We start from the raw sequence: 109737 nt of genomic DNA on the forward strand, positions 1-109737 counted from the left end.
CTCGAGCTGACGGTTGTACGCCTCCAGACCCTCGATCTCCCGCAATACCGTCCGGTATTCCTCCGCCAGGCCCCGCCGCTCCTCCCCCAGATCGTCCACGCGCCGCTGACTCTGCGCCTGCGCAACCCGCCATCGATCAGCAGCCTCCACGACCTCCGGCACGGTGGCGGCCAGCACAGGCCCCGTCACCAGGCAGAGCGCCAACGGCGCACTGGACAGCACAATCGCGCTCGTGAGCGAGCGCGCCCGTCGGCCTTTCATCGAGTGACTCTCCTCCGCCCGATTGGGCGCATGATCTTGTTGCCGCCTGCGCGTCTTCGGCGCTCGAAGACGCGGTTACAGTGAACACTGTGCCGGACAAGGCGCGGCGACCCCCGCGCCATTTAACGCTCAGCCCGCCCGAGTAGACAAGCGGTACGGCGATTGATCGAACGAGACCCCCCATGCACATGATGCGCGCCATCGAGATCACACAGCCTGGGCCGGCCGATGTCCTCGCGGTCTGCACACGCCCACAGCCGCAGCCACGCCCCGGCGAGGTCCTGATTCGCGTCGCTGCGGCGGGCGTCAATCGTCCGGACGTGCTGCAGCGGCTCGGCCTGTACCGAGCGCCCGCCGAGGCCTCCGACCTGCCGGGACTGGAAGTCGCCGGCACCATCGTCGCCGGCGACGCGCAGGCCGGCGGGTTCTCCATCGGGGATCGCGTGTGCGCGCTCACCGCTGGCGGCGGCTACGCCGAGTATGTCTGTGCGCCCGCGACGCACTGCCTGCCGGTGCCGCAGAACTGGAGCGACGTCCAAGCGGCTTCGCTGCCTGAGGCCTGCTTCACCGTCTGGAGCAATGTATTCGAGCGTGGCCGCTTGCGCCCGGGTGAAACCTTGCTGGTACAGGGCGGCAGCAGCGGCATCGGCGTCACCGCGATCCAGATCGCGCGCGCACTCGGCCGTCGCGTGTTCGCCACCGCCGGCAGCGACGAGAAGTGCCGTGCCTGCGAGCAGCTCGGCGCCGAGCGCGCGATCAACTATCGCACCGCCGACTTCGCGGCGGAGGTGCGCAGGCTCACCGGCGGGCGCGGCGTAGACGTGATTCTCGACATGGTCGGCGGCGACTACGTGCCGCGCGAGATCACCTGTCTGGCGGACGACGGCCGGCTGGTGTTCATCGGCCTGCTCGGCGGCGCGCAGGCGCAGGTGCCGCTCGCCCAGCTCCTGCTGCGGCGGCTCACGCTGACCGGCTCGACGCTGCGCCCGCGATCGGTGTCGTACAAAACGGAGTTGGCCCGCGCGCTGCGCCAGCACGTCTGGCCGCTGATCGAGGCCGGCCGCATCCGTCCGGTGATCCACGCCACCTTTGCGCTCGAGCGGGCGGCCGACGCGCACCGACTGATGGAGAGCAGCGCGCACATCGGCAAGATCGTGCTGACCGTATGAGACAGTTGCCGGATAATCCGCGCCAGCCCAATCGCTGGCCGTTGAACCGATGAGCGCCGTCTCCGCATTGATGCACGCGATCCACAATCGCGATCTCGCCGCTGCCAAGGCCGCGCTCGAGCGCGACGCCAGTCAGGCCACCGCAGCATTGCCCGGCGGCCTTTCGCCACTGATGTTCGCGCTCTACAACGGCGCCGCTGACATCGCGGCGCTGCTCAAGCCCTTGCGCGCGCTCGACCTGTTCGAGGCCGCGGCCGCCAACGAGCCACGTCGCGTCGCCGAACTGGTGTCCGCCAATGCGCAGCAACTGGATGCGTACAGCGTAGACGGCTGGACGCCGCTACACCTGGCGAGCTTCATGGGGGCGCGCGACGCTGCGCTGGTTTTGATCGGCCTGGGCGCACCGCTTGATGCGGTATCGCAAAATCCGATGGAGAACACGCCTCTGCATGCCTGCATCGCCGGTGCCGCCGGCGAGAGCTTGGCGCCGCTACTGATCGCGCTCGGCGCCGACGTGCATCACGTGGGCGGCAGCGGCGTCAATGCGCTGCATCTTGCCGCATCACGCGGCTTCGAACCCTTGAGTCGCCTATTGCTCGCGCGCGGGATCGATCGCACGGCACGCACCGAGGACGGCAAGACCGCGGCGGACATCGCGCGCGAGCGCGGTCACCTCGGTGTCGCCGCAATGCTCGAACTCGCCGACTGATTCAGCCGCGCCGGGCGCGGAAGAAGGCGCGCAGCCGCTCGCCGCATTCCGTGCCGAGCACGCCACCCTGCCACCGGACCCGGTGATTGAGCCGCGGGGCGGCGATGACGTCGTAGACCGAATGCACGGCCCCGGCTTTCGGATCGTCCGCCCCATAGACGAGCCGCGCGATCCGGGCATGCACGATCGCGCCGGCACACATCACGCACGGCTCCAGGGTCACGTACAAGGTCGCGCCCGTCAGCCGGTAGTTGCCGACGCGCTCACCCGCGGCGCGCAGCGCGACGATCTCGGCATGGGCGCTCGGATCATGCGTACCGATCGGCCGGTTCCAGCCCTCGCCAAGCACCCGTTCGTCACGCACCAGCACTGCGCCGACCGGTACCTCGCCGGCGGCCTGCGCGCGATGCGCGAGCAACAGCGCATGCCGCATCCAGACCTCGTCGCGGGCGCGCTCGTCGCGCGCGTCCGGCAGGCCGGCTGCCATCGGCATCAGGTGGTGAAGGCCGAGCGCAGCGTCCAAGCCCCGATCAGCACGAAGCCGGCGCCGGCGAGCAGCTTGAGGGAACGCGGACTCACGTGCTGCGCGAGCCAGCCACCCGCGACCACACCGATCGCGGCGGCGAGCACCAGCGCCGACGCCGCGCCGGCGAACACCGTCCACTTCGATGCCGGCTTGTCCGCCGAGAACAGCAAGGTGGCGAGCTGGGTCTTGTCGCCGAGCTCGGCGACGAACACGGTGAAAAAAACGGTGGCAAAGATCTTGGCATCCATGAGGCCCATGCGTCCGTGGCTATTCCCATTCGATCGTGGCCGGCGGCTTGCCGGAGATGTCGTAGACCACGCGCGACACCCCGGGCACCTCGTTGACGATGCGCCGCGAACAGACATCGAGCAGCTCGAAGGGGAGCTGCGCCCACTGTGCAGTCATGAAGTCGACGGTCTGCACCGCGCGTAGCGCGATCACCGGCTCGAAGCGGCGGCCGTCGCCGGTCACGCCGACCGAGCGCACCGGCAGGAACACCGCGAAGGCCTGCGAGGTCCGCTCGTACCAGCCGGCGCGACGCAACTCCTCGATGAAGATGTGATCGGCGAGGCGCAGCGTCTCGGCCGCCTGCGGGCTGACCTCGCCGAGGATGCGCACGCCCAGACCCGGCCCCGGGAACGGGTGACGGTAGACCATCTCGCGCGGCAGGCCGAGCTCGAGGCCGATCTTGCGCACCTCGTCCTTGAACAGCTCGCGTAGCGGCTCGACGAGCTTGAGCTTCATGCGCTCGGGCAGTCCGCCGACGTTGTGATGGCTCTTGATGACCTGCGCCTTCTGGGTCTTGCTGCCGGCGGACTCGATCACGTCGGGGTAGATCGTGCCCTGGGCGAGGAACTCGATACCGTCGAGCTTGGCCGCTTCTTCGTCGAAGACTTCGACGAACAGCCGGCCGATGATCTTGCGCTTGGCTTCGGGATCGGACACGCCCTTGAGCGCATCGAAGAAGCGGGCCTGGGCATCGACGCGGATGACCTTCACGCCCAGGTGCTCGGCGAAGATCTTCATCACCTGGTCGCCTTCGCGATGACGCAGCAGACCGTGATCGACGAATACGCAGATGAGCCGGTCGCCGATCGCCTTGTGCAGCAGCGCGGCGACCACCGAGGAATCGACGCCGCCAGAAAGTCCGAGCAGGACCTTGGCACTGCCGACCCGCTCACGCACCGTCTCGATCGCGTCGCTGATGATGTTGCCCGGCGTCCATGCGCTGCCGCAACCGCAGATCTCGTGCACGAAGCGCGCATAGATGCGCGCGCCCTGCGTCGTGTGCGTGACCTCGGGGTGGAACTGCAAGGCGTAATAGCCGCGCGTTTCGTCGGCCATGCCGGCGATCGGCACGTCCTTGGTCGAGGCGATCGGTTTGAAGCCGGGCGGCAGCGCCGTGACCTGGTCGCCGTGCGACATCCACACGTCGAGCAGCCCATGCCCCTCGTCGTTGACGCGATCCTCGATGTCGCGCAACAGCCGCGAGTGTCCGCGCGCACGCACTTCGGCATAGCCGAACTCCTTGACTGCACCGGGCGCGACCGCACCGCCGAGCTGCACCGCCATGGTCTGCATCCCGTAGCAGATGCCCAGCACCGGCACGCCCAGCGCCCATACCGCTTGCGGCGCACGCGGCGAGCCGGCGTCGAGCACCGAAGCCGGGCCACCGGACAGGATCACGCCCCTGGGCGCGAATGCGCGGATCGCGTCCTCGCCTAGGTCCCATGGGTGCAGCTCGCAGTAGACGCCGAGCTCGCGCACGCGGCGTGCGATCAGCTGCGTGTACTGGCTGCCGAAGTCGAGGATCAGGATCTTGTCGGAGTGGATGTTCAACGGGGTGCTCTCAACGAAAATGCCCCGGCGAACCGGGACATGCGCGGTGGATCACTCCACGCGGTAGTTGGGCGCTTCCTTGGTGATGGTGACATCGTGGACGTGCGATTCCTTGATGCCCGCCGAGGTGATCTTGACGAAGCGGGTCTTGGTGCGCAGCTCCTCGATGGAGCTACAGCCGGTATAGCCCATGCAGGCACGCAGACCGCCGACCATCTGGTGCACGATGGCCGCCATCGGCCCCTTGTAGGGCACGCGGCCCTCGATGCCCTCCGGCACCAGCTTTTCGACCTCCGAGGTCGTGTCCTGGAAGTACCGGTCTTTGGAGCCCTGCGTCATCGCGCCGAGTGAACCCATGCCGCGATAAGACTTGTACGAGCGGCCTTGATACAGCTCCACCTCGCCCGGCGCCTCCTCGGTACCGGCGAGCATCGAGCCCACCATCACCGCATAGGCGCCGGCCGCCAGCGCCTTGGCCAGATCGCCGGAGTAACGCACGCCGCCGTCGGCGATCAGCGGCACGTCCTTGCTCCTGAGCGCTTCGGCCACCTGCATCACCGCGCTGATCTGCGGCACGCCGACACCGGCGACGACGCGCGTCGTACAGATCGAGCCCGGTCCGATACCGACCTTGACCGCATCCGCACCGGCGTCCACCAGGGCCAGCGCCGCATCGCCAGTGGCGATGTTGCCACCGATGACTTGCACGCGATCGCCATAGGTCTTTTTGATGCGGGAGACACGGTCGAGCACGCCCTTGGAATGCCCGTGTGCGGTATCGACGACGATGACGTCGACGCCGGCCTCGACCAGGCGCGCGACGCGCTCGTCGGTGTCGCCACCGGTACCGACCGCGGCGCCGACGCGCAGACGGCCGTGCTCGTCCTTCGAGGCCATCGGGTAATCGGTCGACTTCTGGATGTCCTTGACCGTGATCATGCCGCGCAGCTGGAAGGCGTCGTTGACCACCAGCACTTTCTCGATGCGGTGCTCGTGCAGCTTGGCGATGACTTCCTCTTTGGAGGCGCCTTCCCGCACCGTGACGAGCCGCTCTCTGGGAGTCATCACCTTGGACACCGGCTCGCCGTAGCGCGTCTCGAAGCGCAAGTCGCGGCTGGTGACGATGCCGACGAGATTTCTGCCGTCGACGACCGGCACACCGGAGATGCGGTTGGCACGCGTGAGCTTGAGTACCTCGCCGATGGTCATCGTCGGCGGCACGACGATCGGGTCGGTGATGACGCCGGACTCGTACTTCTTGACCGCGCGCACCTCGGCAGCCTGGCGTTCGACGTCCATGTTCTTGTGGATGATGCCGATGCCGCCTTCCTGCGCCAGCGCGATCGCGAGCCGCGATTCGGTCACGGTGTCCATCGCCGCGGACAGCAGGGGGATGTTGAGCACGATGCGCCGCGTAAGCGGCGTGCGCAGATCGACCTGTCGCGGCAACACCTCCGAGTACGCGGGCAACAGCAGCACGTCGTCGAAAGTGAGTGCTTCGGTCAGGATGCGCATGGCAGGTGCGAGCCTTGGATGAAGCGCGTCATTATAGCCGACGACCGCTCCCGAAGCGGCCAACTGCTAAAGTCATCCACATGAGCGCCGCCTCTCCCACCCGCCCCGCCAGCCGCACCGTTTACGAGGTGGGCGAGCTGATCGACCTCTTGCGCGCGCTGATCGGGGATGCGCTACCGCGCGTCTGGGTCCAGGGCGAGATCTCCAACTTCTCGCGGCCGGCCTCGGGCCACTGGTATTTCACCCTCAAGGATGCGCGCGGGCAGTTGCGCTGCGCGATGTTCCGCAACGCCAATCTCCACGTTCGCCCGCCGCCAAAGGACGGCGACCTGGTGCTCGTGCGCGCGCAGCCGGGCATCTACGTCGCGCGCGGCGAGCTACAACTGGTGTGCGAACACCTGGAGCCGGCCGGCGAAGGCGCGCTGCTGCGCGCCTTCGAGGCATTGAAAAAGCGCCTCGCCGCCGAAGGCCTGTTCGACGAGGCCAACAAGCGGCCGCTGCCACGCCTGCCGCGCGCGATCGGACTGGTCACCTCGGCGACCGGCGCGGCCGTACAGGACGTGCTGAGCACGCTCGCCCGGCGTTATCCGCTGGCGCCGGTCTGGCTATACCCGGTGCCGGTGCAAGGCAGCGAGGCGCCGGCGGCCATCGTGCGCGCGCTCACCGAGCTGCCCGAGCGTGCGCCCATCGACGTGCTGCTGCTGGTGCGCGGCGGCGGCTCGCTCGAAGACCTGTGGGCGTTCAACGACGAAGCCGTCGCCCGCGCGATCCGCGCCTGCGCCGTACCGGTGATCTGCGGCGTCGGCCATGAGGTGGACGTCACCATCGCCGACTTTGCCGCCGACCTGCGCGCACCGACGCCCACGGCCGCGGCCGAACGCGCGGCGCCGGACCTCGGCGACTGGCGCGACGACCTCGACGGCCTACAGCGGCGTGCGCGCCACGCGATCGAACGACATCTGCGCACGGCCGGCGATCGGCTGCGCGGCGTCGATGCGCGCCTGCACGTCCAGCATCCGCAGCGGCGTCTGCACGATGCCGCGCAACGACTCGACGAGCTGGCGCTGCGCCTGGGCCAGGCGTCCGCGGCGCGCATCGGCGATCGTCGAGCGCGTGTCCAGCAACTGCGCACGCGCCTCGCCCTGCATGCGCCAGCGCAGCGCGTACTCCTTCACCAACGCCGGCTCGATGAACTGCGCACACGCCTGACCGGCGCGCAGCAGCGCCTGCACACGCAGCTCGATGCACGCTGGCAGCGCAGCCACGCGCGGCTCGAAGGCCTGGATCCGCGTGCGGTGCTGCGGCGCGGCTATGCGATCGCTCTCGACGCCGAAGGCCGCGCGCTCACCGATGCCGCGCAGACCGCCGCTGGCGCGGCGCTGCGCATCGTCCTGGCGCGCGGCGAGCTCGACACCCGCGTCGAACGCCTGCACGGCGACGACTGACCCGTCTCACGTCTCACGTCTCACGAAAATCATGGCCTGGCTCCAAATTCGCGTCCGCTCGCGGCATCCCGAGTTCGCCGAGGAGGTGCTGCTGGCCCACGGCGCCGGCGCCGTCAGCTTCGTCGATGCCGTCGACGACCCGGTGCTCGAACCGGCGCCCGGCGAAACGCCGCTCTGGGCGAACACGGTCACGCTCGGCCTGTTCGCCGAACATGCCGATCCCGCAGCGATCGGCGCCAGCCTGCGCGAACTGCTGCCGGACGGCGCCGAGATCCTCGTCGATCATGAACTGGTCGAAGATCGCGACTGGGTGCGCGTCTGGCTCAAGGACTGTCCGCCGCTGCGCTTCGGCGAGCGCCTGTGGGTGGTGCCGCAGGAGAAGCTGCACGAGGTCACGCAGGCCGATGCGGTGGTGCTCAAGCTCGATCCGGGCCTAGCCTTCGGTACCGGCACTCACCCGACGACCGCGCTGTGTCTCGAATGGCTGGCTGCGCAAGATCTGCGCGGCAAGACCGTGCTCGACTATGGCTGTGGTTCCGGCGTACTGGCGATCGCCTCGCTCTTGCTCGGCGCACGGCGCGCGATCGGCGTCGACATCGACCCGCAGGCGATCCGGGCCACGCGCGACAACGCCGCCGTCAACGGCGTCGATGCGCGCATCGAGGCCGTGTCGCCGGATGACTTCGCGCCAGCGGCCTGCGACATCGTCGTCGCCAACATCCTCGCCAATCCGCTGGTCGAGCTCGCGCCGCTGCTCGCGCGCTGCACGCGCCATCATGGGCGCATCGCGCTCGCCGGTCTGCTCGACCGCCAGGCCGACGAGGTCCGCGCCGCTTACGCGCCCTGGTTTTGCTTCGACGCCGACGTCTCACGCGAGGGCTGGACGCGCATCACCGGATGTCGCAACGAGGCGCCCCGTCAGTAAGCCATGCTCGACGCGCGCCTTGGCCAGCGTGCGAGGGGCCGGCGCGACGGAGAAGACCGATTCACGCAGCTTCGGCCAACAGCGACGGCGTACCGACCGCGCATTGGCCGCGACGACAATCGACGCTCAGGCATCCGGTGCTTTTTTCGGACCAAGCGCAGGAGTATGATTGCCGACCCTCGACCGGTGCCCCAAAACCGGGCTGACGATCACACGGCGGCGAACGTGTGACGGCACGGAACGTCAGGAAACATGTCCATGGCTCCCTTGCGCTCTTCCGACATCAAACCACTCGGGCATTCGGTACAGGAATCGCTGGACGATTTCTTTCGCACGCTCAACGGCCACGCACCGCGAAATCTCTATGACCTGTTTCTCGATCAGGTCGAGCCGCCGCTGCTGCGTGCGACGCTGCGCTACTGCCACGGCAATCAGTCGCGCGCTGCCGAGATGCTCGGCCTGAACCGCGCGACACTGCGCAAGAAGCTCAAACAGCACAAGATCAGCGCCGACTCGCTCAAGCCGTGAGCACCACGGCGCGCGCGACCGACCTCGATCCGCCGCACCGCAAAACTCCACTGAAATGAAGACGCCCGTCGCCCGCGCCCTGTTGTCCGTCTCCGACAAGACCGGCATCGTCGACTTGGCCCGTGCGCTGACTGCGCGCAATATCGAGCTCTTGTCCACCGGCGGGACCTACAAAATGCTGCGCGCATCCGGCCTCGACGCGATCGAGGTATCGGCGCACACCGGCTTTCCCGAGATCATGGACGGCCGCGTCAAGACCCTGCATCCGAAGATCCACGGTGGCTTGCTCGCGCGCCGTGACGTCGACGCCGCGGTGATGATCGAGCACGGCATCGTCGGTATCGACTTGTTGGTGGTCAACCTGTACCCCTTCGAGGCCACCGTCGCCAAAGCGGATTGCACACGCGCCGAGGCGATCGAGAACATCGACATCGGCGGCCCGGCGATGCTGCGCGCGGCGGCGAAGAACCACGCCTGGGTCACGGTGCTCACCGATCCCGCCGACTACGCCGGCGTGATCGATGAGATCGATCGCGGCGGCGTCGCCCAGGCGACGCGAGAGCGGCTCGCGCTCAAGGCCTTTGCACTGACGTCGCGCTACGACGCCGCCGTCAGCGCCTACCTGTCCAGCCTCGGCGACGACGCTGACCGCACCCGCTTTCCGGGCGTGCTGGGCCTGCAGTTCGAGAAGAAGCAAGACCTGCGTTACGGCGAGAATCCGCATCAGCGGGCGGCGTTCTATATCGAGCGAGGCGCGCAGGCTGGCACCATCGCCGCGGCGCGGCAGTTGCAGGGCAAAGATCTGTCGTACAACAACATCGCCGACGCCGATGCCGCACTCGAATGCGTGCGCAGCTTTGACGAGCCGGCCTGCGTCATCGTCAAGCACGCCAATCCGTGTGGCGTGGCCGTGCGCGCGACGATCGGCGAGGCCTACGAGGACGCCTTTCGTACCGACCCGACCTCGGCCTTCGGCGGCATCATTGCCTTCAACCGGGAGCTCGACGGCGACACCGCGCGGCGCATCATCGAGCGCCAGTTCGTCGAGGTGATCATCGCCCCGGTGATCAGCCCCGCGGCGCGCGAGGCGGCAGCGAGCAAGCAGAACGTGCGCCTGCTCGAATGCGGTGCCTTTGCGGCACCACGCGTCGCGAGCTGGGACTTCAAGCGCGTCGCCGGCGGCCTCTTGGTGCAGGACGTGGATGCCCTGATCACGCGGCGCGCAGACCTCAAGATCGTGAGCAAGCGCGCGCCCAGCGAGGCGGAGATCGACGACCTGCTGTTCGCCTGGCAGGTCGCGCAGTTCGTCAAATCCAACGCCATCGTCTACGCCAAGGACCGCATGACCATCGGCATCGGCGCCGGCCAGATGAGCCGCGTCTATTCGGCGAAGATCGCCGGCATCAAGGCCGCCGACGAGCGACTCGAAGTGCGTGGCTCGGTCATGGCCTCCGATGCGTTCTTCCCGTTTCGCGACGGCATCGACGCCGCCGCCGCCGCCGGCATCACCGCCGTGATCCAGCCGGGCGGCTCGATGCGCGATAAGGAGGTGATCGCCGCCGCCGACGAGGCCGGCATGGCGATGGTGTTCACCGGCGTGCGCCACTTCCGCCACTAAAGCGTCCGCCGTCGTCCGGCTACAGGCCGACGACGGCGATGCGCTCGCACACCGACAGCCGTCGCTCGACGACATCCGCAAGACCGCGTAGCAAGCCGATCACGGCGTCGCTTTGCAGCCGCAACTCGCCGTCGAGCAGGGGCACATGCCCAAGGCCGAGCAGACGCATCGCACGCAGCGCCTGCCCGGCCTCGATCTGCCGCGCGGCCTCGCGCCAGACCAATATGCACTCGGCGCCGTGCTCACGATCCAGGTCGACCGTCGAGTACACATCGACGTAGCCGCAACGACCGCGCAGCGGTCCGTCGATCAGCGCGAAGACATCGGCGCGCACATAGACCGAACCCTCGCACCAATAGCGCTCGGCGAACGGTCCGGTCTGGATCTCGACGTACTCGCCGCCTTCGAGCGCGCTGCGATCCGTGTGCAGGCGAAAGTCGTAGCCGATCATGCGCCGCGCACGATAGCGGTCTGCCGCCTCCTGCGCCAGCGCAAAGCCGGGCGCATCGTCATAACGCTTCGTTCTGAGGTTATGGCAGCAATCGTCTGGGGCGCTCGTTCGCGTGCTGCTACGCTGCGCGCCCCTATCCCGAACCCGCCGCATGTACCGATACGACCGATACGACCAGGAGCTCGTCGACCAGCGCGTCGCCCAGTTCCGTGACCAGACGCAGCGCTTTCTCGCCGGCGAGATCCCGGAGGATGAGTTCCGCGCGCTGCGCCTGCGCAACGGTCTGTACATCCAGCGCTTTGCGCCGATGTTGCGCGTCTCGATTCCCTATGGCTTGCTGTCGGCGCGCCAGGTGCGCATGCTCGCGCACATCGCGCGCACCTACGACAAGGGCTACGGGCACTTCACCACGCGCCAGAACATCCAGTTCAACTGGCCCAGGCTCGAACAGGTGCCGGACATCCTCGCCGATCTCGCCAGCGTCGAGATGCACGCGATCCAGACCTCCGGCAACTGCATCCGTAACATCACCACCGATCATCTCGCCGGCGTCGCCAGGGACGAACTGGTCGACCCGCGCCCCTACTGCGAGATCACGCGACAGTGGGCGACCTTCCATCCCGAGTTCAACTGGCTGCCGCGCAAGTTCAAGATCGCGTTCTCGTCGTCGACCACGGACCGCGCCGCGACCCAGGTGCACGACATCGGCGTGCACATCGTACGCAATGCAGCGGGCGAACTCGGCTACAGCATCTACGTCGGCGGCGGTCTCGGCCGCATGCCGATGATCGGCCAGAAGATCCGCGAGTTCCTGCCCCAAGCCGAGCTACTCTCGTACCTCGAAGCGATCCTGCGCGTGTACAACCGCCTCGGCCGGCGCGACAACATCCACCGCGCGCGCATCAAGGTGCTGGTCAAGGAACTGACGCCCGCGAAGTTCGCGCAGCTCGTCGAAGCCGAATGGGCGCAGATCGACCGGGCCGCGTTGCGGCTCACCGACGAGGACATCGCGCGCATGCGCGCCCATTTCACCGAGCACCCTTACGAGGCCAATGCAGCCGCCGACGCCGGTTTCGACAAGGCCGTCGCCAACGACAGCGCCTTCGCCTCGTTCGTGAAGCGCAACGTGCGCGACCACCGTGTGCCGGGCTACAAGATCGTGTTCGTCTCGCTCAAGGCGCCGGGCGTGGCGCCGGGCGACATCACGGCGGCACAGCTGGACCTGATCGGCGATCTGGCCGAGCGCTACAGCTTCGGCGAGGTGCGTGCGACGCACGACCAGAACCTGGTACTCGCCGATGTGCGCCAGCAGGACGTCCATGCAGTATGGGAAGCGCTACGCGGCGCCGGTCTGGCGACGCCGAACATCGGCCTTTTGACCGACATGATCTGCTGCCCCGGGCTGGACTTCTGCTCGCTGGCGAACGCCGGCTCGATCGGTGTCGCCGCCGAGATCAACGACCGTTTCGACTCGCTCGATCACCTGTACGACATCGGCGAGATCAAGCTGAAGATGTCCGGCTGCATGAACGGCTGTGGCCATCACACCGTCGGCCACATCGGCATCCTCGGCGTCGACAAGAAGGGCGAGGAGTGGTACCAGGTCACGCTCGGCGGCAGCGCCGAGAACGACGCCAGCCTCGGCGAGCGTACCGGCCCCTCGTTCGGCCGCGACGAGATCGCCGATGCGGTGCAGACCATCATCGAGGTGTATCTCGAACAGCGCCGCGACGAGGAAGAAACCTTTTTGCAGTGCTACCGCCGCGTCGGCATGGCGCCGTTCAAAGCGAGGCTGTATGCCGCGGAGCAAACGGCATGACGACACATTCGCTCGAACCGAATCCAAACGGCCGACCGGCCGGCGCCGAGGCGGCGATCGCCAAAGACGGCGCCCAGACTCTGATCCGCAACGGCCGTGTCGAAACCGATGACAGTGTGATGCTCGGCGACGACGAGGCCCTGCCCGCCAGCGGCCGCGCCATCGTCAGCCTCGCGCGCTGGCAGGCCGAGCGCGACACGCTGGCCGCCGCCGCGCCCAAGGTCGGCGTGCTGTTGCCCAACACTGCCGATCTCGCCGAAGTCTGGCCGTCGATCGCCGACCGCGATCTGCTATGCCTGAGCTTTCCCGCCTTCGGCGATGGCCGCGCCTACAGCCAGGCGCGCTCGCTGCGCGAGCGCTACGGCTATGCCGGCGAGCTTCGCGCCACCGGTGCGGCCGTCGTGGTCGACCAGGCGGCGGAGCTGCTGCGCTGCGGCTTCGATGCCTTTGCGCTGCGCGCCGACCAGAACGCGGAGCGCTTCATCGAGCGCCTGCACACCACCAAGACGCGCCACTGGTACCAACTGCCGGCCATTGCGAACCCGGTGTTCGCGCTGCGCCGACGCGGCTGAGCGGCTGCAGCGGCCGGCACCGCGAACGGGCCGTCGAGCGGCGCCGGCGTCCTCACGCTCAAGGCAGGTCGTCCACCTCGGTCTCGGCCGGCGGCAGCAGATCCTCGCGGGTGACGCCCAGCCACAGCACCATGGCGCTGCCGACGAAGATCGAGGAGTAGGTCCCCACCAGCACGCCAACGATTAGCGCGATGGCAAAGTTGTGGACGGCGCTGCCCGCCAGGAAGAACAGCGCGATCAGCACGAACAGCGTCGTGCCGCCGGTGACGATGGTGCGCGCCAGCGTCTGGTTGACGGAGACGTTGATCACCTCGACCGGGCTGGCCTTGCGCAGATCAAGGAAGTTCTCGCGGATACGGTCGTAGATCACGATCGTGTCGTTGAGCGAATAGCCGATCACCGCCAGCACCGCGGCCAGCGTCGGTAGATCGAACTCGATGCCGAACAGCGCAAACCAGCCGAGCACGAACAATGCATCGTGCACCGTGGCGACGATCGCCCCCACCGCGAACTTCCATTCGAAGCGCAGCGCCACGTAGATCAGGATCAGGATGATCGCGAAGATCGCGGCCAGACCCCCGTCCACGGCCAGCTCCTCGCCGACCGCGGAGCCGACGAACTCGACACGTCGCAGCTCCGGCGCCGGCTCCATGGTGCCGAGTGCGTCGAGCACCGCGGTACTGATCGCAGCGGAGTCGTTCTCCTGCGTCGGCGGCAGGCGGATCAGCACATCCCGGGACGTGCCGAAGTACTGCACCGACGCGCCCGTAAAGTCGGCGCGCGCCAGGGCCGCGCGCACCTCGTCGAGCGGCGCCGACTCGGGGTAGCTGACCTCGACCAAGACGCCGCCGGTGAAGTCAATGCCCATGTTCAGACCGCGCAAGGCGATCAGCAATATGGCGAGCACGCTGAGCAGCGCCGACAGGCCGACTGCCGGCGCGCGCATGCGCATGAAATCGATGTTCGGGACCTTCGACAAAACCCGCATGGCTTGCCTCTTCAGACCGGCAGATCGCGCAGGCGCGTCTTGCCGCGGTAGATCAGATGGATGATCGCGCGTGTGCCAATGATCGCGGTGAACATCGACGTGGCGATGCCGAGGGTCAGGGTGACGGCGAAACCCTTGACCGGCCCCGAGCCGATGGCGAACAACACCACGGCAGCGATCAGCGTCGTGATCTGCGAATCGGCGATGGTCAGGAACGCGCGGTCATAACCGGCGTCGATGGCCGCGAGTGGCGCGCTGCCGCGCGCAAGCTCCTCGCGGATGCGCTCGTAGATCAGCACGTTGGCGTCCACCGCCATGCCCAGCGTGAGCACGATGCCGGCGATGCCCGGCATGGTCAGCGTGGCCTGGATCAGCGACATCGCGGCGACCAGCAGCACCAGATTCAGAAACAGCGCAAGGTCGGCGATCAGGCCGAACAGGCGGTAGTAGACCGCCATGAACACGACCACCGCGAGAAAGCCGATCAGCGCGGCGAGCTGGCCGCGCTCGATGTTGTCGGCACCCATGCTCGGGCCGATGGTACGCTCCTCGACGATGACCACGGGCGCGGCAAGCGCGCCGGCCTTGAGCAGCAGCGCGAGATCGTGCGCCTCCTTGCTGCTGAGCCCGGTGGTCTGGAAGCGCTTGCCGAAAACGCCACGGATCGAGGCGATCGAGATCACTTCCTTGATCTCGCGTTGCTCGCGTATCGGCTCGCCCTTGGCGTTGTAGTTGGTGACGACCTCGCGCTCTTTGTACAGCACCGCCATGGGCTTGCCGACGTTCTTCTCGGTGAACGCGAACATGCGCTTGGCCCCGGGCCCGTCCAGCGTCACGCTGACCGCCGGGCCGCCGTTCTCGTCGACGGTGGCCGCCGCATCGACGAGGTTGTCACCGCCGGCGATGACCTCGCGCTTGAGCAGCACCGGCCGTTTACCGTCACGGGTGTAGAACAGCTCGGTTCCGACCGGCACGATGCCGGTGCTCGCCGCGGTGTACGGGTCTTCCTCGGCGACCGCGCGATATTCCAGCGTCGCCGTCGCACCGAGCAGCTCCTTGACCCGCGTCGTGTCCTGCACGCCCGGCAGCTGGACGACGATACGGTCGGCCCCTTGGCGCTGCACCAGCGGCTCGGCGACGCCGAGCTGGTTCACGCGGTTGCGCAGCGTCGTCAGGTTCTGCTGCACGGCGAAGTCGACGATGCGCTTGGTTTCCGCCTCCGACAGCCTCACCTGCAGCGACAGCGGCGCATCGGGCGGTACGCTCAGATCGTATTCCGGGAAGTCTTTGGCGATCGCGCGCCGCGCCGCTTCGAGCCGCTCGGCGTTGGCGAACTCGAGCACGCCGGCGTCACCGACCTGTCGGCGCGCGCTGTAGCGGATGTTCTGCTTGCGCAGCAGCGCCGGTACGTCTTCGACGATGCGCTCGACCGCGCGCTTGCGCACGTCCTCGACGTCGACCTCGAGCAGGAAGTGCACGCCGCCGCGCAGATCCAGGCCGAGGTTCATCGGCTTGGCGCCGAGGTCGCGCAGCCACTGCGGCGTCTTGGGCAACAGGTTCAACGCGACCACGAAGCCGCGACCGAGCTCCCGGCGCAGCGCGTCTGCCGCGGCGAGCTGTACCGACTCGTCTTCGAGTCGCACGATCCAGCGCCCTTCCTCGGCACCGTTGCTGAGCGCGCGGATTCCAGCCTCGCCGAGGACGCGCTCGATCTGCTCGCCCAGCGTCGGCGGTGGCACGTCGCCGTTGGCCATCGAGATCTGCACCGCCGGATCGTCACCGTACAGATTGGGCGCGGCGAACAGTACGCCGAAGATCGCCGAGGCGATCAGGACCAGATATTTCCAGAGCGGGAACGGTTTCATAGTCGGCATCGCGGTCCGCGGCGGACCAGGCCTGCGTGGCAGTGGGTCCACCCGGGGCGGACCTCTGCGGGAAATGCGTCAAAGCGTCTTGAGCGTGCCCTTGGGCAGGACCGTCGCCACCGAAGCTTTCTGGATCTTGATGTGGACGTTGTCGGCGACCTCGACCGACAGATATGCCTCGCCGATGTCGACGATCTTGCCGGCGATGCCGCCGCTGGTGACGACTTCGTCACCCTTGACCAGCTTGCTCAGCATGTCGCGATGCTCGCGGTTACGCTTCATCTGCGGGCGGATCAGCATGAAATAGAACAGCACCACCAGCAGGATCAGTGGCAGGAACTGCATCAGGACACTGGGCTGCTGCTGTGCCGCCGCCTGCGCATGGGCGGGGCTGATAAACAAATCCAGCACGGGAAAGGCTCCGGAAACGGGCTTGGGTGGAACGAGGGGGCGGATTATGCCACGGGGCGCAGTCGCCCCCGGCCTACGCCGGCCGGCGCCCGCTCGCCCGACCGATGCCCTGGTAGTCGAAGCCGAGTTCGGCCAGTGCCGCCGGATCGTACAGATTGCGCCCGTCGAAGATCGCCGGCCGCCGCATCCGCGCCTTGATCAGCGCGAAGTCCGGACTGCGGAACTGGCGCCATTCGGTGACCAAGGCCAGGGCGTCGGCCCCCTCGCAAGCGGCCTCGGCGCTGTCCGCCAGCACCAGATCGGCGCGCTCGCCGTAGATGCGGCGGGTGGCATCCATCGCGACCGGATCGTACGCGCGCACCACGCCACCGGCGGCCCAGATCGACTCCATCAGCACCCGGCTCGGCGCCGCGCGCATGTCGTCGGTATTCGGCTTGAACGCCAGCCCCCAGAGCGCGATGGTCTTGCCGGCAACACCGCCCAGATAGGCGTCGATGCGCTCGAACAGCAGGTGCTTCTGGCGTTCGTTGGCGGCCTCGACCGCCGCCAGCACGCCAAGGTGCTGGCCGACCTCCTCGCCGCTGCGCTGCAGCGCCCGAACGTCCTTGGGAAAGCACGACCCGCCATAGCCGCAGCCGGCGTACAGGAAGTGAAAGCCGATACGCGGGTCCGAGCCGATGCCGCGGCGCACCGACTCGATGTCGGCGCCGACCTTCTCGGCGAGCAGCGCCAGCTCGTTCATGAAGCTGATGCGCGTCGCCAGCATCGCGTTGGCGGCGTACTTGGTCAGCTCGGCTGACTCGATGTCCATCGCCATCAGCCGGTCGTGATTGCGATTGAACGGCGCGTACAGCGTGCGCATCAGATCCAGCGCGCGCGCGCTGTCGGTGCCGACGATGATGCGGTCGGGCCGCGTGAAGTCCTCGACCGCAGCGCCTTCTTTGAGGAACTCCGGATTGGCGACGACGTCGAACTCGATCGTCGCGCCGCGCGCCTGCAGCGCCCGTGCCACCGCTGCGCGCACCTTGCGCGCGGTGCCGACCGGTACCGTCGATTTGGTGCAGATCGCGCGATAGCCGTTCATGTGCTCACCGATGGTGCGCGCGACCTCAAGCACGTGCTGCAGGTCGGCCGAGCCATCTTCCTGCGGCGGCGTGCCGACCGCGATGAAGATCAGCTCGCCGTGCGCGACGCCGTCGGCGGCATCGGTGGTAAAGCGCAGACGACCGGCGCGCGCGTTTCGCGTCAGCAGCGCATCGACGCCCGGCTCGTAGAACGGGCAATGGCCGGACTGCAGCATCGCCACCCGCTCGGGGTCGACATCGATGCAGACCACGCGGTTGCCCGCATCCGCCAGACAGGCGGCGGTGACCAGACCCACATAGCCCGACCCGAAAACCGTCACATTCATGTGTTGATGACCTCGATGCTGTGCAGGACAGTCATGCCCCGCGGTGATGTACCCCGGTCAAGAGCGGTGATAGCCGCGATACTAGTCGACGAAGCGCGCCAGGCCGGTCTCGATCGGCGTCGACGGTGCGAAGCCGGTATCGCGCATCAGCGCGTCGACATCGGCGTAGGTGCGATGCACGGCGCCCGGCAACATTGGGCGCAGGACCTCGCGCGCCGTGCGGCCGGTGAGCCGATCCAGAATCGCGATGAAGTCGAGCAGCTCAACTGGCTGATGGTTGCCGATGTTGTACAGCCGGTGCGGCGCGCGGCTGCGTCCGAGCACTGGCGGATCGCCGGTCCACAACGGATCGCGCGCCGGTGGACGGTCGAGCGTGCGCAACACGCCGTCGATGATGTCCTCGACATCGGTGAAGTCTCGCGCCATCTCGCCGTTGTTGAAGACCTCGATCTTCCGGTCCTCGGACAAGGTCATGGTTAAGCTGCAGTAGGTCATGTCCTGCCGCCCCCAGGGGCCGTATACGCTGAAGAAGCGGCCCGGTCGCCGCGATCGCACAAAGGTCCGCGTCGGCATGCGCCATCGCCTCGTTGGCCCTCTTGGTCGGGCGTACAGGCTCACCGGATGGTCGGCCGGATCGGTCACCCAGAGGTGCACGCGGGTGTTGGCGCCATACACCGAACTCGACGAGGCGCAGACCAGGTGCTGCGGCGGCTGCTGGCGGCAGCCTTCGAGCAGATTGGTAAAGCCGAGCAATTTGCGGTCGATGCAGGCTCGCGGATGGGTCAGCGAATCGCGCACGCGGCCTGCGCCGCCAGATGCACCACGGCGTCGGGCCGGCTCCGTACGAATAGCGCGAGCAGCGCGTGCGCATCGGCCATATCGAGCTGCTCGAAGGCGCAGCGCTCGGGCGGTGTGGAGCCCCACGAATCCGGCGACGACAGTCAGCACAATGTTCATGGCGGGCGATTGTACGAAGCATCGGCTGTCATTGGCCTGTCACGCGCCGTCGTTACCCTTCACGGCCCTCGAAAGCCGCTCATGCATCCGGTTGAGGGCCGCGGGCGGTCTCGGTGCGATCGTAGCGGCCTGCATCCGCCAGCCAACCGCACCGCCATGTCGCCCATCCAGCACACCCTGCCCCTGTCCGCCGCGCTGCTGCTCGCCGCCTGCAGCGACAGCGCGCCGCTCAACGTCGACGCCGGCCCGGCGCCGGCGCCTTCGAGCGCCAAGGTCCGCTTCATCGCGATCGGCGACCCAGGCACTGGCAGCGCCAACCAGTTTGCCGTCGGGGCGGCGATGGCGCAGGTCTGCGAGACCCGCGGTTGCGACTTCGTCGTTGAGCTCGGCGACAACATCTATGTCTCGGGTGTCAGCGGCATCTACGACGAGCAGTTCGAGACCAAGTTCGAGCAGCCGTACGCCGCGCTCGACGTGCCGTTCTTCCTGGTACTCGGCAATCACGACAACAGCCGCGGCCCCGGCGAGGGCTCGGACAATCGTCGCGGCGACTTCCAGGTCGACTACCACTACCGCAGCGACCGCACGTCGGATAAGTGGAACATGCCGGCGCGTTACTACACCTTCACCGCGCCACTGGGCAGCGAAGCGCCGCTGGTCGAGTTCTGGGGCCTGGACTCTAATCCGCTCGCAGCGATCGTCCCCGACCCCGACCCGGCCTGGTTCTGGCCGACCTACGGCGCGGCGCAACTGCAGTGGCTGCAGGAGACCTCGCGGGCCAGCCGCGCGCGCTGGAAGATCGCGATGAGCCACCACCCGTATCTGTCGAACGGCCTACACGGCAACGCCGGCAGCGCCGACGGCACCAATCCGCTGGTCCCGGGGACGATCAGCGCACAGCCGTGGAAGGAGTTCGTCGAGGCCGGCATCTGCGCCGAAGGCTTCGACCTGCACCTGCAGGGTCACGACCACGACCTGGAATGGATCAAGCCGCAGCCGCAGTGCGGCGACACGCATTTCATCGTGTCCGGTGCCGCCGACTCGCCGCGCGGATTCGGTGACGCCGAGCGCAACGAGGTCTTCTACCAGCAGGACCAGGTGCTCGGCTTCTTCTGGTTCGAGATCGGCCACGATGCGCTGCTCGGCGCGGTCTACCAGCTCGACGATAACGGACAGCCACAGGTCGCCTTCGAGAAGACGCTGGTCAAGTGAGAGCCGCGGCTCTGACGCTGGCGCTGCTGCTCGTCGCCTGCGGCGGTGAGCGCGTCAGCGACCCGCAGACCGGCATCTCGCTGCGCGTGCCGGACGGCTGGCAGGTGCAGACCGGCATTCTCGGCATGGCGCTGTGGGCGCGTCCGCGCTTGGGTTCGTGCCCCGGCACCCAAGTCAGCGTCACGCGCCTGCCGCCGGCGCCGGCCGCGATCGACGACGCCGCGCTGCTCGATGACCGCATCCGCCGCTTCGGCTACAACAGCCACGGATTCGAACTGATCGAACGCGATGGCTTGCGCGCCGAGCTGCGCCACCGCCAGGGCAGCGTCGCGCAACAGGTGCTGCTGCAGGTGCACCGGCACGACGACGCGCTGGATCTGGTCGTCGCCGCCGCCGACCCGGGCTGCTTCGAGACAATGCGCCACAGCCTTCGGCGCATCGCCGACTCGTACCGCGCCTCGTCGTGACCCCGGCTACAGCGGCGCCAGCCATGGCGAGCCGTCATCGTAGACGCGGTTTTGCGCGGCGAGGCCGGTGTCCACATCTTCGATGCGCTTGAGCACGCGCCGCGGCGGTGCGATCGGCGCTTCGCGGCCGCGGGCGAAATCCTGGGCCAGAACCTTGACGCGATAGGCGCGATTGAGCGCGTCGGCGCGCTCGGCGCTGGGTAGCAACAGCCAAGCCAGATCGCGATCGCCACCGATCGCGGCGCGGCGCACTTCGGCCTCGTCGAGCGTACCGTCGGCGTGCCAGAAGCGGCGCAGCAGCTCGTCGTTGGCCAGGAACTCGTCGCCGCCGCGTGCGCGCCGGAAGTAGGTCAGTACCTCCGGATCGGCATGGCCGAGCTGCGCAGTGTCGAGCTGTCCGCGCAGATCCTGCGGCGCCCAGCCGGCGCTACCGGGCAGTTTGCGCGCGAAGCTGAAGCTACCATCGACGGTCACGCCAAGGTTACTGTGGCAGCCCATGCAGAACTGCTGCTCGGCGTGGGTCTGCACGCGCAGGCGCCCGTCGGCGTCCTCGATGAAACCCTGATAGCGCCAGCCGAAGTCGTTGGTCAGCCCCGCTAGCGGCGTACCGGCGAAGCGCGGCAGCAGGCCGGCGGCCTTCTCGCGCGCCTCCTCGGCGTAGGCGGCGGCGACTTCCTCGTCGGTCAGCATCCGCCACTTGCGCGCGTAGCGCAGCTCGCGCACGCGTCGGCTGCGCGCACCGGGCTGGTCGAGGTCCAGATAGCGCAGGCTGTGCAGGAACTCCGTGCCCTGCGGATATAGACCCACGACCAGCGCGATGTCGGAAGCGGCACCGGCGTAGCGCGCGGGCAGGCGGACGATGCGCCGGGCGATACCGAGTTCGCCGTCGGCGTCGAGATCGACGCCGATCAGGCGCTCGTCCACCGCCTCGACTTCGCGCTCGACGCCTTGCGGCGAGGCGATCGCGGCTTCGAGCAAGGCCAGGTTGAGCCGGTACACGGCGCGGCTATCGCGCCCTTCGCGGTCGCGCCGGAACGCCGGAGGCAGCCGTATCCAGACATCGTTGGCCGTGCCATTGGTCGGCCAGAACGTGCCCGGGGAGGGCTTGAAGCGCAGCGCGCGCCAGCCGCTGCCATCAAGAGCGAAGCCCTGATCGTCGACGCCGCGGTGCAGATCGAGGTCGGGCACAAAGCCGGGATACTCCAATCTTGCCGCCAGCGCTGTGCGCAGGGGCGTGTAGTTGTCGGCCGCGATCCACGCATCCATGTCTTCGGTTGAGAATGCCGCGGCCTGCTCGCGCCGGTCGATGAACAGTGCGGTCCAGCCGTTGTCCATCGCCGCATCGCTGAAGGCGTATTCGCGCTGCAGGTCGACGGTGTCGGCGCGATTGCGACCCTGTCCGGCGGTGTGGCAGGTCCAGCACGGATTGGCGCCGTCGGCGGTGTCGGTGTAGCAGGCGGCCGGAATCACCGCTTCGAGATTGTCGATGCGCCCGGTGCTGACCCAGGCCGCGGCCAGCGGATCGTATTCGGGCATCGGCGCCGACGCGCGCTCGCAGGCGCCAAGGGCTAGCGGCAGAAGCAGCAGAATCGTCGGCGGATGGCGCATGAGCTACGCATTGTAGGCCGGATCGGCTGGGCGGTTTCGCGCGCAAACCGTGTGCTAGCCTTACGCCCCCGTTTTCGTCCCGCTTCATCAGGATCCCTCGATGGCCAGTTACCAAGCGCCACTGCGCGAGATCGACTTCGTCCTCAACGACGTGCTCAAGGTCGGCCGGCTGGCCGAGCTCGCCGAGTTCAGCGACGCCACGCCAGATACGCTGTCGGGACTGATCGCGGAGGCGGCGAAGCTGATCGAGGAAAAGCTCGCGCCGCTCAACGCCGTGTCCGACGCTAAGGGCTGCAAGCTCGAAAACGGCGAGGTCACCGTACCGGACGGCTTCACCGAGTTCTGGGCGATGTATCGCGACGCCGGCTGGATCGGCATCTCGCAGAAAAAGGAATACGGCGGCGCCAACCTGCCCTACACCCTGGCCAAGGTGCTCGAAGAGCTGCTGTGCTCGGCCAACGTCGCCTTCGCGCTCTACCCCGGCCTGACCCAGGGCTGCTTCGAAGCACTCGAGGCCTCGGCCTCGGACGAGATCAAGCGAATCTATCTGCCGCGACTCGCGACCGGCGAGTGGTCGGGCACGATGTGCATCACCGAGCCACAGGCCGGCTCCGACGTCGGCGCCGCCAAGACCAGGGCCACGCCCAACGGCGACGGCAGCTACCGCATCGACGGCGGCAAGATCTTCATCACCTCCGGCGAGCACCGCATGGCCGACAACATCGTCCACTTCGTGCTCGCGCGCCTGCCGGATTCGCCGCCGGGGGTCAAGGGTCTGTCGACCTTCGTCGTGCCCAAGTATCTGGTCAACCCCGACGGCTCGCTGGGCGCGCGCAACGGCGTGCGCGTGCAGTCGATCGAGCACAAGATGGGCATCAACGGCTCGGTCACCTGCGTGCTGAACTTCGACAACGCCCAGGGCTGGATCGTCGGCGCCCCCAACCAGGGCATCCAGAACATGTTCGTGATGATGAACCTGGCGCGCATCATGGTCGGCTTCCAGGGCCTGGGCCAGTGCGAGCTGGCGACGCAGAACGCGATCCGCTACGCGCGCGAGCGCAAGCAGGGCAAGGCCTTCAACGGCAAGTCCGAGATCATCGAGCACCCCGACGTGCGCCGCATGCTGCTGCAGATGAAGGCGACCACCGAAGGTGCGCGCGTGCTCGCCTACGAAACCGCGATGTACGTCGATCTGGCCCGCCATCACCCGGATGCGAGCGTGCGTGAAGCCGCGCAGGACTGGGTCGATCTGAACACGCCACTGGTCAAGGCGTTTTGCACCGATGCCGCGGTCGAGCTCGGTTCGCTCGTGATCCAGGTCTACGGCGGTCACGGCTACATCAAGGAACACGGCGTCGAACAGATCCTGCGCGACGCCAAGATCCTGTGCCTGTACGAGGGCACCAACGGCATCCAGGCCATGGACTTGGTGCGGCGCAAGCTGATGCTGCACAACGGCCGCCTGCCCGGGCGCTTCTTCGCCGCGGTCAAGGCCGACCTCGATGGCGCTCCGGATGCGCTTGGCGCACCGCTTTCGGCCGCGCTCGATGCGCTGGAGCGCACGACGCGCTGGGTGCAGGAAACCTATAAGTCCAATCCCGAGGACGCCGCCTTCGGCTGCTGCGACTACCAGCGTGCCTTCGCCCTCACCTACCTCGGCTGGAACTGGCTGCGCATGGCGCGCGCGGCAGAGAAGACCGGCGACGCCGCCTTCGCCAAGACCAAGCGCGTCACCGCCGAATACTTCGCCACGCGCCTGCTTTCGCAGGTGCCGGCGCTGCTCGGCAATGTGCGCGAGAGCGCAGCGTCGATCATGGCGCTCGACGCATCGAGTCTTTGAATCGTCCTTGCACGCCGGAGTGCGCTCATGAGCACGGTTTTCGATTTCCAGGCCAAGACCATCGACGGCCGAATGCAGAAGCTCGACGCCTATGCGGGCAAGGTCCTGCTGATCGTCAACGTCGCCAGCAAATGCGGTTTCACCCCGCAGTACAAGGGTCTGGAAGCCCTGTGGCGCAAGTACAAGGATCGGGGCCTGGTGGTGCTCGGCTTTCCCTGCGACCAGTTCGGTCATCAGGAACCGGGTGACGAGAACGAGATCAAGAACTTCTGCTCGCTGAACTACGACGTCAGCTTTCCGATGTTCGCGAAGATCGAGGTCAACGGCGCGAACGCGCACCCTCTGTACCGTCACCTCAAGGGCGAGGCGCCGGGCATCCTCGGCAGCGAAGCCATCAAGTGGAACTTCACCAAGTTTCTCGTCGGCAAGGACGGCAAGGTGGTCAAGCGCTACGGCTCGATGGACACCCCCGAGAAGATCGAGGCGGACATCGCCCGGCTACTGTAAGGGGCGCACGACGGCGTAAAGCAAAAGGCCGCATCGCTGCGGCCTTTTTGCTGCCTTGCCGAAGCGGAGTCAGATCCGCCCTTTTTGCTTGAGGAAAGCGAGCAGCTGCTCGACCGACTGCTCGACCGACAGTGCGCCGGTGTCCAGCACCAGGTCGGGCTTCTCCGGCGCCTCGTAGGGCGAGTCGATGCCGGTGAAGTTCTTGATCTGGCCGGCGCGCGCCTTCTTGTATAAGCCCTTGGGATCGCGGCGCTCGCACACGTCCAGCGAAGCGTGCACATAAACCTCGAAGAACTCGCCGGGCGGCATGATGCGGCGCACCAGCTCGCGGTCGGCGCGAAACGGTGAAATGAACGCCGTCAGCACGATCAGACCCGCGTCGGCGAACAGCTTGGCGACCTCGCCGATACGGCGGATGTTCTCGACGCGCTCGGCGTCGGAGAAACCCAGATCCTTGTTCAGGCCGTGGCGGATGTTGTCGCCGTCGAGCAGGTAGCTGTGATAGCCGCGTCGGTAGAGCTCGCCCTCCAGCGCATTGGCGACGGTGGACTTGCCGGCACCGGATAGGCCGGTGAACCAGATCACGCAGGGCTGCTGCTTCTTTTGCTGCGCACGCTCGGCGCGGGTGACGTTGTGGGGATGCCAGACGACGTTGGTGGCTTTGACGGTCGGTTCCAAGGTTCGTGCTTCCTGATGGCGTGGACGGGCGGCACGCAAGGTTACGGATGCGCGGCGCCTTTCGCCACTCGCGCCGCGACGGCGGAAGGGGAACCAGTGCGCGCCACAAGTGATTCTTCTCATATTGGGGATATGACCGAAACTGTCACGAAAAATGGCTCAATGCGCACGTCTTAACGCCAATAACGCTGCATTTTCGGCCTTCATCACTTGATCTTCATCGTCATTCAACCAATTCACTATCAAATACTTATCGTATATTTGATATACTCCGTTGGTTCCCGCCGTCGGCTTATGTCGGCGCGCTCCATATTTCGCACCACGGAGATCGCGCATGCTGCTTGCCACCGATCTGGACGGCACGTTCCTCGCCGGGTCCGCCGAGGACCGGCTTCGCCTGTATCAGTTGATCAACTCCCACCCGGACATCCGACTGGCCTACGTCACCGGCCGCGGACGCGAATCGGTCCTGCCGCTGCTTTCGGACCCGACCCTGCCGATGCCGGACTACGTCATCTGCGACGTCGGCGCCACCGTCGTCGACGGCCCGACGCAGCAGCCGATCCAGCCGATACAGTCGCAGATCGACGCGATCTGGCCCGGCGATCAAGTCGTGCTCGAAGCGCTATCAGGCTTCGCCGGCATCGAGCGTCAGGATGTCCCGCAGGAGCGGCGCTGCTCGTTCTACTGCACCGCGGACGCGATCAGCGATGACTTCCGCAAGGCCGTCGAGGCGCTCGGCTGCGATCTGCTGTACTCGGCCAGCCGCTATCTCGACGTTTTGCCGCGTGGCGTCAACAAGGGCTCGATGCTCAAGCGCCTGGTCGAGCAGATCGGCATCGATGCGCAGGACGTGCTCGTCGCCGGCGACACGCTCAACGATCTGGCGATGTTCCAGCACGGCTTCAAAGGCGTCTGCGTCGGTCACTCGGAGCCCGCGCTGCTCGAGGCCACGGCCGGCAACACGCGCGTTTTGCACGCGGCACGACCGGGCTGTGGCGGCATCCTGGACGCGATCGAGCACTTCGGATTTCTCGGCGCGCGCAGCATGCAGCAGCACCTGCCGCCGTCCCGGGAACCCGGTCGCTCCGATCTGCTGATCGTCTATCACCGTCTGCCCTACGAGGAGGTCGTCGAGAACGGCGAGATCAAACGGCGTCGGCCGCTGTCGCCCAACGGCATCATCCCGACGCTGATGAGCTTCTTCGGCGAGGGCCGCAACGGCTCCTGGGTCGCCTGGTCGGTTCGCGATCCCAAGCGCGGACCGTTCGAGGACTACACCCAGGTCGACGGCGAACGCTACCCGAACCTGACCGTCTCGCGCGTGCCGCTGAGCAAGCAGGACGTCGACGTCTTCTACCGACAGTTTTCGAAGGAAGCGTTCTGGCCGCTGCTGCACACCTTCTGGGAGCGCGCGCGCTTTCGCGACGATCACTGGCAGGTGTTCCTGCGCGTGAACCGCGCCTTCGCCGAGCGCGTCGCGCGCGACGCCGCGCACGGCGCCACCGTGTGGCTGCACGACTACAACCTGTGGATGACGCCGGCGGTGCTGCGCGAACTGCGTCCAGACCTGAAGATCGCCTTTTTCCACCACACCTACTTCCCGTCCGCCGACGTCTTCAACGTGGTGCCGTGGCGGCGGCAGATCATCGCCAGCCTGCTGCAGTGTGACTACATCGGCTTTCACATCCCGCGCCAAGTCGAGAACTTCGTCGACGTGGTGCGCGGCACGATGCCGATGCGCGTACTCGAAGAGACCTCGGCGGCGCCGCGCTTCCTCACCTACGGCTGCGCGGTGGGCCTCGACCGCTATGCCACCTGCATCGAGGCCGGCCACCGCGTCGTGCGCCTCGGCGCGCATCCGGTCGGGCTCGACGTCAAGCGCATCGACGAAACGCTGCAGCGCGACGACATCCGCCAGCGCATGGAACTGCTGCGCGCAGAGCTCGAAGGCACGCGCGTGCTGCTCTCGGTCGAGCGCCTCGACTTCACCAAGGGTACGCTCGAAAAGTTGCTGGCCTTCGAGAAGCTGCTCGACGCCCATCCAGAGCTGCAGGGCAAGATCACCTTGATCTCGATCTGCGTGCCGGCGGCGCGCGAGATGACGATCTACCGCACGCTGCAGACGCAGATCGAGCAGGTCGTCGGTCGCATCAACGGCCGTTTCTCACGCGTGGGCTGGACACCGGTGCAGTTCTTCTTCCGCGCGGTGCCGTTCGAGGAGCTGCTCGCCTACTACGCGATGACCGACGTGATGTGGATCACACCGCTGCGTGATGGGCTCAATCTGGTCGCCAAGGAGTTCGTCGCCGTGCAGGGCCTCACCGGCGGCCGCGGCGTGCTGGTGCTGTCCGAGTTCGCCGGCGCCGCGGCCGAATTAAAGGGCGCGATCCTGACCAATCCGCACGACCCCGAGGATCTGGTGCAAGCCTGCTATCTGGGCCTGAACATGGGGCGCGCCGAGGCGCGTGCGCGGCTGCGGCAGTTGTTCGACATCGTGCAGCACTACGACAACCGTCGCTGGGCCGACGAGTTCCTCGCCGCGGTCGACACGCCGCTGCCGAACCCGGACGCCGACGCGGCGCGTCAGGCGTCGTGACGAAACTTCCCTAGCGGAACACCCAGACCATCAGCGCGGTGACGGCGACCAGCACGCTGGCGCCCAGACGCACATCCAGCGTCGCGACGACGCCGGCGGCGCGCACCGTCGCCGCCATCTGCGCCGCGCCGGCGCGATCGCGCGCGCCGAGCAGCCACTGCCAGCAGCCGCAGGCGATGACGGTGGCGGCGAACAGCAGGCCGGCGACGATGGTGAAGTGCACCTCGTGCCAGCCGGCGAGCGCGCCGACAAAGCCGGCGAGACTGAGCGCATGCCCGGTGAGCGTGCCGTACAGCGCCGCGCGCGCGCCCATGTGCGTGTACAGGCCGAGCAGGAACACCGCGACCAGTGGCGGCACCACGTAGGAGAAGGTCTGCTGCAGGTAGGCGAACAGCCCCGGAAAATGATCGATCATCGGCGCCCAGATCGCCGCCAGCGCCACCAGCACGAAGACGCAGACGCGACCGAACCGGGCGAGCTGCACCGTGCTGATGCCGGGCCTCCTCGGTTGCACGAAATCGACCATGATCAGCGTCGACGCCGAGTTCAGCGTCGAGTCCACGCTCGACATGATCGCGGCGAGCAGGCCGGCGAGGATCAGGCCGGACAGGCCGATCGGCGCAAAGTCCGCGACCAGGCGCGGGTATACCGTGTCGGCGCGTTCGAGGTCGGTATACAGCGCGCTCGCCATCACCCCCGGCAGCACCATCAAAAACAGCGGCAGCTGCTTGAGCCAGGCGGCGAGCAACGCGCCGCGTCCGGCGGTGCGCGCGTCGCGGGCGCCGAGCAGGCGCTGCGAGACGTACTGGTTCATGGTCCAGTAGTAGAAGCCGAGGATCGGTAGGCCGATCAGCGTGCCCAGCCACGGCAGGGCCGGATCGTCGAGCGGGCGGATCAGCGACAGCTTGTCCGGCTCGACGCGAGCGACCAGCGTCGACCACGAGTAGTCGAACTCGCCGAACACCAGGATCGTCAGCGTCAGTGCACCACCGAGCAGCACCAGTGCCTGGATCACGTCGGTGTAGGCCACGGCGCGCAGACCACCGGCGGCGGTGTACAGACCGGCGAACACCGCCAGCGCCGCGCAGGTCGGTGCCAGCGTCAGCGCCGGGAAGAACAGTTTGAGCACCAAGGCACCGGCGTACAGGCTGCCGGCCGTGTCGAGTACCAGGCTGAGAAACAACGTGATCGCCGACAGGTACTTGCGCATTGCCGGGCTGAAGCGGCGGCCGAGCCATTCGGGCATCGTCGTCACCCGTGCCTTGATCAGCATCGGCGCGATGAACACCGCGGTGAACGCCAGCACCAGCGCCGCCATCCATTCGTAGTTCGCGACCGAGATGCCGCTCTCCCAGGCCGCGCCGGGCAGACCGATCAGCGTCGTCGACGAGATGTTCGACGCGAACAGCGAGAAGCCGACCACGCCGACGCCGAGCGAACGCCCGGCGAGGAAAAGATCGTCGGCATCGGGCGAGGTGCGCGTCACGCGCAGGGCGATGGCTACGATCACGACGAAGTAGGCCGCGAGCACGGCGTAGTCGAGGGCGTGCAGTGAAGCCACGTCGCAACTCCCAGCGTGAATGCGCGGGAAAGGACACCATCTGAAGCGCGATCGGTCAACCCAAGGCAACGGTTCAGAACCTATCTGGCACCATAGCTGCCGCTCACGAAGAAGAACTCATGCTCACCGTCGTCACTTCGATCTCCTCACTGCTGCTCGGCGCCGCGCTGCTGCTGGTCGGCAACGGTCTGATCGGCACGCTGCTGGCGCTGCGCGCCTCCGCCGAAGGCTTCTCCGACGGCGTCATCGGCCTGATCATGTCGGCCTACTTCGTCGGCTTTCTGTCCGGCACCTGGGTTGCGCCGCGCGCGGTGATGCGCGTCGGTCACATCCGCGCGTTCGCGATGTTCGCCGCGGTCGCCTCCGCCGCCGCGATCCTGCACGCGCTGATCGTCGATCCGCTCGCCTGGGGCGCGCTGCGCGTACTCGTCGGCTCCTGTCTGGTCGGCCTGTACATGGTCATCGAGAGCTGGCTCAACGTGCTCGCGCCGGGCGAGCGCCGCGGCAAGGTGTTCGCGACCTACATGGCGGTGAACTTCATTGCGCTGGCGATCGGCCAGAACCTGATCCGCCTGTACCCGCCGACCGGTTTCGAGCTGTTCGGCATCGTCGCGATGCTACTGGCGCTGTCGCTGGTGCCGATCGCGGCGACGCGCATCAGCCAGCCGGCGCCGGTGCGCCAGCCGCGCGTGCGCCTGCGCCGCCTCTACGCCGCGTCACCGTCCGCGATCATCGGCGCCTTCGGTTCGGGGCTGGCGATGAGCGCGTTCTGGGGGCTCGGCCCGGTGATGGCGCAGCGTCTGGGCTTCGACGCCGGGGGCATCGCGGCGCTGATGACGGCAACCATCCTCGGCGGTGCGGTGATCCAGTGGCCGGTCGGCGCGGTCTCCGACCGCCATGACCGCCGTGTCGTGCTCGCCGCCGTGATGGCGCTGGCCTGCACCTTCGCGCTGCTGGCGTTTGCGATGAGCGCGCTCGGCCTGTGGCCTCTGCTGGTGGCGATGTTCGTGTTCGGCGGCCTCGCCTTCACCGTGTACCCGGTCAGCATCGCGCTGGCCAACGACTTTCTGGCGCCGGAAGAGATCCTGCAGGGCGCTAGCAGCATGCTGCTGGTCCACGGCATCGGCGCGGCGATCGGGCCGACGCTTGCCGGTCTGCTGATGGATCTGGCCGGGCCGCGCGGCCTGCTGCTGCACTTCGCGCTCATCCACGCCGCGCTGACCGCACTGGTGTGGTGGCGCTACCAGCGCTCAGGCACGGTCAACGTCCCGCAGGCGCATTTCGAGCCGATGATCCGCACCTCGCCCGCCGCACTTGAAATGATCGCGCCGGAGACGCCCGCCGCGGCCGACGCGCCCACCGAGCCTCGGACTTAAGGCGCAGAAGCACAGCGGCTCGTTGCGCCGTCGATCACGCCATCTTCCGCGCGCTGCGCGAAGACAAAGGCCCTGCTCGCGCTTGAGCAGCTCGGCGAAAAGACTTAAAAACGCTCGGAATGCCGCCCCGCCGCAACGGATGCCCAGTTCCTCGAACCCCGACACGCCGGACACGGTCGATCGGCTGATTGCCCGCCTGTACCGCTCGGCACTGTCGGTGTCGGCGGAGGGCTATCGCGCCTGGGCCTTGCGGCAGTTGCAGACGGTCTTGCCTTGCGACGGCGCGCTCTGGGGCAGCGGCGTCGCCAGCCACATGCGCTTTCACTCGGTGACCGTGATCGGCCTGCCGCCCGAGTTTCCACAGGTGCTCGAAGCGACCACCGCGATCAATCCGCTGATCCCGCGCATCCTGCAGAACCTCGACACGCCGGTGGACATGTCAAGCGTGCTGCCCGACAAGGCGTTCTTCTCGTCCGAGATCTACGCCAGGGCATTCAAGCCCTACGGCATCACGCGGATTCTCTCGACCGGCCATCTCGACCCGCGTTCGGGTCTGTACTCGCTGCTGACCTTGTACCGGCGCGACCGCGAGCAGCGTTTCAGCGAGATCGAGAAAACCACGCAGAAGCGTCTGACCTTTCACCTGTTCAACGCCGCCTCGCACGCCTTCTTCCTGCACCTGGCGAAAACCCATGCCGAACGCCCGGCCGGTGCCGGCGCCGCGGTCGTCGATGCCAGCGGCGCCTATCACGAGGCCACCGTGCAGTTTCTCGACCTGCTCGACGAGCGCTATCCGCAGCGCGACCCGCAGCGCCTGCCATGGCCGATTCCAGCCGCCGGGCAGACCGCGGCCGAGCGCGACCTGATGGTGCGCTGCGAGCCGCTGGGCGATCTGTTCCTGCTGACGATCTGGCCGGCCGGACCACTCGACCGGCTGACCAGCCGCGAGCGCGAGATCGTCTTTTGCATCGCCCAGGGCCTGTCGTTCAAGGAGGCGGCGAAGAAGATCGGCGTCGCCCCGTCCACCGTCGCCAATCATCTCTACCGCGTCTACCGCAAGCTCGGTGTCTACAGTCGCACCGAGTTGGCGGCCTTGGTGCATCGCAGCGCCAAACCATGACCCACGGGCCGGCACCGCAGCCCGCGCGCTGGCAACTGTTGTGGGCGCGCTGGCGTCACGGGGTCGCGGCGCTGAGCTTCATCGCCGGCGTCGCCAGCTTTGCGCTGATCGAGCGTCAGGAGCGCGTCGCGCAAGCATTGGTGATCCTGCTGCCGCTGTCGTGGCTGCTGCCGATGATCGAGCCGTGGCTGCAGCGTCTGGCCGAGCGCCGGCCGCGGCTGCGCGCTGGCTCGGTCGTGTTCGGCTACGCCGCGCAGACGATTCACCAAGAGTCGCTGTTCTTCACGCTGCCGTTCTTCTTTGCGACCACCGAGTGGCGCTCGCCGCAGGCCGTATTCACCGCGGCGATGATCGCGCTCGCGCTGGTCTCGGTGCTCGATCCGATCTACTACGGCAAGGTCGTGCCACGCCGTGCCGCGCTGTGGGCCTTTCACGCCTGCGCCGCCTTCGTCACCGTGCTCACCGCCGCGCCGATGCTCTGGCATCTGACCACCGCGCAGAGCCTGCAGCTCGGCCTGCTATGCCTGGCCGTGGTCAGCGTGCCGGCCTGGCATGCGCTGCTAGCCTCGTTGCCGGCCGTGCCGCGCGGGCTGGGAGCGCTCGCCCTCGGCGCCCTGCTCGGCTGGGCCGGCTGGCAGGCACGCGTCGCGATCCCGCCGGCGACGCTGTGGGTCGCCGACATGCGCATGACCACGAGCATCGACGTCGCCCGCCGCGAGCCCGGCACCGCAGTGCACAGCATCGACGCCGCCGCGCTCGCCAGCGGCGGGCTCTACGCCTGGAGCAGCATCCGCGTGCCGCGCGGACTGCGCGAGCGCGTCGAACATCACTGGATCCACCGTGGCCGGCTCATCGACGTGATCCCCCTCGAGGTCAGCGGCGGTCGCGAGGCCGGCTATCGCGCGTGGTCTCATAAAACGGCATTCCCCGCCGACCCGCGCGGACGCTGGGAGGTGCGCGTGGTGACCACGAGCGGCCAGCTCATCGGCCACGGCTACTTCACGGTTCGTTAGACTGCGGCGCAGCGGACGCCCTGTCGTCTAAGGGGCGCGGCCTCACCGAGGCCACGGCGGCGGCGGAACCTGGATCAGCCACCGCGGTCGTGAGCGTCGTCGCGGGCCGAGTCGTCCGCATCTGCGGCATCAACCGAGTCTCAAGGAGTCCCATGCGCCTTTCGTCCCGACTGCTGATGGCCCTCTTGGTCCTGCCCGGCCTTGCGCACGCCAACGACCTGATGCGCGTCTACGCGCTCGCCGTGCAGAACGATGCGAGCTTTCGCGCCGCCCGCCACGCGCGCGACGCGGCGATCGAAGCCCGGCCGCAGGCGCGCGCGGCGCTGCTACCGCAGATCGGCGGCAGCTATGGTTACAGCGAATCGCGCGAGAAAGGCACCGAGGCCTTCCAGAATCTGCCGGAGACGCCGATCGACCGTGACTCGACCAATCGCGGCCTGACGATCACGCTCAACCAGGCCGTGTTCGACTGGGCCGCATTCCAGCGCCTGCGCCAGTCCGGCGAACAGGTCGCGCTCGCCAACACCACGCTGCGCAATGCCGAGCAGCAACTGTTGTTGCGCACCGCAGAGGCCTACTTCGCGGTGCTGTCGGCCACCGACGCGCTGCGCTCCTCGCAGGCCGAGCAGCAGGCCGTCGAACGCCAGCTCGAACAGGCGAAGAAGCGCTTCGAGGTCGGCCTGTCGGCGATCACCGACGTGCAGGAAGCGCAGGCGCGCTACGACCTGACCGTCGCCAGAGTCCTCGAGGCCGAGCAGGCGCTGGCCCAGGCACGCGAGGCGCTGACCGAGATCACCGGAGAAGCCACTGCCGGCATCGCCCCGCTGCGCGAGGAGTTCCCCCTGCCTACGCCGCAACCCACCGAAGTCGGCCATTGGGTCGAAGCCGCCAAGCAGGGCAATCTCGACGTGCTGGCCGCGCGCCATGCCGCCGAGATCGCCGCGCGCGGCGTCGACGTCGCCCGCTCCGGCCATCTGCCGACGCTCGGCGCGCAGCTGCAGTACCAGGACTTCACCGCCGAAGGCAGCCGCTTTTCCGGCCAAACCGAGTCCGAATCGGTCACCCTGCAACTGAACGTGCCGATCTTCGCCGGCGGCGCCACGCGTTCGGGCGTGCGCCAGGCGATCGCCACGCGCGAGCAGCGACGCTCGGAACTCGATGCACAGGAGCGCCTGGTCGAGCGCAACACGCGCGACGCCTATCAGGGCGTGGTCACCGGCGCGGCGCGGGTCAAGGCGTTCAAGCAGGCGGTGGTGTCGAGCCGCACCGCACTCCAAGCCAGCGAGACCGGGCTCGAAGTCGGGACACGCACCGCGGTCGACGTGCTCAACGCGCAGCAGCAGCTCTACGCCGCCGAGCGCGACTATCTGCGTTCGCGCTACGACTATCTCTTGGCGGTGCTGCGCCTCAAGGCCGCCACCGGCCGCCTGACCGACGCCGATCTGCGGGAAATCGACCGCCTGTTGATCGAGCGCTGAGCGGTACTAGCCACCACGCGACGGCGGCGCCAACAGGCGCAGCAACACGGCCGCAAGCACAGCGCAGCCGGCGACGACGATGCTCATCGGCACGGCCGTGCCGTCATGCAGGTGGCCGACGGCGGCGCCACCGATGGCCGCGGCGGCGAACTGCAGCATGCCCATGCCGGCGGCGGCGAGCCCGGCCTGGGTACCAAAGGGCGCCATCGCCATCGCAGTCGCGTTGGCAAAGACCAGACCGAGCGCGCTGACGCACAGGAACAGCGGCAGCGCGACACCGGCCAGTCCCGCCGTGCGCGTCACCGCCGCCAGCGCCATCAGCAAGGCGAAACCGGCGTGGGCGCAGAGCCCCCAGCGCAGCACGCGGTCGGGGCTCCAGCGGTCGAGAAACCAGCCGTTGCACTGCGAGACGAGCACGAAGCCGGCGGCATTGCCGCCGAACAGCCAGCCGAACTGCGCCGCCGGCACGCCGAAGACCTCGATGAACACGAAGGGTGCGCCGGAGATGTACGAGAACATCCCGGCGCTGGCGAGACCGCCGGCCAGGGCATAGCCCATGAAGCGCCGGTGTCCGAGCAGGCCAGCGTAGGCGCGCAGCACGCACCCGATGCGGATCGGCGCGCCACGCACGGCCAGGGTTTCGCTCAGGCCGCGATAGGCCATAGCCCAGCAGCCGGCACCGAACAGCGCCAAGGCGAAGAAGATCGCGCGCCAGCCACTGATACCCAGCAACTGCCCGCCGACCAGCGGCGCGAGGATCGGCGCGACACCCATGACCAGCACCAGCGAGGCGTAGATGCGCGCGGTATCGGTGGGGTCGAAGCGGTCGCGCACCATCGCCCGCGTGATCACCATGCCCGCGCAGCCGCCGAGCGCCTGCAGCAGCCGGCTCGCGATGAGCATCTCGATCGTCGTTGCCAGCGCACACAGCAGCGACGCCAGCGTGTACAGCGCAAGCCCGACCAGCAGCGGCCGGCGGCGGCCGTAGCGATCGGCGATGGGTCCGTACATCGACTGACCCAAAGCCAGACCGACGAAGTAGATCGACAACGTGAACTGCACCCGTGCCGTATCGACGCCGAACTCGGCCTGTAGCGTCGGCAGCGCAGGCAGGTACATGTCGATGGTCATCGGCCCGATCGCGATGATCGTGCCGAGCATCAGCACCCAGCGCCGCCGGGTGGCGGCGTCCATCGCCGTGCGCGGTTCGTTCACGATACCGCCGCGCTCATGCCTCCGGCCTCATCGAGGGGAAAAGCAAAACGTCACGAATGCTCGGCGAATCGGTCAGGAACATCACCAGTCTATCGATGCCGATGCCGACGCCGGCGGTCGGCGGCAGGCCGTACTCGAGCGCGCGGATGTAATCGGCGTCATAGACCATCGCCTCGTCGTCGCCGGCGTCCTTGGCCGCAGCCTGCGCCCTGAAGCGCGCAGCCTGGTCGTCGGCGTCGTTGAGCTCGGAGAAACCGTTCGCCACCTCACGTCCGCCGACGAAGAACTCGAAGCGGTCGGTCACCTCGGGGTTTGCGTCGTTGCGACGGGCGAGCGGCGAGACTTCGGTCGGATACTCGGTGATGAAGGTCGGATCCAGGAGCCTCGCCTCGACCGTCTTCTCGAAGATCTCGGTCAGCAGCTTGCCGGCACCATAAGCGGGTTTCACGTCGCCGCCCACCTTCTTCGCATAGTGCGCGAGATACTCGCGATCGCCGGTCTTGGCGAGGTCGAAGTCGGCGTTGTGGTGCGCGATGGCCTCGCGCATCGTCCAGCGCCGGAACGGCTGTTCCAGATCGTAGTCGCGCCCCTGGTAGCGGAGCTTGCCGGTGCCGTTCACGCTCAGCGCAAGATCGCGGATCAGGGTTTCGACCAGATCCATCGCATCGCGGTAATCGGCGTAGGCCTGGTAGAACTCCAGCATCGTGAACTCGGGGTTGTGCCGTGTACTGAGTCCCTCGTTGCGGAAGTTGCGGTTGATCTCGTAGACCTTCTCGAAGCCGCCGACCACCAGGCGCTTGAGGTAGAGCTCCGGCGCGATGCGTAGGTACAGATCGCGGCCCAGCGCATTGTGGTGCGTGACGAAGGGGCGCGCCGTGGCGCCGCCGGGAATCGGCTGCAGCATCGGCGTCTCGACTTCGATGAAGCCGAGCGCATCGAGGAAATGGCGGATGAAGCGCACCGTCTGGGCACGCTTCTCGAACGTGCGCTTGACCTCGGGGTTGACGATGAGATCGACGTAGCGCTGACGGTAGCGGATCTCGGTGTCGGTCAGACCGGCCCATTTCTCTGGCAGCGGACGAAGGGCCTTGACCAGCAGCTCGACCGTCTGCGCCTTGAGTGACAGTTCGCCGGTCTTGGTCCTGAACACGGTGCCGCGCACGCCGAGGATGTCGCCGACGTCGTAGTGCTTGAAGGCTTCATAGGCCTCGGCGCCGATCGCGTTCTGCTGCACGAAGATCTGGATGCGGCCGGACATGTCCTGCAGCTGCCCGAAACTGGCCTTGCCCATCACGCGCTTGGCGATCATGCGGCCAGCGACGGCGAAGACCTGCGTCTCCTGCTCCAGGGACACAGCGTCGCGCGCGCCGAAAAACCCGTGCAGATGTCCGGCCAGCGTGTCGCGGCGGAAGGTGTTCGGATACGCGTTGCCGCCACTGCGCAGTCTGGCCAGCTTCTCGCGGCGCGCCGCGATCACGTGGTTCTCGTCCTGCTGCGGCGCGCCGTCGTGTTCTGCGCTCATTAGAGTCCCTGCTTGAGGCTGGCCTCGATGAACGGATCGAGATGACCGTCCAGCACCTTCTGCGTGTCGGCGATCTCGACGCCGGTACGCAGATCCTTGATGCGCGACTGATCGAGCACGTAGGACCGGATCTGGCTCCCCCAGCCAATGTCGTCCTTGCTGTCCTCGAGCGCCTGCTTGGCGGCGTTGCGCTTCTGCAGCTCGATCTCGTAGAGCTTGGCCTTGAGCATCTTCATCGCGCGGTCACGGTTGGCGTGCTGACTGCGCTCGGTCTGGCAGGCGACGACGATGCCGCTGGGTACATGCTTGATGCGGATCGCCGACTCGGTCTTGTTGACGTGCTGGCCACCGGCGCCGGACGAGCGGAAGGTGCTCACCTCCAGGTCCGCCGGATTGATCGCGATCTCGATGTCGTCGTCGACCTCGGGCGAAACGAACACGCCGGCGAACGAGGTGTGCCGACGGTTGCCCGAGTCGAACGGCGACTTGCGGACCAGACGGTGCACGCCGGTCTCGGTGCGCAGCCAGCCGTAGGCGTACTCACCCTGGACGAAGATCGTCGCCGACTTGATCCCGGCGACTTCACCGTCGGAGCGCTCCATCAGCTCGACCTTGAAGCCCTGCCGCTCCGCGAAGCGGATGTACATGCGCAGCAGCATCTCCGCCCAGTCCTGCGCCTCGGTACCGCCGGAGCCGGACTGGATGTCGAGATAGGCGTTGCTGGCATCGAGCTCGCCGCTGAACATGCGCTTGAATTCGAGTGTCTCGGCCAGCCGTGTCAGCGCAGCGAGGTCGCGCGCGATCTCGGCGATGGCCGCACGGTCGTCCTCCGCTTCGGCCAGCTCGAGCAGATCGAGCGCGTCCTTAAGGCCGCTGTCGGCGCGTTCGATCGGCTGCACCACATCTTCGAGGCGCGCGCGTTCGCGTCCCAGGTTCTGGGCGCGTTCCGGATCGTTCCAAACCTCCGCGCGTTGCAGCTCCGCGTTGACCTCGATCAGACGGTCACGCTTGTTGTCGTAGTCAAAGATAGCCCCGCAGCGCGTCGAAACGCGCTCGCAGGGCCATCACCTCGGATCTGATCTGCTGGGGTTCCATGGGGGGTCGTGCGCGCAGGGCGGCGAATTATAGCGGTGCGCCGGCTCGCGGTGCGCCGGCCGCGGGTCGCACGAATACAAAAGCCGCTGGTATATTTGCCGCGCCACAAACGCAGTTTCGATCACCGTCCGGGCGCGCCCGGCGGCGACCAACGGGGAGAAACCTGATGACACACCGTATCGCAAGCCGTTTCGGCTGGTTGGGGTGCCTGCTTGGGATCGCGCTCGCGCAGCCCACACTGGCGCAGGACGACTACGAAGAACCCGCCGCACCTGCGCTAGAGGGACGCCCCTGGTACGTCTCCCCGCTCTTTTCGTTCAGCCGCAGCGACGCCGACCGCGGCACCGACGACGGCTTCGGCGGCATCATTTCCGTCGGCAAGAAAGTCACCAACGGCATGACCCTCGAAATCACCGGGTTCATGCAGCAGATGGACGCAGAGGTCGGCGACACCAGCACCAAGCTCCAGGGCATCGGCGTCGGCGCCATGGTGTTTCCGTTCAATGGCAGCCCGAACTTCTACACCGTGCTGGCGCTGATGTACGGCACCGCCGAGGATCACCCCGGTGCGATCGCGAACTACGACAGCACCGTGTTCGACATCGGCGCCGGCTACCTGTACGCCTTCAATCCGCACATCGCCCTGCGTGCCGAGGCGCGTTACCGCACGGATCAGCACGATCGCAAGCAAGCCGGCGTCCGCCCCGGCAGCGGCGCATTCTCCGATGGCCTGCTCAACGTCGGTCTGATGTTCCCGCTCGGCGTGACCCGTGAAGAAGTCGAGGAAGCGCCAGTCGAGCTCGTCGAGCCAGCGGTGGTCGAGGAGGTCGACAGCGATGGCGACGGTGTGCCCGATTCGCGCGACCAGTGCCCCGACACCCCGGCCGGTCAGACCGTCAACGACGTCGGCTGCCCGCTCGATTCCGATGGTGACGGCGTACCCGACGACATCGACGAATGCCCGACGACGCCGGCCGGCGCCAACGTGCTCGCCAACGGCTGCGCCCTGGTCGGCGACTGCCGCACGCCGCGCGCCGGCGAACAGGTGGACGCCAACGGCTGCGCGGTCGAACAGAAGTTCATCCTCAAGGGCGTGAAGTTCGAATTCGACTCCGACCGCCTGACCCCGGAAGCCAAGGCCATCCTCAATGATGTCGCCGGCACGCTGCAGGCCTACCCGGACGTCGAGGTCGAGATCGAGGGCCATACCGACAACATCGGCACCGATGCCTACAACCAGGGGCTGTCGGAACGCCGTGCGAACACGGTCAAGACCTATCTGATCGGTCGCGGGATCGATGCGGCGCGCATGACCCCGGTCGGGTATGGCGAGTCCACGCCGATCGCCGACAACAACACCGAAGAAGGCCGCGAGGAGAACCGGCGCGTCGAACTCAAGGTGATCGAAGACTGACCGACCGGGCATGAGCCGCCCCCTGCCCCGACCGGGATCGGCCGGCGCAGGGGGCCGTGCCGGCGGGCCTAGCCGAGAGCGAACGCCGCTCGTCGCCGTCCCCGTCGCGCCCGTGCGGCTCGCGCCGGCCGGAAAACCGATCGCTCTGCGATGCTGATCGCCCGCGTCGGCGGGCGCCACGCAAGCTGCGACGTTTCGCGCACATGACCAAGCCCATCGAGTACCGCGACCCGCCGCGTCCGCGCCTCGTGCGCGCGTGCTTGGTCCTCGCCGGCCTCGCCGCACTGTCTGCCTGCGGCGGCAACTACAGCGGCCACGGCGAGCCCGAGCCGGGCAGCGGCGGCATCCCGACGCCAGTGCCGACGTTGGTGCCGACGCCGGCGCCGTCGGCGACGCCGACGGCCACCCCCGGACCCGGTGGCGACACCGACGCGGCGCTGCAGCGCGGCGCCCAGCGTTATGCGCAGCAATGCGCGAGCTGCCATGGCGCCCGCGGCCAGGGCGGCGTCGGCCCGGCGCTGACCGACACCACGAACTGCCCGAGCTGCGCCAGCTTCGACACGCTGTGGACGCGCATCCGCGACACCATGCCGTCGAGCAATCCGCGGGCCTGCGACGAGGCCTGCGCGCGCGACGTCGCCGCGTTCATCCTCAATGGCTTTTCGACGACGCCACCCGCCGGCGGTGCGCCGACCCCGACGCCAACGGCGAGCCCAGCCCCCGGCAGTACGCCGACCCCCACCCCCACGGCCGCACCGACACCGACGCCGAGCGCGACCCCGCCGCCGCCGACGCCGACCTGCAGCGCCGAGTTCAAGTACCAGAGCGTTTGGAACACCGGCTTCGTCGCCGAGGTGACCGTGCGCAACTTCAGCGGCGCGCGCATCGACGGCTGGCAGGTGCAGTTCACCTTCCCCAACGACCAGCGCATCACCAACGACTGGAACACGGTGCTGACGCAGTCCGGCGCCGCGGTCAGCGCACTCCCCGAGCGCCACAACGCCGCGATCGAGAACGGCGCTAGCGTCAGCTTCGGCTTTCAGGGCACGCACGGCGGCAAGGCCGAGGTGCCCACCGACCTGCGTCTCGAAGCCGCCGGCTGCGTCGTCGCCGCGCCGCCGCCCGACCATTCGGGTAGCGACCCGATCGCCTGCGCCGAGCAGCCGGCGGCGCCGCGCCTGCTGCGTCTGCTCACCCGTCGTGAATACGCGCAGACGGTGCGCGACCTGACCGGCCTCGACGGCGATTTCACCGCGAATCTGCCCATCGAGGCGCTGGTGCAGGGCTATGACAACAACGCCTGCGTCGCCGTCGTCACCGAGCGACACGCCGAGGAGTACCTCGAAGCAGCCGAGGCGATCGCCGCGCGCGCCGTCGCCGAGCGCCGCGACGCCCTGCTGCCCTGCGCACCGACCGAGGCCAATTGCGCGCGTCGTTTCGTCGAGGCATTCGGCCTGCGCGCCTTCCGCCGCCCCCTGCTCGCGGCCGAGCGCGACGCCCTGGTCGCCCTGTTCGATGCCGAGCTCTCGCCCAGCTTCGACGAAGGCATGGCGCTGGCCATCGCGGCGATGCTCAACTCGCCGGCCTTCCTGTATCGCAGCGAGCTAGGCACGGACATCGGCGGCGGCGTGTTCCGGCTCGATGATTACGAGATCGCGAGCAGCCTGTCCTATCTGATCTGGGGCAGCGCACCGGACGCGGCACTGCTCGACGCCGCCGCCGCCGGGCGCCTGCGCGATGCCGACGAGCGCCGCAGCCAGGCCGAGCGCATGCTCGCCGATCCGCGCGCGCGCCAAAAGTTCGCGGACTTCGCGACGCAGTGGCTGGGCACCGGTTACCTGCTCGGCAGCTTCAAGGATCCGGAGATCTTCCCGCGCCTGACCGACGAGGTGCGCCGCGCGATGGCCGAGGAGCTGTCGCGCTTCGTCAATCACGTGGCTTTCGATTCGGCCGACGGCACGCTCACCGAGCTGTACACGGCGGACTATGTCTTCGTGAACGGGCCGCTGCGCGATTACTACGGCCTGCCGGGATCGAGCAGCGACGCGAACTTCGTGCAGCAGCCCGCGGGCAGCCAGCGCGGCGGCCTGCTTGGTCTGGGCGCGGTGCTCGCCGCGCACGCGCACTCCAACGAATCCTCGCCGATCAAGCGCGGCGTGTTCGTGCGCGAACGCCTGCTGTGCCAGGACCTCCCGGACCCGCCGCCCGATGTCGACACCACGCCGCCCGGACTCGACCCGAACCTGACCACGCGCGAGCGCTTCGCGCGTCATACCGCGGATCCGGGCTGCGCCGCCTGTCACCGTTACATCGACGACACCGGCTTCGGCCTCGAAGCCTATGACGGCGCCGGCGGCTACCGCGCGACCGAGAACGGTCAGCCGGTCGACGACCGCGGCGAACTGTTCGCGCGCGAAGGACTGAACACCAACACGCGCGATCCCTTCCGCGGCCCGCGCCAGCTCGCGCAGATTCTCGCCGGCACCAGCGCGGCACAGCGCTGCGCGGTCACCCAGTACTATCGCTACAGCCACGGCTACGTCGAAACCGAGGCCGACCGTTGCCTGCTCGAAGCACTACAGACGCGCTTCGCCGACGGCGGCTATCGCTTGAAGACGCTGATCACCGATTGGGTCGGCAGCGACGAGTTCATCCTGCGCCGGGGCACGCCATGATCCGCCACGACCGCACGCGCCGCCGCCTGCTGCGCGGCCTCGTCCACGGCAGTCTCGCCGGCCTGCCGCTGGCGCAACTGCTCGCGCGCAGCGCGCACGCACAGAGCACGGCGACGCCGACGCGCCTGCTGTTCGTCTACATCCCCGACGGCTGTTCGCCCGAGCACTGGCATCCGAGCGGCTCGACGAGCGCCTTTTCGCTGCCGGAGATGACCCAGCCGCTGGCTGCGTACCGCAATGACCTGGTGTTCCTGCGCGGCCTCAACATGTACGCCGGCGGATCGACGCACGAGGGCGGCATCCGCAAGGTTCTGACCGCGACCAACGCCGTCTCGCTCGACGTCTTCGTCGGCCAGTACTACCGCGAGCAGAGTGCGCACGCCTCGATTCACCTGGGCGTGGCCTCCACGCACGAGAACGGCGCCGGTTACGTCTCCTATCTGGGCAGCGAACAGCCGATCGTGCCGGAGGACAATCCGCTGCGTGCCTTCGAGCGCCTGTTCGGCACGCCCGGCAGCCCCAGCGATCCGGCGGCACGCCGACGGCTCTCGGTGCTCGATGCGGCGCAGGCCGATCTCAGCCGGCTGCAGACCCGGCTGGGCCAGACCGAGCGCGACAAGCTCGACCGTCACACCGAATCGCTGCGCGCGCTCGAAAACCGCATCCTCGCCGCCGATCCGGGCTCTGGCGGTGCCTGCGGCAATCCGGACTGGAACCGCGAGAACTGGTCGGTGCCGGCCGGCTACAACAGCTACCCGGCGTACTGGAACCGCGACGATCAGTTCGAACGCGTCGCGCGCCTGCAGATGGACTTGGCCGTGCTCGCCTTGCAATGCGGGCTCACCCGCGTGGTCACGCTACAGTTCTCGCATGCGGTGAGTCCGACCAGCCTGCCGCAGATCGGCACCACGCAGCGCCATCACGACAGCTCGCACTTCGATGCCAACAATGCCGCGTCGATCCAGGCCTTCATCACCTGGAAGCGCTGGTACTGCGAGCAATTCGCCTACCTGCTGCAGGGGATGAAGAACGCCCCCGGCGCGCACGGCAGCCTGCTCGACGAAACGCTGGTGCTGCTGTGTTCGGAACTCGGCCATTCCGCGCGACACGACCATCGCGACATGCCCTTCGTGCTCGCCGGTCGCGGCGGCGGCCTGCAAACGGGGCGCTTCCTCGACTACCGCACGGCGAACGGCGGCGACGGCGAGACGCACGCCAAGCTGCTGGTGTCACTGGGCAATGCCGCCGGCATCCCGATCGACCGCTTCGGCTACACCGGACATGGCACCGGGCCGCTGCCGGGCCTGTTTGCGTAGACGACCCGCCGCCTCAGGCTGGTGGGGCGACTTGGCGGCACCGCCACATAACCCGCCGGCGCCGCCGGGTGCTCAGTAAAACAGCGCCGCGTAGATCACGAACAACCACGACAGCAGGCCGTGCACGATCGCCCAGCCGATCGATTCGTTGTGCACGTAGCTGATGGCGATCGCCAGCGATGTGCCGAAGCCGATCGCGCGGATGGCCGGTACGCGAATGAACTGCACGCGCGTCTGCCAGGCGGCGTTCGCGCCGCGACCGCCCGGGATGTATTCGCCGCTGCGCGGCCCGTCGTCCGGATACATGCTCACCTCTTCAGTTCACCGAGCGCGGCGCAAAGCGCGGTGCGCGCTTTTCCATGTTGGCGCTGACTGCTTCTTTGTGGTTGCCCCCGAGCAGCAGCTTGAGCTGCAACGCGCTCTCGATGCGAAACGCGCGGCGCTCGGACACCGTCCAACTGCGGTGGAACAGCCGCTTGGCGAGCGCCACCGCATCCGGTGAGCGTGTCGCGATCTGACCGGCGAGTGTGCGCGCCGCGGCCAGCGGATCGTCGCTCACCTCGGTGACCAGGCCGAGTTCCTTGGCGCGCGTACCGCTGAAGCGTTCGCCGGTCATCGTCAGGCGCAGCGCCTGATCCATCGGCAACAGCTCGCGCAGCGTGACGCTGCCGCTCATGTCCGGAATCAGCCCCCACTTGGCTTCCATGATCGATAGGTCGGCATCCGGCGTGGCGAAGCGAAAGTCCGCACCGAGTGCGATCTGCAGGCCGCCGCCGTAACAGACGCCGTGTACGACGGCGATCACCGGCACCGGCAGACGTCGCCAGCAGTAGGCCGCCTCCTGATACAAGTTGGTCTTCTTCACACCCCACTTCATGAAGCTGCGCAGCATGCGACCGCGCTGCCGCCCCCAGGACTTGAAGTCGAGTCCGGCGCAAAAGCCGCGCCCTTCTCCGCGCAGGATCACCGCGCGCACGCTGCGGTCGCGACCGATCCGCTTCGCCGCATCGACGAGGCCGGTGAACATGTCGTAGTCGAGGCCGTTGATCGCCTCGGGGCGGCTCATCACCACCTCGGCGATACCATTGCTCAGTTCGATGCGCACGCGGTCGTTCATGATCGGCGGATCCGGTCGGGAAAGGGGTGATTCTCGCCCAGCACGCCCGGCGCTGCATGACCGCACCGCCGCGAAAAATGCGCATTACGGCCAAGGCCGGGATGGCAAGCGGCGCTACCATCGCGCATCCGAAGCCAGCCTTCTTGAGGGAGTTTTCCTTGGCCAGCCGTCATCCCCAGACGCATCCCTATGCGCATCTGCTGCAACCGCTCGATCTCGGCTTCACCACGTTGCGCAACCGCGTGCTGATGGGCTCGATGCACACCGGGCTCGAAGATCGCAGGAAGAACTTCCCGCGACTCGCGGCCTATTTTGCCGAACGCGCGCGCAATGAGGTCGGGCTCATGGTCACCGGCGGCTTCTCGCCGAACATCGAAGGCTGGCTGTTTCCGTTCGCCTCCAAGCTGACGACGCACGGCGAGGCGCGTGCGCATCGGCAGATCACCGATGCGGTGCACGCCGAGGGCGGCAAGATCGCGCTGCAGATCCTGCACGCCGGCCGTTACGGCTACACGCCGATCTCGGTGTCGGCATCGCGCGCCAAGTCGCCGATCACGCCGTTTGCGCCGCGCGAGCTGTCGAGCCGCGGCGTCGAGCGCCAGATCCGCGCATTCGCGCGCTGCGCGGCGCTGGCGCGCGAAGGCGGTTACGACGGCGTGGAAATCATGGGCTCGGAGGGCTATTTCATCAACCAGTTCCTCGTCGAGCACGTCAACCAGCGCACGGACGCCTGGGGCGGCAGCTTCGAGAAACGCATGCGCCTGCCGGTGGAGATCGTCGCGCGCGTGCGCGAGGCGGTCGGCCCCGATTTCATCATCATCTACCGGCTGTCGATCCTCGACCTGATTCCCAACGGCCAGACCTGGGACGAGACGGTTCAGCTCGCCATCGCGATCGAGAAGGCCGGTGCGACTCTCATCAACAGCGGCATCGGCTGGCACGAGGCGCGCATCCCGACGATCGCGACCTCGGTGCCGCGCGCCGCCTTCGCCTGGCTCACGCAGAAACTCAAGGATCATGTGCGCATCCCGGTGTGCGCCAGCAACCGCATCAACGATCCGGCGGTGGCCGAGGAAATTCTCGCCACGGGTCAGGCCGACATGGTGTCGATGGCGCGACCGCTGCTGGCTGACCCCGAGTTCGTGAAGAAGGCGCGCGAACGACGCGCCGACGAGATCAACACCTGCATCGCCTGCAACCAGGCCTGTCTCGATCACACCTTCCGCGCCAAGACCGCGAGCTGTCTGGTCAATCCGCGCGCCTGCCACGAGACCGAGCTGAACTACGTGCCGACCACGACGCGCAAGCGCATCGCCGTCGTCGGCGCCGGTCCCGCCGGCCTTGCCGCAGCGACCGTGCTCGCCGAGCGCGGCCACAGCGTCGAGCTGTTCGACGCCGCCGCCGAGATCGGCGGTCAGTTCAACATGGCCAAGCGCATTCCCGGCAAGGAGGAGTTCCACGAGACCCTGCGCTACTTCCGCCGCAAGCTGGAGCTGACCGGGGTCGGCCTGCACCTGAACACCTACGTCGATGCGAAGCGGCTGATCGACGGCGGCTACGACGAGGTGCTGCTCGCCACCGGCGTGATTCCGCGCGATCCGAAGATCCCGGGCCAGCACGCCCAGCAGAAGGCCGGGCGCGTGCTCAGCTACGTCGACGTCCTGCAGCACGGCAAGCCGGTGGGCCGGCGCGTCGCCGTGATCGGGGCCGGCGGCATCGGCTTCGACATCTGCGAATACCTGGTGCACGACGGCCATTCGCCGACGCTGGATCTCGACGCTTGGAATCGCGAATGGGGCGTCGACGATCCCGAACGTTCGCGCGGCGGCCTGAGCCGGCCGGAGATCGCGCCGCCGGCGCGCAAGGTCACGCTGCTGCAGCGCAAGGCCGAACCCTTGGGCAAGCGCCTGGGCAAGACCACGGGCTGGATCCACCGCACGCAGCTCAAGATGAAGCAGGTCGAGATGATCGGCGGCGTGAACTACGAGTCCATCGACGAGCGCGGCCTGTTCGTCACGTTTGGCGAGAAACGCGAGAAGCCGACGCTGATCGAAGCCGACACCATCGTGCTGTGCACCGGACAGGAGCCGCTGCGCGAGCTGCAGGCGCCGCTGCAGGCATCCGGCGTGAAGGTGCATCTGATCGGCGGCGCGGACGTCGCCGCCGAGCTCGACGCCAAGCGCGCGATCAACCAGGCGTCGCGGCTGGCGGCGACGCTTTAGCGTCCGGCACGCGTGCGAGCAACACGCCGCCGACGATGAAAAAGGCCAGCAGGGTCAGGATCGCCAGCCGCGGGCTGCCGCTGATCTGGGCGGCGACGCCGACGACGGTCGGCCCGAGCACCGCCGCGAACTTACCCATCATGTTGTAGAAGCCGAAGAACTCGCCGGCCTTGTCCGCCGGAATCAGGCGCGCGTAGTACGAACGCGACAGCGACTGGATGCCGCCCTGCACACAGCCGATCGCGGCGGCCATCAGGTAGAACTGCGTCACCGTCTGCAGGAAGTACGCCCATAGCGTCACGCCCGCGTAGACACCCAGGGCCACGAAGATCGCGCGCCGGGTGCCGATGCGATCGCCGAGCCAGCCGAAGAAGATCGCGGCCGGAAAGCCGATGAACTGCACCATCAGTAGCGCGGCGATCAGGTTGCTCGACGCAAAGCCCAGCTTCATGCCGAAGTCGACCGCCATGACGATGATGGTGTCGACGCCGTCGATGTACAGCCAGTAGGCGATCAGGAACAGCCACACCGGCCGGTGCTGGCGAATCTCGCGCAGCGTCGCCACGAGCTCGCGCCAGCCGCTCTGCCCCGCGCGTGGCGCGCCTTCCGGTACGTTGCACAGCAGCGGCAGCGCGAACAGCAGCCACCACAGCGCGACCATGACGAAGGCCACACGCGTCGCGATCGCGGCGTCGGCGAGGCCGAACCACTGCGGCTTGAGCGCCATCGCCACATTGACCGCGAACAGCACGCCGCCGCCGAGATAGCCGAGACCGTAGCCAAGCGCGGACACGCGATCCATCTCGTGCGGCCGAGCGACGTTGACCAGCAGCGCGTCGTAGAACGACAGACCGCCGAAGAAGCCGATACGACCGACGACGGACAACGCGATCGCCCAGCCCCACTGTCCCTGGCCGACGAGGTAGAGCGCGGCGGTGGAGACCACGCCCATCGCCGTGAAGGCACCGAGCAAGCGCTTCTTCGCCGCGCGACGATCGGCGATGGCGCCCAGCCACGGCGCCAGCAGCATCACGACGATGCTGGCGAGCGTCGCGGTCAGGCCCTGGTAGAGCGTCTGCGTCTGCGGTTCGACGCCGGCCGCCCAGTACTCGTTGAAGAAGATTGGGTAGAAGCCGGCGATCACCGTGGTCGCGAACGCGGAGTTGCCCCAGTCGTAGAGCGCCCAGGACCACTGTTGCCGGCGCCTCGTCATGTCAGATCCAGCCCCAGGACCAGCGCGTCCTCACGACCGCCGTGCGCCGGGTAGTAGCCGCGACGCTCGCCCAGCGGTCGGAAACCAAAACCGGCGTACAGCGCCCGTGCCGCGAGATTGGACTTGCGCACTTCGAGCAGGACCAGATTCACCGCCGCGGCGCGCGCAACCATGATCAGATGCCGCAGCAGGAACTGCGCAAGGCCCCGGCGGCGCTGCGACGCCGCGACGCACAGATTGAGGATGTGCGCCTCGCCGGCCGCCATGCTCATCAGCGCGTAGGCCAGCACCGCGTCATCGCGATCGGTCACCACCCAGGCGCTGTAGCCGACGCGCAGACAGTCGCGGAAGATGCCCTCGGTCCATGGAAAGTCGTAGGACGCCGTCTCGATCGCGAGCACCTCGGGCAGATGCTCGGCACGCATCGGGTGCAGACGCCAGGCGGGTTCGAGCTGCGCGCTCAAGCGGTCTCCGCGAGATGACGGTGGATGCGCTTTAAGTCTTCCCAGCTCTTGGCCTTCTCGCGCGGGCTGCGCAGCAGGTAGGCCGGGTGGTAGGTGACGAAGACCGGCGTGCCGGTCGGACCGTAGCGATGCAGCGGCCCGCGCAGCTTCGACAGCGGCGCATCGGTGGCGAGCAGGCGCTGCGCGGCGACGCGGCCGAGCGCGACGATCAGCTTCGGCTGCACCAGCTCGATCTGCCGATCGAGATACGGCCGACAGGCCTCGACCTCGTCGGCCTCGGGGTCCCGGTTGCCGGGTGGACGGCATTTGACCACGTTGGCGATGAACACCGCCTGATCCGGCGCGGCCTGTTTGCGCGAGCGGCCGATCGCCTTGAGCATCTCGTCGAGCAGCTTGCCGGCGCGGCCGACGAAGGGTTCGCCCTGGGCATCTTCATCCGCGCCCGGCCCCTCGCCGATCACCATCAGCGGCGCCGCCTCGCTGCCGACGCCGAACACCGTCTGCGTGCGCGTCGCGCACAGCTTACAGGCCTGGCAGTCCTTGACCATCGCGCGCAAACCGGACCAGTCGGCCGGCACTTCGCGTGAGCCCGCGGCGAGCGCCGTCGGCACGGCGGCGGGCGGCGCAGGCGCTGCGGTCTTGCGCGACATCGGCTGACGAATCTCGGCGTGCGCTTGCGGCTCTGCAATCGGCGTCACGGCTGCCGGCGCCTGCTGGGCGCCGCGCAAGGCCCAGGTCTCGATCCCGAGCAGTCGCAGGTAGTGCTGGCGGCGGGCCGCGTCCATGGGCGCCGATTGTAGCCGCCGCTCGAAAGACCGCGGGCTACGGAACCGGCGCCGATGCTCAGGCCGCGCGCCGCTGTTCGCGCCGCTGCGCCAGCGCGCGGTTCACCCCGGACAGGATCGCCTTAAGCGAGGCGGTGACGATGTTGGCATCGCGGCCCACACCGAACAGCGGCTTGCCGTCACCGAGCTTCATCTCGATGTAGGTCACCGCGGCGGCATCGGCGCCGGCACCGATCGAATGCTCGTGATAATCGAGCACCGCGATCGGCTCGCCGACGAGCTGCGACAAGGCAGAGATGAACGCATCGATCGGCCCGTTGCCGCGGCCCTTGAGCTTCTGCGCGCGGCCGTCGACGCGGATCTCGGTGGCCAGCTCGACCTCGTCACGGGTCGAATCCTCGACCAGATGGTGCGAGACGTAACCGTAAGGCGCGACCGCGTCGAAGTACTCGCGCGCGAAGATGCGGCCGATGTCCTCGGCGGTCATCTCCTTGCCGCTTTCGTCCATCGCCACCTGCACCACCTGGCTGAACTCGATCTGCAGGCGCCGCGGCAGGTTGAGGCCGTACTCGGTTTCGAGCAGATAGGTGATGCCGCCCTTGCCCGATTGCGAGTTGACGCGAATCACCGCCTCGTAGCTGCGGCCCAGGTCCTTGGGATCGATCGGCAGATAGGGCATCTCCCAGACGTCACCGTCCTTGCGCGCGGCGAAGGCCTTCTTGATCGCGTCCTGGTGCGAGCCGGAAAACGAGGTGTAGACCAGATCGCCGACGTAGGGATGACGCGGATGCACCGGAAGCTGGTTGCAGAACTCGACGGTGCGACGCACCGCGTCGATGTCGGAAAAGTCCAGGCCCGGGTCCACGCCCTGGGTGTACATGTTCAGCGCCAGATTGACGATGTCGACGTTGCCGGTGCGCTCGCCGTTGCCGAACAAGCAGCCCTCGATGCGATCGGCACCGGCCATCAGCGCGAACTCGCCGGCGGCGGTGCCGGTGCCGCGATCGTTGTGCGGATGGATCGACAGCACGATGGCCTCGCGCCGCTCGATGTTGCGATGCATCCATTCGACCATGTCGGCGAAGATGTTCGGCGTCGAGTGCTCGACCGTCGATGGCAGGTTGATGATCAACGGCCTCTCGGGCGTTGGCTCGAACACCGCGCTGACTGCATCGACGATGCGCTTGGAGAATTCCAGCTCGGTGCCGGAGAACATCTCCGGCGAGTATTCGAAGCGCCAGTCGGTGCCGGGATTCTCGGCGGCGAGCTGCTTGATCAGCTTCGCGTGCCGCACGGCCAGTTCGTCGATGACCTGCTCCGGGCTCATGTTGAACACGACGCGCCGCATCACCGGCGCGGTCGCGTTGTAGAAGTGCACGATCGCGCGCCTGGCACCCTCGAGCGCCTCGAAGGTGCGGCGGATCAGCGGCTCGCGCGACTGCGTCAGCACCTGAATGGTGACGTCGTCCGGAATCAGATCCTTTTCGATCAGATGGCGGATGAAGTCGAACTCGGTCTGCGAGGCGCTGGGGAAACCGACCTCGATCTCCTTGAAACCGATCTTCACGAGCTGCTCGAACATGCGCAGCTTGCGCGTGCGGTCCATCGGCTCGATCAGCGCCTGATTGCCGTCGCGCAGATCGACACTGCACCAGATCGGCGCCTTGGAAATCACCGCATCCGGCCAACTGCGGTCACGCAAATGCACCGGCTCGAAGCGGCGGTATTTGATGGAGGGATCTTTCAACATCGGCATGGCAAGGTCCTCGCCGGGTTGACGGCTCTGCGACGCAAGCGGCGTGGGCAGGCTCGTCGGAGGGTAAGGGTTGGGGTTTGCACGGTTTCGGCCCCGTGCGCGGCGCGGCGCGTATGGTCTGCCTTACGGCAGAAGCAGGCCAAGACCGCGGGACAGAGCCGCAGTGCGAAGGATGGATTGGCTGCAGACGAAGCGCATGGCCAGCGAATATAGACGATGTGCGCCAGCGCTGCCAATCCCGCTCGCAGGCCGCGCGGTACCGCTCAGGCCAGGGCGCTCGTTCGGCGGTAGCGCCGCCACAGCGTCAGCGCCGGCCCTGACAGCGTGTAGCCGAAAAAGCCCCAGAACAAGACGTTCGGCGGGTTGATCAGGATCAGCGTGAAGATGCCGACGAACAGCACCATGTACAGAAACGGTCCGCGCCGCGACAGCTTGACCTGCTTGAAGCTCGCGTAGCGGATGTTGCTGACCATCAGGAGCGCGCAGCCCAGTGTCAGGATCGACGCTGGCAGCAGCGCGGTTTCACCGTCCAGGCCCCAGCTGTGCGCGGCCCAGACGAAGAACACCACGGTGGCCGCCGCCGACGGGCTCGGCAGGCCGAAGAAATCCTTGTTGCTGCCGGCGATCGCGGTCAGCACGTTGAAGCGCGCCAGGCGCAGCGCCGCGCAGGCGGCGAACAGGAAGGCCAGCGCCCAGCCGAGTTTGCCGCCGAGCCACTTGTATTCGGAGAAGTGATGCAGGCTGAAGGCATAGACGACGATGGCCGCGGCGACGCCAAAAGCGACCATGTCGCACAGCGAGTCGTACTCCTTACCGAAATCGCTCTGCGTGTTGGTCAGCCGCGCGATGCGGCCATCCAGCCCGTCGGCGACCATCGCCGCGAGTATGCCCGCCGCCGCCGCCTCGAAACGCCCACCCATCGCCTGCACGATCGCGTAGAAACCGCCGAACAGCGTGCCGGTGGTGAACAGGTTGGGCAGTAGATAGATGCCCTTGCGGCGGGACTGGGCAGTGGCGGGCATGGCGTTCGATTCGTTCATGCCCGCCAGTTTCCAGTTTCCAGTTTCCAGTTTCCAGTCACGGACGGGCTCGTTCCGCAAAATGGAAACCGCTGACTGGAAGCCCAGCCGCAGGCTTCAGTTCTTTTCTTTGTCGACCAGCTTGTTCTTGCCGATCCACGGCATCATCGCGCGCAGCTTGGCGCCCACCTGTTCGATCGGGTGCGCGGCGTTGAGGCGACGCATCGCGGTCATTTCGGGATACCCGAGCTTGCCTTCGGCGATGAAGGCCTTGGCGTACTTGCCGGTCTGGATGTCGTGCAGGGCCTGCTTCATCGCCTTGCGCGATTCGGCGTTGATGACCTTGGGACCGGTCACGTACTCGCCGTATTCGGCGTTGTTGGAGATCGAGTAGTTCATCGTCGCGATGCCGCCCTCGTACATCAGGTCGACGATCAGCTTGAGCTCGTGCAGGCACTCGAAGTAGGCCATCTCCGGCGCATAGCCGGCCTCGACCAGGGTCTCGAAGCCGGCCTTGACCAGCTCGACCGCGCCGCCGCAGAGCACCGCCTGCTCGCCGAACAGGTCGGTCTCGCACTCGTCCTTGAAGGTGGTCTCGATGATGCCGGAGCGACCGCCGCCGATCGCCGAGGCGTAGGACAGCGCCAGCTCCTTGGCCCTGCCGCTCGCGTTCTGATAGACCGCGATCAGGTCGGGAATGCCGCCGCCCTTGACGTACTCGCTGCGCACCGTATGCCCGGGCGCCTTGGGCGCGACCATGATCACGTCGAGGTCCGCGCGCGGCACCACCTGGTTGTAGTGGATCGCAAAGCCGTGCGCGAACGCCAGCGCCGCCCCCTTCTTGATGTTGGGCTCGATCTCGTTCTTGTACAGCTCGGCCTGGAACTCATCGGGCGTCAGCACCATGACGACGTCGGCCCAGGCACAGGCCTCGGCGACGCGCTTGACCGTCAGGCCGCCGGCCTCGACCTTCTTCGCACTGGCCGAACCCGGACGCAGCGCCACGACGACCTCGACGCCGCTGTCCTTGAGGTTCAGCGCGTGGGCATGGCCCTGCGAGCCATAGCCGACGATGGCGACCTTCTTCGACTGGATGATGGAGAGGTCGGCGTCTTTGTCGTAGTAGACGTTGATGGACATGTCTTGGCTCCGCGAACTGAAGTGAACACTGACGAACACGGCCACGCGGCCGCGTACGGGACATCAAGCCGGGACTGCGAGCACCGCGTGACCGCGCTGCATCGCGGCGACGCCCGAGCGCACCAGTTCGAGGATGCGACCGAGCTTCTCGATCTCGCCGACGAAGGTGTCGACCTCCTGCCCGGTACCGGCGAGTTGGATCATGCGCGTGCTCTCGGACTCGTCGAGAATCGCCGCGCGATGCCGGCGCACACATTCGACGATGCTGCGCGCCGACTCGGCGTCGGTGACCTCGACCTTGAGCATCAGCAGCTCGCATTCGAGATGATCGGTGCTCGACAGATCGACGATCTCGACGACGTCGATCACCTTGCGCGCCTGCTTGATGATCTGCTCGATCACCGCGTCCGAGCCGCTGGTCACCAGCGTCAGCCGCGACACCGCCGGATCGTGCGTGGGCGCGACCGACAGCGAGTCGATGTTGTAGCCGCGCGACGAGAACATCGCCGCGACGCGCGCCAGCGCGCCGGCCTCGTTCTGCAGCAGGATGGAGATGATGTGACGCATCGCGGATCGGCGCGGTGTATCCCCGGGGGCGCGCATCATCGCTTTGCTGCACTGCGAAATCAAGCTAACATCGCCTGATTTTCTTCATCGCCGCACGGAGCCGCCGCCCCGATGAACGCCGCCGCACCCGCCGTCCGCCACCCGCTCGCAGGCCGGATCCTGACCGGCGCGGAGATCGTCGTACAGATCCTGGCGGACGAGGGGGTCGACGTCGTATTCGGCTACTCCGGCGGCGCGATCCTGCCGACCTACGACGCGGTGTTCCGCTACAACGCCGAACACCGCCGTGCCGACGGCAGCGATCCGATGCCGCTGATCGTGCCGGCCAACGAGCAGGCCGCCGGCTTCATGGCCGCCGGTTACGCGCGCGCTTCGGGCAAGGTCGGTGTGTGTCTGGTCACGTCCGGCCCCGGCGCCACCAACACGGTGACGCCGGTGCGTGACTGCATGGCCGATTCGATCCCCATCGTCGTCATCTGCGGCCAGGTGCCCACCGCCGCGGTCGGCAGCGATGCGTTCCAGGAAGCGCCGATCAGCTCGATCATGGGTTCGGCCGCCAAGCACGTGTTCCTCGTCACCGATCCCAAGCAGCTCGAAGCCACGGTGCGCACCGCCTTCGAGATCGCGCGCACCGGCCGCCCCGGCCCGGTGGTGATCGACATTCCCAAAGACGTGCAGAACTGGTCCGGGCCGTTCCGTGGACAGGGCGTGCTGCCCATCCCCGGCTACCGCGCGCGGCTCAAGGCGATCCAGGACAATCGCATCGGCGAGGAATCCGCGGCGCGCTTCTTGGACATGCTGCGCCAGGCCAGGCGCCCGCTGATCTACGCCGGCGGCGGCGTGATCCACGGCGAGGCCTCGGCGGCGCTGCGTGAGTTCTCGCAGACGTTCGGGATCCCGGTGACGACGACCTTGATGGGCATCGGCTGCTACGACACCACCGACCCCTTGTGTCTGAAGATGCTCGGCATGCACGGCACCGCCTATGCCAACTACGCCACCGACGACTGCGATTTTCTGATCGCGGTGGGCGCGCGTTTCGACGATCGCGTCGCCGGCGTGCCGGCCAAGTTCGCGCGCAGTGCCAAGTGGATCGCACACCTGGACATCGACCCGTCCGAGATCAACAAGGTCAAGCGCGTGCACTGGCATCACGTCGGCGAACTGGTGCCGGCGCTGGCGGCACTGCGCGAGTACGCGCTGGCACAGGGCTTCAAGCCGGACTACGCCGAGTGGCACGCGCACATCGCCGATCTGAAGAAGACCTACGCGATGAACTACGAGCGCGGCGGCCATCACATCCAGCCGCACGCGGTCATCGAAGAGATCAACAAGCTCACCAAGGGTGAGGCCATCGTCGCCACCGGCGTCGGCCAGCACCAGATGTGGGCTGCGCAATACTTCGACTTTCGCCAGCCGCGCCTGTGGCTGACCTCCGGTTCCATGGGCACGATGGGCTTCGGCCTGCCGGCGGCGATCGGCGCCGCGTTCGCACGGCCGGGCAAGATCGTCATCGACATCGACGGCGACGCCAGCATCCGCATGAACCTCGGCGAACTGGAAACGGTCACCACCTATGACCTGCCGGTAAAGATCGTCGTGCTCAACAACTTCGGCGACGGCATGGTCAAGCAATGGCAGCGTCTGTTCTTCGACAGTCGCTACGCCGGCTCTGACAAGAGCCTGCACCGCAAAGACTTCGTCAAAGCCGCCGAGGCCGACGGCTATCGCTTCGCGCGGCGCGTCGAGGAAAAAGAGCAGCTCTCACAAACTATCGCCGAGTTCATCGCCTTCGACGGCCCGGCCTTCCTCGAGGTCATCATCGACCCGATGGCCTCGGTCTACCCGATGGTCGGCCCCGGCATGTCCTACGAGCAGATGATCACCGGCGACTGGATTCCGTCGCGCAGCGCCGTCGCGCCGGAAAAGGTCGACGTGACCTCCACGCAGATGTTCTGAACCCGAGCCGTTTGGCGGCGACGTCGCGGCCAATGCGGCGGCGCGGGCGGCCAGACCCGCAGATCACGATCCCGAGCTTCCACCGTCATGAGCACCGACCACATCCTGACATCCGTCGAAGACCACGTCCTGACGATTCGCCTCAACCGCCCGGAGAAGAAGAACGCGCTGACGCAGGCGATGTACACGCGGCTTGCCGAAGTGCTCGGCGGCGTCGATGCCGACAAGAACGTGCGCGCGGTCCTGATCGCCGGCACCGACGACTGCTTCTGCAGCGGCAACGACCTGCAGGATTTCCTCAAGCTGCCGCCGGCCGGCCCCGACGCACCGGTGTTGCGCTTCATGCGCACGCTCGCCGGCGTTGGCAAGCCGGTCGTCGCGGCGATCAACGGACCGGCCGTGGGCGTCGGCACGACGCTGCTGTTTCACGTCGATCTCGCCTACGCCGGCGAATCCGCGCGCTTTCACCTGCCCTTCGTCAACATCGGCATCTGCCCCGAGTACGCGTCGAGCCTGCTGCTGCCGCGCATGATCGGCCACGTGCAGGCGGCCGAGCTGGTGATGTTGGCCGAGCCGTTCACCGCGGCGCGGGCGCTCGATGCGCGCCTGATCAATGCGGTGCTGCCGGATGCCGAGGTGTTTGCGCATGCGCGCGCCAAGGCGCTGCGGCTGGCACAGCAGCCGCCAGGGGCGCTGCGCACCACCAAGATGTTGCTCAAGCGCTGGACCGATCCACGCGTCGATGAGGCCATCGGCTTCGAGGCCGAGCATTTCATGGCGATGCTGCAGGGGGCCGAGGCGCGCGAGGCGCTCACCGCCTTCCTGCACAAGCGCAAGCCGGACTTCTCCGCGTTCTGTTGAGGGCGTGAAGGTTTCAGGCGCTTTGATCGTCTGGGAATGGCCGGAGGCGACGCAGACCCGGACGATTCATTGACGCCGGCGTCAGGTTTTTGCAGCATCATTGGCGTGGACCGCCCTGCCGATGCTGCGGGCGTGAACCGGTGAAGACGACCATGCCCACCCCGCCGCAAGGCAAGCGCGCTCGCAACAAGCTGGCCAATCGCGCCGCGATTCTCGAAGCGGCACGTCGCTGCTTTCTCGAACACGGCTACGAGGCGGTGACCATCCGCGACGTCATCCGCCTCTCGGGCCTGGCCGCGGGCACCTTCTACAACTACTTCCCGGACAAGGCGTCGCTGTTCCGCGCACTGATCGAGGCGCGGCTCGGCGAGCTGCAGGAGCAGATCCATGCCGCGCGCGAACGCGCGACCGACATCGAGTCCTTCTTCTACGAGTCTTATCTGGCGACGCTCAAGATCGTACGCAGCGACCCGGCATTCTTCGCCCTGATGTTCCGCAACGAGCCGGTGCTGCGCTCGTTCTACAACGACAATTTCTTCGGGCTGATCATGGCCTCGCTCAAACTCGACCTGCAGGATGCGATGGTCCGCGGCGTCGTGCCCGAGCTCGATGTCGATGCGCTGACCGCGATCAGCTTCGGTGCCGGCTACGAGCTCGCGCGGCTGATGGTCCAGGATACCCGTCGCCGTCCCGAGGATCTGGCCCGCACGGTCACCGACCTGCTGCTCAACGGCATCAATAGGAGCGCCGACCGTCCCAAGCTGATCCGCCTGGGTTCGCGCCTGCTCGGCGGCGCCGCGCGTTAGTCAGCGCGCACACAGACCCGTTCAGAACAGCTCCACTGCGCCGGCCTGCAGCGACTCCTGCGCCACGGGCTTGTGCTGCGGCTGACGCCAGTCGACCCGCGGCACGGCGGTCGCATCGGCACCGATCGCGTCCTGCACTTCGGCGCCGATGCTGCCAGCGCGCTCCACGTGCCGCAGCGCGCTCCCCAGCGCCTGGGTCGAGATGTCCTCGAACTGTAAGCTGCGCACGGCGCGCGCGACCGACTCGCTGATGCGTTCGCGCGCCGCCGCAACCTCGCTGATGCCGGCGGCCAGGCCCTGATTGATGCGCTCCACCTGGACCAGCAGGCGCCCGGCCTCGTCACGGGCGCGCTCGCTCAGGCTCAGGTCACGCGACGCCATTGCACCGACGGTCTCGCGGACCTTGGCGACGGCATCCTTGGAATCGCCGACCAGCTTGCGGATTTGTTCGTTGAAGCTGGTGGACCGCTCGGAAAGATTGCGCACTTCCTCGGCGACGACGGCGAATCCGCGCCCCGCCTCGCCCGCGCGCGCCGCCTCGATCGCGGCATTGAGGGCGAGTAGGTTGGTCTGGTCGGCGATCGATTTGACATCGCCCAGAAGATCGAAGATCGCATCGAGCTGGCGCACCATCTCGTCGATCTGGCCGACGGTCGCCGAACTCTGGCGGCAGACCTGCACCAGCGCATCGACCAGCCCGTTCATCAGTTCCGATGCGGTTTCGGCGAAACGGCGCACGTCGACGCCGCCGTCGTTCTCGGAGGTCTGGCTGAGGATGCGCGACACCGCGGCCTGCTGCGTCTGGGCCTGACGGGTCATTTCCGAGAAGCTCGTGGTGAGTTCGCGCACCGCCTCGCCGATCAGGGTCTGCACACGCGTGACCTCGCGCTGCACGCCGCCGAGTTCGCCAGCCAGACTCCTGCCGAGTTCACCAAGGCTTGCGCGCTGCGCGAGCCGTTCCGACTGCAGGCGCGCCAGTTCGCTGCGCATCGCCGCGAGTTGCCGCGACTGCACGAACGCCGCCGACAGCCATGCGGCGAGCGCGACCACCCCGATGCTCCAGGCGATCTTTGCATCGGCACCAGCGACGAGCGCGCCGACGAGCAGCGCGCAGAACGCGCACGGAACCGTGAACAGCTTGAGGGTGGAAACGGGCATCGCGGGCTCCAGAAACACCGGGGTTCTCGTGTCAGGTATCGGCGCAACGGCCGCAGGCTTGAGCGCGGTCATCGCGTCCACTCCAGAAGCTGCGCGGCGATCTGCTCCAGCGGCAACACGCGTTCGGCCGCATTCATGCGTACGGCGGCGCCGGGCATGCCCCAGACCACGCTCGTGGCCTCGTCCTGCGCGATCGTGTGCGCGCCGAGCTCGCGCAGAGCGAGCAGGCCGCGCGCGCCGTCCTCGCCCATGCCGGTGAGCAGGGCGGCCACCGCGTTGGTGCCGACGTGATCGAGCACCGAGCGGAACATGACGTCGACGCTCGGCCGGTGGCGGTTCTGTGGCGGCGCATCCGACAGACGGCAGTAGTAGCGCGCGCCGCTGCGCTCGACGAGCAGGTGATGGCTGCCCGGCGCGATGTAGACGTGACCCGGGACGATCTGCTGCCCATCGCGGGCCTCGCAGACCGACATCGGCGAGCAGCGATCCATGCGCGCCGCGAACGGCGCGCTGAACATCGCCGGGATGTGCTGGGTGATGACGATCGCCGGCGCGTCCGGCGGCATCGCCGAAAGCACATTCTTGATCGCCTCGGTGCCGCCGGTGGACGCGCCGATGGCGATGATTTTCTCGGTCGTGCGCAAGGCGCGCGGTCTGGTCGATGCGGCCGGCGGGCGCGCGGCGTCGCTGCGCCCGCGCGGGCGCGCGCGCGACACCGCCTTGACCTTGTCGCGCAGCGTCTGCGCATAGGCTTCGAGCCCGGCCTTGACGTCGAGCGCCGGCTTGGTCACGAAGTCGACCGCACCCAGTTCGAGCGCCTGCAGCGTGATCTCGGCGCCGCGCTCGGTCAGCGACGACACCATCAACACCGGCATCGGCCGCAGGCGCATGAGGTTGTCGAGGAAGGTCAGCCCGTCCATGCGCGGCATCTCGACGTCGAGCGTCAGCACGTCGGGATTGAGTTGCTTGATCTTGTCGCGCGCGATCAGCGGATCGGACGCGGTGCCGACGACCTCGATCTGTGGATCGGCGGACAGGATCTCGCTGAGCACGCCGCGCACCAGCGCGGAGTCGTCGACGATGAGCACCTTGATGGTCATGGGCGGCGACTCAATCGAACAACTCGACCTCGCCGGCCGGCGCGGCGCAGGCCAGCGACTGCCCATACATGCGCTCGACCGCCAGATCGGCGGCGGTGGCCGCGACCGGCAGATGACGCACCAGCACGCGGCCGCTACCGATGAAGTACGCCAGCTTGCGCGCGCTCTGCCCGCCCAGATCGCGCGCCGCGACGGCGATCGACTCGCGCTGCAGATAATCCAGCACGAAGCGCGCGTTGCGATCACCGACCGCACTGACGCTCATGCTGGCGATCACGTTGGCGCCGCCGAACACCTTGGCCTCGAGGCGCTCGCGCCGACCGCCGCGCTTGAGCAGCTCGTTGATCAGCACTTCCATCGCATAGGCCCCGTAACGCGCGTTGCCGGCGCCGCCACCCTCGCGCTGATCCTCGGGCAGCATGAAGTGGTTCATGCCGCCGACGCCGGCGACCGGATCGCGGATACAGGCCGACACGCAGGAGCCGAGCAAGGTCACCAGTGTCAGTTCGGCGTCCCCCACCTCGTATTCGCCGGGCATGACCTTGATCACGGCGCAGCCGAGCTGGCGATCGAAATAGCGCGGCGCCAGCCCCTGTCCGGTGCGCGCGTCCCAGGCGTGCCGCAGCAGCGCGCTCATGGCTGCGCGCCGAAGACGCGGCGGTAGACGGTGCGTCCCTCGGACACGAGCAACTGCCCCGCCTCCGGCAAGGATTCCGAGTGGCCCAGGCACAGCACGCCGCCGTCGGCGAGCAAGGGCACGAAGCGCTCGATCAAGCGCCGCTGTGTCGGCTTGTCGAAATAGATCATGACGTTGCGGCAGAAAATCGCGTGCAGCGGCCCGCGCAGCGGCCAGCTCGGCGCGAGCAGGTTGAGCGCGCGAAAGCTGACGAGCCGGCGCAGCTCGTCGATGACGCGGCACAGTCCTTCGTTGGCGCCGACGCCGCGACGGAAATAGCGCTGCAACTGCGCGCGCGGCAGCGCCGCGACCCGCTCCAGCGGGTAGACCCCACGCGCCGCGGTGGCGAGCACGTTGGTGTCGATATCGGTCGCCACGATCGACACCGGCGGCGACAAGGTGCCGAAAGTCTCGGCGGCGGTGATCGCCATGCTGTACGCCTCCTCGCCGGTGGACGCCGCGCTGCACCACAGCGCTGCGCGGCTGCCGCGCGGCAGTGCCGTCAACAAGGCACGCAGACGCTCGAAGTGATGCGGCTCGCGGAAGAACGAAGTGAGATTCGTCGTCAGCGCGTTGACGAAGGCCTGCCATTCATCGGCGTCCCCACCGCGTTCGAGCGCATCGAGGTAGTCGCCGAAGCGGCGATGTCCGGTCGCGCGCAGCCGGCGCGACAGGCGGCTGTACACCAGATCGCGCTTGCCGGCGCAAAGCGCGATGCCGGCGCGCTGATGGATCAGCCTGCGGACGCGCTCGAAATCGCCGGCGGTGTACGCGAACTCGCGCTCACTGCCGGCCTCGACCGCGGCCGTCACCGCGCCGGCTCCGCGCGGGGGCTAGGCGCCTCGAGCGGCGGCTGCGGCAGGCAGCCGAGACCGGCCAGCGCCAGCCCCCAGTTGCCGATCCAGACCAGCCAGGCATCGAGGCGGCCGCCGCGGGCAGCTTCGCTGGGCATGACCGAGTCCCCCGTTCAGAACTCGGTCCACTGCTCGTCGGCACCGGCCTTGGCCGGCGCCTTGCTGCCGTTCGCGCTCGTGGCCCGCGGCGCCGGACGACGGCTCGGCGCTGGCGTCGCCCGCGCCGATGCGCGAGGCGCGGCCTTGGGCGCGGCCGGCGCGACGGCCGCAGGCGCCGCCGATGCGGTCGGACGTGCAGCCCGATCGAGGCGGAATTGACTTACCGAGCGCGCGAGCTCGCCCGCCTGCTCTTCGAGCGAGCGCGCGGCCGCGGAGGCCTGTTCGACCAGCGCCGCGTTCTGCTGCGTCACCTCGTCCATCGACGTGATCGCCTGGTTCACCTGCTCGATGCCCTGGCTCTGTTCCTGCGAGGCGGCGCTGATCTCGGCCATGATGTCGGTCACCCGTTTCACGCTGGTGACGATCTCCTCCATCGTGCGCCCGGCCTGCTCGACCAGCTTGGAGCCGTTGCCGACCTTCTCCACCGAGTCGCCGATCAGGGCCTTGATCTCCTTGGCCGCCGCGGCGGAGCGCTGCGCCAAGGAGCGCACCTCGGCGGCGACGACGGCGAAACCGCGACCCTGCTCGCCGGCGCGTGCCGCCTCGACCGCGGCGTTGAGTGCGAGGATGTTGGTCTGGAAGGCGATGCCGTCGATCACGCTGATGATGTCGACGATCTTCTTGCTCGACTCGTTGATCGCCGACATCGTGGTCACGACCTCGGACACCACTTGGCCGCCCTTGCGCGCGACATCGGAGGCGCCGACGGCGAGCTGGTTGGCCTGCTTGGCGTTCTCGGCGTTCTGCTTGACCGTGCTGGTCAGCTCCTCCATCGACGAGGCGGTCTCTTCGAGCGATGCGGCCTGCTGCTCGGTACGCGCCGACAGGTCGGCATTGCCGGAGGAGATCTCGCGCGCGGCCGTGTTGATCGTCTCGGTCGCGAGCTGGATCTGCTGGATGATCTTGGTCAGCTGCTCGACGGTCTGGTTGGTATCGTCCTTGAGCTTGCCGAAGGTGCCCTGGAACTCGCCGGACACCCGATCGGTGAGGTCGCCACGTGCCAGCGCGCCGAGCACGCGCGCCACTTCGTCGAGGCCGGCGCTGCTGGTGTCGAGCAGGCGGTTGATGCTCTCGGCCAGTCCCTTGAAGAAACCCTCCTTGCCGGTGAGCGCGATGCGCCGCGTGAAATCGCCCTGCGCCGCCGCGGCGACGATCTCGCTCACCTCCTGCTCCACCGCGACCTCCGCGGTGCGGTTCTGCCACTCGACCACCGTGCCCAGACGCTCGCCCCGGTCGTTGACGATGGGACTCGCGATCAAACCGAAGGTCAGACCACCCACCTTGATCTGGGTGCGGTACGGACTGCGCAGATTCTCCAGCAACTGCGACTGGTGCGCCGGATTCTTGTGGAACAGATCGATGCTCGCGCCGAGCAGCTTGCGCGCGTCGAAGTGCGGCATGACCTTGCGCAGATCGGCCTCTGCGCGCGTAAGCATGTCGGCGACCGCGGCATTTATGTAGACGATCTGCCGATCGTTATCGGCGATCATCACGTTGCCGGAGACGTTGTCGAGCGCGTTTCTGATCCGCAGGTTCTCGTCGGCGCGCTTGCGCTCGGCGGCCAGGCGCTCGGCCTCGACGCGCTCGGCGGCGAGCTCGGCGGTCATATCCTTCCACTCCACCACATAACCCAGCCGCTCGCCCTTGTCGCCGTCGATCGGGTTGAGGATCAGCGAGAAGGTGCGCTCGCCCAGGGTCAGCTTGGCCTTGTGGGTTCCGGTCAACTTCGCTAGCAGCGCGCGCTGATAGGCCGGATTCTTGTGGAACACGTCGATGTTGGTGCCCACCACGGTCGCGGCCGAGAATGCCGGCACGTCCTTACGGATGTCGGCTTCGGCGATGGCCAGCATCTTGCGGATCGAGTCGTTCACGTAGACCACGTTCAGATCGGCATCGGCCACCATCACGTTGGTCTCGACGACGTCCAGACCGCGCTTGATGCGGGCGACGGCCTGCGCATGGCGCTGTTCCCTGGCAATCGATTCGAGCTCGGCGAGCTTGCTCGTGGTGATGTCGGTCGCGTACTTGACCACCTTCACCGGCCGGCCTCTGGAATCGAGGATCGGGTTGTAAGAGGCCTGGATCCAGATTTCGCGCCCATTCTTGCCGATGCGCCGATACTGACCGGCGTCGAATTCACCGCGGCCGAGCCTCTCCCAGAACTGGCGATACTCGGCGCTGGCCCGATACTCGGGATCGACGAACATGCCGTGGTGCTGGCCACGGATCTCGTCCAGCGAATAACCGACCACCTTCAGGAAGTTGTCGTTGGCCGTGAGGATCGTGCCATCGAGCTCGAACTCGATGACCGCCTGCGAGCGATGGATGGCGGCGAGCTGCGCGACGGCGTCACTCGACACGGTGTTGCGCGACGCGTTGCGTTTGCGCATCGCCTTGCGCGGCGACGGGTTCGTGGCGGCCGGCTTCGAGCGAGATTCGGTTTTCATGGCAGTGTGGGCGATCAGGGGTTGGAAAGGGCGGCGGTCGCGTACGCGGCCGTCGACGGCGGATCAAAAAGGCGGCCGCACCGCTCGAGCGCTCGCCGGCGCGCGGCCAGGGTCCTTGCGCCGGCTTGCATCGGCGTGGTCCTGCGTTCAAGCGGCGGGTTCATTGCAGCGCCTGGCTGCCGCCATCGACCAGGGCCATGTCGGGCGCCATCATCAGTTTTTCGATGTCGACCAGGATCAGCATGCGATCGTCGAGCGCACCGAGGCCGGTGATGTAACGTGCGTTCATGGCACTGCCGAACTCCGGTGCCGGCCGGATCTGCTCGGGCGTCAGCTGCATCACGTCGGAGACACCGTCGACCACCATGCCGACGACGCGCCCCGCGACGTTGAGGATGATCATCACCGTGAACGCGTCGTACTCGGCCCGGCCGAGCCTGAACTTCAGCCGCATGTCGATGACCGGCACGATGGTGCCGCGCAGATTGATCACGCCCTTGATGAACTCCGGCGCATCCGGAATCTTGGTGACGGTGTCGTAGCCGCGGATCTCCTGGACCTTGAGGATGTCCACGCCGTACTCCTCGTCACCGAGGGTGAAGGTCAGAAACTCGTTGGGCATACCGACGCGGTTCGCGTGACCGGTCGGTGGACTCGTGGATGTGGTGCTGCTCATGGGCTCGGTTTCCTCGTTGGCGCTCAGGCCGCCAGCGGCTGCGAGAACAGGCGCACGACGGCGGAGACGTCGACGATCAGCGCGACGCGCCCGTCGCCGAGGATCGTGGCGCCCGACACTCCGCGCACCCTGCGGTAATTGGCTTCCAGACTCTTGATCACGACTTGCTGCTGCCCGACCAGATCGTCGATCTGCAGCGCCAGCTTGCGGCTTTCGGCCTCGACGATGACGACGATGGCTTCGTGCGCTGCAGTCCTCGTGCCCGGCAGGCCGAACCACTCGCGCAAGTCGACGAGCGGCAGGTATTCGTTGCGAACACGTACCACCGTACCCTGCTGGGCCATGCGCTTGACCTGTTCGGGTCGCGGCTGCAGCGATTCGACCACGGCGCCGAGCGGCAGGATGAACACCTCCTCGCCCACCGCCACCGACATGCCATCGAGGATCGCCAGCGTCAGCGGCAGGCGGATGGTCACGCGCATGCCGCGTCCGCGTTCCGAGCTGATCTCGACGACGCCGTTGAGCGCCTCGATGTTCTTCTTGACCACGTCCATGCCGACGCCGCGTCCAGAGACGTCGGTCACGCTCTCGGCAGTCGAGAAGCCGGGCGCAAAGATCAGTTGCCAGACCTCGGCATCGCTCATCGCCTCGGACGCCGCAAGGCCGCGCTCGCTCGCCTTGGCGAGGATGCGCGCGCGGTCCAGGCCGCGGCCGTCGTCGGCTACCTCGACGACGATATGGCCGCCCTGGTGCGAGGCCGACAGGCGCAGCGTGCCGATCGCGTCCTTGCCGGCGGCGAGGCGCTCATCCGGCAGCTCGATGCCGTGATCGATGGCATTGCGCACCAGATGCGTCAGCGGATCGGCGATACGCTCGATCACGCCCTTGTCGATCTCGGTCTGCTCGCCGCTGGTGAGCATCCGCACCTGCTTGCCGAGCTTGCCGGCAAGATCGCGTACCATGCGCGGGAAGCGCGAGAACACGAAGTCCACTGGCAGCATGCGCGTGGCCATCACCGCTTCCTGGATGCTGCGCGTGTTGCGTTCGAGCTGCGAGAGCCCGGTGAACAGCTTTTCGTGCTGCACCGGATCGAGCCCGTTCGCGAGCTGCTGCAGCATCGCCTGTGTGATCACCAGCTCGCCGACGAGATTCACCAGGCTGTCGATCTTCTCGGTGGCGACACGGATGGAAGCGCCGTCACTGCGTGCCGGCTCGCTGCGCGCCGCCGCAACCGCGGCTCGCGCCGGCGCGAGCGCCGGCGTAGGGCTCGCCGCGGGCGCAGAATCGAGCGGCTCGATGCCAAGCGCACACTCATCCTCGACCCAGGCGAACACCTCGGCCACGGCATCGCGCGGACAATCGCCGCGCAGGGTGATGTCCCAGGCCAGATAGCAGGTCTCGGGAACGCAGTCTTCGAGCGCGGGCAGCCGCTCGATCGCGCAGGTCACCCGATACTCGCCCAGACGCTGCAGCTCGCGCAGGATGCGCAGCGGATCGTTGCCGCTGGCGAACAGGCTCGCGTGCGGGGCGAAGTGGATCTTCCAGCCGATACGTGCCGGCGCTGGGCCCGGCAGGGGCGCGCTCGTGGGCGCGGCGGCGACCGCGGCGGGCCCATCGAGCAGGCGGCGCAGCTCAACGCTCAGGCTCTCGGCGGCACCGGCATCGTCGGCACGGCCGGCACGTGCATCGTCGAGCAGCCCACGCAGCACGTCCACCGAGCGCAGCAGGACGTCGATCGCCTCCGGCGTGGTCGCGCGCTTGCCGGAGCGTAGCTGGTCGAGCAGGGTTTCGAGCAGGTGAGTGAAGCCGGCGACTGCGGAAAAGCCGAAGGTCGCGGCGCCGCCCTTGATCGAGTGCGCGGCACGGAAGATGCCGTTGATGGTTTCGAGATCGGCACCGTCGGGTGTCAGCCGCAGCAGCGCCGACTCCATCGCGTCGAGGCCTTCGGCGCTTTCGTCGAAGAAGGTCTGGTGAAAGCGGCCGAGGTCGATACCGCTCATGGCGCGCTCAGCCGATCACCTTGTTGATCGTCGCGATGAGCTGCTCGGGATTGAACGGCTTGACCAGCCAGCCGGTCGCCCCCGCGGCGCGCCCTTCCTGTTTTTTTTCCGGCGCCGACTCGGTGGTCAGCATCAGCAGCGGCGTGAACTTGTAGTTCGGCAACTGTCGCAGCGCCTTGACCAGCGAGATGCCATCCATGCGCGGCATGTTCACATCGCACAGCACCAGCTGAAAGTTCTCCTTCTTCGCCAGTTCGAGTGCTTGCGCGCCGTCGGGCGCTTCGGCCACGTCGAAGCCGGCGGCACGCAGCGTGTACGCGACCATTTCGCGCATCGAGTTGGAATCATCCACGGCGAGAATGCGACTCATCGTTGCTCCGTCGGCAGCATCAAAAGCCCGTCCAGACCCAGCAGCGAGGCGGCCTCGCGCAGCGGCGCCGAACTCTGCGACCAGACCGTCGTCAGTCCAGCCTCTCGACGATCGCGGCACAACGCCGCAATCAACTGCAGGCCCGCGGCGTGCAGCCGCGTCACGCCGGCGCCGTCGATGCGCAGCGTGACGGAACAGGCGCGCGCCGGCAGCAACAGGGCCTTGAGCGCCGCGGCCTGGTCGATGCCCAGGTCCTGCGGCAGCGCCAGCGTCGCGGCATCGTCCATTGGTGTCGCGTCAGCGTCTGATCGGCCCATGCGTCAGCTCTAAGCCCTGCCATCGGAGGATGCGATACGCCGGCCCTTGTGTCGGGAGCCGGCGTGATCTGGATGCACTAACGGCCCGGTGGCAGCGGGTTTGATGCGCAGCAGGATGAATGGCAGTCAGCGCGCCGCCGAACGGCGCTCAAGCGACGCGCGCTGCGCTCGTCGTCAGCAGCGAAGCCGTATCCAGCAGTGTCAGCAGCTCGCCATCGCGCACGTAGATTCCGTGCACGCAGCCCTCACCCGCGTCGACACCGACTTTGGGCGCCGGCTTGATCGCGGCGTCGACGAGCTTGCGCACGTCGGTCACGCGATCGACCAGAAGACCCAAGGACTCCTCGCCGTGGTCGACGATGACGATGCATGCATCGGCGCCGGGACACGAGGTCGGCAGCGCGAGCAGGCGGCGCGGGTCGAGCACGGTGATCACCGTGCCGCGCAGATTGATCACGCCCAGCACCGCCGCCGGCGCGCCCGGCACGGGTTCGATCTCGAACTGGCACAGCACTTCCTGCACGTCGAGGATGGGCAAGCCGTAGAGCTGGGCATCGAGCCGGAAGCACACCCAGCGCGACAGCCGGTCGTCGGCGCGCCGCGCCGGGCTTTCGGCACTCATGGCGTTGTCTCGGCGAGCGCGGGGACGGAAACGGGGCTGCCGCCGTCCGAGTTTTCGATGGCCTCGGGTAGCCGCTCGTCGGCGTCTACACCTTCGCCGAGCACGACGATGACGACGCGGCGATTGCGGTTGCGCCCCTGCGGTGTCGCATTGTCGGCCACCGGATGGTGCTCGCCCAGACCGACGACGGTCATGCGCCTCGGATCGATGCCGTGCTGCGTGAACAGGTGCACCACACTGGCCGCACGCGCCGCCGATAGCTCCCAGTTCGACGGGAAGACGTTCGTGGCGATCGGCCGATCGTCGGTGTGGCCCTCGATGCGCAGCGCGTTCGAAAATGGTGCGAGGATCGCAGCGAGCCGTTGCAGCACCGGCCGCGCCGCCACATCGACGGCGGCGACGCCGCTGGCGAACAGGATGTCGGTGTTGATCTCGACCTCCAACCATTGCTCGGAGCGACGGATGATCACCAGGTCCTGCGCGATCAGGTCTTGCATCGCCCGCTGGACTTCGTCGGCCATGCGCTTGAGGTCGTCGCGACCGCGCAGCGCCGCCGGCTGAGAACTCGCGGAACGCGGACCGTGCTCGCCGCCCGGCAGCGGCTCGTCGCCACTCCTGCGCGCACCGGAACCGTCGGGACGGCTGCCCTTGCGCTCCGCCTCGAAGCCGCGCACCGCCACCGTGTTGAACAGGGACTCGTTCTGCACGCCCTTCTCCGGCTTGTCGCCGATCTGCACCGGCTTGAGCGAGCGCGGCGGTCCGCCCAGCGCCGCCGACAGTGAATCGGCGAGCACGCGGTACTTGCCTTCGTTGACCGAGGACACCGCGTACATGACCACGAAGAACGCGAGCAGCAGGGTGATGAGATCGCCGTAGGGAATGGCCCAGGCCTCGTGGTTGGTGTGTTCCTCGTGCTTGTGCTTTCTGGCCATGGTCCTGGCTCGGGCCGGTCAGACGGCAGACGTCAGAGGTGAGACGCCAGCCTCGACACGGCGAAGATGCGCGAGCCGATCGGCAACGGGCTGTTCAAGTCTCACGCTTCGCTCCTCACGTCTGACGACCGTCAGTGCAGGTAACCCTGCAGCTTGGATTCGATGTTGCGCGGGTTCTCGCCCTGCGAGATCGAGACCAGGCCCTCGATCGTCATCTCGCGCAGCCGGGTCTGCTCGGCAATCGCTGCCTTGAGCTTGGCCGCGATCGGCAAGAAGAACAGGTTGGCGGAGGCGATGCCGTAGATCGTCGCGGTGAACGCGGCGGCGATGCCGGCGCCGAGCTTGCTCGGGTCGGCCAGGTTCTTCATCACCGCCATCAGGCCGAGCACGGCGCCAATGATGCCCAGCGTCGGCGCATAGATGCCCATGCCCTCGAAGACCTTCGCGCCCTGCTGGTCGAAGTGCTCGCGCGTGCTCATCTCGACCTCCAGGATGTTGCGGATCGCATCCGGCTCGGCGCCGTCGACCAACATCTGCAGGCCTTTCTTCAGAAACGGATCGGTCTGGGCCTCGACCGTACCCTCGAGCGCGAGCAGGCCCTGCTTGCGGGCGATGCCGCTCCACTCGACGATGTTGGCGATCAGCGCCTTGGCATCGTGCTGCGGCGGACGGAAGGCCCAGCGCATGATCTTCAAGGCATGCTTGAACGTGGACATCGGCGTGTGCAGCATGATCGCCGCGAGCGTGCCGACGAGGACGATGACGAAGGCCGCCGGGTTCATCAGGGCGGCCACGCCCGAACCCTTGAGCACGCTGCCGCCGACGATCGCGAACAGCGCGAGCACGATGCCGACCAGCGAGAGCTTATCCATGCACCGGCTCCCGCTGCCGCGCCAGGCGATGGCGCCAGGCCTCGACCAGACCGGCGAAATCCAGAATCAGCGCGACATGACCGTCCGGCAGCACCGTGGCCGAGGAGATGCCCGGCGTGCCGCGCAGCGACGGCCCCAGCGGCTTGATGACGATCTCCTCACGGCCGCGCACCTCACCGACGACGAAGCCGAAGCGTTCGTCGCCGACCTGGGCGACGACGACGTGCCGGCACCGATCGTCGGCCGGGCGCGCCAGCCACGGATCGAGCCACACCAGGCGCAGCGTGTCGCATCGCGTGAGCACCACGTCCCAGCGATCCAGCGTCTCCGCGGCGCCCGGTTCGAGTGCGAACACGTCGAGCACCGGCGCCAGCGGCAGTGCATAGCGCCGGCCATTGGCCGACACCATCAGCGCCGACAGGATCGCCAGCGTCAGCGGCACGCGGATGTGCACGGTACTGCCGACGCCGAGCTGCGACTCGATGCGCACGCTGCCGCCGAGCGCGCGGATGCGCGACATCACCACGTCCATGCCGACGCCGCGGCCGGACAGGTCGGAGACCTGCTCCTTGGTCGAGAAGCCCGGCAAAAACACGAGCTGCAGGCATTCGTCCGTGCTCATCTGCGCGGCCTGGACGGCATCGACCAGGCCATTTTCGACCGCCTTGGCACGCACGCGCTCGGCGTCGATGCCGGCGCCGTCGTCGCGCACGGTGATGGCGATGCTGTCGCCCTGCTGCTGCGCGCTCAAAGTCAGATGGCCGGCCACCGGCTTGCCGCGCCGCAGGCGTTCCTCCGGCAGCTCGATGCCGTGGTCGACGCTGTTGCGCACCATGTGCACCAGCGGATCGGCCAGCGCCTCGACCAGGTTCTTGTCCAGGTCGGTGTCCTCGCCGACGAGCTCGACCTCGACTTGCTTGCCGAGGCTGCGCGCCACATCGCGCGCGATCTTCGGAAAACGCGCGAACACCTTGCCGACCGGCTGCATGCGCACCTGCATCACCGCGTTCTGCAGGCCGCGCGTGATGAGATCGAGCTCCGCGACCGGGCGCGCGAACTGCGCCGCATCGGCCTGCCGCGCGCGCAGGTCCTTGAGGCGGTTGCGCACCAGCACCAGCTCGCCGACGAGATTCATCAGCGCGTCCAGGCGCGCGGTGTCGACGCGCACGGTGGTCTCGGCCGGCGGCTTGCTGCCCTCGCCCGCGTGCGTCAGCGATTGTGCCGCGGCGACGGCAGACGGCGTCTGCGCATCGGGGCGGGCCTTGTGCTCGCATTGCGGCTTGACGGATGTCGACGCAGACGCGGGCTTCGGCGACGAGCCGGGCGGCGGCGCGCTGGCGGCCGGCGCGAGTTGCGGCGCTGCCGGACCCTTGCCCGAACCGTGCAACTGATCGAGCAGCGCCTCGAACTCCTCCTCGGTGATCGTGTCCGAGGCCGGCGCCGGCGCACTCGCCTTTTTCTTCGGTTTGGCCGCGGCCTTTTTCTTCGGCGCGGGCGCGGTTGCGGGTGCCGCCTCGGGCGCGCTCGACAGCAGCGCACGCAGCGACTGCAGCAGCGCCGGGTCGGCCGGCGCCAGCGGCGTGCCGGCGGCGACCGACTGCATCATGGTCTGCACGGCATCGACGGCGGCGAGCACCACGTCCATCAGCACCGGATCGACGCCGCGCTTGCCGCTGCGCAGCGCGTTGAAGACATCCTCGGCGGCGTGGCACAGCTCGACCAGCGGATGCAGTTCGAGAAAACCGGCGCCGCCCTTGACCGTGTGGAAGGCGCGGAAGATGGCGTTGAGCAGTGCCTGATCCTGCGGACGGCTTTCCAGTTCGACGAGCTGGGCGCCGAGCGTCTGCACCAGCTCGCCCGCCTCGACCAGGAAGTCGGCGCGGATGTCGTCGTCGCTGCTCATGTGCTCACGACTGTCAGAAACCCAGGCTGGCCAGTAGTTCGTCGGCGTCTTGCTGGCTCGCGGCGACCGTGCCCGGCACGGCCGGCCCGGCCAGCTCGCCGGTCTTCGGCTGTATCGGCTGCGCCGACGGCGTCTGAAGCCCCACACCGTCGGCGCCGCGCAGCAGTTCGAGCAGCGAGTGCTCCACGGTGCACACCAGCGCGATCACGCGCTTGATGATCTGCCCGGCGAGATCCTGGTACTCCTGCGCCTGCGCCAGCTCCGAGAGCGTGCCGCGCAGGACGCGCGATTGTGCGCGCAGATCCTCGCCGGTGCCGTGCAACAGCACGGAGACGTTGCCGAAATCCGGATGGTTGTCGGCGATCACGCTTTCGGCCTCGGCGATGTGCCGTGCGGCCACATCGATGCCGTCGGCCACGCCGCGCGCCTGCTCGACCAGATCGAGCGTGCGATGCGCGGCTTTCTCGGTCATCTGGATGACATAGTCGAGCCGGTGGCGCGCATCCGGCATCTCGTCACCGGCGATGCGCGCGAGCCGCTCGTCGAGCCGCAATTGGGTGACGGCATCGTGCAACTCGCGCGTCAGCCGCGCGAGCTTGGCGAACAGCGGATCGTCCGCGCTCACGTCAGGCCGTCTCGGCGATACGCTGGAAGATCTTGTCGATCTTCTCTTTGAGCGTCTGCGCCGTGAACGGCTTGATGATGTAGCCGTTCACGCCGGCCTGCGCGGCCTCGATGATCTGCTCGCGCTGTGCTTCGGCGGTGACCATCAGCACCGGCGTCTTGGCGATGCGCGCATCGCCGCGGATCGAGCGCAGCAGCTCGATGCCGGTCATCCCCGGCATGTTCCAGTCGGTGATGACGAAATCGACGTTGCCGGCCTGCAGCAGCGGCCATGCGGTCTTGCCGTCGTCGGCCTCGACGGTGTGGGTGTAGCCGAGATCGTTGAGCAGGTTCTTGACGATGCGTCGCATCGTCGAAAAGTCGTCCACGATCAGGATGCGCATGTTCTTGTCCATCGTCGCTCCGGTTTCGAATCCTTGCTCAGGCTGCCGCCCGCATCTGTTTCCAGCCCTTGAGCCGTGCACGCAGCCGCACCAGGGCCTGACCGTGGATCTGGCAGACGCGGCTTTCGCTGACATCGAGCACCGCGCCGATCTCGCGCAGGTTCATCTCGTCGTCGTAATACATCGACATCACCAGCCGTTCGCGTTCCGGCAGCTCGGCGATCGCGTTCGCCAGAGCTTCGCGGAACTCGGCTTGCTGCAGCGCATCGAGCGGACCACCGGCAGGATCGGGGCAGTCGAACGTCTCGTCGCCGTCCTCGCCGGCGGCGTTCAGGCTCAGCACATGGCAGCGCGCGGCGTCGTGCAGGATCTCCTGCACCTCGCGTACGCCAAGGCCCATACGCTCGGCGATTTCCGATTCGCGCGCCTCACGGCCACTGGTCTGCTCGATCGCACGGATCGCCTCGGCGAGCTCGCGCACGCGTCGATGCACCGAGCGCGGCGCCCAGTCGGTGTGCCGGAGTTCGTCGAGCATCGCGCCGCGGATGCGGATGCCGGCGTAGGTCTCGAACGAGGCGCCGCGATCGCCGCTGTAGTGCCGGGCGGCCTCGATCAGGCCGATGACGCCGGCCTGGATCAGATCGTCGAGCTCGACGCTGGGCGGCAGGCGCGCCGCCAGATGATGGGCGATGCGCCGCACCAGATCGCCATGCCGGCGCACCAGATCCGCCTCCGAAGGCGTGGAACACGTACTCATGCGGCCGCTCCGGTGGACAGGGCGCCGCCGATCAGGCGCTCGACGAAGAACTCGAGGTTGCCGCGCGAGCCGCTGGGCGTCGCCCAGCCGGCGACGCGATGCGCGAGCGCGCGGTAGGCGCTGGCGCTCGGCGCACTCGGGTAGGCATCGACGACGGCGCGCTGGCGCCGCACGGCGCGTCGTAGCCAGTCGTCGTTCGGGATCGTGCCGATGTCGGTCAGCGTGACATCGAGAAAGCGCTCGGACACGCGGCGCAGGTTGTCGTGGATCTCGCGCGCCTCGGCCGGCGTGTGCGTCATGTTCGACAGCACCCGGAAGCGGCGCACGCCGTGATCGCGGCTCAACACCTTGATCAGCGCATAGGCATCGGTCAGCGATTGCGGGTCGTTGGTGACGACGACGATGATCTCCTGCGAGGCCTGGCTGAAGGTGATCACGCTGTCGGCGATGCCGGCGGCGGTGTCGACGATCAAGGTGTCCAGCGGCCGGCGCAGCTCCGAGAAGGCGCGCACCAGGCCGGCGTGCTCGGCCGCTGACAGCTCGGCCATGTTGCGCTTGCCGCTGGATGCCGGCACCACCATGACACCGGCGGGGCCGGTGATGATGGTGTCCTCGAGTGCGCAACTGCCGTCGAGCACGTGCGAGAGGTTGCGCTGCGGCTGCAGGCCGAGCATCACGTCGATGTTGGCGAGGCCCAGATCGCCGTCGAGCAGCATCACACGGCGCCCGTCCATCGCCATCGACACGGCGAGATTGACCGAGGTCGAGGTCTTGCCGACGCCGCCCTTGCCGCTGGTCACGGCGATCACCTGCACCGGTCGGCGCATGCGTAGCGCCGCCAGACCCGCGGCCTGGTGATCGAGCATCGCATCAGATGCCGGCATGGGCAGCTCCGAACTGCAGGGCGAGCGTGCCGTCGTGCACGCGCGCCGGGTTGGAACGGGCGAGTCGCATCGCGCGCAGCACGAGCTGGTCGGGCCGTGCGGCGTGCAGGTCCTGCGGCACGCGCTGGCCGTCGCAGAGATAAGGCACGGCGAGCTTGTGGCGGATCACCGCCGACAGCACGCCGCCGATGCGCGCGGCTTCGTCGAGCTTGGTCAGCACGCAGGCATCAAGACCCGCAGGGGCGAAGCGGCGCAGGATGTCCTCCTGGTCCGCCGCCTGGGTGGTCGCGGACAGCACCAGCCAGTGGCGCACCGGACGGTGCGCGGCGCGCAGCTCGGCGAACTGGGCGCCGAGGCGCTCGTCGCGCGGCGCCATGCCGGCGGTGTCGATCAGCACCAGCTTGCGGTCGGACAGACGCAGCAGCGCGGCGCGCAACTGCTCGCCGCTGGCGGCGGTCTGCACCGGCACGCCGAGCAGGCGGCCGTAGGTGAAGAGCTGCTCCTGCGCGCCGACGCGATAGTGGTCAGTGGTCACCAGCGCCAGATCGCGCGTGCCGTGGCGCGCGGCGAAGCGCGCCGCGAGCTTGGCGATGGTCGTGGTCTTGCCGACGCCGGTGGGGCCGATCAGCGCGATGGTGCCGCCTTCGAGGATCGGGTCTTTGGGGGCATCGACCAGGCGGCGCGCGAGCAGGCCCAGCGGCAGGAAGCGCGCGCGTTCGCGATCGACACCCGCGGGCAGGTCGTCGACGATTTCACGGGCGAGGCCGGCGTCCAGACCCAGATCGGTCATCGCTCGCAGCGCCGCCATGCGTTCGGGCTGGCGGTCGGCCAGATCGCGCCAGGCCATGTGCGCGACCTGCGCTTCGAGCATGCGTCGCATCCCGCCGATTTCCCGGCGCAATTGCTGGATTTCCGGCGCCGGCGGCGGCGGTACCGACACCGCCGGCGCGGATCGCGAATCGCCTGTCGCGGCCGCCGCCGGCAACGCCCCGTCGGCGACGGGCGATGCCGATGCGGCATCCGCGGTCTGCGTCCTGCGCATCGCCGCTTGCATCAGCGCCGCGTCGTAGTCGGTCGCCGCCACCACCTCGATGCCCTCGGCGACGCGGCGGTTCGACAGGATCACGGCATCGGCGCCCTGCTCCTCGCGCACCATGCGGATCGCCTCGCGCATGCTGCCGGCGATGAATCGCTTGATCTTCATGCGCAGACTCCGTCGTCTACGGTCTGGTTCACGAAATCGCTCCCACCATGCGCAACTGCTTCGAATCCGGTACTTCGTCGAAGGCGAGCACGTGCAGTCCGGGAATGGTCTGTCGCGTGAACCTCGCCAGCAGCGGTCGCAGCGCGGGCGAAACCAGCAACACCGCGGGCTGACCTTGCGTCTCCAGCTTGCGCGTCTGGTCCGCGAGCGCGCGATGGATCCGCTCGGCGAGGCCCGGCTCGATCGCCGCGCCGCCGCTCTTGAGGCTGTCCTGCAACACCTGTTCCAGCGGCCCGGCGAGCGTGAGCACCGGCAGCTCGGGCTGCATGCCGTTGATTTCCTGCACGATCTGCCGGCCGAGCGCGACGCGCACCAGGCCCGAGAGGACGACGGGGTCCTGGCTCTTGGCCGCGTGCTCCGCCAAGGCTTCGGCGATCACACGCAGGTTGCGGATCGGCACGCGCTCGGCGAGCAGGTTCTGCAACACGCGCACGAACACCGTCAGCGACAACTGCTTGGGCACCAGATCCTCGACCAGCTTGGGTGCCTGCTTGGCGAGCTGGTCGAGCAGCGCCTGCGCCTCGTCGTGTCCGAGCAGCTCGTGCGCGTGCATGCGGACGACCTGGGACAGGTGTGTCGCGACCACCGTCGCGCAATCGACCACGGTGTAGCCCAGCGACTGCGCATGCTCGCGCGCACCCTTGTCGATCCAGATCGCGTCGAGGCCAAAGGTCGGGTCCTTGGTCGGGATGCCTTCGACGCTGCCGAACACGCGCCCCGGGTTGAGCGCGAGCTCGCGGTCGGTGTGGATCTGCCCCTCGGCCACCGGCACGCCGTGTACGAGCAGGCGGTAGGCGCCGGGCTGCAACTGCAGGTTGTCGCGGATGTGCACCGGCGGCACCAGAAAGCCGAGATCCTGCGTGAGCTTGCGACGCACACCCTTGATACGCGCCATCAGCTCGCCGCCCTGACGGGCATCGACCAGCGGAATCAGGCGATAGCCGACCTCGAGCCCGAGTACATCGGCGCCGCCGACGTCCTCCCAGCTCAGTTCCTCCGCCGCCGCGGCTGCGGCGGCTTGCGGCGCCGGCTGCTCGGCGGCGGCCCTGGCGCGCTTGGCCATCAACCAGGCCACGCCGCCGCAAGCGGCGGCCAGTAGCAAAAAGAACAGATTCGGCATGCCCGGTATCAGCCCGGCCAGCCCGAGCACGCCGGCGGTCACCGCGAGCACGCGCGGCTGGTTGAACAACTGCCCGGCCACCTGCTTGGACATGTCGGCCTGACGCGACATGCGCGTGACCAGCACCGCGACCGAAGTCGACAGCAAGAGCGCCGGTACCTGCGCCACCAGACCGTCGCCGATGGTCAGCAGGGTGTAGACGCGCAGCGCCTCGCCGAAGCTCATGCCGCGCGACATCGGGCCGATGACCAGCCCGCCGATGATGTTGATCAGCAGGATCAGGATGCCGGCGATGGCGTCGCCGCGGACGAACTTGCTGGCGCCGTCCATGGAGCCGTAGAAGTCGGCCTCGGCGCGCACCTCTTCGCGCCGCGCCTTGGCTTCGTCGCGCGTCAGGATTCCGGCGTTCAGATCGGCGTCGATCGCCATCTGCCGGCCCGGCAGGGCGTCGAGCACGAAACGTGCGGACACCTCGGACACCCGCTCCGCACCCTTGGTCACCACCATGAAGTTGACGATGGTCAGGATGATGAAGACGACCAGACCGACGGCGTAGTTGCCGCCGATCACGAAGCTGCCGAAGGCCTCGATCACCTGCCCGGCCGCGTGCGGCCCCTCGTGACCGTGGAGCAAGACGACGCGGGTCGACGCCACGTTCAGCGACAGCCGCAGCAGCGTCGCGAACAGCAGCACCGTCGGAAACGCCGAGAAATCCAGCGGCCGCATCACATAGACCACGGCGAGCAGCACCGCGATCGACAGGGTGATGTTCACCGTGAACATCAGGTCCAGCACCGGCGTCGCCAGCGGCACCACCATCGTGCCGAGCACGGCGAGCAGCACGATCGGCGCGGCGAGTCCGGCGCGGCCCAGCTCGCGCGCGCGGCTTAGAAGATCGGCAAGCGTCATGACCGCCCGCGTGCAATCCTCGTGCCGCACCGGCGGCGGAACTCCAGCATCGTCGATCCGCCGTACGCTCCGAAGCGGCACAACGGCGCTGCATCCAGCGGCAACATTGCGGCAGCATGATGGGTGGTCGATCCCGCCGTCCGTCAGTCCCGCTTCATGAAACGCCGCGACTTCCTACACTCCAGCCTGCTGCTGCTGTCCTCTCCGCTGCTGCCCGGCTGCGGCGACAGCGCCGATACGCCGGACAACGGCGGCGATCCGGGCCCCGACCTGCCGGGCAACCTCGACGACGGCCTGCTCGACTATCCGCGCGTGCTGCCGCTGCCGTTCGCGCATGGCGTGGCCTCGGGCGATCCGCTCGCCGACCGCGTCATCATCTGGACGCGCATCACCGAATCGACGCCGTCGGCGGACGCGATCCCGGTGCACTGGGAAGTCGCGGCCACGCCGGACTTCGCCGTCGTACTCAAGCGCGGCACGCAGAACGCCATCGCCGCGCACGACTGGACGGTCAAGGTGGACGTGACCGGCCTTGCGCCGGCCACGACTTACTACTACCGCTTCCGCGCGTTCAACCGTTGGTCCATCGTCGGCCGCACACGCACCGCGCCGGCCGATGCGGTGGACGAGATTCGCCTGGCCGTCGTCGCCTGTTCGAGCTACTGGTCAAGTCACTGGAGCGGCTACGGCCATCTTGCCGATCGCAACGACCTGGACCTCGTCCTGCACTGCGGCGACTACATCTACGACTTCGTCGACGACGACGAGCAGGTGCGCGCACGGCTCGATCGCAAGGACATCCACGACGTCGATTACCGTGACTGGCTCAACCTCGACGAGGTGCGACGCCGCTACGCGCTGTTCCGCTCGGACCCCAACCTTTTGCGCGCCCACCAGCAGCACCCGTGGATGATCGTCTGGGACAACCACGACATCGACCCTGGCTTCGGCAACGAGCTGGACAGCCCCATCGACCCGGCCACCAGCACCTGCACGCTCGCCGACACCGCGCGCGCCTTCCACGAATGGACGCCGACGCGGCCGGTGAAACCCGACGGCTCCGGCGAGTTCGTACTCGTCGACGACGGCAGCTATCCGCAACCGGCCGACCCGCTGCTGATCTACCGCAAGCTCGCCTACGGCCCGCTGCTCGACATCCTCGGCGTGGACACGCAAAGCCTGCTGCCGCGCTACGGCCTGCCCGCCGACAACGGTCACTTGCCCGACGGCGCGCCCAGCCTCTATGGCCGGCGTCAGTTCGAGTGGCTCGCCGCCACCCTGCTCGCGTCGCAGCAGGCCGGCACCACCTGGCGGCTCATCAACAACCAGACCTGGTTCACGCCGGTGGATGTGCCGGACGTGATCGACGGCATTGCCACGCCCAAGCTCGGCATCTCGCGCTGGACCGAGTACGCCCAGGAACGCGCCGCGCTGTGCCGCTACCTGCGCGGCGACAACACGGCGAACCTGCGCATCCGCAACAACATCCTGGTCTCCGGCGACGCTCATGGCAGCCTCGGCGCCGACGTGATCGAGGACAACGCCCTGCTCGGCGCCTACGTGCCTGGCCTGCCGTCGCCCAATCCGCGCGGCGGCTCCACGCCGGACAACCGGCTCGCCGGCTACCTGCGTGCCACGACCGGCGCCCTCGGCCCCGTCAGCCCTCGCGAAGCCTCGGTCGGCGTCGAGTTCGCCCCCAGTTCCATGGGCCGCGGCGGCGCCGACGAACTCGTCACCAACGCCGCCGGCCTGCCACCCGGCTCACCGCTGGGCGTCGTCGGCGCGCGCGCGCTCGAGCTGGCCGTGATCAATGGCAACAAGAACGTGCAGTTCATCGAATGGGTCGACCACGGCTACGGCATCGTCAGCCTCACCAGCGAACGCGCCATCTTCGAATGGTGGTGGCAGGACAAGCTCACCCCCGGCGCACCGGACGTGCTCGGCCAGCAGATGGTGGCCTGGGCCAAGACCGATACCGCCCGCCCCATTCCACGGTTCCAAGATCAGATCGACGCGGTGACCGCGCACGCCATGGCGGTGCGGCCGACACAGGGAAGCCGCAGCGCCGAGCCGGCGCCGCTGGACCCCGGCCTGTTGCAGCCGCGTTGAGCGCTGCGCCGGCTGCCGAGTCGATCGCGGCGCCGGCGGGAAAACGGCAGCCATTCGAGCCGGCTCGCGCCGCGGCGCGTCCGCGGCCGCTCGCCGGCGCGGGCAACGAAAAGGCCCCGGAGACGGGGCCAAAACATGCCGCCCATGTCGGGCGGCGAGCGGCCGGGGCCCGCTGGGCCCCGGCGCTTTGGACAACGGATGGACGCTTAGAAGTCGCCCATGCCGCCCGGCGGCACCGCCGGCGCCTCTTCCTTCTTCGGCAGCTCGGCCACCATCGCCTCGGTGGTCAGCAACAGGCCGGCGACCGAAGCCGCGTTCTGCAGGGCCAGGCGCGTGACCTTGGCCGGGTCGATGATGCCCGCCTCGATCATGTCGACGAACTCGCCGGTGCCGGCGTTGTAGCCGGTGGCGCCCTTCGACTCCTTGACCTTGTTGACGATGACCGACGGCTCCTCGCCAGCGTTCTTGACGATCTGGCGCAGCGGCTCTTCGATCGCACGCTTGAGGATGTTGACACCCACCTGCTGATCGTCGGTCGGCGCCTTGAAGTTTTCCAGCACCTTCTGCGCACGGATCAGCGCGGTGCCGCCGCCGGCGACGATGCCCTCCTCGACAGCCGCGCGGGTCGCGTGCAGGGCGTCCTCGACGCGCGCCTTCTTCTCCTTCATCGCGACTTCCGTCGCGGCGCCGACCTTGATCACGGCGACGCCGCCGGAGAGCTTGGCCAGACGCTCCTGCAGCTTCTCGCGATCGTAGTCGGAGGTGGCGTCCTCGATCTGCTTCTTGATCTCGGCGATGCGCGCCTTGATCTTGTCGGCCTTGCCGGCGCCGTCGATGATCGTGGTGTTCTCCTTGTCGATCTGCACCTTCTTGGCCGTGCCCAGGTCATTGATGGAGACCTTCTCCAGCGACAGGCCCAGCTCCTCGGAGATGACCTGGCCGCCGGTGAGGATGGCGATGTCCTTGAGCATCTCCTTGCGGCGATCGCCGAAGCCCGGCGCCTTGACGGCCGCGACCTTGAGGATGCCGCGCAGGTTGTTGACGACCAGGGTCGCCAGCGCCTCGCCCTCGACGTCCTCGGCGATGATCAGCAGCGGCTTGCCCTGCTTGGCCACCGCCTCGAGCACCGGCAGCATCTCGCGGATGTTGGAGATCTTCTTCTCGGTGATCAGGATCAGCGGATTTTCGAGCTCGACCTGCTGGCTCTGCGCGTTGTTGATGAAGTACGGCGACAGATAGCCGCGGTCGAACTGCATGCCCTCGACCACCTCCAGCTCGTCGTTCAGGCCCGAGCCGTCCTCGACGGTGATCACGCCCTCCTTGCCGACCTTGTCCATCGCCTCGGCGATGCGCTCACCGATCGACTCGTCGTTGTTGGCCGACACGGTGCCGACCTGGGCGATGGCCTTGCGGTCCTTGCACGGCTTGGACATCTTCTTGAGCTCGGCGACGACGGCCTCGACGGCCTTGTCGATGCCGCGCTTGATCTCCATCGGGTCGATGCCGGCGGTGACCGACTTCAGGCCCTCGTTGACGATCGCCTGGGCCAGCACGGTCGCGGTCGTGGTGCCGTCACCGGCCTCGTCGGAGGTCTTGCTGGCCACTTCCTTGACCAGCTGCGCACCCATGTTCTCGAACTTGTCCTTGAGCTCGATCTCCTTGGCGACCGACACGCCGTCCTTGGTCACCGTCGGGGCGCCGAAGGACTTGTCGAGCACCACATTACGGCCCTTGGGGCCGAGCGTGACCTTGACCGCGTTGGCCAGCACGTTGACGCCGGCGACCATGCGGCTGCGGGCGTCGTCACCGAAACGAACTTCTTTGGCTGCCATGTTTTCGTTCCTCGTTAAAGCTTGAATTCGTCATTCCCGCATCGGCGGGAGTCCACGTTGCTGTGATCGGGGCAGGACGGGATCCCGGAAAGGCAGGGGGATGACCGCCCCGCGGCGGGTCACTTGGTGAAGACCGCCATGATGTCGTCCTCGCGCATCACGAGGACTTCCTCGCCGTCGACCTTGACCTCGGAACCCGAGTACTTGCCGAACAGCACGACATCACCCTTCTTCACATCCATGGGGATGATCTTGCCGTCGTCACCCTTCTTGCCGGGGCCCACCGCCAGCACCTCGCCGCGGACCGGCTTCTCGGCCGCGTTGTCCGGGATGATGATGCCGCCGGCGGACTTCTTCTCTTCTTCCAGACGCTTGACGATCACCCGATCGTGCAGGGGGCGCAGATTCATATCGAAATCTCCCGATGATTCAATGGCTTGAGTCTCCAACGGCGAGAGCCTCGCGGCCGGTTCGGCCGGCCTTGTTAGCACTCACCATGAAAGGCTGCTAATTGTTGGGGACGCGCCTCGCGGATTCAAGACCCGACACGCACCGATTCACGCGGCGGCGACGCCGCGGCTGCGCGCCGGCGCGCCGGCGGGGCTGGCCAGAAAGTCGGCGGCGAAAGCGGCGAAGCGGCCCTGCTCGATCGCCTCGCGGATGCGGCGCATGTGGTTCTGGTAGTAGCGCAGGTTGTGGATGGTGTTCAGGCGCGCGCCGAGAATCTCGTTGCATCGATCCAGATGGTGCAGATAGGCGCGCGAGTAGTGCGCACAGGTGTAGCAGTCGCAGGCCGGATCGAGCGGACGCGGATCGTCGCGATGCACGGCATTGCGGATCTTGATCACGCCTTCGCTGGTGAACAGATGTCCGTTGCGCGCGTTGCGCGTCGGCATCACGCAGTCAAACATGTCGATGCCGCGCGCCACCGCCTGCACCAGATCGCGCGGCGTGCCCACCCCCATCAGGTAGCGCGGATGCTCCGTCGGCAGCTCGGGACCCAGCGCATCGAGTACCCCGAGACGCTCGGCCTCCGGCTCGCCAACCGACAGGCCGCCGACGGCGTAGCCGTCGAAGCCGATCTCGCGCAGCCGCGCCAGCGACTCGCGGCGCAGGTCGGCGTACATGCCGCCTTGGACGATTCCGAACAGTGCGCTAGGTCCGGCGCCGTGCGCGGTCTTGCAGCGCGCCGCCCAGCGCGCCGACAGCTCCATCGACTGGCGCGCCTGCTTCTCGGTGGCCGGGTACGGCGTGCACTCGTCGAATTGCATGACCACGTCCGAGCCGAGCGCATGCTGGACCTCGATGGCCCGCTCCGGGGTGAGGAAGATGCGGTCGCCATTGACCGGCGAGGCGAAGGTCACGCCCTGCTCGCTGATCTTGCGCAGGCCGGAGAGGCTCCACACCTGAAAGCCGCCGGAGTCGGTGAGGATCGGCCCATCCCAGTGCATGAAGCGATGCAGACCGCCGAGCGCGCGCACCGTGTCCGGCCCCGGCCGCAGCATCAGATGAAAGGTGTTGCCGAGCACGATCTCGGCGCCGCTCGCACGCAGCTCCTCCGGCGTCATCGCCTTGACCGTGCCGTAAGTGCCCACCGGCATGAACGCCGGCGTCTCCACCGTGCCGCGCGCAAACACGAGCCGGCCGCGGCGGGCGGCTCCGGAGGTGGCGATGAGATCGAACTTCACGTCGGTCGAAACGGGTGGTGGCGCAGGGGCGCGGATTGTCCCACAGCGGCACGGCGCGCCGCCGGCCGGCGTTCGGCCTGCGCTGTTAGCATCGAAGTCCCCGATACCGGAGGGGTTCCATGAGCATCGTGACCGGACTCGCCGACCGGCTGCTGTTCGCCGCCGGCCTCGTGCTGTTTCTGCAGATTCCGCAGTTCATCGACCACTACACGCAGCGCTACGCCGGCTATCACCAGGCGCTGGCTGACAGCGTACGGCAATATCAGGACAGCGCCGACGCCCACTACGGCGGGGACCTGCCCCTGATGATCCACGAGTTCGAGACCGCCCAAGCACCGGCGATGCGCGACATGGGGGCGAAGATGCAGCGCGAACGCCGTCTGCTCGACGAGATGACGGCGGGCCTTGCGCGCTTGCGCAGCGGTTCGTTGCCGGCGCAGATCGCGCAACTCGCGCGTGACTACGACAGCCCCTTGCTGCGCGCGACCTTCGAGGACTTCGAACCGGGCCTGCCGTTCACCCAGGAAGCCGCGGTCTGCGGCCTGGTCGGCGGCATCCTCGCCAGCGGCCTGTTCAACCTGCTGATCTGGCCGCTTCGCCGGCTGTTCAGCCACCGGCCGATGGTTCGGGTCTGAAGCAGATCCAGACAAGTCGCCACGACGTCCTTGCAAGGAGCCGAAAGTATGTCCCGAGCGCCGGCGAGGGACGACGAAGCAATCCAGCGACGCTCTACGCAACCGGCGTCACTGGATCGCCACGGCCGCTGCGCGGCCTCGCGATGACGGATTTGTTCTGAGCTCCCCTCAGCGCTTGCGGTTGCGCGCAAAGTTCAGGTCCGAGCTCGTCGCGCGCAAGCGACCACCTAGGTACATCGCCAGCGCGCGGTAGAACTTGGCCGCAATCGCCGGCTGCGTGTCGAGCAGTTCGCGCAGCTTGGCGTAAGGGACCACGACCAGCTCGCTGTCTTCGAGGGTACGCGCCGTCGCCGAGCGCGGCTCGGCATCGAGCAGCGACATCTCGCCGAAATGCGCACCGCTGCCCAGCATCGCCAGCATCACGGTGTTGTTGTCGCCGGACTGCGCGATCTGCACCGAGCCGTGCTTGATGATCAGCAGGCTGTCGGCGTCCTGCCCTTCTTTGAACAGCACGACGTTGCCGGCATGCGTTTGCGGCAGCGCAATCTCCTCGATCTGGCCGAGTTCGGCATCCGAGAAGTCGCTGAACAGGTAGACGTTGCGCAACAGCGAGCGGCGTTCCATCCGATACCCCCTGGTTCCGAGAAAAGCGCCGGACCCGACCGGCGGCTTGTGGCCGGCAGCATATCGCAGCGCCGTCGCCGCCAGCATGGACGCCGGTCACACGTGGGCGTCGCGGTCGATCAGCATCGCATCGCCGTAGCTGAAGAAGCGGTAACGCTGCGCGACCGCGTGCCGGTACGCGGCCATGATCCGTTCAAAACCGCCGAAGGCACAGACCAGCATCATCAAGGTCGACTGCGGCAGGTGAAAGTTGGTCAGCAACCGGTCGACGACACGAAAGCGGAACCCCGGCGTGATGAACAGCCGCGTCTCGTCGCTGCACGGTTCGACGCGCCCGATGGTGTCCTGCGCCAGCGCCGCCGATTCGAGCGCCCGCACCACCGTGGTACCGACCGCGACGACGCGACCGCCGCGGGCGCGCGCCGCGTCGATCGCCGCGCACAACGCGCCGTCGATGCGGTAACGCTCGGCGTGCATGCGGTGTTCGGCCAGATCCTCGACGCGCACCGGCTGGAAGGTGCCGGCGCCGACGTGCAGCGTCAGCGTCGCGCGCTCGATCCCGGCCGCGTCCAGCGCCGCCAGCAGCGCCTCGTCGAAGTGCAGCCCGGCGGTCGGCGCCGCCACCGCACCCGGCTCGCGCGCGAACACGGTCTGGTAGCGCTCGGCGTCCTTTGCGTCGGGCGCGTGCGTGATGTACGGCGGCAGCGGCAGCTGGCCGGCGCGTTCGAGAAAGGCCATGACGCCGTCATCGCCGCCATAGCGCAGCTCGAACAGGTCGTCGTCACGGCCGAGCACTTCGAGCCGGTCGGCGCCGACCAGAATCACGCCACCGGCGCGCGGCTTCTTGCTGACGCCGAGCTGGGCGAGGAAACGATGCGCGTCGAGCACGCGCTCGACCAGAATCTCGACGCGCCCACCGGTGGGCTTGACGCCGAACAGCCGCGCCGGAATCACCCGCGTGTCGTTGAACACGATGAGATCACCGCGCGCGAGCAGACCCGGCAGCTCGCGCATCTGCCGGTCGGCGACGCCAGCCGCCGTCACTTGCAGCAGCCGGCTCGCCGAGCGCTGCGCCGCCGGCTCTTGGGCGATCAGCTCCGGCGGCAGTTCGTAGTCGAAATCGGATCGGCGCATCGGCGGGGCGGCGGTTCCAAGGGCGCGCACTATACCCGCGCGGCGCGCATCGATTCACGCATCTGCAACGGCACGGTCATGCGCCGCCGCTAGCCTCTCGGCGCCGAGACTCTCTGCTGGCCCCTCGTGAACACAGCCCCCGTGGACGACATCGAACGCCTGCGGCTCGACGTCGAGCCACTGTCGCCGACGACGACCATCGACGCCGCGGCCGAGCTGTTCCTGGCACCGCAGTACGCGCGCATGCTGTGCCTGCCGGTGGTCGCGGACGGAAAAGTGCTCGGCACGGTGAGCCGCCACGCGCTCAACGGCATCTTTCTGCGCCGCTTCGGCCGCGAGCTCTACGGCGCCAAGCCGGTCGCGACGCTGATGAACCGCGATCCGCTGGTGATCGAGCAAAGCGCTTCGCTCGATGCAGCGACCGCCTACGTCAGTGCACACCTCGGTTCGCCGATCACCGAGGATTTCGTCGTGCTGCATGATGGCCGCTACGCCGGCATGGGCATCGTGCTCGACCTGCTATCGGCGCTCCGCGGCCGGCTCGAAGCCAAGGCGCACGAGCTCGAAGCCGCCTACCGCGACCTCAAGGCCTCGCAGGCGCAGCTCGTACAGTCGGAGAAGATGGCGTCGCTCGGTCAGATGGTCGCCGGCGTCGCCCACGAGATCAACACGCCGCTGGGCTACGTGCGCAACAACGTCGAGATGACCGAGGGCGTGTTCGCCCTCGTCGCCGATGCACTCAAGGTTCACGACCAACTCGTGCATCTGATGGTCGATGAGGGCGCCGACGAACAAAGGCTCGCTGCCGCTCTCGCTGCCTGCCGCGCGTCGATCGACGCGCTGGGCGACATGGCGGTGATCGACGATACCCGCGCGCTGTTCGCCGACACCCTGCACGGCGTCGACACGATCCGCGACCTGGTCGTCAACCTGCGCAACTTCTCGCGCCTGGACCAGGCGCGCGTCGCCGAGGTCTCGCTCAACGACTGCCTCGACCAGACGCTGACCATCGCCCACAACGTGCTCAAGAACAAGGTGCGCGTGATCAAGCGCTACGGCGAGATTCCGAGAATCCGCTGCTCGCCGTCGCAGATCAACCAGGTGCTGTTGAACCTGATGACCAACGCCGCGCAGGCGATCGAACACGCCGACGGCAAGCTGCTGCTCAAGACCGAGGCCGACGCGCAGTGGGTGCGCGTGCACGTGCAGGACAACGGCAAGGGCATCGCGCCCGAGCATCTGCAGAAGATCTTCGATCCGTTCTTCACCACCAAGCCGATCGGCCAAGGCACCGGGCTGGGTCTGTCGATCGCGTTCCAGATCGTTCGGGCCCACGGCGGCGAGATGCACGTCTCGTCCGAACCCGGCCGCGGCACGCGGTTCGTGGTCAGCCTACCGATCAAGAGTGCCGAGGCGGCGGCGCTGGCGGCGTGACGGGACGCCCAACATGACCGACAAGCCGACATTGCTGCTGATCGACGACGAGGAACGCATCCTGCGCTCGCTGGCGATGCTGTTCCGCGGCAGTTACCGCGTGCACGCGACGATCGACCCGCACGAGGCGCTGGCAACGGTCGAGCGCGAGCGCGTGCACGTCGTCGTCAGCGACCAGCGCATGCCAAAGATGCGCGGCGCCGAACTGCTGCGCGAGGTGCGTGCGCGCTCGCCCAAGAGCATGCGCATCCTGCTGACCGGCTACTCGGAGCTCGATGCGGTGGTCGCCTCGGTCAACGAGGGCGAGATCTTCCGCTTCGTGCACAAGCCCTGGGATGCGCAGGAACTGCGCGACACGGTCAAGCAGGCCGCGGACATTTCCGCGGCGCTGTTCGGCGCCGGCGCCCATGCGCCGCCGGCGCCGCTGCTCAGCGAAACCGGAGGCGGCGTCGCCGTGCCGTCGTCAGCGGCCGACGCCGAGGGCGTGCTGGTGATCGACGACGACGAGCACGTGTTCACCACCGTGCGCGACATCGTCGACCCCTCGCAGCCGGTGTACTGGGCGCGCAGCCTCGACCAGGCGCTGGAGACGCTGGCCGCGCGGCAGATCGGCGTCGTCATCTCCGAGCTCGCGGTGGCCGGCGAGAGCACCACCACGCTGCTCAAGCTGCTCAAGGCCCGGCACGCCCAAATCGTCACCCTCGTGCTGACGCCGTTCCAGGACGTGGCGGTGTTCATCGGCCTGATCAACCAGGGGCAGGTCTATCGTCTGCTGCCCAAGCCGGTCCGTCGCGGCGCCTTGTCGATGAGCATCGCCAGCGCGCTGCGCCACCATCGCGCGCTGCGTGCCGCGCCCAGCCTGCGAAAGGCGCACACGGTCGAACCCCTGCGCGCGCCCGAAGAGCTGTCGGTGGCCGGCCGCATCATGGGTTTGCTGTCGCGTATCCGCACCCGCGCCAGCGCCGGCTGACCGGATCGGGACCGGCCCGATTGGCTATCATCGGCGGTCCTGAAAAATCGGGGAAAGCGGGATGCGCATCGGCTTGGTCGTACTGCTCGGCTTGCTCGGCCTGCTCGCGCCACCGGCGCAGGCCGAGGACGGCGCGCTGCGCGACTGCAAGATCTTCGATGGCCGCCGATGGCAGGGGTTGGGTGCGCTGACGCGCGCCGAGTGCCTCGAAGGCATCGAGCAAGGGGTCGGCGAGTACGACGCCCAGGGCTTCAAGTTCGGCTTGTGGGGCGCAACCCTGCTGTCGGCCGACCGTACCCATTTCTACCGCTCGGACGACGGCGGCAAGAACTGGGTGGCGCTGGGCCTCAAGGCTGAACTGAGCACGCGCGCGGCGCAGGCCGAATCCGCCACCCCCGAGGCTGCCGACACGGCAGTCGCAGCGGCGAACGCGCGTGCGGACACTTCGCCTTCGCCAGCAGCGAGCGAACCGTTGCGGCCGCAAGCGGCAAGCATCGACGCTCTGGACCCGCCAGCGAGCGGGCCTGCGGCCGCCGCGACGGCGCCGGCCGACGTCCTGGATCGCCGCAGTTGCAGCCTCGACCAAGGCAGCACCTGGGCTACGGTCGGCATCCTTACCCTGCACGAATGCGCCCAGGCCCTGGACCGCTCGCCCGACCGCTACGACGAACTCGGCTACAAGTACGGTTACTGGAACGGCGTGTTTCTTGCCGCCAACGCCCGCGAAATCCTGAGCTCGACCGACTCGCGGAGCTGGCAGACGCTGCTGCCGCGCTCGGAACGCTGAGCGCCGCAGCCGGCGCTCAAGCTTCCTGCGGCTGGAACAGCCGCATGAACTGCGCAAAGCCGAGCCTGCTGCCCTTGGTGACCTCGAAATCGCGCACCAGGCTCACCGCCGGATGGCGCAGTCGCGCGAGCATCTCCTTGAACGCCTGCGCCGAGACGCGCACGACGATGTCGGCGTCCTCGCGCAGCTCGGGCACGACCTCGCTGGCACCGCGGCGCACGATGTAGGTGTAGCGCTCCTCAACGTCGGTGAACTCGAAGCCGACCGCCATCGTCGTATCGACCGCCGCTTCGGCATCCAGATTGACCGCCATGCCATCGAAGAAGCGCGCCAGCGGCATCTGCGCGAGCATCGCGGGCGTGGGCGTGAGGATACGGTCGGGCAGTTCGAACTCGCCGGAGAGCTCACGCGCCGCCATCAAATACCAGTTGCGCGCGTTCGGATTGGCCTCGCGCTCGCCGAGTGCACGCAGCGCCTTGATCCGCGCCTTGCGCACGCCGGCGTGGTCGGGCTGCAGGCGCAGCACATGGTCGGAGAGTTGCAGCGCCCACTGCTGATCGCCGGCGGCCTGCGCCTCGATCACCCGCTCGGCCAGAGCGTCGAGCCCGCCGGCGAGCCGCGCCATGCGTTCGGCCTCGTCGCGGGGCGCCAAAGGCTGCAGCGTCGACGGATTGCCGTCGTACCAGCCGAGGTTGCCGGCAAAGACACCGCGCGCCGACCACGTCGGCTTGCCGTAGAACTCCTGCAGGTACGGCGCCGACGCGAGGTGCGGCGGCAGCTTGATGCGCGCCGCGATCTCATCGGGCGTGAGTCCCTGGTTGATGTAGCGCAGCGTCTGGTCGTAGACGTAACGGATGCCATCGCGATAGCTCGTCAGCACCTCGTCGATGCGCTGCGCGCCGACGATCGGCTGGGTGTGGCTCGGCACCAGGATCTCGGCCTTGAGCGCGCGCATGGCGTCGATCGAATCCGCCCACCGGCGCGGATCGCGGTAGGACGTGCCACGGATCGTGTAGAGATTCGGAAAGGCCTTGTAGACGTTGTCGCCCGGCAGCAGGATGCGACGATCCGGCAGCCAGACGAAGATCTGATCGTCCGTCTCGCCGGGGGCATGCACCAACTCGAAGCGAATGCCGGCCACCGTGGCTTCGAGACGATCGTCGAACGGGTGTGTCGGCCGCAGCACGCTGATCGTACTGCCCTCGCGCACGTCGACGAACGGCCCCAGGCCGACGTTGATGCGCTCGTCCTCCGGCAGCAGCGAGCCGTACATGCGCATCGAGCGCCTGGTGATCGCGGTCTGCAGCTCGATCGACGTCTTCTCCATGTTGCGGATGACGTCGCGGTGCGCGTAGACCGCAATTGCGTCGTTGCCTTCGGCGAACACGCGCGCACCGCCGATGTGGTCCGGATGCGAGTGCGTGTAGATCAGCGCCTTGACCGGCTTGTCGGTGAGCTTGCGGAACTCGGCGAACACCGCCTGCGCGCTCTCGGCGGTCTCCATGGTGTCGACGATGATCACGCCGTCGTCACCTTCGAGCAGGATCGTGTTGGCGATGCCAAAGCCGATCGCCACGAAGACGCCGTCGGCGACCTTGGTGACACCGCGCTCGAACTCGGCGTTGTGCGCGCGCAGCGCCTCGGGCGCGGCGACCGTCGCCGCCGCGGGCGGCGCATCGTTCGTGCAGGCGCCCAGCACGGCAAGCAGCGGGATGGTCGCGGTGCGTGCAAGGCTGGTCATGCGTATCTCCCCCGGGTTGCTCCGCGCGGCGCGTGGTCGCGCGATCTTGTCCGATCCGGCGCCGGCGTTCACCGGCGCAGGCTCCGGTGCTGCGCCGGGCTCGCAAGCGCCGACTCGCGGATCAGGTCTTCGGTAGCGTGACACCGCGCTGGCCCTGATATTTTCCACCGCGATCCCGGTAAGAGATCTCGCAGAGTTCGTCGGACTCGTAGAACAGCATCTGCGCGACGCCCTCGTTGGCGTAGATCTTCGCCGGCAGCGGCGTAGTGTTGGAGAACTCCAGCGTCACGTGCCCTTCCCACTCCGGCTCCAGCGGCGTGACGTTGACGATGATGCCGCAGCGCGCGTAGGTGCTCTTGCCCAGGCATACCACCAGCGTCGAGCGCGGGATGCGGAAGTACTCGACCGTACGCGCCAGCGCGAAGGAGTTGGGCGGGATGATGCAGACGTCCGACTGCACGTCGACGAATGACTTCTCGTCGAAGTTCTTCGGATCGACGATGGTCGAATTGATGTTGGTGAAGATCTTGAACTCGTTGGCGCAGCGCACGTCGTAGCCGTAGCTCGACGTGCCGTAGGACACGATCTTGTGGCCGTCGACCTGCCGCACCTGACCGGCCTCGAACGGCTCGATCATGCCTTGCGCCGCCATGCGGCGAATCCACTTGTCGGATTTGATGCTCATCTAGTCGTCCGTCATCTCGATGCTCGGGAAGGCCGCGTCGCGCACACCGTAGGCCAGACGCGCGGCGGCCAGGCGCGCGATGCCACGATAGCGCTGCGCGAGTTCCCCTTGCGGATCGGCGGCGACGGTCGGGCAGCCGCCGTCGGCCTGTTCGCGGATGCGCAGATCCAGCGGCAACTGGCCGAGCAGCTCGCTGCCGCACTCGGCTGCGAGGCGCTCGCCGCCGCCGCTGCCGAAGATCGCCTCGTGGTGGCCGCAGTTCGAGCACACATGCCAGGCCATGTTCTCGACGATGCCGAGCACCGGGACCTCGACGCGGCGGAACATCTCTAACCCCTTGCGCGCGTCGAGCAGGGCGATGTCCTGCGGCGTGGTCACGATGACCGCGCCGCTGACCGGGATGCGCTGCGACAGGGTGAGCTGGATGTCACCGGTGCCCGGCGGCAGGTCGACGATCAGATAGTCGAGATCACGCCAGCGCGTCTCGCCGAGCAACTGGTTGAGTGCCTGCGTGACCATGGGCCCGCGCCAGATCATCGGCTGCGCCTCGTCGATCAGAAAGCCGATGCTCATCGCCTGCAGGCCGTGGGCGATGATGGGGTTCATGTGCTTGCCGTCGGGTGAGGTCGGCTTGTCGCGGCTGCCGAGCATGCGCGGCTGGCTGGGGCCGTAGATGTCGGCGTCGAGAATGCCGACGCGCGCGCCCTCGGTGTGCAACGCGAGCGCGAGATTCACCGCCACCGTGGATTTGCCGACGCCACCCTTGCCGCTGGCCACCGCAATGATGTTGCGGATCTCGGGCAACGGCTGCAGGTTCTTCTGCACCGCGTGGCTCGCAATGCGCGAGCGAATCTCGACTTCGGCATCGAGGCCGGCGCCAGCGCGGATGACGCCGCGCAGGCGCTCGGCAAGCTGCTCGTGGACACCGGCGGCCGGAAAGCCGAGCTCGATCACCACCTGCGCCCGCGTACCGTCGACCCGCGCCTCGACCACCGTGCCGGCCGCGACCCAGCCGCGGCCGATCAGCGGATCGACATCGGCATCGAGGACGGCGAGCAGACGGTCGCGGGACATGGCGCACGGGATGCAAAGCGGGCGGGAAGTCTAGCCCAAGGCAGCCGGCCCAACGAAAAAGGGCGGGCCGACCGGCCCGCCCCGTTCACTGCGAAAGCGCCTCAGTCGCCCACGTACAGCAGCGCGTTCGGCGAGCCGCTGCCGACGCCGCTGAGCACGCCGAGCGTGGCGTTGCCGATCACCGCGTCGGCGACCTCATCCGGCGTCGATCCCGGCGCCGCGCCGAGCGCCAGCGCCGCGGCGCCGGCCACGTGCGGCGAGGCCATCGAGGTGCCGCTGATGGTGCTGGTCGCGGTGTTGCTGGTGTGCCAAGCGGAGGTGATGTTGGACCCCGGCGCGAAGATGTCCACGCAACTGCCGAAGTTCGAGAACGAGGAGCGCGCGTCGGTGTTGGTGGTCGAACCGACGGTGATGGCCTCGGCGACGCGGTTCGGCGAGCCGGTGCAGGCATTGGCGTTGTCGTTGCCCGCGGCGACGACGAAGGTCACGCCGGCGTCGATCGCGTTGCGCACGGCTCGATCGAGCGCGTCGGAGTTGCCGCCGCCGAGCGACATGTTGGCCACCGCCGGGAGCTGCGCGTTCGCCGCGACCCAGTCGACGCCGGCGATCACGCCGGAGTTCGAGCCGCTGCCGTTGCAGCCGAGCACGCGCACCGGCACCACGGTCGCGGCCTTGGCCACACCCCAGGTGGTGCCGACGGCGGTGCCGGCGACATGCGTGCCGTGGCCGTTGCAGTCGCTGGTGTTGGCCGGGTCGGTGGTGCAGCCGATGCCGAGCAGCGTGCACAGCAAGCCACCGCTGTTCGGCGCGAAGTTGCGCCCGGTGCCGACGCGGCCGCTGAAATCGACGTGGCCGGCGTTCAACCCCGTGTCGATGACGTAGACGCGCACGCCGGCGCCGGCCTGATCCGGATACACATAGTTGCCGTCGAGCGGCAGGTTGCGCTGGTCGATGCGGTCCAGGCCCCAGGTTGCGCCGCGCTGTACCGCGCTCGCGCTCATGATCTGGTCCTGCTCGACGAAATCGACCAGCGGCAGCCTGGCCAGCGCCGCCGCCTGCGAGGCGCTCATGCGCACGGCGAAACCCTGCAGCACGTGCTGGTACTGCGCGAGCACCTGACCGCCGCCGACCTGGACCAGCAGCGACTGCACGGTCTCGTTCAGACGCAACGGATCGCCCAGGCCGATCTGCGGCTTGAGCACGACGATGTACTGGTTCTTGATCGGCTGCGCCGTGGCCTGCGCCGAGGCCAGCAACAGCCCCAGGCCGGCCGCAGCCGCCGTCAGGCCCGAAATGAAGCGCTTGGATGCACCCATTACGCACTCTCCTTGTGTTGAGTTGATCGTCGCCGGGCATCCCGGTGCGGACCTCCCCCCAGCATCCGTGCACGGCGCGGGCCGACTGTAACCCATCGAAGTCGGTAAATCTCTTACAGGGAGATACCCAACTCTGAATGCAGGCCGCTCAGGCCGGATCGGGAAGTGCGCGAAGCGCGTGCGATAATTGCCTGATCTGTCTCGCCGAATGCCCCGTCTGCGCCCCATGCGTCGCCACCTCCTCGTCACCAATGCCCTGCCCTATGCCAACGGCCCGCTGCACCTGGGCCACATGGTCGGCTATGTGCAGGCCGACATCTGGGTGCGCTTCCAGCGCCTGAACGGGCATGCCGTGCACTACGTCTGCGCCGACGACGCCCACGGCACGCCGATCATGCTCGCCGCCGAGAAGGCCGGGGTCTCGCCCGAGGCCTTCATCGAACAGATCCGGATCGAACATGCGCGCGATTTCGCCGACTTCGGCGTCGCCTTCGACCACTACCACTCGACCCACTCGCCAGAGAATCAGGCGCTGTCCGAGCTGATCTACCGGCGCCTCGACGCCGCCGGCGCGATCGCGCGGCGCCACATCCAGCAGTTGTTCGACCCGGTCAAGCAGATGTTCCTGCCGGACCGCTACATCAAGGGCGAATGCCCCAAGTGCGGCGCGGCCGACCAGTACGGCGACAACTGCGAGGTCTGCGGCGCCGCCTATGCGCCGACGGACCTGAAAAATCCGCGCTCGGTCGTCTCCGGTGCCACGCCGGTGATGCGCGAGTCCGAGCATTTCTTCTTCGAGGTCGGCAAGTTCCAGGCCGTGCTCGGCGAGTGGCTGTCCGGGGACGTCGCCCATCCCGCGGTCAAGGCCAAGCTGCGCGAGTGGTTCAATGCCGGCCTGCGCGACTGGGACATTTCGCGCGACGCCCCCTACTTCGGCTTTCCGATTCCGGGCGCGCCGGGCAAGTTCTTCTACGTCTGGCTCGACGCGCCGATCGGCTACATGGCGAGCTTCAAGGCTCATGTCGAGAAGCTCGGGCAACCGGAGCTGTTCGATGCGTTCTGGGATGCCGGCGCCAAGACCGAGCTGCACCACTTCATCGGCAAGGACATCGTCAACTTCCACGGCCTGTTCTGGCCGGCGATGCTGCACGGCTCGGGTCACCGTACGCCGACCAAGCTGCACGTCAACGGCTATCTGACGATCAACGGCGCCAAGATGTCCAAGTCGCGCGGCACCTTCATCCGCGCGCGCACCTACCTCAACCACCTGAACCCGGAGTACCTACGCTATTACTTCGCGGCCAAGCTCGGCGCCGGCGTCGACGATCTGGACCTCAACCTCGAGGACTTCGTCAGTCGCATCAACAGCGACATCGTCGGCAAGTACGTCAACATCGCCAGCCGCTGCGCCGGCTTCATCGAGAAGCGCTACGGCGGAAGGCTCGCGCGCCAGATGCACGACCGTGCGCTGTTCGAGCGCATCGCCGCCGCCGCGCCGGCGATCGCCGGCCTGTACGAGTCCGGCGAGTATGCCGCCGCGGTGCGCGAGATCATGCGCCTCGCCGACGAGGCCAACGGCGAGATCCAGACGCTCGCCCCCTGGATCATGGCCAAGGATGCTTCCAGGTCCGAAGACCTGCACCGCGTCTGCACGACCTTCATCAACGTGTTCCGCCAGCTCACGCTGTATCTCAAGCCGCTGCTGCCGAAGATCGCCGAACGGGCCGAAGCCTTCCTCGGCATCGCGCCGCTAAAGTGGGCACAGGCCAACGAGGCGCTGCTCGATCACGCCATCCAGCCCTACCCGATGCTGGCGACGCGCATCGACAAGGCCGCGATCGACGCAATGCTCGCGGAGGAAGGCGGACCGATCGAAGCCAAGCCCGAGCCCAAGCCCGCCGCCAAGGCAAAGAAGGAGACGCCGGTGAGCAGCAGCGAAAACGGCATCATTGGCATCGACGACTTCACCAAGGTCGACCTGCGCATCGCCCGCATCGCCAGCGCCGAGGCGGTCGAGGGCGCGGACAAGCTGCTGCGGTTGCAGCTCGACGTCGGCGAACTCGGCACGCGTCAGGTCTTTGCCGGCATCAAGTCGGCCTATGCGCCCGAGAAACTGGTCGGCAAGCTCACGGTGATGGTCGCGAACCTCGCGCCGCGCAAGATGAAGTTCGGTGTGTCCGAAGGCATGGTGCTGGCCGCCGGCGGGCACGACGGCGGGCCGTTTCTCCTGTATCCGGACGAGGGCGCCACACCCGGGATGCGGATCAAATAAGCGAGCCGGCGCGCCGCAGACACGGCGCATATTCCGCGGCGGAATGAGATCAGATCGTTGCCCCTGTCAGCCTTGCTCACGCCCACGCGGCCACGCATCATCGCGCGGTTTTGACGCCCGTCTGCGGCCCTCGCCTTGACCGAATACCTGCTCATCCTCCTCGGCGCCGTCCTGGTCCACAACTTCGTGCTGGTCCAGTTCCTGGGCCTGTGCCCGTTCATGGGCACCTCGAAGAAGGTCGAGACCTCGGCGGGCCTGGCACTGGCGACGACCTTCGTGCTGACGCTGACCGCGGTCGCGACGTATCTGACCGACACCTACATCCTCGCGCCCTTGGGGCTGGAATACCTGCGCACGATCGTCTTCATCCTGGTCATCGCCGCGGCGGTGCAGACCGTGGAGATGGTCGTACACAAGTCGAGCCCGCTGCTGTATCAGGTGCTGGGCATCTACCTGCCGCTGATCACGACCAACTGCATCGTGCTCGGCGTGGCCCTGCTCAACGTGCGCCAGGCGCAGAACTTCATGGAATCGCTGCTCACGGGTCTGGGTGCGGGCCTCGGCTTCTCGCTGGTGCTGCTGCTGTTCGCGAGCATCCGCGAGCGCATCGCGGTTTCCGACGTGCCGGCGGTGTTCAAGGGCGCGCCGATCGCGCTGGTCACCGCAGGGATCATGAGTCTCGCCTTCCTCGGCTTCTCGGGGCTGGACTGATGCTCGCCGCGATCATCGCGCTTGCAGCGCTCGCCGCCGTGTTCGGCCTGGGCCTGGGCTTCGCCGCCGTGCGTTTCAAGGTCGAGGGCGATCCGCTGGTCGAGAAAATCGACAAGATCCTGCCGCAGACCCAGTGCGGACAGTGCGGCTTTCCGGGCTGCCGACCGTATGCGGCCGCGATCGCCGAAGGCCGCGCCGAAATCAATCAATGCCCACCCGGCGGCGAGGAAGGCATCCTCAAGCTCGCCGAACTGCTCGGCCGCGAACCGATGCCGCTGAACCCCGAGAACGGGGTCGCCAAGACGGTGCCGACGGTCGCGGTCATCGACGAGAACGCCTGCATCGGCTGCACCAAGTGCATCCAGGCCTGTCCGGTCGACGCCATCCTCGGCGCGGCGCAGCAGATGCACACGGTCATCGCGTCCGAATGCACCGGCTGCGAACTGTGCCTGCCCCCCTGCCCGGTCGACTGCATCCAGATGGTGCCGATCGCCGACACGCCGCGCACCTGGCGCTGGCCCTTGCCGGATGCCGTGGGCAAGGCCACGTAGACGCCGGGAGCGAGCGATCATGAGCTGGATGGAGCGCCTGTTCGACTTCCGCGGCGGCCTGCACCTCGACGAGCGCAAGGCGATGTCGACGCGGCATCCGATCCGCGTCGCGCCGGTGCCGCCGCAACTGGTGCTGCCCTTGTCGCAGCACGCAGGCAGTCCGGCCAAACCGATGGTCCGGATCGGCGAGCGCGTGCGACGCGGCCAGACCATCGCTGAGCCGGACGGCTTCGTCTCGGTGCCGATCCATGCCAGCAGCTCGGGCACCGTCGTCGCCATCGAAGCGCGCCCCATCCCGCATGTCTCGGGCTTGCCCGCACCGTGCATCGTCATCGACACGGATGGACTCGACGAGCCGCTGCCCACACCGGAATGGACGCCGGTCGAGGACTTCCACGCCCTCGATGCCAAGACCCTTCGCGAGATCGTGCGCCGCGCCGGCATCGCCGGGCTCGGCGGCGCCGGCTTTCCGAGCTTCATCAAGCTCTCGCCGGGCCGTGCGGTCGAAACGCTGATCATCAACGGTGCCGAGTGCGAGCCCTACATCAGTTGCGACCAGCAGCTCATGGCCGAGCGCGCCGACGAGATCATCGGCGGCGTGCAGGTGATTCTGCACGCGATCGGTGCGCCGCACTGCCTGATTGGCGTGGAGGACAACAAACCCGATGCGATCGCCGCGCTGCGCGCCGCCGCCGCGCACGATGCGCGCATCCAGGTGCGCGTGGTGCCGACGCGCTATCCGCAGGGCGGCGAGAAGCAGCTCATCCAGACGCTCACCGGCCGCGAAGTGCCGAGCGAAGGCCTGCCGCTGGACATCGGCCTGGTGGTCCACAACCCGGGCACGGCGCGCGCGGTGTTCCGCGCCGTGCGCTACGCCGAGCCGCTGACCTCGCGCATCGTCACCGTCACCGGCGGCGCAGTCGCACAGCCGCAGAACTTCGAGGCGCGCCTGGGCACACCGATGCGCTTTTTGATCGAGCAGGCCGGCGGCTACGTGCAGGCACCGGGGCGGCTGCTGATGGGCGGACCGATGATGGGCTTTGCGCTGCCCTCGGACGAGCTGCCGGTGATCAAGGCGACCAACTGCATCCTCGCCGCCGCGCCCGGGGAACTGCGCCCGGACGAGACGGCGATGCCGTGCATCCGCTGCGGCGCCTGCCAGGAGGCCTGCCCGATCAACCTCTTGCCGCAGCAGCTCTACTGGCATGCGCGCGGCGGCGAGTACGACAAGGCGCGGGCCCTGAATCTGTTCGACTGCATCGAATGCGGCTGCTGCGCGCAGGTCTGCCCCAGCCATATCCCGCTGGTGCAGTACTACCGCCACGCCAAGACCGAGATCTGGGCCGAGGAGCGCGAGCGGCGCAAGGCCGATGCCGCGCGCGAGCGCCACGAAGCGCGCCAGGCACGGCTGGAGCGCGAGGCACGCGAAAGGCAACAGGCGCGCGCACGTAAAAAGGCGCAGCTCGCCGCGCACAAGGCGACCGCCGATCCGAGCGAGGCGCCGCTGACCGCGAGCGTGGCGCCGGCCGTCAACACCGATGATCCGGTGGCCGCCGCGATCGCCGCCGCCAAGGCGAAGAAGGCCGCCAAGGCCAGCGTCGCAGAAGGTGATGATCCGGTCGCACGGGCGATTGCGGCCGCCAAAGCGAAGAAGGCGGCGAGCGCGGCCAGCGCAGACGGCGCGCCGGCCGACGATCCGGTGGCCGCCGCGATCGCCGCCGCCAAGGCGCGCAAAGCGGCCAAGGCAGCGGGCAGCGAAGCGGCGAGCGCGGCGGGCGCGGAAGATGATCCGGTGGCGCGTGCCATCGCTGCGGCAAAAGCCAAGAAGGCCGCGCGCGAAACCGCCGAGCCTGACGGTGAGCCTTGATGCGCCTGTCCTCGCCCTTTCTGCCGGTGGCCGGGAGCGTCGGTGCGGTGATGCGCGACGTGCTGCTGGCGCTGGTGCCCGGCATCGCCGTCTACACGCTGCTGTTCGGCCTCGGCGTGCTGCGCAACATCGCCCTCGCCGCCCTCGCCTGCCTGCTGTTCGAAGCATTGGCGCTGCGCCTGCGCGCCCGGCCGCTCAAGCCGTTTCTCACCGACGGCAGCGCGCTGGTCACCGGCGTGCTGCTGGCGCTGACCCTGCCGCCGATCGCGCCGTGGTGGATCGCCGTCGTCGGCAGCCTGTTCGCGATACTGCTCGGCAAGCAGGTCTATGGCGGGCTCGGCTACAACCCGTTCAATCCGGCGATGGTCGGCTACGTCGTGCTGCTGATCTCCTTCCCGGTGCAGATGACGGCCTGGCCGGCTTTGCAGCCGCCGTGGGCCGATGCTCCGGATGCGATCTCGGCGGCCACCGCGCTCGATCACGTTCGCACCCAGCTTTCGCTCGAACGCACGCTGACCGAAATCCGCGGCGACGCGCCGCTCGGCTGGATCGCCGGCGCCGGCTGGGAGTGGGTCGCGCTGGCGTGGCTCGGCGGTGGTCTGTACCTGCTCTGGCGCGGCACGATCCGCTGGCAGATTCCGGTTGGGATGCTCGGCGGGCTGACGCTGATCGCGCTGCCGTTCTGGGCGATCGACCCCGACCGCTACGCCTCGCCGCTGTTCCACTGGCTCGCCGGCGCGACGCTGCTCGGCGCCTTTTTCATCGCCACCGATCCGGTCTCGGCGGCGACGACGCCGCGCGGCCGCCTGCTCTACGGCGCGCTGATCGGCGTGCTGGTCTACGTCATCCGCACCTGGGGCGGTTATCCGGACGGCGTCGCCTTCGCCGTGCTGCTGCTCAACATCTGCGCACCGACGATCGACCGCTACACCCAGCCGCGCGTCTACGGTCACCGCCGCGGCGAGGCCGAGCCGTGAAGACCACGCTCGCGCAGATGCTGCGCGCCGGCGGCGTGCTCGGCGCCTTTGGCCTCGCCTGTGCCGCGGTGCTCGGCGGCACCTGGACGCTGACCGCGGACCGCATCCGCGAGGCCGAGCAGCAACGCCTGCTGCGTCAGCTCGAGGAGGTGCTGCCGGTCGGCGCTTACGACAACGCTGTCGCCAGCGATACGCTGCAGGTGACCAGCGACGCGCTGGGTCCCGGGACGCACACCGTCTACCGCGCCCGCCGCGACGGTGAGCCGGTGGCCGCGGTCTTGAGCGCCGTCGCCCCCGACGGCTACGGCGGCCCGATCGCGCTGCTCGTCGGCATCGCCTACGACGGCCGCATCACCGGCGTGCGCGTGACCGCGCACAAGGAGACGCCGGGCCTGGGCGACAAGATCGACCTGTCGCGCAACGACTGGATCCTCGACTTCGATGGCCGCTCGCTGCTCGATCCCGGCCCGCGCGACTGGGCGGTGAAAAAGGACGGCGGCGTGTTCGACCAGTTCGCCGGCGCGACGATCACGCCGCGCGCCGTGGTCAAGGCGGTGCACCGAAGCCTGCAATACTTCGCCGAGCATCGCGAAACCCTGTTCGCACACGCCGAGGAGACGCCATGAGCACCAGCGCCCATCCGTTCGCGAAGATCGCCCGCGACGGCCTGTGGACCAACAACCCGGGCTTCGTGCAACTGCTCGGCCTGTGCCCGCTGCTCGCGGTCAGCAACAACCTGGTCAATGCGCTCGCACTCGGCCTGGCGACGATGTTCGTGATGCTGATGTCGAACACCATCGTCTCGCTGATCCGCCCGGTGGTGCGCCAGGAGATCCGCATCCCGATCTACGTGATGGTGATCGCCTCGCTGGTGACCATCGTCGAGCTGGTGATGAACGCCTGGTTCAACACCCTGTACAACATCCTCGGCATCTTTCTGCCGATCATCACCACCAACTGCGTGATCATCGGCCGTGCCGAAGCCTATGCGGCGAAAAACCCGGTGCACCGCGCCGCCTTCGACGGCCTGATGATGGGCGCCGGCTTTGGCCTCGCGCTGGTGCTGCTCGGCGCGATGCGCGAGCTGCTCGCACAGGGCACGCTCGGCGCCGACCTGCACCTGCTGTTCGGCGAGGCGTTGCGCGGCATCCACCTGAGCCTGATCGCGGACGAGCAAGGCCTGCTGCTCGCGGCGCTGCCGCCGGGCGCCTTCATCGGGCTAGGGCTTTTGATCGCCGGCAAGAACTGGATCGACCGCCGCTACGCCGCGCGCGCGCTTACGCCGTCGGCGGCGCCGGCCGCCGCATGAACGCGAGCCAGCGCGCCGAGATCTTCCGGCGCCTGCGCGCGGCCAATCCCGCACCGACCACCGAGCTGCACTACACGACGCCGTTCGAGCTCTTGGTCGCCGTCGTGCTGTCGGCACAGGCGACCGACGTGGGCGTCAACAAGGCGACGGCAAAGCTGTTTCCGGTCGCGAACACCCCGCAGGCGATCCTTGCACTCGGCGAGGAGAAGTTACGGGACTACATCAAGACCATCGGCCTGTACCAGACCAAGGCGAAGAATGTCATCGGCCTGTGTCGCGCGCTGATGGAGCGGCACGGCGGCGAGGTGCCGCGCACGCGCGCGGCGCTCGAAGCCCTGCCCGGCGTCGGCCGCAAGACCGCGAACGTGGTGCTCAACACCGCCTTCGGCGAGCCGACCATCGCCGTCGACACGCATATCTTCCGCGTCGCCAACCGCACCGGCCTTGCCCCCGGAAAGACCGTGCGCGCGGTCGAGGACAAGCTGGTCAGGTTCACGCCCGCCGAATTCGCCAAGGACGCGCACCATTGGCTGATCCTGCACGGCCGCTACGTCTGCAAGGCGCGCAAGCCCGAGTGCGGGCGCTGCGTGATCGCGGATCTGTGCGAGTACAAGGGCAAGACCTCGCCGCCCCCGACTCCGGTCGCGCCGGCGGCCTGAGCCGCCTTAGGTGCGCAGCACGTCGGTCGCCGGCGTGTACGCATGGCCCAGCGCATCGGCCACCGCCTGGTGGGTGATGCGTCCGCGATGCACGTTCAGGCCATTGCGCAGGTGCGGATCGTCGAGCAGGGCCTGGCGCCAGCCCTTGTCGGCCAGCGCGATCACATGCGGCAAGGTGGCGTTGGTCAGCGCAAACGTCGAGGTGCGCGCGACCCCGCCGGGCATGTTGGCCACGCAGTAGTGGACGATGCCGTCGATGACATAGGTCGGGTCCTGGTGCGTCGTCGGCCGCGAGGTCTCGAAGCAGCCGCCCTGGTCGATGGCCACGTCCACCATCACCACGCCGTTGCGGATCGACCTCAGCATGTCGCGCGTGACCAGCTTGGGCGCGGCCGCGCCCGGCACCAGCACCGCGCCGATGATCAAATCCGCGCGATGCACGCAGGTCTCGACCGCGTCGCGCGTCGAGTACAGCGTCGTCGCGCGGTTCTCGAAGACACTGTCGAGCCAGTTCAGCCGCGGCAGGGAGCGGTCGAGAATCGTCACCCGCGCGCCCATGCCGATGGCGATGCGCGCGGCGTTGTAGCCGACGACACCGCCGCCGATGATCACGACCTCGGCCGCCGGCACGCCGGGCACGCCACCGAGCAACACGCCGTTGCCGCCGGCCGCCTTCTCCATCGCGTGTGCGCCGGCCTGGATCGACATGCGACCGGCCACCTCGCTCATCGGCGCGAGCAAGGGCAAGCCGCCGCGCTCGTCGGTCACGGTTTCATAGGCGATCGCGGTGCAGCCGGACTGCAGCAAACCCCTTGCCTGCTCCGGGTCCGGCGCCAGGTGCAGATAAGTGAACAGGAGCTGATCCTCGCGCAGCATCGCGCATTCGGACGGCTGCGGTTCCTTGACCTTGACGATCATCTGGGCCTTTGCGAATACCTCGGCGGCGGTCGGCACGATACGCGCCCCGGCGGCGACGTACGCCTCATCGGCGATGCCGATGCCAAGGCCCGCCTTGGTCTCGATCAACACCTCATGGCCGTGCGCCACCAATTCGCGCACGCCGGCCGGCGTCAGGCCGACGCGGTATTCGTGGTTCTTGATTTCCTTTGGGGTGCCGATGCGCATCGCGGTCTCCTCGGCCAGCATCAGAGGCAACCGATTATCCCAGCCCCGCGGCGCTGCGGCGTCGTGGAATCCCCTCAGCCGACCGCAAGCCCTCGCGGTCCGTACAATCGCGGCTTCATCCCGATGCCCCCTGCCCATGCACGCCCCGCGCCTACCGTTTCGCAGCCTCACCGCCCTGTTGCTCTCGATCGGCCTGGGGCTGACGATCTACTACGGACATGAGTGGTGGCGGCTGCCCGAGTACAGCGATGCCGACATCGACGCCTCGGTGGAGCTGAACCTCCATATGGAGCTACAGCGGCGCGGCCCGCACCTGCAGCCGGACGCCGAGAACCTCGAACGCCTGCGGCGCCTGATCCGCGCCGAAGTCCAAGCCGAAATCCGCCGCGAGCGCGAAACGATCCAGCGCCGGTTCGGGATCGGACTGATCGCGCTGGTGCTGGGCCTCGGCCAGTACGCCGCAGGCTCGTGGCGGCGGGGCGCCTGAACGGCGCCCCGCCTGCTGCGGTCAGTTCGGATCGAGGCAGTTGCTCGCCAGACCGTAGGGGCTCGCCACCACTGAGCCGGAGCCCAGCTGCCGCACGACACCGGGCGGCGAGACTTCGAGGTCATTGACGTCGTCGGCCAGCACCGGCAGCACGAAGTCGGCGATCGCCAGGCTCTGCGTGCCCGCCACCGTCGCTTGTGCACGCAAGCGCATCTGTACCCAGTTGCCGTGCGTCTGCGGATAGACGATGTCGAAATTCGCCGTGCCGTTGGCGTCCAGCGCCGGCGCACTGGGCGCCACGGCCACACCGCCCGGATCCAGCAGCATGTTGCCGTTGAGATCCTCGCCCGCGTCGAGGATGCCGTTGCGATCGACGTCCTCGTTCTCGCAACCGAAGTCCGGCGGCTGCGGCGCCACCGTCGAGTTGGACGGTCGCACGTCACCCCCCGTCACCTCGTACTGGGCGACCCAGACTTGGTTGACGAGATCGGCGACGTAATAGCCCTTCTGGTAAGCCGTGGGCTCCACGGAGATGCGCAAGACGGTGTCCGGCGGCGGGGGATTGCCGGCCGCATCGGTCACGATCACCACCCACGGCATCGCGTAACTGGTGGTGTTGGGCTCCGCGATTTCGTTGCCGGTGCCGAGCAGGATGCGTAGCGCCTGATTGCCGACCGTCAGCGTGGCGGCTCCGGAGATCCCCGGATTGCTGGCGAGGGTGCCGGTCACGCGGATCGCGTCGGTCGCGCTCGACGTCGCGCTGGCCCGGTAGGTCACGGTGGTCGTGCCCAGGCTGTCGGTGATGCCGAACGCGGCCGTCAGCGCACCGCCCGTCGGATCGGACAGCGTAAAGTTCACGCGCTGGTTCTTGACCAGATTGTCATCCACATCACGAACGACCGCTCGTATCGTCGCGGTGCCGTTGATGGGAATGACCGCAGGCTCTGCCTGTAGATCGACGCGGAACGGGCTTGTCGCCACGAACTCCAAGGGCAGGCTCGCCGAAACATTCGCCATCGATGCGGTCGCGGATATCACCGCGCCACCCGCGTTGCCGGGACCATCGGCACAGACCTGCACGGTTGCGCGACCGTCGATATTGGTCGTTGCACTGGCCGTCGACGTTCCCGGGTTTGCGTTGATGAACCCGCGAGTGATCGCGAAGTCAATGTTGGCGCCGTTGACGGGTGCGCCGTTTTCGGTCAACCGCACGGTGACATCCGTGGAGCACATCGGCGCGGTCTCGAACAGCACTTCCGCGCTCGGCGCCGGGGCTTCGAAGACCAGCTTGGAGGTCGATACCTCGATCAACTGCACGGCGGTCACGCCGATGCTCATCACCTCGAGTCGATCGGAACCTCCCGAAGCACCGGTGTAACGGACGGTCACACGGCCCTGGGAATTCGTCGTCGCGCCGTTGACGAACACGATGGGATTGCCGAGATCCAGCGAGGTCACCTGGACCGTCTGGTTCGGGATCGGTGCGTTGGCGGCATCGCGTAAGGTGATCACGTACTCCTCGACATCGCCGGATCCGACGACCGCTGGTCCGACGATCTCCAGCTTGGTGCCGGTGACCGGGATCGAGATCGAGCGGTTGGCGCCTTCGGCGGTTGCGGTGACGACCACGTCTTGATTACGCGGGTTGCCGCCCGTCGTCAGCACCGCGCGCGCCGCACCCGATGCGTCCGTGATGCCCCCGCCGAGAATCTGGAGTGCGCCCTGGCTCGCGCTGAAATCGACCTTGACACCCTGGAGCAGCTTGTTGCCGGCCCCGCGAACCAGTGCGGTGATGGTCACGCCCTCGGCGAAGGTATCGGCACTCGACGGCAGATTCGGCGCATCCGACAGCAGGGTGATGTCGATCACGCCCGCCGCGACGGTCAGTTGCGCGCTGGCATTGAGTCCGCCGTCCGACGTGGCACTGATGGTGCATACGCCGGTATTGGGACCTGCCGTGAAGGTGGAGCCCGCGTTGCCGCTCGGACCGGTACCGACCGTCGCAGGGCTGAAGCTGCCACAGGTCGACGGCGAGACGTTGAAGGTGACGTCTCCACCCGCGACTGGATTGCCATTGGCATCGCGGATGGTGGCGTTCACGGTGGCGGTCGCGCCCGGGGCGATCGTGCTCGGCGTGACGCTCAAGACGATCTGACTCGCCACCCCGGCCGTGAACTCGATGGCCACCGAACTGCTGGCACTACTGCTCGGAACCTGCGCCGTCACCCGCGCGGTGCCCGCCTGAGTCGGTGCGCGCAGATTCACCCGGGCGATACCGGCATCGTTGGTCAGCGCCGAGCCGGCCAGCAAGGTGCCGAGATTGGTGGTGAAGGTCACGGTGCGATTGGGAATGGGATTGTCGTTGAAATCGCGCAACTGAGCCGTGATCTCGATGACGGTGGAGCCGTTCGCGGCGCTCGTCGGCGGCGTCGCGCTCAGGGTCAGGAGCAAGTCGGGCTGCAGCACCGTGAGCTGCTGACTTGAACTCAAACCGCCGGCGGTACGGGCTCGCAGGGTCGTGGTCCCGACCGACGCCGCCGTGAACAAGGCCTCCGCCCGCCCGTTGGCATCCGTTTCGACGGTCGAGCGGTCGAAGGTGCCGCTGCCGGACGTGGTGTCGAATGACACCACCTCCCCCGCAACCGGGTTGCCGTTGCCGTCCCGCACCGTCGCCGTGAACGTCGTGGTGCCGCCGGCGGCGACGGTCGTCGGATTGAGGGTCGTGGCGAGCTGCGCCGACTGCCCCGTGACGAATTGGACCGCGGTCGAGCCGCTGATGTTGGTGGCGGCGTCGCGCGCCACGATCGTCGCGATCCCGCGAATCGCGGAAGAGCGCAGCGTGACGGCGGCAGCGCCGTTGGCGTCGGTCGTCGCCGTCGTTTGCAGGAGCTGACCGGCATTGGTGCTGAAGTCGATGGCGCGGTCGGGAATGGGTATGCCGTTGCTGTCCGTGAGCACGGCGGTGATCACGGCCGTGGACACGCCGTCGGCCAGAATGCTGGGCTGAGAGGGTGTCACCGAGAGCTGCAGCGACGCCTGTGTTGCGACCGTCAGCTCCGCAGTGGTCACGACGCCGCTGGCGGTGCGCGCACGCAGCGTGAACGTCCCGGTGTTCGGGCCCACCTCGAAGGCCGTTTGCGCACGGCCGTTTTCGTCCGTCGACACCGTCGCGGGATTGAAGATGCCCCCCACACCGTTGGGTACGGTCTCGAACGCAATCGATTGTCCCGGAACCGGGTTGTCGTTGCCGTCGAGCGCCGTGACCGTGAACTCCGCAACGGCACGCGGTGCCAGCTTGGTTGGTGCAAGAGTGGCCGCGAGGCGTTGGACCAGTCCGGCAACGAACTCCACGGAGACCGAACCGGTGAGATCCGTCTCGCGTTCCCGCGCAAGCACGGTGGCGGTGCCGCGCGCCGTCGGTGCGCGCAGGAACACCTCCGCGAGCCCGTTGGCGTTCGTGGTGTCACTGGTCGCAACGAGGGTCCCGGCGTCGGTCGAAAAATCAATGGTCCGCCCGCTGATCGGGACACCTTGCGCATCGGTCAAGATCGCCGAGATCAGCACGGTGGAGGTGCCATCCGCGAACACCGATTCCTGCGATGCGCTGACCAGAACGACCGCCGGCGTACCGGCACCCCCACCGCCACCACCGCCGCCGCCCAACAGTCCCCCGCCGGTGCCGTCCCCGAAGCTCGCCCCGCCGCAGGCAACGAGCGTAGATCCCGCCAGCATCAGCAAGCTGCGCAGCCAGATACGCGTCTTCAACATGGGTCTCCCACCTGCCGCAAGCCCCCGCGGCGCGCGAAACGGAATCGTCCGGATGCTAAACCAAAAAGCGAAGTAAAACAAAAAAGTCGGCTCGACTCTGCAAGCGGCTTGCCAAGTACTGGAGCGCCCCTGGCATTGGCGCCCTTGGCAGGAATCGAACCTGCGACCCTCCGCTTAGGAGGCGCAGGCACGATATCCTTTAGGCTATTGTCTTAGCAGGACTTTCCTGAGAGCAGATGGTATCTCATCTGCTCCAGATTTGCCCGGGAGCACAATGGCCTACTACAAAGAGCGACGCTGGGAAGTAGAGCGCGAATACGCCGACGGACGCAAGCGCATCCTCAAGCAGATCCGCCACGATTTTCGTATCACACTGCCGGACGGCCGCAGAGTCACAAGGTCGTTCAAGACCAAGGACGCGGGCCAACGCTGGGTCGCCGAGCAGGAGCGGTTGGTCGAGCTGGGCGCAGACCTCGCCGGTGTGGAGCGCGCGAAGAAGTCAACGCTCGGCAAGATCATCGACCGCTACATGGAAGAGGTTGCGCCCCGCCTGCGCTCGCCTGGAGCAGCGAAAAGCTGCGCTACGCCGCTCCGGCGCGACCTCGGAGACATCCCGCTCGCGGCCCTCACGCCGGAGCGGATCGGCAAGTATCGAGACGACCGTTTGCGGCAACGCTGCGTACGCAGCGGCGGCAAGCGCGATCTACCCCTGGTCGAGCTGGACCGCTACGTGAAGCCGCCAACGGTGAAGAAGGAGATGGCCTTCCTCGCTCGGGTGATTGACGTGGCGATCAAGAGCTGGGGCTATCGGCTCCCGTTCGGCAACCCTGCGCGCGGCGTGGATCGACCGCCGGAGGGAGATGGGCGCGACCGGCGGCTTCTGCCTGGAGAAGAAGATCGACTGCTTGTCGCCTGCGCCTTCAATGCGAGCTTGAAGCTGGCGATCATCTTGGCGATCGAAACCGCTGCCCGCCGCGGCGAGCTGTGCGCATTGATCTGGGGGGACATCGATTTCGAACGTCGTACCCTGCAGATCAGGGCCGAGGATGCCGGCGCGGGCAAGACCGGCACGAAACGAACCGCCCCGCTCAGCCAGCGGGCCATCGACGCACTGACGGCGGCCAAGCCCAAGCGAGTCAAGCCCGAAGAGTCCGTGCTCGGGTTCAAAGCCGACTCCCTTAGCCAGGCTTTCGACAGAGCATGCCGGCGCGCCTCGATCGATGGCCTGCGCTTTCACGACCTCCGACACGAAGCCACGTCGCGGTTGTTCGAGCTCGGACTGGACATGATGGAGGTCTCAGCAATCACCGGACACAAAACGCTGGACATGTTGAAACGGTACACACAGCTGCGCGCCGAGCAGATTGCCCTTAAAATGGATCGGCTAGCCCTTCAGTCGGCCGATAATGCGTCGCTGGAAGTCCAGCTCGCCGCAGTCCTCAAGGAATTGCGGTTGCTCCGGCAGATGCGATGATCTGCGCCTCGGTAGCTCAGTGGATAGAGCATCTTCCTCCTAAGAAGAGGGTCGTAGGTTCGATTCCTACCCGGGGCACCAAGCTCTTGCTGCTTCATTTAGCACAACGGCGCGAATCGTCTGCCGCATCGTTTCTCGTTGCAGCTCAATCCGAAGTTTTTCGCGCGGAAGATCATCGGCCGCAGCCTCAGGGATCGCCTCGGCAATGATTTCCTGCATCTTTTTAAATGCGTGATCGGCTGCTGGGCGCTGTTTCCACACTGCTTGCCTCGATATGCCGAGCTCTCGCCCGACTTCAGCAAACTTCCCTCGCCGATCCTCCAGCACAAATGCCAGCGCTAGATGCTTCTTTCGGACCCGGCGCTGGATCAGCTGGTCAGCAATTCGCTTAATCGTCTCCCAATCCAGCTCAATCTTGCGATCCTTGACCACCTTCATGTGCTGGATCGTTGCCTGCTGCAATTGCTCGATTTTCTGTTTCGCATGCGAAACGGCGGCGGCGTCGGGATAGGGTGGATGGCGAAGCGCGGATGCAGCCTGGTCATACTCCGCTCGCGCCAGCTCCCACTTGTTTTCCTCGATGGCAACAAGCTCTGAGAACCTTGCGAATCGCGGCAGGCGTCGCATTGCAGGCTCGATCATGTTCGCTTTATTTGACAGGGCACGCCCGAAACTCTCGAGATCGTTATCGGCTCGGGGCTTCGGCTGCACGGATTCGCGTGCGGCCACGCAATCCTTGACTAGCCCGGATCCGTCACGAGTAGGCTGCTGAGAAGGCACGGCGGATTCGCTGTTGCCCAGTAGAATTCGGTTGTCGAAGCCAATTCTCTGGAGCGAATCCGCCGTGACGGAATGCTACCAAGGTGT

Annotated in this window: 96 protein-coding genes, 1 tRNA gene and 1 pseudogene; 40 read left to right on the top strand and 58 right to left on the bottom strand. The window is 67.7% G+C overall.

Translation table 11 applies throughout. From position 1 onward, the window contains the following. Positions 1–261 (bottom strand): DUF3450 family protein (locus ABSH63_RS10965; protein WP_352889756.1); only part of this gene is annotated, 261 nt, incomplete at its 3' end. Positions 262–452: 191 nt separating this feature from the next. On the opposite strand from ABSH63_RS10965, the gene ABSH63_RS10970 reads away from it, so the two are divergent. Further along, entirely contained in the window at positions 453–1430 is a 978-nt protein-coding gene (locus tag ABSH63_RS10970) for an NAD(P)H-quinone oxidoreductase (protein ID WP_352889880.1), read from the top strand. A 49-nt stretch (positions 1431–1479) separates the two neighbouring features. Beyond that, positions 1480–2139, top strand: coding sequence for an ankyrin repeat domain-containing protein (locus tag ABSH63_RS10975; RefSeq protein WP_352889757.1), 660 nt, complete (start codon positions 1480–1482; stop codon positions 2137–2139). Between the two features lies 1 nt (position 2140). Here ABSH63_RS10975 and tadA read toward each other — a convergent pair whose 3' ends face one another. From tadA to guaB, 4 genes are read right to left on the bottom strand one after another with little or no spacing between them, the layout of a single operon-like run. Further along, entirely contained in the window at positions 2141–2632 is a 492-nt protein-coding gene (tadA, locus tag ABSH63_RS10980; RefSeq protein ID WP_352889882.1) for a tRNA adenosine(34) deaminase TadA, read from the bottom strand. After that, positions 2632–2913, bottom strand: a complete 282-nt coding sequence (locus tag ABSH63_RS10985) for a TMEM165/GDT1 family protein (protein ID WP_352889759.1) — start codon at positions 2911–2913, stop codon at positions 2632–2634. Before ABSH63_RS10985 ends, tadA begins: the two co-directional genes overlap by 1 nt. Before the next feature lie 19 nt (positions 2914–2932). Next, entirely contained in the window at positions 2933–4504 is a 1572-nt protein-coding gene (gene guaA / locus ABSH63_RS10990) for a glutamine-hydrolyzing GMP synthase (RefSeq protein WP_352889760.1), read from the bottom strand. A 51-nt stretch (positions 4505–4555) separates the two neighbouring features. After that, positions 4556–6019 carry an IMP dehydrogenase gene (gene guaB, locus ABSH63_RS10995; RefSeq protein WP_352889761.1) on the bottom strand — a complete coding sequence of 488 codons (1464 nt, stop codon included), beginning with the start codon at positions 6017–6019 and terminating at the stop codon, positions 4556–4558. An 80-nt stretch (positions 6020–6099) separates the two neighbouring features. On the opposite strand from guaB, the gene xseA reads away from it, so the two are divergent. The 4 genes from xseA (at position 6100) to purH (ending at position 10535) form a co-directional block, all read left to right on the top strand. Then, on the top strand, positions 6100–7464 hold the full coding sequence (gene xseA, locus ABSH63_RS11000; protein ID WP_352889762.1) for an exodeoxyribonuclease VII large subunit: 1365 nt from the start codon (positions 6100–6102) through the stop codon (positions 7462–7464). A gap of 31 nt (positions 7465–7495) precedes the next feature. Then, a complete protein-coding gene (gene prmA, locus ABSH63_RS11005; protein ID WP_352889763.1) occupies positions 7496–8389 on the top strand; it encodes a 50S ribosomal protein L11 methyltransferase in 894 nt (297 codons plus the stop codon). 258 nt (positions 8390–8647) lie between these two features. Continuing rightward, positions 8648–8917: a helix-turn-helix domain-containing protein gene (locus ABSH63_RS11010; protein WP_352889764.1), complete on the top strand. Its 270-nt coding sequence runs from the start codon at positions 8648–8650 to the stop codon at positions 8915–8917. Between the two features lie 55 nt (positions 8918–8972). Then, positions 8973–10535, top strand: a complete 1563-nt coding sequence (gene purH, locus ABSH63_RS11015; protein ID WP_352889765.1) for a bifunctional phosphoribosylaminoimidazolecarboxamide formyltransferase/IMP cyclohydrolase — start codon at positions 8973–8975, stop codon at positions 10533–10535. 19 nt (positions 10536–10554) lie between these two features. On the opposite strand, the gene ABSH63_RS11020 is transcribed toward purH, so the two are convergent. After that, positions 10555–10986 (bottom strand): hypothetical protein, encoded by a 432-nt coding sequence (locus tag ABSH63_RS11020; protein WP_352889766.1) that lies wholly within the window; start codon positions 10984–10986, stop codon positions 10555–10557. A gap of 151 nt (positions 10987–11137) precedes the next feature. Here ABSH63_RS11020 and ABSH63_RS11025 point away from each other — a divergent pair, with 151 nt between their 5' ends. Both ABSH63_RS11025 and ABSH63_RS11030 read left to right on the top strand, forming a co-directional pair. Further along, positions 11138–12805, top strand: a complete 1668-nt coding sequence (locus ABSH63_RS11025) for a nitrite/sulfite reductase (RefSeq protein ID WP_352889768.1) — start codon at positions 11138–11140, stop codon at positions 12803–12805. Continuing rightward, on the top strand, positions 12802–13377 hold the full coding sequence (locus ABSH63_RS11030; RefSeq protein ID WP_352889770.1) for a DUF934 domain-containing protein: 576 nt from the start codon (positions 12802–12804) through the stop codon (positions 13375–13377). The genes ABSH63_RS11025 and ABSH63_RS11030 overlap by 4 nt, the downstream gene beginning before the upstream one ends. Before the next feature lie 58 nt (positions 13378–13435). Here the strand turns inward: ABSH63_RS11030 and secF are convergent, their stop codons facing one another. The 5 genes and pseudogenes from secF to ABSH63_RS11055 form a co-directional block, all read right to left on the bottom strand. After that, complete coding sequence (gene secF / locus ABSH63_RS11035; RefSeq protein ID WP_352889771.1) at positions 13436–14365, bottom strand: protein translocase subunit SecF; 930 nt, start codon at positions 14363–14365, stop codon at positions 13436–13438. 11 nt (positions 14366–14376) lie between these two features. Further along, on the bottom strand, positions 14377–16230 hold the full coding sequence (secD, locus tag ABSH63_RS11040) for a protein translocase subunit SecD (protein WP_352889773.1): 1854 nt from the start codon (positions 16228–16230) through the stop codon (positions 14377–14379). A gap of 78 nt (positions 16231–16308) precedes the next feature. Next, the gene (gene yajC, locus ABSH63_RS11045) at positions 16309–16575 is read right to left on the bottom strand and encodes a preprotein translocase subunit YajC (RefSeq protein ID WP_352889884.1); all 267 of its coding nucleotides are present in this window, start codon (positions 16573–16575) and stop codon (positions 16309–16311) included. 139 nt (positions 16576–16714) lie between these two features. Then, positions 16715–18052: a UDP-glucose dehydrogenase family protein gene (locus tag ABSH63_RS11050; protein ID WP_352889774.1), complete on the bottom strand. Its 1338-nt coding sequence runs from the start codon at positions 18050–18052 to the stop codon at positions 16715–16717. Positions 18053–18133: 81 nt separating this feature from the next. After that, a pseudogene (locus tag ABSH63_RS11055) lies at positions 18134–18930 on the bottom strand (NAD-dependent epimerase/dehydratase family protein). Positions 18931–19165: 235 nt separating this feature from the next. On the opposite strand from ABSH63_RS11055, the gene ABSH63_RS11060 reads away from it, so the two are divergent. Together ABSH63_RS11060 and ABSH63_RS11065 are read left to right on the top strand one after the other, a co-directional pair. Then, positions 19166–20221: a metallophosphoesterase gene (locus ABSH63_RS11060; RefSeq protein ID WP_352889776.1), complete on the top strand. Its 1056-nt coding sequence runs from the start codon at positions 19166–19168 to the stop codon at positions 20219–20221. Further along, positions 20218–20688, top strand: coding sequence for a hypothetical protein (locus ABSH63_RS11065; RefSeq protein WP_352889777.1), 471 nt, complete (start codon positions 20218–20220; stop codon positions 20686–20688). Before ABSH63_RS11060 ends, ABSH63_RS11065 begins: the two co-directional genes overlap by 4 nt. A gap of 6 nt (positions 20689–20694) precedes the next feature. On the opposite strand, the gene ABSH63_RS11070 is transcribed toward ABSH63_RS11065, so the two are convergent. Continuing rightward, positions 20695–22296, bottom strand: a complete 1602-nt coding sequence (locus ABSH63_RS11070) for an Aq_1262 family (lipo)protein (protein ID WP_352889779.1) — start codon at positions 22294–22296, stop codon at positions 20695–20697. 100 nt (positions 22297–22396) lie between these two features. Between ABSH63_RS11070 and ABSH63_RS11075 the strand changes: the two genes are divergently transcribed. Together ABSH63_RS11075 and ABSH63_RS11080 are read left to right on the top strand one after the other, a co-directional pair. Beyond that, a complete protein-coding gene (locus ABSH63_RS11075) occupies positions 22397–24136 on the top strand; it encodes an acyl-CoA dehydrogenase family protein (protein WP_352889781.1) in 1740 nt (579 codons plus the stop codon). Positions 24137–24163: 27 nt separating this feature from the next. Then, on the top strand, positions 24164–24643 hold the full coding sequence (locus tag ABSH63_RS11080; protein WP_352889783.1) for a glutathione peroxidase: 480 nt from the start codon (positions 24164–24166) through the stop codon (positions 24641–24643). Between the two features lie 69 nt (positions 24644–24712). On the opposite strand, the gene cysC is transcribed toward ABSH63_RS11080, so the two are convergent. Beyond that, positions 24713–25321: an adenylyl-sulfate kinase gene (cysC, locus tag ABSH63_RS11085; protein WP_352889784.1), complete on the bottom strand. Its 609-nt coding sequence runs from the start codon at positions 25319–25321 to the stop codon at positions 24713–24715. A gap of 334 nt (positions 25322–25655) precedes the next feature. On the opposite strand from cysC, the gene ggpS reads away from it, so the two are divergent. After that, entirely contained in the window at positions 25656–27920 is a 2265-nt protein-coding gene (gene ggpS, locus ABSH63_RS11090; protein WP_352889785.1) for a glucosylglycerol-phosphate synthase, read from the top strand. Between the two features lie 10 nt (positions 27921–27930). Here ggpS and ABSH63_RS11095 read toward each other — a convergent pair whose 3' ends face one another. Continuing rightward, positions 27931–29481: a sodium:solute symporter family transporter gene (locus tag ABSH63_RS11095; protein WP_352889786.1), complete on the bottom strand. Its 1551-nt coding sequence runs from the start codon at positions 29479–29481 to the stop codon at positions 27931–27933. A gap of 119 nt (positions 29482–29600) precedes the next feature. Here ABSH63_RS11095 and ABSH63_RS11100 point away from each other — a divergent pair, with 119 nt between their 5' ends. The 4 genes from ABSH63_RS11100 (at position 29601) to ABSH63_RS11115 (ending at position 34468) form a co-directional block, all read left to right on the top strand. Further along, positions 29601–30857: an MFS transporter gene (locus ABSH63_RS11100; protein ID WP_352889787.1), complete on the top strand. Its 1257-nt coding sequence runs from the start codon at positions 29601–29603 to the stop codon at positions 30855–30857. 139 nt (positions 30858–30996) lie between these two features. Then, complete coding sequence (locus ABSH63_RS11105; protein WP_352889788.1) at positions 30997–31977, top strand: helix-turn-helix transcriptional regulator; 981 nt, start codon at positions 30997–30999, stop codon at positions 31975–31977. Next, positions 31974–32990: a DUF5924 family protein gene (locus ABSH63_RS11110; RefSeq protein WP_352889789.1), complete on the top strand. Its 1017-nt coding sequence runs from the start codon at positions 31974–31976 to the stop codon at positions 32988–32990. Before ABSH63_RS11105 ends, ABSH63_RS11110 begins: the two co-directional genes overlap by 4 nt. 152 nt (positions 32991–33142) lie before the next feature. After that, complete coding sequence (locus ABSH63_RS11115) at positions 33143–34468, top strand: TolC family outer membrane protein (RefSeq protein WP_352889790.1); 1326 nt, start codon at positions 33143–33145, stop codon at positions 34466–34468. A 6-nt stretch (positions 34469–34474) separates the two neighbouring features. Here the strand turns inward: ABSH63_RS11115 and ABSH63_RS11120 are convergent, their stop codons facing one another. The 3 genes from ABSH63_RS11120 to prfB form a co-directional block, all read right to left on the bottom strand. Continuing rightward, positions 34475–35683 carry a multidrug effflux MFS transporter gene (locus ABSH63_RS11120; RefSeq protein ID WP_352889792.1) on the bottom strand — a complete coding sequence of 403 codons (1209 nt, stop codon included), beginning with the start codon at positions 35681–35683 and terminating at the stop codon, positions 34475–34477. 13 nt (positions 35684–35696) lie between these two features. Then, positions 35697–37205 carry a lysine--tRNA ligase gene (gene lysS, locus ABSH63_RS11125; RefSeq protein ID WP_352889793.1) on the bottom strand — a complete coding sequence of 503 codons (1509 nt, stop codon included), beginning with the start codon at positions 37203–37205 and terminating at the stop codon, positions 35697–35699. Beyond that, a protein-coding gene (gene prfB / locus ABSH63_RS11130; protein ID WP_352889794.1) for a peptide chain release factor 2 occupies positions 37205–38300 on the bottom strand; the annotation gives its coding sequence in 2 pieces (ribosomal slippage) (positions 37205–38227 and positions 38229–38300; 1095 coding nt in all). The genes lysS and prfB overlap by 1 nt, the downstream gene beginning before the upstream one ends. A 166-nt stretch (positions 38301–38466) precedes the next feature. Here prfB and ABSH63_RS11135 point away from each other — a divergent pair. The 3 genes from ABSH63_RS11135 (at position 38467) to ABSH63_RS11145 (ending at position 43705) form a co-directional block, all read left to right on the top strand. Further along, positions 38467–39714 carry an OmpA family protein gene (locus tag ABSH63_RS11135; RefSeq protein ID WP_352889795.1) on the top strand — a complete coding sequence of 416 codons (1248 nt, stop codon included), beginning with the start codon at positions 38467–38469 and terminating at the stop codon, positions 39712–39714. Between the two features lie 203 nt (positions 39715–39917). Further along, the gene (locus ABSH63_RS11140; protein ID WP_352889796.1) at positions 39918–42389 is read left to right on the top strand and encodes a DUF1592 domain-containing protein; all 2472 of its coding nucleotides are present in this window, start codon (positions 39918–39920) and stop codon (positions 42387–42389) included. Beyond that, positions 42386–43705: a DUF1552 domain-containing protein gene (locus ABSH63_RS11145; protein ID WP_352889797.1), complete on the top strand. Its 1320-nt coding sequence runs from the start codon at positions 42386–42388 to the stop codon at positions 43703–43705. Before ABSH63_RS11140 ends, ABSH63_RS11145 begins: the two co-directional genes overlap by 4 nt. 72 nt (positions 43706–43777) lie before the next feature. Here ABSH63_RS11145 and ABSH63_RS11150 read toward each other — a convergent pair whose 3' ends face one another. Further along, positions 43778–44011 (bottom strand): hypothetical protein, encoded by a 234-nt coding sequence (locus tag ABSH63_RS11150; protein WP_352889891.1) that lies wholly within the window; start codon positions 44009–44011, stop codon positions 43778–43780. A 10-nt stretch (positions 44012–44021) separates the two neighbouring features. Continuing rightward, entirely contained in the window at positions 44022–44822 is an 801-nt protein-coding gene (locus ABSH63_RS11155) for a crotonase/enoyl-CoA hydratase family protein (RefSeq protein WP_352889799.1), read from the bottom strand. Positions 44823–44923: 101 nt separating this feature from the next. Between ABSH63_RS11155 and ABSH63_RS11160 the strand changes: the two genes are divergently transcribed. Continuing rightward, positions 44924–47044, top strand: coding sequence for an oxidoreductase (locus ABSH63_RS11160; protein ID WP_352889800.1), 2121 nt, complete (start codon positions 44924–44926; stop codon positions 47042–47044). Here the strand turns inward: ABSH63_RS11160 and ABSH63_RS11165 are convergent. The 7 genes from ABSH63_RS11165 to ilvN all read right to left on the bottom strand — a co-directional run bounded on the left by ABSH63_RS11165 (position 47010) and on the right by ilvN (position 53988). Then, a complete protein-coding gene (locus tag ABSH63_RS11165; protein WP_352889801.1) occupies positions 47010–48257 on the bottom strand; it encodes an MFS transporter in 1248 nt (415 codons plus the stop codon). The two genes, ABSH63_RS11160 and ABSH63_RS11165, sit on opposite strands and share 35 nt — an antisense overlap. Continuing rightward, on the bottom strand, positions 48254–48721 hold the full coding sequence (gene rimI / locus ABSH63_RS11170; protein ID WP_352889803.1) for a ribosomal protein S18-alanine N-acetyltransferase: 468 nt from the start codon (positions 48719–48721) through the stop codon (positions 48254–48256). The genes ABSH63_RS11165 and rimI overlap by 4 nt, the downstream gene beginning before the upstream one ends. Next, the gene (locus ABSH63_RS11175; protein ID WP_352889804.1) at positions 48718–49506 is read right to left on the bottom strand and encodes a uracil-DNA glycosylase; all 789 of its coding nucleotides are present in this window, start codon (positions 49504–49506) and stop codon (positions 48718–48720) included. The genes rimI and ABSH63_RS11175 overlap by 4 nt, the downstream gene beginning before the upstream one ends. Positions 49507–49564: 58 nt before the next feature. Further along, positions 49565–51256: a 2-isopropylmalate synthase gene (leuA, locus tag ABSH63_RS11180; protein ID WP_352889885.1), complete on the bottom strand. Its 1692-nt coding sequence runs from the start codon at positions 51254–51256 to the stop codon at positions 49565–49567. Between the two features lie 269 nt (positions 51257–51525). Beyond that, positions 51526–52302, bottom strand: coding sequence for a CDP-diacylglycerol--serine O-phosphatidyltransferase (gene pssA, locus ABSH63_RS11185; RefSeq protein WP_352889806.1), 777 nt, complete (start codon positions 52300–52302; stop codon positions 51526–51528). A gap of 96 nt (positions 52303–52398) precedes the next feature. Beyond that, positions 52399–53415 (bottom strand): ketol-acid reductoisomerase, encoded by a 1017-nt coding sequence (gene ilvC, locus ABSH63_RS11190; RefSeq protein WP_352889887.1) that lies wholly within the window; start codon positions 53413–53415, stop codon positions 52399–52401. 69 nt (positions 53416–53484) lie between these two features. Next, positions 53485–53988, bottom strand: a complete 504-nt coding sequence (gene ilvN / locus ABSH63_RS11195; protein WP_352889807.1) for an acetolactate synthase small subunit — start codon at positions 53986–53988, stop codon at positions 53485–53487. Positions 53989–54099: 111 nt separating this feature from the next. Here ilvN and ilvB point away from each other — a divergent pair, with 111 nt between their 5' ends. The 3 genes from ilvB to ABSH63_RS11210 all read left to right on the top strand — a co-directional run bounded on the left by ilvB (position 54100) and on the right by ABSH63_RS11210 (position 57614). Then, positions 54100–55947, top strand: coding sequence for a biosynthetic-type acetolactate synthase large subunit (gene ilvB / locus ABSH63_RS11200; RefSeq protein ID WP_352889808.1), 1848 nt, complete (start codon positions 54100–54102; stop codon positions 55945–55947). Between the two features lie 87 nt (positions 55948–56034). Next, entirely contained in the window at positions 56035–56808 is a 774-nt protein-coding gene (locus tag ABSH63_RS11205; protein WP_352889810.1) for an enoyl-CoA hydratase, read from the top strand. A 152-nt stretch (positions 56809–56960) separates the two neighbouring features. Continuing rightward, the gene (locus ABSH63_RS11210; protein ID WP_352889811.1) at positions 56961–57614 is read left to right on the top strand and encodes a TetR/AcrR family transcriptional regulator; all 654 of its coding nucleotides are present in this window, start codon (positions 56961–56963) and stop codon (positions 57612–57614) included. A gap of 21 nt (positions 57615–57635) precedes the next feature. On the opposite strand, the gene ABSH63_RS11215 is transcribed toward ABSH63_RS11210, so the two are convergent. From ABSH63_RS11215 to flhA, 20 genes are all read right to left on the bottom strand, one after another. After that, positions 57636–58772: a methyl-accepting chemotaxis protein gene (locus tag ABSH63_RS11215; RefSeq protein ID WP_352889812.1), complete on the bottom strand. Its 1137-nt coding sequence runs from the start codon at positions 58770–58772 to the stop codon at positions 57636–57638. Positions 58773–58840: 68 nt separating this feature from the next. After that, positions 58841–59872, bottom strand: coding sequence for a protein-glutamate methylesterase/protein-glutamine glutaminase (locus tag ABSH63_RS11220; protein WP_352889813.1), 1032 nt, complete (start codon positions 59870–59872; stop codon positions 58841–58843). 10 nt (positions 59873–59882) lie between these two features. Further along, positions 59883–60509 (bottom strand): chemoreceptor glutamine deamidase CheD, encoded by a 627-nt coding sequence (gene cheD, locus ABSH63_RS11225; RefSeq protein ID WP_352889815.1) that lies wholly within the window; start codon positions 60507–60509, stop codon positions 59883–59885. After that, entirely contained in the window at positions 60506–61360 is an 855-nt protein-coding gene (locus ABSH63_RS11230; protein ID WP_352889817.1) for a CheR family methyltransferase, read from the bottom strand. Before ABSH63_RS11230 ends, cheD begins: the two co-directional genes overlap by 4 nt. After that, the gene (locus tag ABSH63_RS11235; RefSeq protein WP_352889818.1) at positions 61357–61500 is read right to left on the bottom strand and encodes a hypothetical protein; all 144 of its coding nucleotides are present in this window, start codon (positions 61498–61500) and stop codon (positions 61357–61359) included. The genes ABSH63_RS11230 and ABSH63_RS11235 overlap by 4 nt, the downstream gene beginning before the upstream one ends. Before the next feature lie 15 nt (positions 61501–61515). Then, entirely contained in the window at positions 61516–64008 is a 2493-nt protein-coding gene (locus ABSH63_RS11240; RefSeq protein ID WP_352889820.1) for a methyl-accepting chemotaxis protein, read from the bottom strand. 160 nt (positions 64009–64168) lie between these two features. Then, positions 64169–64684, bottom strand: a complete 516-nt coding sequence (locus ABSH63_RS11245) for a chemotaxis protein CheW (RefSeq protein WP_434223269.1) — start codon at positions 64682–64684, stop codon at positions 64169–64171. Positions 64685–64707: 23 nt separating this feature from the next. Continuing rightward, positions 64708–66684: a chemotaxis protein CheA gene (locus tag ABSH63_RS11250; RefSeq protein WP_352889822.1), complete on the bottom strand. Its 1977-nt coding sequence runs from the start codon at positions 66682–66684 to the stop codon at positions 64708–64710. Positions 66685–66691: 7 nt separating this feature from the next. After that, positions 66692–67054, bottom strand: coding sequence for a response regulator (locus ABSH63_RS11255; RefSeq protein WP_352889823.1), 363 nt, complete (start codon positions 67052–67054; stop codon positions 66692–66694). After that, on the bottom strand, positions 67051–67341 hold the full coding sequence (locus tag ABSH63_RS11260) for an STAS domain-containing protein (protein WP_352889825.1): 291 nt from the start codon (positions 67339–67341) through the stop codon (positions 67051–67053). Before ABSH63_RS11260 ends, ABSH63_RS11255 begins: the two co-directional genes overlap by 4 nt. Before the next feature lie 178 nt (positions 67342–67519). Beyond that, complete coding sequence (locus ABSH63_RS11265; protein ID WP_352889827.1) at positions 67520–67993, bottom strand: chemotaxis protein CheW; 474 nt, start codon at positions 67991–67993, stop codon at positions 67520–67522. Continuing rightward, the gene (gene motD / locus ABSH63_RS11270) at positions 67990–68925 is read right to left on the bottom strand and encodes a flagellar motor protein MotD (protein WP_352889829.1); all 936 of its coding nucleotides are present in this window, start codon (positions 68923–68925) and stop codon (positions 67990–67992) included. Before motD ends, ABSH63_RS11265 begins: the two co-directional genes overlap by 4 nt. A gap of 131 nt (positions 68926–69056) precedes the next feature. After that, complete coding sequence (locus ABSH63_RS11275; protein WP_352889830.1) at positions 69057–69797, bottom strand: flagellar motor protein; 741 nt, start codon at positions 69795–69797, stop codon at positions 69057–69059. Continuing rightward, entirely contained in the window at positions 69790–71700 is a 1911-nt protein-coding gene (locus ABSH63_RS11280) for a chemotaxis protein CheA (protein ID WP_352889832.1), read from the bottom strand. Before ABSH63_RS11280 ends, ABSH63_RS11275 begins: the two co-directional genes overlap by 8 nt. Positions 71701–71713: 13 nt before the next feature. Beyond that, complete coding sequence (locus ABSH63_RS11285; RefSeq protein WP_352889833.1) at positions 71714–72325, bottom strand: protein phosphatase CheZ; 612 nt, start codon at positions 72323–72325, stop codon at positions 71714–71716. 1 nt (position 72326) lies between these two features. Continuing rightward, complete coding sequence (locus ABSH63_RS11290; protein ID WP_352889835.1) at positions 72327–72719, bottom strand: chemotaxis response regulator CheY; 393 nt, start codon at positions 72717–72719, stop codon at positions 72327–72329. A gap of 25 nt (positions 72720–72744) precedes the next feature. Further along, entirely contained in the window at positions 72745–73464 is a 720-nt protein-coding gene (locus ABSH63_RS11295; protein WP_352889836.1) for an RNA polymerase sigma factor FliA, read from the bottom strand. Then, complete coding sequence (locus ABSH63_RS11300; RefSeq protein WP_352889837.1) at positions 73461–74348, bottom strand: MinD/ParA family protein; 888 nt, start codon at positions 74346–74348, stop codon at positions 73461–73463. Before ABSH63_RS11300 ends, ABSH63_RS11295 begins: the two co-directional genes overlap by 4 nt. Further along, complete coding sequence (gene flhF, locus ABSH63_RS11305) at positions 74335–75552, bottom strand: flagellar biosynthesis GTPase FlhF (RefSeq protein ID WP_352889838.1); 1218 nt, start codon at positions 75550–75552, stop codon at positions 74335–74337. Before flhF ends, ABSH63_RS11300 begins: the two co-directional genes overlap by 14 nt. Positions 75553–75580: 28 nt before the next feature. Next, the gene (gene flhA, locus ABSH63_RS11310; protein WP_352889840.1) at positions 75581–77641 is read right to left on the bottom strand and encodes a flagellar biosynthesis protein FlhA; all 2061 of its coding nucleotides are present in this window, start codon (positions 77639–77641) and stop codon (positions 75581–75583) included. A gap of 156 nt (positions 77642–77797) precedes the next feature. Here flhA and ABSH63_RS11315 point away from each other — a divergent pair, with 156 nt between their 5' ends. After that, positions 77798–79750, top strand: a complete 1953-nt coding sequence (locus ABSH63_RS11315) for an alkaline phosphatase D family protein (protein ID WP_352889841.1) — start codon at positions 77798–77800, stop codon at positions 79748–79750. Between the two features lie 206 nt (positions 79751–79956). Here ABSH63_RS11315 and groL read toward each other — a convergent pair whose 3' ends face one another. The 3 genes from groL to tgt form a co-directional block, all read right to left on the bottom strand. Continuing rightward, entirely contained in the window at positions 79957–81582 is a 1626-nt protein-coding gene (gene groL / locus ABSH63_RS11320; RefSeq protein WP_352889843.1) for a chaperonin GroEL, read from the bottom strand. Between the two features lie 119 nt (positions 81583–81701). Further along, the gene (gene groES, locus ABSH63_RS11325; RefSeq protein ID WP_352889844.1) at positions 81702–81992 is read right to left on the bottom strand and encodes a co-chaperone GroES; all 291 of its coding nucleotides are present in this window, start codon (positions 81990–81992) and stop codon (positions 81702–81704) included. Positions 81993–82139: 147 nt separating this feature from the next. Beyond that, positions 82140–83270, bottom strand: coding sequence for a tRNA guanosine(34) transglycosylase Tgt (gene tgt, locus ABSH63_RS11330; RefSeq protein WP_352889846.1), 1131 nt, complete (start codon positions 83268–83270; stop codon positions 82140–82142). 119 nt (positions 83271–83389) lie between these two features. Here tgt and ABSH63_RS11335 point away from each other — a divergent pair, with 119 nt between their 5' ends. Continuing rightward, positions 83390–83905 (top strand): DUF2937 family protein, encoded by a 516-nt coding sequence (locus tag ABSH63_RS11335; RefSeq protein ID WP_352889848.1) that lies wholly within the window; start codon positions 83390–83392, stop codon positions 83903–83905. Positions 83906–84073: 168 nt separating this feature from the next. On the opposite strand, the gene ABSH63_RS11340 is transcribed toward ABSH63_RS11335, so the two are convergent. Further along, positions 84074–84529: a cyclic nucleotide-binding domain-containing protein gene (locus ABSH63_RS11340; RefSeq protein ID WP_352889849.1), complete on the bottom strand. Its 456-nt coding sequence runs from the start codon at positions 84527–84529 to the stop codon at positions 84074–84076. A 96-nt stretch (positions 84530–84625) separates the two neighbouring features. Further along, the gene (queA, locus tag ABSH63_RS11345; RefSeq protein WP_352889850.1) at positions 84626–85663 is read right to left on the bottom strand and encodes a tRNA preQ1(34) S-adenosylmethionine ribosyltransferase-isomerase QueA; all 1038 of its coding nucleotides are present in this window, start codon (positions 85661–85663) and stop codon (positions 84626–84628) included. A gap of 126 nt (positions 85664–85789) precedes the next feature. On the opposite strand from queA, the gene ABSH63_RS11350 reads away from it, so the two are divergent. The 3 genes from ABSH63_RS11350 to ABSH63_RS11360 all read left to right on the top strand — a co-directional run bounded on the left by ABSH63_RS11350 (position 85790) and on the right by ABSH63_RS11360 (position 88854). Further along, positions 85790–87097 (top strand): ATP-binding protein, encoded by a 1308-nt coding sequence (locus tag ABSH63_RS11350; protein WP_352889852.1) that lies wholly within the window; start codon positions 85790–85792, stop codon positions 87095–87097. Positions 87098–87110: 13 nt separating this feature from the next. After that, positions 87111–88067 carry a response regulator gene (locus ABSH63_RS11355; protein WP_352889853.1) on the top strand — a complete coding sequence of 319 codons (957 nt, stop codon included), beginning with the start codon at positions 87111–87113 and terminating at the stop codon, positions 88065–88067. A 61-nt stretch (positions 88068–88128) separates the two neighbouring features. Next, on the top strand, positions 88129–88854 hold the full coding sequence (locus ABSH63_RS11360) for a hypothetical protein (RefSeq protein WP_352889854.1): 726 nt from the start codon (positions 88129–88131) through the stop codon (positions 88852–88854). A 16-nt stretch (positions 88855–88870) separates the two neighbouring features. Here ABSH63_RS11360 and ABSH63_RS11365 read toward each other — a convergent pair whose 3' ends face one another. From ABSH63_RS11365 to ABSH63_RS11380, 4 genes are all read right to left on the bottom strand, one after another. Then, positions 88871–90595, bottom strand: coding sequence for an alkyl sulfatase dimerization domain-containing protein (locus ABSH63_RS11365; protein ID WP_352889855.1), 1725 nt, complete (start codon positions 90593–90595; stop codon positions 88871–88873). A gap of 121 nt (positions 90596–90716) precedes the next feature. Beyond that, positions 90717–91280: a dCTP deaminase gene (dcd, locus tag ABSH63_RS11370; protein WP_352889856.1), complete on the bottom strand. Its 564-nt coding sequence runs from the start codon at positions 91278–91280 to the stop codon at positions 90717–90719. Then, positions 91281–92354, bottom strand: coding sequence for an iron-sulfur cluster carrier protein ApbC (gene apbC / locus ABSH63_RS11375; protein WP_352889857.1), 1074 nt, complete (start codon positions 92352–92354; stop codon positions 91281–91283). Between the two features lie 101 nt (positions 92355–92455). Further along, entirely contained in the window at positions 92456–93670 is a 1215-nt protein-coding gene (locus ABSH63_RS11380; protein ID WP_352889858.1) for a S8 family peptidase, read from the bottom strand. A 226-nt stretch (positions 93671–93896) separates the two neighbouring features. Between ABSH63_RS11380 and metG the strand changes: the two genes are divergently transcribed. From metG to nth, 8 genes are all read left to right on the top strand, one after another. Next, positions 93897–95942 carry a methionine--tRNA ligase gene (metG, locus tag ABSH63_RS11385; protein WP_352889860.1) on the top strand — a complete coding sequence of 682 codons (2046 nt, stop codon included), beginning with the start codon at positions 93897–93899 and terminating at the stop codon, positions 95940–95942. Positions 95943–96077: 135 nt separating this feature from the next. After that, on the top strand, positions 96078–96653 hold the full coding sequence (rsxA, locus tag ABSH63_RS11390; protein WP_352889862.1) for an electron transport complex subunit RsxA: 576 nt from the start codon (positions 96078–96080) through the stop codon (positions 96651–96653). Beyond that, the gene (gene rsxB / locus ABSH63_RS11395; RefSeq protein ID WP_352889864.1) at positions 96653–97204 is read left to right on the top strand and encodes an electron transport complex subunit RsxB; all 552 of its coding nucleotides are present in this window, start codon (positions 96653–96655) and stop codon (positions 97202–97204) included. Before rsxA ends, rsxB begins: the two co-directional genes overlap by 1 nt. A gap of 19 nt (positions 97205–97223) precedes the next feature. Continuing rightward, positions 97224–99071 carry an electron transport complex subunit RsxC gene (gene rsxC, locus ABSH63_RS11400; protein WP_352889866.1) on the top strand — a complete coding sequence of 616 codons (1848 nt, stop codon included), beginning with the start codon at positions 97224–97226 and terminating at the stop codon, positions 99069–99071. After that, a complete protein-coding gene (locus ABSH63_RS11405) occupies positions 99071–100048 on the top strand; it encodes an RnfABCDGE type electron transport complex subunit D (RefSeq protein WP_352889868.1) in 978 nt (325 codons plus the stop codon). Before rsxC ends, ABSH63_RS11405 begins: the two co-directional genes overlap by 1 nt. Then, positions 100045–100674 (top strand): electron transport complex subunit RsxG, encoded by a 630-nt coding sequence (gene rsxG, locus ABSH63_RS11410; RefSeq protein WP_352889869.1) that lies wholly within the window; start codon positions 100045–100047, stop codon positions 100672–100674. The genes ABSH63_RS11405 and rsxG overlap by 4 nt, the downstream gene beginning before the upstream one ends. Then, on the top strand, positions 100671–101357 hold the full coding sequence (locus ABSH63_RS11415; RefSeq protein WP_352889871.1) for an electron transport complex subunit E: 687 nt from the start codon (positions 100671–100673) through the stop codon (positions 101355–101357). The genes rsxG and ABSH63_RS11415 overlap by 4 nt, the downstream gene beginning before the upstream one ends. Then, the gene (gene nth / locus ABSH63_RS11420; protein WP_352889873.1) at positions 101354–102016 is read left to right on the top strand and encodes an endonuclease III; all 663 of its coding nucleotides are present in this window, start codon (positions 101354–101356) and stop codon (positions 102014–102016) included. Before ABSH63_RS11415 ends, nth begins: the two co-directional genes overlap by 4 nt. Before the next feature lie 6 nt (positions 102017–102022). Here nth and ald read toward each other — a convergent pair whose 3' ends face one another. Beyond that, on the bottom strand, positions 102023–103141 hold the full coding sequence (ald, locus tag ABSH63_RS11425) for an alanine dehydrogenase (RefSeq protein WP_352889890.1): 1119 nt from the start codon (positions 103139–103141) through the stop codon (positions 102023–102025). A gap of 136 nt (positions 103142–103277) precedes the next feature. On the opposite strand from ald, the gene ABSH63_RS11430 reads away from it, so the two are divergent. Continuing rightward, positions 103278–103628: a hypothetical protein gene (locus ABSH63_RS11430; RefSeq protein ID WP_352889874.1), complete on the top strand. Its 351-nt coding sequence runs from the start codon at positions 103278–103280 to the stop codon at positions 103626–103628. A gap of 21 nt (positions 103629–103649) precedes the next feature. Here ABSH63_RS11430 and ABSH63_RS11435 read toward each other — a convergent pair whose 3' ends face one another. Next, entirely contained in the window at positions 103650–107396 is a 3747-nt protein-coding gene (locus ABSH63_RS11435; protein ID WP_352889876.1) for an Ig-like domain-containing protein, read from the bottom strand. Positions 107397–107670: 274 nt separating this feature from the next. Between ABSH63_RS11435 and ABSH63_RS11440 the strand changes: the two genes are divergently transcribed. Together ABSH63_RS11440 and ABSH63_RS11445 are read left to right on the top strand one after the other, a co-directional pair. Then, positions 107671–108870 carry an integrase gene (locus ABSH63_RS11440; protein WP_352889877.1) on the top strand — a complete coding sequence of 400 codons (1200 nt, stop codon included), beginning with the start codon at positions 107671–107673 and terminating at the stop codon, positions 108868–108870. Between the two features lie 5 nt (positions 108871–108875). Continuing rightward, positions 108876–108951 (top strand) — tRNA-Arg (locus tag ABSH63_RS11445). Here ABSH63_RS11445 and ABSH63_RS11450 read toward each other — a convergent pair. After that, positions 108937–109599 (bottom strand): hypothetical protein, encoded by a 663-nt coding sequence (locus ABSH63_RS11450; protein ID WP_352889878.1) that lies wholly within the window; start codon positions 109597–109599, stop codon positions 108937–108939. The genes ABSH63_RS11445 and ABSH63_RS11450 overlap by 15 nt on opposite strands. Positions 109600–109737: the final 138 nt, after the last annotated feature.

This window comes from Sinimarinibacterium thermocellulolyticum (genome assembly GCF_040327995.1).
Taxonomy (GTDB): Bacteria; Pseudomonadota; Gammaproteobacteria; order Nevskiales; family Nevskiaceae; genus Solimonas; species Solimonas thermocellulolyticum.

Excerpts from the sequence above, each read along its gene's own strand:
- ABSH63_RS10970 (WP_352889880.1), top strand. The coding sequence starts at position 453 with ATGCGCGCCATCGAGATCACACAGCCTGGGCCGGCCGATGTCCTCGCG.
- ABSH63_RS10975 (WP_352889757.1), top strand. The coding sequence starts at position 1,480 with ATGAGCGCCGTCTCCGCATTGATGCACGCGATCCACAATCGCGATCTC.
- tadA (WP_352889882.1), bottom strand. The coding sequence starts at position 2,632 with ATGCCGATGGCAGCCGGCCTGCCGGACGCGCGCGACGAGCGCGCCCGC.
- ABSH63_RS10985 (WP_352889759.1), bottom strand. The coding sequence starts at position 2,913 with ATGGATGCCAAGATCTTTGCCACCGTTTTTTTCACCGTGTTCGTCGCC.
- guaB (WP_352889761.1), bottom strand. The coding sequence starts at position 6,019 with ATGCGCATCCTGACCGAAGCACTCACTTTCGACGACGTGCTGCTGTTG.
- xseA (WP_352889762.1), top strand. The coding sequence starts at position 6,100 with ATGAGCGCCGCCTCTCCCACCCGCCCCGCCAGCCGCACCGTTTACGAG.
- prmA (WP_352889763.1), top strand. The coding sequence starts at position 7,496 with ATGGCCTGGCTCCAAATTCGCGTCCGCTCGCGGCATCCCGAGTTCGCC.
- ABSH63_RS11010 (WP_352889764.1), top strand. The coding sequence starts at position 8,648 with ATGGCTCCCTTGCGCTCTTCCGACATCAAACCACTCGGGCATTCGGTA.
- purH (WP_352889765.1), top strand. The coding sequence starts at position 8,973 with ATGAAGACGCCCGTCGCCCGCGCCCTGTTGTCCGTCTCCGACAAGACC.
- ABSH63_RS11020 (WP_352889766.1), bottom strand. The coding sequence starts at position 10,986 with ATGATCGGCTACGACTTTCGCCTGCACACGGATCGCAGCGCGCTCGAA.
- ABSH63_RS11025 (WP_352889768.1), top strand. The coding sequence starts at position 11,138 with ATGTACCGATACGACCGATACGACCAGGAGCTCGTCGACCAGCGCGTC.
- ABSH63_RS11030 (WP_352889770.1), top strand. The coding sequence starts at position 12,802 with ATGACGACACATTCGCTCGAACCGAATCCAAACGGCCGACCGGCCGGC.
- secF (WP_352889771.1), bottom strand. The coding sequence starts at position 14,365 with ATGCGGGTTTTGTCGAAGGTCCCGAACATCGATTTCATGCGCATGCGC.
- secD (WP_352889773.1), bottom strand. The coding sequence starts at position 16,230 with ATGAAACCGTTCCCGCTCTGGAAATATCTGGTCCTGATCGCCTCGGCG.
- yajC (WP_352889884.1), bottom strand. The coding sequence starts at position 16,575 with ATGCAGTTCCTGCCACTGATCCTGCTGGTGGTGCTGTTCTATTTCATG.
- ABSH63_RS11050 (WP_352889774.1), bottom strand. The coding sequence starts at position 18,052 with ATGAATGTGACGGTTTTCGGGTCGGGCTATGTGGGTCTGGTCACCGCC.
- ABSH63_RS11060 (WP_352889776.1), top strand. The coding sequence starts at position 19,166 with ATGTCGCCCATCCAGCACACCCTGCCCCTGTCCGCCGCGCTGCTGCTC.
- ABSH63_RS11070 (WP_352889779.1), bottom strand. The coding sequence starts at position 22,296 with ATGCGCCATCCGCCGACGATTCTGCTGCTTCTGCCGCTAGCCCTTGGC.
- ABSH63_RS11075 (WP_352889781.1), top strand. The coding sequence starts at position 22,397 with ATGGCCAGTTACCAAGCGCCACTGCGCGAGATCGACTTCGTCCTCAAC.
- ABSH63_RS11080 (WP_352889783.1), top strand. The coding sequence starts at position 24,164 with ATGAGCACGGTTTTCGATTTCCAGGCCAAGACCATCGACGGCCGAATG.
- ggpS (WP_352889785.1), top strand. The coding sequence starts at position 25,656 with ATGCTGCTTGCCACCGATCTGGACGGCACGTTCCTCGCCGGGTCCGCC.
- ABSH63_RS11100 (WP_352889787.1), top strand. The coding sequence starts at position 29,601 with ATGCTCACCGTCGTCACTTCGATCTCCTCACTGCTGCTCGGCGCCGCG.
- ABSH63_RS11105 (WP_352889788.1), top strand. The coding sequence starts at position 30,997 with ATGCCCAGTTCCTCGAACCCCGACACGCCGGACACGGTCGATCGGCTG.
- ABSH63_RS11110 (WP_352889789.1), top strand. The coding sequence starts at position 31,974 with ATGACCCACGGGCCGGCACCGCAGCCCGCGCGCTGGCAACTGTTGTGG.
- ABSH63_RS11115 (WP_352889790.1), top strand. The coding sequence starts at position 33,143 with ATGCGCCTTTCGTCCCGACTGCTGATGGCCCTCTTGGTCCTGCCCGGC.
- lysS (WP_352889793.1), bottom strand. The coding sequence starts at position 37,205 with ATGAGCGCAGAACACGACGGCGCGCCGCAGCAGGACGAGAACCACGTG.
- ABSH63_RS11135 (WP_352889795.1), top strand. The coding sequence starts at position 38,467 with ATGACACACCGTATCGCAAGCCGTTTCGGCTGGTTGGGGTGCCTGCTT.
- ABSH63_RS11140 (WP_352889796.1), top strand. The coding sequence starts at position 39,918 with ATGACCAAGCCCATCGAGTACCGCGACCCGCCGCGTCCGCGCCTCGTG.
- ABSH63_RS11145 (WP_352889797.1), top strand. The coding sequence starts at position 42,386 with ATGATCCGCCACGACCGCACGCGCCGCCGCCTGCTGCGCGGCCTCGTC.
- ABSH63_RS11150 (WP_352889891.1), bottom strand. The coding sequence starts at position 44,011 with ATGTATCCGGACGACGGGCCGCGCAGCGGCGAATACATCCCGGGCGGT.
- ABSH63_RS11155 (WP_352889799.1), bottom strand. The coding sequence starts at position 44,822 with ATGAACGACCGCGTGCGCATCGAACTGAGCAATGGTATCGCCGAGGTG.
- ABSH63_RS11160 (WP_352889800.1), top strand. The coding sequence starts at position 44,924 with ATGGCAAGCGGCGCTACCATCGCGCATCCGAAGCCAGCCTTCTTGAGG.
- ABSH63_RS11165 (WP_352889801.1), bottom strand. The coding sequence starts at position 48,257 with ATGACGAGGCGCCGGCAACAGTGGTCCTGGGCGCTCTACGACTGGGGC.
- ABSH63_RS11175 (WP_352889804.1), bottom strand. The coding sequence starts at position 49,506 with ATGGACGCGGCCCGCCGCCAGCACTACCTGCGACTGCTCGGGATCGAG.
- leuA (WP_352889885.1), bottom strand. The coding sequence starts at position 51,256 with ATGTTGAAAGATCCCTCCATCAAATACCGCCGCTTCGAGCCGGTGCAT.
- pssA (WP_352889806.1), bottom strand. The coding sequence starts at position 52,302 with ATGAACGAATCGAACGCCATGCCCGCCACTGCCCAGTCCCGCCGCAAG.
- ilvN (WP_352889807.1), bottom strand. The coding sequence starts at position 53,988 with ATGCGTCACATCATCTCCATCCTGCTGCAGAACGAGGCCGGCGCGCTG.
- ilvB (WP_352889808.1), top strand. The coding sequence starts at position 54,100 with ATGAACGCCGCCGCACCCGCCGTCCGCCACCCGCTCGCAGGCCGGATC.
- ABSH63_RS11205 (WP_352889810.1), top strand. The coding sequence starts at position 56,035 with ATGAGCACCGACCACATCCTGACATCCGTCGAAGACCACGTCCTGACG.
- ABSH63_RS11210 (WP_352889811.1), top strand. The coding sequence starts at position 56,961 with ATGCCCACCCCGCCGCAAGGCAAGCGCGCTCGCAACAAGCTGGCCAAT.
- ABSH63_RS11215 (WP_352889812.1), bottom strand. The coding sequence starts at position 58,772 with ATGCCCGTTTCCACCCTCAAGCTGTTCACGGTTCCGTGCGCGTTCTGC.
- ABSH63_RS11220 (WP_352889813.1), bottom strand. The coding sequence starts at position 59,872 with ATGACCATCAAGGTGCTCATCGTCGACGACTCCGCGCTGGTGCGCGGC.
- cheD (WP_352889815.1), bottom strand. The coding sequence starts at position 60,509 with ATGAGCGCGCTGCTGCGGCACGCCTGGGACGCGCGCACCGGACAGGGG.
- ABSH63_RS11235 (WP_352889818.1), bottom strand. The coding sequence starts at position 61,500 with ATGCCCAGCGAAGCTGCCCGCGGCGGCCGCCTCGATGCCTGGCTGGTC.
- ABSH63_RS11240 (WP_352889820.1), bottom strand. The coding sequence starts at position 64,008 with ATGAAAACCGAATCTCGCTCGAAGCCGGCCGCCACGAACCCGTCGCCG.
- ABSH63_RS11245 (WP_434223269.1), bottom strand. The coding sequence starts at position 64,684 with ATGAGCAGCACCACATCCACGAGTCCACCGACCGGTCACGCGAACCGC.
- ABSH63_RS11250 (WP_352889822.1), bottom strand. The coding sequence starts at position 66,684 with ATGAGCGGTATCGACCTCGGCCGCTTTCACCAGACCTTCTTCGACGAA.
- ABSH63_RS11255 (WP_352889823.1), bottom strand. The coding sequence starts at position 67,054 with ATGAGTCGCATTCTCGCCGTGGATGATTCCAACTCGATGCGCGAAATG.
- ABSH63_RS11260 (WP_352889825.1), bottom strand. The coding sequence starts at position 67,341 with ATGGACGATGCCGCGACGCTGGCGCTGCCGCAGGACCTGGGCATCGAC.
- ABSH63_RS11265 (WP_352889827.1), bottom strand. The coding sequence starts at position 67,993 with ATGAGTGCCGAAAGCCCGGCGCGGCGCGCCGACGACCGGCTGTCGCGC.
- motD (WP_352889829.1), bottom strand. The coding sequence starts at position 68,925 with ATGGCCAGAAAGCACAAGCACGAGGAACACACCAACCACGAGGCCTGG.
- ABSH63_RS11275 (WP_352889830.1), bottom strand. The coding sequence starts at position 69,797 with ATGGATAAGCTCTCGCTGGTCGGCATCGTGCTCGCGCTGTTCGCGATC.
- ABSH63_RS11280 (WP_352889832.1), bottom strand. The coding sequence starts at position 71,700 with ATGAGCAGCGACGACGACATCCGCGCCGACTTCCTGGTCGAGGCGGGC.
- ABSH63_RS11290 (WP_352889835.1), bottom strand. The coding sequence starts at position 72,719 with ATGGACAAGAACATGCGCATCCTGATCGTGGACGACTTTTCGACGATG.
- ABSH63_RS11295 (WP_352889836.1), bottom strand. The coding sequence starts at position 73,464 with ATGAGTACGTGTTCCACGCCTTCGGAGGCGGATCTGGTGCGCCGGCAT.
- ABSH63_RS11300 (WP_352889837.1), bottom strand. The coding sequence starts at position 74,348 with ATGCCGGCATCTGATGCGATGCTCGATCACCAGGCCGCGGGTCTGGCG.
- flhF (WP_352889838.1), bottom strand. The coding sequence starts at position 75,552 with ATGAAGATCAAGCGATTCATCGCCGGCAGCATGCGCGAGGCGATCCGC.
- flhA (WP_352889840.1), bottom strand. The coding sequence starts at position 77,641 with ATGACGCTTGCCGATCTTCTAAGCCGCGCGCGCGAGCTGGGCCGCGCC.
- ABSH63_RS11315 (WP_352889841.1), top strand. The coding sequence starts at position 77,798 with ATGAAACGCCGCGACTTCCTACACTCCAGCCTGCTGCTGCTGTCCTCT.
- groL (WP_352889843.1), bottom strand. The coding sequence starts at position 81,582 with ATGGCAGCCAAAGAAGTTCGTTTCGGTGACGACGCCCGCAGCCGCATG.
- groES (WP_352889844.1), bottom strand. The coding sequence starts at position 81,992 with ATGAATCTGCGCCCCCTGCACGATCGGGTGATCGTCAAGCGTCTGGAA.
- ABSH63_RS11335 (WP_352889848.1), top strand. The coding sequence starts at position 83,390 with ATGAGCATCGTGACCGGACTCGCCGACCGGCTGCTGTTCGCCGCCGGC.
- ABSH63_RS11340 (WP_352889849.1), bottom strand. The coding sequence starts at position 84,529 with ATGGAACGCCGCTCGCTGTTGCGCAACGTCTACCTGTTCAGCGACTTC.
- queA (WP_352889850.1), bottom strand. The coding sequence starts at position 85,663 with ATGCGCCGATCCGATTTCGACTACGAACTGCCGCCGGAGCTGATCGCC.
- ABSH63_RS11355 (WP_352889853.1), top strand. The coding sequence starts at position 87,111 with ATGACCGACAAGCCGACATTGCTGCTGATCGACGACGAGGAACGCATC.
- ABSH63_RS11360 (WP_352889854.1), top strand. The coding sequence starts at position 88,129 with ATGCGCATCGGCTTGGTCGTACTGCTCGGCTTGCTCGGCCTGCTCGCG.
- ABSH63_RS11365 (WP_352889855.1), bottom strand. The coding sequence starts at position 90,595 with ATGACCAGCCTTGCACGCACCGCGACCATCCCGCTGCTTGCCGTGCTG.
- dcd (WP_352889856.1), bottom strand. The coding sequence starts at position 91,280 with ATGAGCATCAAATCCGACAAGTGGATTCGCCGCATGGCGGCGCAAGGC.
- apbC (WP_352889857.1), bottom strand. The coding sequence starts at position 92,354 with ATGTCCCGCGACCGTCTGCTCGCCGTCCTCGATGCCGATGTCGATCCG.
- ABSH63_RS11380 (WP_352889858.1), bottom strand. The coding sequence starts at position 93,670 with ATGGGTGCATCCAAGCGCTTCATTTCGGGCCTGACGGCGGCTGCGGCC.
- metG (WP_352889860.1), top strand. The coding sequence starts at position 93,897 with ATGCGTCGCCACCTCCTCGTCACCAATGCCCTGCCCTATGCCAACGGC.
- rsxB (WP_352889864.1), top strand. The coding sequence starts at position 96,653 with ATGCTCGCCGCGATCATCGCGCTTGCAGCGCTCGCCGCCGTGTTCGGC.
- rsxC (WP_352889866.1), top strand. The coding sequence starts at position 97,224 with ATGAGCTGGATGGAGCGCCTGTTCGACTTCCGCGGCGGCCTGCACCTC.
- ABSH63_RS11405 (WP_352889868.1), top strand. The coding sequence starts at position 99,071 with ATGCGCCTGTCCTCGCCCTTTCTGCCGGTGGCCGGGAGCGTCGGTGCG.
- ABSH63_RS11415 (WP_352889871.1), top strand. The coding sequence starts at position 100,671 with ATGAGCACCAGCGCCCATCCGTTCGCGAAGATCGCCCGCGACGGCCTG.
- nth (WP_352889873.1), top strand. The coding sequence starts at position 101,354 with ATGAACGCGAGCCAGCGCGCCGAGATCTTCCGGCGCCTGCGCGCGGCC.
- ald (WP_352889890.1), bottom strand. The coding sequence starts at position 103,141 with ATGCGCATCGGCACCCCAAAGGAAATCAAGAACCACGAATACCGCGTC.
- ABSH63_RS11430 (WP_352889874.1), top strand. The coding sequence starts at position 103,278 with ATGCACGCCCCGCGCCTACCGTTTCGCAGCCTCACCGCCCTGTTGCTC.
- ABSH63_RS11435 (WP_352889876.1), bottom strand. The coding sequence starts at position 107,396 with ATGTTGAAGACGCGTATCTGGCTGCGCAGCTTGCTGATGCTGGCGGGA.
- ABSH63_RS11440 (WP_352889877.1), top strand. The coding sequence starts at position 107,671 with ATGGCCTACTACAAAGAGCGACGCTGGGAAGTAGAGCGCGAATACGCC.